General features: G+C 38.6%; 68 protein-coding genes and 4 tRNA genes. 47 read left to right on the top strand and 25 right to left on the bottom strand.

Translation table 11 applies throughout. The features are described from left to right. Nucleotides 1-843 precede the first annotated feature (843 nt). Both IW22_RS05225 and IW22_RS05220 read right to left on the bottom strand, forming a co-directional pair. Nucleotides 844-1,890, bottom strand: coding sequence for a PA0069 family radical SAM protein (locus IW22_RS05225; RefSeq protein WP_034724645.1), 1,047 nt, complete (start codon nucleotides 1,888-1,890; stop codon nucleotides 844-846). A gap of 121 nt (nucleotides 1,891-2,011) precedes the next feature. Next, a complete protein-coding gene (locus IW22_RS05220) occupies nucleotides 2,012-2,206 on the bottom strand; it encodes a hypothetical protein (protein WP_034724644.1) in 195 nt (64 codons plus the stop codon). A 173-nt stretch (nucleotides 2,207-2,379) separates the two neighbouring features. Here IW22_RS05220 and IW22_RS05215 point away from each other — a divergent pair, with 173 nt between their 5' ends. Next, entirely contained in the window at nucleotides 2,380-2,730 is a 351-nt protein-coding gene (locus IW22_RS05215) for a hypothetical protein (RefSeq protein ID WP_034724642.1), read from the top strand. 39 nt (nucleotides 2,731-2,769) lie between these two features. Here IW22_RS05215 and IW22_RS05210 read toward each other — a convergent pair whose 3' ends face one another. Both IW22_RS05210 and IW22_RS05205 read right to left on the bottom strand, forming a co-directional pair. Beyond that, nucleotides 2,770-5,424 carry a hypothetical protein gene (locus IW22_RS05210; RefSeq protein ID WP_034724639.1) on the bottom strand — a complete coding sequence of 885 codons (2,655 nt, stop codon included), beginning with the start codon at nucleotides 5,422-5,424 and terminating at the stop codon, nucleotides 2,770-2,772. 35 nt (nucleotides 5,425-5,459) lie between these two features. After that, a complete protein-coding gene (locus IW22_RS05205; RefSeq protein WP_034724637.1) occupies nucleotides 5,460-6,257 on the bottom strand; it encodes a DUF2797 domain-containing protein in 798 nt (265 codons plus the stop codon). Nucleotides 6,258-6,343: 86 nt separating this feature from the next. Between IW22_RS05205 and IW22_RS05200 the strand changes: the two genes are divergently transcribed. From IW22_RS05200 to msrA, 10 genes are all read left to right on the top strand, one after another. After that, nucleotides 6,344-7,366 carry a GDP-mannose 4,6-dehydratase gene (locus tag IW22_RS05200; RefSeq protein WP_034724635.1) on the top strand — a complete coding sequence of 341 codons (1,023 nt, stop codon included), beginning with the start codon at nucleotides 6,344-6,346 and terminating at the stop codon, nucleotides 7,364-7,366. A 142-nt stretch (nucleotides 7,367-7,508) separates the two neighbouring features. Further along, nucleotides 7,509-7,730, top strand: coding sequence for a DUF2795 domain-containing protein (locus IW22_RS05195; RefSeq protein ID WP_002662059.1), 222 nt, complete (start codon nucleotides 7,509-7,511; stop codon nucleotides 7,728-7,730). A 127-nt stretch (nucleotides 7,731-7,857) separates the two neighbouring features. Continuing rightward, the gene (secA, locus tag IW22_RS05190) at nucleotides 7,858-10,932 is read left to right on the top strand and encodes a preprotein translocase subunit SecA (protein WP_034724633.1); all 3,075 of its coding nucleotides are present in this window, start codon (nucleotides 7,858-7,860) and stop codon (nucleotides 10,930-10,932) included. A gap of 153 nt (nucleotides 10,933-11,085) precedes the next feature. Further along, the gene (locus IW22_RS05185) at nucleotides 11,086-13,257 is read left to right on the top strand and encodes a TonB-dependent siderophore receptor (RefSeq protein WP_034724632.1); all 2,172 of its coding nucleotides are present in this window, start codon (nucleotides 11,086-11,088) and stop codon (nucleotides 13,255-13,257) included. A gap of 32 nt (nucleotides 13,258-13,289) precedes the next feature. Beyond that, nucleotides 13,290-15,458 carry a TonB-dependent siderophore receptor gene (locus tag IW22_RS05180; RefSeq protein ID WP_034724630.1) on the top strand — a complete coding sequence of 723 codons (2,169 nt, stop codon included), beginning with the start codon at nucleotides 13,290-13,292 and terminating at the stop codon, nucleotides 15,456-15,458. 40 nt (nucleotides 15,459-15,498) lie between these two features. Beyond that, nucleotides 15,499-16,695 (top strand): PepSY-associated TM helix domain-containing protein, encoded by a 1,197-nt coding sequence (locus IW22_RS05175; RefSeq protein ID WP_034724628.1) that lies wholly within the window; start codon nucleotides 15,499-15,501, stop codon nucleotides 16,693-16,695. Next, a complete protein-coding gene (locus IW22_RS05170; protein ID WP_034724766.1) occupies nucleotides 16,695-18,812 on the top strand; it encodes a TonB-dependent receptor in 2,118 nt (705 codons plus the stop codon). Before IW22_RS05175 ends, IW22_RS05170 begins: the two co-directional genes overlap by 1 nt. Before the next feature lie 51 nt (nucleotides 18,813-18,863). Next, entirely contained in the window at nucleotides 18,864-20,075 is a 1,212-nt protein-coding gene (locus IW22_RS05165; RefSeq protein WP_034724627.1) for a PepSY-associated TM helix domain-containing protein, read from the top strand. A gap of 84 nt (nucleotides 20,076-20,159) precedes the next feature. Next, entirely contained in the window at nucleotides 20,160-21,128 is a 969-nt protein-coding gene (locus IW22_RS05160; RefSeq protein WP_034724626.1) for an ROK family protein, read from the top strand. A 485-nt stretch (nucleotides 21,129-21,613) separates the two neighbouring features. Then, nucleotides 21,614-22,168 carry a peptide-methionine (S)-S-oxide reductase MsrA gene (msrA, locus tag IW22_RS05155; protein ID WP_034724625.1) on the top strand — a complete coding sequence of 185 codons (555 nt, stop codon included), beginning with the start codon at nucleotides 21,614-21,616 and terminating at the stop codon, nucleotides 22,166-22,168. 83 nt (nucleotides 22,169-22,251) lie between these two features. Here the strand turns inward: msrA and IW22_RS05150 are convergent, their stop codons facing one another. Continuing rightward, nucleotides 22,252-23,478 carry a hypothetical protein gene (locus IW22_RS05150; protein WP_034724623.1) on the bottom strand — a complete coding sequence of 409 codons (1,227 nt, stop codon included), beginning with the start codon at nucleotides 23,476-23,478 and terminating at the stop codon, nucleotides 22,252-22,254. Nucleotides 23,479-23,861: 383 nt separating this feature from the next. Between IW22_RS05150 and IW22_RS24225 the strand changes: the two genes are divergently transcribed. The 6 genes from IW22_RS24225 to IW22_RS23955 all read left to right on the top strand — a co-directional run bounded on the left by IW22_RS24225 (nucleotide 23,862) and on the right by IW22_RS23955 (nucleotide 28,530). Continuing rightward, nucleotides 23,862-24,038, top strand: coding sequence for a hypothetical protein (locus tag IW22_RS24225; RefSeq protein WP_228383997.1), 177 nt, complete (start codon nucleotides 23,862-23,864; stop codon nucleotides 24,036-24,038). Nucleotides 24,039-24,101: 63 nt separating this feature from the next. Next, complete coding sequence (locus IW22_RS05145) at nucleotides 24,102-25,727, top strand: tetratricopeptide repeat protein (RefSeq protein ID WP_131401687.1); 1,626 nt, start codon at nucleotides 24,102-24,104, stop codon at nucleotides 25,725-25,727. Between the two features lie 4 nt (nucleotides 25,728-25,731). Continuing rightward, a complete protein-coding gene (locus IW22_RS05140) occupies nucleotides 25,732-26,397 on the top strand; it encodes a response regulator (RefSeq protein WP_034724622.1) in 666 nt (221 codons plus the stop codon). Nucleotides 26,398-26,519: 122 nt separating this feature from the next. Next, a complete protein-coding gene (locus IW22_RS05135; protein ID WP_034724621.1) occupies nucleotides 26,520-26,726 on the top strand; it encodes a hypothetical protein in 207 nt (68 codons plus the stop codon). A 124-nt stretch (nucleotides 26,727-26,850) separates the two neighbouring features. Then, nucleotides 26,851-27,915, top strand: a complete 1,065-nt coding sequence (locus IW22_RS05130; RefSeq protein ID WP_034724620.1) for a type I restriction endonuclease — start codon at nucleotides 26,851-26,853, stop codon at nucleotides 27,913-27,915. 108 nt (nucleotides 27,916-28,023) lie between these two features. Beyond that, nucleotides 28,024-28,530, top strand: a complete 507-nt coding sequence (locus IW22_RS23955) for an SH3 domain-containing protein (RefSeq protein WP_081873891.1) — start codon at nucleotides 28,024-28,026, stop codon at nucleotides 28,528-28,530. A gap of 50 nt (nucleotides 28,531-28,580) precedes the next feature. Here IW22_RS23955 and IW22_RS05120 read toward each other — a convergent pair whose 3' ends face one another. The 3 genes from IW22_RS05120 to IW22_RS05110 all read right to left on the bottom strand — a co-directional run bounded on the left by IW22_RS05120 (nucleotide 28,581) and on the right by IW22_RS05110 (nucleotide 30,476). Next, a complete protein-coding gene (locus tag IW22_RS05120; RefSeq protein WP_034724619.1) occupies nucleotides 28,581-29,030 on the bottom strand; it encodes a GNAT family N-acetyltransferase in 450 nt (149 codons plus the stop codon). After that, nucleotides 29,023-29,649, bottom strand: a complete 627-nt coding sequence (gene yihA / locus IW22_RS05115; RefSeq protein ID WP_034724762.1) for a ribosome biogenesis GTP-binding protein YihA/YsxC — start codon at nucleotides 29,647-29,649, stop codon at nucleotides 29,023-29,025. Before yihA ends, IW22_RS05120 begins: the two co-directional genes overlap by 8 nt. 65 nt (nucleotides 29,650-29,714) lie before the next feature. Further along, nucleotides 29,715-30,476: an alpha/beta fold hydrolase gene (locus IW22_RS05110; protein WP_034724618.1), complete on the bottom strand. Its 762-nt coding sequence runs from the start codon at nucleotides 30,474-30,476 to the stop codon at nucleotides 29,715-29,717. 272 nt (nucleotides 30,477-30,748) lie between these two features. Here IW22_RS05110 and mraZ point away from each other — a divergent pair, with 272 nt between their 5' ends. From mraZ to IW22_RS05025, 17 genes are all read left to right on the top strand, one after another. Then, nucleotides 30,749-31,207 (top strand): division/cell wall cluster transcriptional repressor MraZ, encoded by a 459-nt coding sequence (gene mraZ / locus IW22_RS05105; protein WP_034724617.1) that lies wholly within the window; start codon nucleotides 30,749-30,751, stop codon nucleotides 31,205-31,207. A gap of 43 nt (nucleotides 31,208-31,250) precedes the next feature. Continuing rightward, complete coding sequence (gene rsmH, locus IW22_RS05100; protein WP_034724616.1) at nucleotides 31,251-32,144, top strand: 16S rRNA (cytosine(1402)-N(4))-methyltransferase RsmH; 894 nt, start codon at nucleotides 31,251-31,253, stop codon at nucleotides 32,142-32,144. 57 nt (nucleotides 32,145-32,201) lie between these two features. Continuing rightward, on the top strand, nucleotides 32,202-32,567 hold the full coding sequence (locus IW22_RS05095) for an FtsL-like putative cell division protein (protein WP_034701184.1): 366 nt from the start codon (nucleotides 32,202-32,204) through the stop codon (nucleotides 32,565-32,567). Then, complete coding sequence (locus tag IW22_RS05090) at nucleotides 32,551-34,542, top strand: penicillin-binding transpeptidase domain-containing protein (protein ID WP_034724615.1); 1,992 nt, start codon at nucleotides 32,551-32,553, stop codon at nucleotides 34,540-34,542. The genes IW22_RS05095 and IW22_RS05090 overlap by 17 nt, the downstream gene beginning before the upstream one ends. A 66-nt stretch (nucleotides 34,543-34,608) precedes the next feature. Then, nucleotides 34,609-36,069 carry a UDP-N-acetylmuramoyl-L-alanyl-D-glutamate--2,6-diaminopimelate ligase gene (locus IW22_RS05085; protein WP_034724614.1) on the top strand — a complete coding sequence of 487 codons (1,461 nt, stop codon included), beginning with the start codon at nucleotides 34,609-34,611 and terminating at the stop codon, nucleotides 36,067-36,069. 43 nt (nucleotides 36,070-36,112) lie between these two features. Then, the gene (locus IW22_RS05080) at nucleotides 36,113-36,493 is read left to right on the top strand and encodes a four helix bundle protein (RefSeq protein WP_228383996.1); all 381 of its coding nucleotides are present in this window, start codon (nucleotides 36,113-36,115) and stop codon (nucleotides 36,491-36,493) included. Between the two features lie 40 nt (nucleotides 36,494-36,533). Beyond that, nucleotides 36,534-37,775 carry a phospho-N-acetylmuramoyl-pentapeptide-transferase gene (gene mraY, locus IW22_RS05075; RefSeq protein ID WP_034724610.1) on the top strand — a complete coding sequence of 414 codons (1,242 nt, stop codon included), beginning with the start codon at nucleotides 36,534-36,536 and terminating at the stop codon, nucleotides 37,773-37,775. Nucleotides 37,776-37,859: 84 nt separating this feature from the next. Beyond that, nucleotides 37,860-39,185, top strand: a complete 1,326-nt coding sequence (gene murD / locus IW22_RS05070) for a UDP-N-acetylmuramoyl-L-alanine--D-glutamate ligase (RefSeq protein ID WP_034724608.1) — start codon at nucleotides 37,860-37,862, stop codon at nucleotides 39,183-39,185. A gap of 67 nt (nucleotides 39,186-39,252) precedes the next feature. Next, a complete protein-coding gene (locus IW22_RS05065) occupies nucleotides 39,253-40,491 on the top strand; it encodes an FtsW/RodA/SpoVE family cell cycle protein (protein ID WP_034724606.1) in 1,239 nt (412 codons plus the stop codon). Between the two features lie 87 nt (nucleotides 40,492-40,578). After that, nucleotides 40,579-41,682 carry an undecaprenyldiphospho-muramoylpentapeptide beta-N-acetylglucosaminyltransferase gene (gene murG, locus IW22_RS05060; protein WP_034724605.1) on the top strand — a complete coding sequence of 368 codons (1,104 nt, stop codon included), beginning with the start codon at nucleotides 40,579-40,581 and terminating at the stop codon, nucleotides 41,680-41,682. A 53-nt stretch (nucleotides 41,683-41,735) separates the two neighbouring features. Beyond that, nucleotides 41,736-43,109, top strand: coding sequence for a UDP-N-acetylmuramate--L-alanine ligase (murC, locus tag IW22_RS05055; protein WP_034724603.1), 1,374 nt, complete (start codon nucleotides 41,736-41,738; stop codon nucleotides 43,107-43,109). Between the two features lie 77 nt (nucleotides 43,110-43,186). Then, nucleotides 43,187-44,149: a cell division protein FtsQ/DivIB gene (locus IW22_RS05050; RefSeq protein WP_034724601.1), complete on the top strand. Its 963-nt coding sequence runs from the start codon at nucleotides 43,187-43,189 to the stop codon at nucleotides 44,147-44,149. Nucleotides 44,150-44,258: 109 nt separating this feature from the next. Next, entirely contained in the window at nucleotides 44,259-45,644 is a 1,386-nt protein-coding gene (gene ftsA / locus IW22_RS05045) for a cell division protein FtsA (protein WP_034724599.1), read from the top strand. 111 nt (nucleotides 45,645-45,755) lie between these two features. Beyond that, nucleotides 45,756-47,678 carry a cell division protein FtsZ gene (ftsZ, locus tag IW22_RS05040; RefSeq protein WP_034724596.1) on the top strand — a complete coding sequence of 641 codons (1,923 nt, stop codon included), beginning with the start codon at nucleotides 45,756-45,758 and terminating at the stop codon, nucleotides 47,676-47,678. Nucleotides 47,679-47,769: 91 nt separating this feature from the next. Then, nucleotides 47,770-48,216 (top strand): GatB/YqeY domain-containing protein, encoded by a 447-nt coding sequence (locus IW22_RS05035; RefSeq protein ID WP_034724595.1) that lies wholly within the window; start codon nucleotides 47,770-47,772, stop codon nucleotides 48,214-48,216. A gap of 457 nt (nucleotides 48,217-48,673) precedes the next feature. Next, nucleotides 48,674-49,084, top strand: a complete 411-nt coding sequence (locus IW22_RS05030) for a BrxA/BrxB family bacilliredoxin (protein WP_034724594.1) — start codon at nucleotides 48,674-48,676, stop codon at nucleotides 49,082-49,084. Between the two features lie 105 nt (nucleotides 49,085-49,189). Then, nucleotides 49,190-50,704: a GH3 auxin-responsive promoter family protein gene (locus IW22_RS05025; RefSeq protein ID WP_034724588.1), complete on the top strand. Its 1,515-nt coding sequence runs from the start codon at nucleotides 49,190-49,192 to the stop codon at nucleotides 50,702-50,704. Nucleotides 50,705-50,864: 160 nt separating this feature from the next. On the opposite strand, the gene IW22_RS05020 is transcribed toward IW22_RS05025, so the two are convergent. The 10 genes from IW22_RS05020 to IW22_RS04975 all read right to left on the bottom strand — a co-directional run bounded on the left by IW22_RS05020 (nucleotide 50,865) and on the right by IW22_RS04975 (nucleotide 60,529). Continuing rightward, nucleotides 50,865-51,242, bottom strand: coding sequence for a hypothetical protein (locus IW22_RS05020; RefSeq protein ID WP_034724586.1), 378 nt, complete (start codon nucleotides 51,240-51,242; stop codon nucleotides 50,865-50,867). Between the two features lie 42 nt (nucleotides 51,243-51,284). After that, on the bottom strand, nucleotides 51,285-51,647 hold the full coding sequence (locus tag IW22_RS05015) for a hypothetical protein (RefSeq protein WP_034724584.1): 363 nt from the start codon (nucleotides 51,645-51,647) through the stop codon (nucleotides 51,285-51,287). A 4-nt stretch (nucleotides 51,648-51,651) separates the two neighbouring features. Next, the gene (locus tag IW22_RS05010; RefSeq protein WP_034724583.1) at nucleotides 51,652-52,626 is read right to left on the bottom strand and encodes an endonuclease/exonuclease/phosphatase family protein; all 975 of its coding nucleotides are present in this window, start codon (nucleotides 52,624-52,626) and stop codon (nucleotides 51,652-51,654) included. 77 nt (nucleotides 52,627-52,703) lie between these two features. Further along, entirely contained in the window at nucleotides 52,704-53,693 is a 990-nt protein-coding gene (locus IW22_RS05005; RefSeq protein WP_034724579.1) for an endonuclease/exonuclease/phosphatase family protein, read from the bottom strand. A 9-nt stretch (nucleotides 53,694-53,702) separates the two neighbouring features. Next, nucleotides 53,703-54,431 carry a rhomboid family intramembrane serine protease gene (locus tag IW22_RS05000; protein ID WP_034724578.1) on the bottom strand — a complete coding sequence of 243 codons (729 nt, stop codon included), beginning with the start codon at nucleotides 54,429-54,431 and terminating at the stop codon, nucleotides 53,703-53,705. A gap of 3 nt (nucleotides 54,432-54,434) precedes the next feature. After that, entirely contained in the window at nucleotides 54,435-56,231 is a 1,797-nt protein-coding gene (gene mutL / locus IW22_RS04995) for a DNA mismatch repair endonuclease MutL (RefSeq protein ID WP_034724576.1), read from the bottom strand. Nucleotides 56,232-56,686: 455 nt separating this feature from the next. Further along, complete coding sequence (locus tag IW22_RS04990; protein WP_034724574.1) at nucleotides 56,687-57,514, bottom strand: YoaK family protein; 828 nt, start codon at nucleotides 57,512-57,514, stop codon at nucleotides 56,687-56,689. Between the two features lie 32 nt (nucleotides 57,515-57,546). Then, nucleotides 57,547-58,041, bottom strand: coding sequence for a hypothetical protein (locus IW22_RS04985; protein ID WP_034724761.1), 495 nt, complete (start codon nucleotides 58,039-58,041; stop codon nucleotides 57,547-57,549). 376 nt (nucleotides 58,042-58,417) lie between these two features. Further along, complete coding sequence (locus IW22_RS04980) at nucleotides 58,418-59,818, bottom strand: sensor histidine kinase (protein WP_034724573.1); 1,401 nt, start codon at nucleotides 59,816-59,818, stop codon at nucleotides 58,418-58,420. Between the two features lie 3 nt (nucleotides 59,819-59,821). Then, nucleotides 59,822-60,529: a response regulator transcription factor gene (locus tag IW22_RS04975; RefSeq protein ID WP_034724569.1), complete on the bottom strand. Its 708-nt coding sequence runs from the start codon at nucleotides 60,527-60,529 to the stop codon at nucleotides 59,822-59,824. Between the two features lie 193 nt (nucleotides 60,530-60,722). Here IW22_RS04975 and IW22_RS04970 point away from each other — a divergent pair, with 193 nt between their 5' ends. The 6 genes from IW22_RS04970 (at nucleotide 60,723) to IW22_RS04945 (ending at nucleotide 70,194) form a co-directional block, all read left to right on the top strand. After that, nucleotides 60,723-61,292: a helix-turn-helix domain-containing protein gene (locus IW22_RS04970; RefSeq protein ID WP_034724567.1), complete on the top strand. Its 570-nt coding sequence runs from the start codon at nucleotides 60,723-60,725 to the stop codon at nucleotides 61,290-61,292. A 426-nt stretch (nucleotides 61,293-61,718) separates the two neighbouring features. Continuing rightward, the gene (locus IW22_RS04965) at nucleotides 61,719-64,544 is read left to right on the top strand and encodes a TonB-dependent receptor (protein WP_034724566.1); all 2,826 of its coding nucleotides are present in this window, start codon (nucleotides 61,719-61,721) and stop codon (nucleotides 64,542-64,544) included. Between the two features lie 9 nt (nucleotides 64,545-64,553). Further along, complete coding sequence (locus IW22_RS04960) at nucleotides 64,554-65,861, top strand: DUF5690 family protein (RefSeq protein WP_051891061.1); 1,308 nt, start codon at nucleotides 64,554-64,556, stop codon at nucleotides 65,859-65,861. A 2-nt stretch (nucleotides 65,862-65,863) separates the two neighbouring features. Further along, the gene (locus IW22_RS04955; RefSeq protein WP_034724565.1) at nucleotides 65,864-67,018 is read left to right on the top strand and encodes a TIGR03364 family FAD-dependent oxidoreductase; all 1,155 of its coding nucleotides are present in this window, start codon (nucleotides 65,864-65,866) and stop codon (nucleotides 67,016-67,018) included. Between the two features lie 6 nt (nucleotides 67,019-67,024). After that, a complete protein-coding gene (locus IW22_RS04950; protein WP_034724564.1) occupies nucleotides 67,025-67,693 on the top strand; it encodes an HAD-IA family hydrolase in 669 nt (222 codons plus the stop codon). A gap of 647 nt (nucleotides 67,694-68,340) precedes the next feature. After that, nucleotides 68,341-70,194, top strand: coding sequence for a LamG-like jellyroll fold domain-containing protein (locus tag IW22_RS04945; RefSeq protein ID WP_034724563.1), 1,854 nt, complete (start codon nucleotides 68,341-68,343; stop codon nucleotides 70,192-70,194). Between the two features lie 225 nt (nucleotides 70,195-70,419). Here the strand turns inward: IW22_RS04945 and IW22_RS04940 are convergent, their stop codons facing one another. The 3 genes from IW22_RS04940 to IW22_RS04930 form a co-directional block, all read right to left on the bottom strand. Beyond that, the gene (locus IW22_RS04940; protein WP_034724561.1) at nucleotides 70,420-70,905 is read right to left on the bottom strand and encodes a GNAT family N-acetyltransferase; all 486 of its coding nucleotides are present in this window, start codon (nucleotides 70,903-70,905) and stop codon (nucleotides 70,420-70,422) included. A 497-nt stretch (nucleotides 70,906-71,402) separates the two neighbouring features. After that, a complete protein-coding gene (locus IW22_RS04935; protein ID WP_034724559.1) occupies nucleotides 71,403-72,818 on the bottom strand; it encodes a PLP-dependent aminotransferase family protein in 1,416 nt (471 codons plus the stop codon). A gap of 41 nt (nucleotides 72,819-72,859) precedes the next feature. Then, entirely contained in the window at nucleotides 72,860-73,225 is a 366-nt protein-coding gene (locus IW22_RS04930) for a hypothetical protein (RefSeq protein WP_034724557.1), read from the bottom strand. A gap of 445 nt (nucleotides 73,226-73,670) precedes the next feature. On the opposite strand from IW22_RS04930, the gene IW22_RS23530 reads away from it, so the two are divergent. The 7 genes from IW22_RS23530 (at nucleotide 73,671) to IW22_RS04890 (ending at nucleotide 80,363) form a co-directional block, all read left to right on the top strand. After that, a complete protein-coding gene (locus IW22_RS23530; protein WP_131401686.1) occupies nucleotides 73,671-75,506 on the top strand; it encodes a tail fiber domain-containing protein in 1,836 nt (611 codons plus the stop codon). A 37-nt stretch (nucleotides 75,507-75,543) separates the two neighbouring features. Next, entirely contained in the window at nucleotides 75,544-76,086 is a 543-nt protein-coding gene (locus IW22_RS04915; protein WP_034724553.1) for a hypothetical protein, read from the top strand. Nucleotides 76,087-76,102: 16 nt separating this feature from the next. Continuing rightward, the gene (locus tag IW22_RS23525) at nucleotides 76,103-78,157 is read left to right on the top strand and encodes a hypothetical protein (protein ID WP_131401685.1); all 2,055 of its coding nucleotides are present in this window, start codon (nucleotides 76,103-76,105) and stop codon (nucleotides 78,155-78,157) included. A 612-nt stretch (nucleotides 78,158-78,769) separates the two neighbouring features. Further along, nucleotides 78,770-79,204 carry a transposase gene (locus tag IW22_RS04905; RefSeq protein ID WP_034724552.1) on the top strand — a complete coding sequence of 145 codons (435 nt, stop codon included), beginning with the start codon at nucleotides 78,770-78,772 and terminating at the stop codon, nucleotides 79,202-79,204. Nucleotides 79,205-79,240: 36 nt separating this feature from the next. After that, nucleotides 79,241-79,462, top strand: coding sequence for a hypothetical protein (locus IW22_RS04900; RefSeq protein ID WP_034724551.1), 222 nt, complete (start codon nucleotides 79,241-79,243; stop codon nucleotides 79,460-79,462). Between the two features lie 34 nt (nucleotides 79,463-79,496). Further along, nucleotides 79,497-79,943 carry a hypothetical protein gene (locus IW22_RS04895; RefSeq protein WP_034724550.1) on the top strand — a complete coding sequence of 149 codons (447 nt, stop codon included), beginning with the start codon at nucleotides 79,497-79,499 and terminating at the stop codon, nucleotides 79,941-79,943. Between the two features lie 78 nt (nucleotides 79,944-80,021). Next, nucleotides 80,022-80,363, top strand: coding sequence for a transposase (locus IW22_RS04890; protein ID WP_034724549.1), 342 nt, complete (start codon nucleotides 80,022-80,024; stop codon nucleotides 80,361-80,363). A gap of 749 nt (nucleotides 80,364-81,112) precedes the next feature. Here IW22_RS04890 and IW22_RS04885 read toward each other — a convergent pair. The 4 genes from IW22_RS04885 to IW22_RS04870 all read right to left on the bottom strand — a co-directional run bounded on the left by IW22_RS04885 (nucleotide 81,113) and on the right by IW22_RS04870 (nucleotide 81,625). After that, a tRNA-Leu gene (locus IW22_RS04885) sits at nucleotides 81,113-81,197 on the bottom strand. A gap of 177 nt (nucleotides 81,198-81,374) precedes the next feature. Further along, a tRNA-Leu gene (locus IW22_RS04880) sits at nucleotides 81,375-81,458 on the bottom strand. Nucleotides 81,459-81,463: 5 nt separating this feature from the next. Continuing rightward, nucleotides 81,464-81,539, bottom strand: a tRNA-Gly gene (locus tag IW22_RS04875). A gap of 4 nt (nucleotides 81,540-81,543) precedes the next feature. After that, nucleotides 81,544-81,625, bottom strand: a tRNA-Leu gene (locus tag IW22_RS04870). Nucleotides 81,626-81,628: the final 3 nt, after the last annotated feature.

Here is an 81,628-nt window from a genome sequence, read left to right as displayed (position 1 = left end):
CACAACCTTTATTTCTAAAAGTTTTAAAAGATTCTCGTCTGCTTCTTAAAGCTCGTGTAAATAGTTAATGCTTATCGAAAAGCTCTTCTGTGCTACTGTATAACTCTCGTTTTTCAGTGGGGCAAAGATAACAACTTATTCAAACGCAATGCAAGTTTATTTAACATAAAATTCATGAACAGGTCTTATAAATCCATAAGAGACTGGTAAGCAGAGAGAAAAATTTTAAACTAATGTTTAATTTTGTAGTTCTTCTTTACTTAACAGGGGTTTTACCTTTCAGTTTGCATATAAATAGGTTTTGGCTGAAGCCATATTCAATGTGTATCATGTAAGCGGGCTGAAGCCCGCTCCTATTGAATATAGAGGGCTAGAGTAATAACATTGTAATAATACAGAAATTCGGTGAGATTATTCTTGCAAAGGTCATGTGCGTATCTTAATAAATAAAATATCTCACGCAGATCTTACAAATTGAACAGATTTTTACAATTATTGTAACAAGATATAATGAAAACCTTGGTATTTAGGTTTTGGCTGAAGCCCACTCCTATTGAATATATTGGGCTAGAGTAATAACATTGTAATAATACAGAAAAATTCGGTGAGATTATTCTTGCAAAGGTAATGTGCGTATCTTAATAAATAAAATATATCACGCAGATCTTACAAATTGAACAGATTTTTACAATTATTGTAACAAGATATAATGAAAACCTTGGTATTTAGGTTTTGGTCGAAGCCTTTTGCCATGAATATATATGGTAAGTGGGCAGAAGCCAACTCCTATTGAACAGGTTTTCTATTTCCACCATATATATAAGGTATAAGAAATATGATCCATCAATCAAAGAGTCGTAACTGCTGATCTTTTGCTCCTGTAAAATTTACTGTGGAAAGTTTAGGGAATTCTTTACCATCAAAAAACTTCTTTCTTCCGATCTTAAATGTAGTATGGATCATTTCCGCGATATTCCCTTCTCCCCTCTGTCTTTCAAAATATCTTTTATCTCCAAGCTTTCCGCCGCGCATAGAACGGATAAGGTTTAACACCTTTTGTGCCCGGTCCGGAAAATGAGATTCAATCCAATTTACAAAAACAGTTTCTACGGTATCATTCAATCTTACTAATGTGTATCCGAAGCTCAACGCACCTGCATCTGAAATCGATTTCAAAATATTCAACGGCTCATCGCTGTTCAGGCCAGGAACGATAGGTGCTACCATGACATGAACAGGAATTTTATTTTCTGTGAGGACTTCTATAGCTTTTAATTTGTTCGGAGCTGAGCTCGTACGTGGCTCCATTTTCCGTCTCAGCTCTTCATTAATAGTAGGAATACTGAGTGAAACAGAAACCAGGTTCTGTTCTGCCATAGGTTTTAAAATATCCAGATCTCTCAGAACAAGTGCATTTTTTGTCAGAACATTGACAGGATGTCTGTAATCCAGACAAACCTGGAGGAGTTTCCGGGTGATCTCAAATTGCCTTTCTGCAGGCTGATAACAATCGGTGTTTCCGGAAAGCAAAATTGGTGCGGGCTTGTAGCCTCTTTTCTGAAAAAACTTCTCCAAAAGTTCAGGAGCATTCTTCTTCACCATGATTTTTCTTTCAAAATCAATTCCGGCACTGTAGCCCCAGTATTCATGGGTAGGCCTTGCAAAACAATAGGAACATCCATGTTCACAGCCCTGATAAGGGTTCATGGAATACTCCATCGGGAGGTCTTCACTTTTCACCTGATTCACAATGCTTTTTGGAAAAACTTCGGTGAAAGAGGTTTTTACCGCTTCGAAATCTTCATCTTCAGGCTCATAGGTATACCTGTCGAAACGATTGATAACGTTCGACTGTGCGCCTTGCCCTTTTTTGAAATTCTTGTTTTGCATTATGGTGTAAAATTAGAATGGATTTCTAATTAAATAATGAGTTTTAACATTAAAGTTATCCACAGAAAAATCCGACCCTTAAAAAGGAGCCGGATTTCACATAATTAAATATATTCTTTTACTACTTCAGTGCATAAAATTCCACTCCATGATACTCATCTTCGTGGTTTTTGTCATCAAAATGCCTGTGATAATCCGAATAGGTATCACTATATTTTTTATCTTTTTTAGTCAATATCTTTTTTAATCCAATAAAACCTAATACAGCCAAAAGACCAACACCTCCTGCCAGTAAAACGCCAACTTCTTTTTTCATATTTCGTCCGATTTAATACAGTAGCTATTGCAAAAAGCGTACCTATTTTTCTGATTCAAATTATAAATTTTGTTAACATTAAACTTTATTTCGTTGAGAAATGTAATTGCCTTTTTTATTAAATTTAGCAAATCAATGGTTTAATTATTGTACTACCCTATAAAAATAATATTATGGATAATTCAGAATATACCGACAGAATGACTACCCTAAGCCAGGTTATGAATACCCTTTCAGAAAGAGGAATACATCGAGAATTCAGAATGAATGACAAATGTGAGATGAAATTTGAAAATTCAGAGAAAGTATATCAGCCGTCTGAGCTTACCATTTTAAAGACTTATCGTTTTGAAGGTGACAGCAATCCTGATGACAACGCGGTTTTGTATGTCTTAAAAGATAATGCCGGAAACCGTGGAATGATCATCGATTCTTATGGAGCAGACAGTAATTATCCTGGTGAAAAGTTTGATGAGTTCCTGAGAGACATTCCCATTCAGGAAAGTGAAGAATTTAATTTTTAATACTTCCTTCAACCAGAAGATTTAAATATATCCCCCGAACTATTCAGTTTCGGGGGATTCTTTTTTCTTGAAGATATTTTTTAAAAAGCCTTTCTTTTCCTTTTTGTCTTCCTGTGATTTAGGTTCTTCCTTTTTTGCTTTGATCTCCTGCTTCAGTTCTTTTACCGTTTTCTTGACTTCTTTTACAGAAGAAACAGCACTTTTTACCGTTTTCTCAGTTTTATCGATATTCTTTCCGATCAGCGTTTTCTTTAATCCCTGTTCAATTCCTTTCCAGAAAAGATTGAAAAATGATTTCGTTGGATCCCGTTCAACATTTTCTACAGCTACAGCTTCGGGATAATTTCCGGAATCAGATCTGATAAAGAGATTCGCAACAGCCGTAAGTACTCCTTTCTTTTCCTGATTATTTTTATTTAAGACGGCAATTTTAAGTTCTTTATGTTTCAGATTGAATGTTCCATGCAGGCCTGCTGGATTTCCTTTAAAATTGAACAGCATTTCCTGAATAGTTCCGGCAGTGGCCGTCACATGAAGATAAGGTCTGATAAAAGGATTGATCCCGCTTGCTGGAAGATTGGATGTTTTCCCTGAAATGGCAAAATTGTCATTATGATCTGCTACATCAAAATTCCAGTTTACGGAGAGAGGTGCAAGATTCATGAACGAGCAGTTGATCTTAATATCTACTTTTGTAGGTTTTCCTTTTGTTTTGGCAGAATTCAGATTTTTAACATTCATATTAAAATTTGCAAACGTCAGTTTTCCCGGGCCAGCACTTTCCGGAGTATCTTCTTCGTACACCAAAACGGAATTTTTTAGATCAAGGTTATTGACTGTCATCGGAATTTTTATTGAACGAAGCAGTTTAGAATATAATGGTTTTACTTTCGGATCATCATTCGGGATCTTACTTCTGAAAATATTGGCATCTGCACCGAGAACCGTTACATTGGAAGCATTGATCGATTTATTATCAGAAAACAAATCCCAATGCCCGTCTGCTGCTATCTGAGAAACTTTGATGTCATACAGATCTCGCTCTACAGGTATCATTTTGATAAACTGTGCTCTCGAAACGAGCGGTTTCATGATAAAACTATTAACCTGAATCTTATTTTTATTCAATTTTAAAAGTCCGGCGCTTAAATTATAAAATTTCGTTCTGTAGGCAAAATTCCTTGTGGTCAGGAAATAGTCTTTCACTTTAAAGGAAAGTCCCTGGTTATTAGGTTTAGCCGCTACTTCAATAGCATTAACTGTTGCATTCAAGTCATGAAAAGCAAGTGGCTGCATTCCTTTATCATAAACGATATCAGAATTTTTGAGGGATATTTTCCGGACGATGATTGAATTGATGATTCCCGGTTTTGGATTTTTCTTTGGTTTATCCACGCCTGCTTTAATGGTTCCACTTACATTTTCAACCAAAACATCTTTAAGATCCAGATTCAGTTTCTTTTCAACAAATTCAAATTTATTGATGTTAAAGGCAATATGTCCGGTTTTCAGATCCATTGAACCCTTTCCCGCTTCCGGAACTCCGGGAGACAATATCAGATTTCTGATTTCCCCGCTTTTGGGGTTTAGTGCAATGCTTTCAACCGTAAAGTTCTGGTGATTTGAATACTGAATATCTCTTCCTGAAAAATGAAAATCTTTATACCCGACAGGAATCACCTCTTCTGCGGTGACTTTATCAAATTTCAACTGATTGACTTTTACATTCAATGCTTTTGCAGAAAGTAATCTATTGCCATCAGGTTTATTAATGAGTACAGTAGCATTACTGAACTTTATATCTTCTAAATTAACTTCAAAATTCAGTTTTTTTTCAGTCTTTTTAGGTTTTACTCCCGTGTTGTAAACGGTAAGGACAGGGTTTTGAAAATCTGCATTGGCCACTGAAATCTTGTTTTTAGCCAAAACCACATCTTTAAAATCCATTTTTGGAATGGAGAATTCAAAGAGTTTAGGTTTTTGAGGATAAAATCTTTTAAACTGGTTAAAAGACAACAACGGAATCAATCTGAAATTTCCAATTGACATTTGACCATCTGACGTTGTGATACTACCTATTATAATTGCATATACATTATCCGGGCGGATGAAAAAATCTTTTCCTTTAATAGAATAACGGTCAAAAACTACAGGAAGCTTGTCTTCTACTGATTCTTCGGTCATTTGCAGGTTCTCTACAAATAGATCCAGTTGCTGAACGGATAAAAATTTCTGCTTTGTATGCTTGAAAATATTGATTGTTCCTTTATTAATCCTTATATTTTCAAACAGGACAGGATTTCTTTTTTTTCCAGTTTTACGGTCTACGGGTTTTGCAAGACTGATATTTAAGTTAGGTCTAGCCAACAACAGATCAGATGAGCTGATTCTTTTATTAAAAATGGCATCATAGATCCCAAAACGGCTGATTTTTAAGGTATCAATCGTTCCCTGAAGGCCAATGACGTTGGTGTTTTGAGGATCTTTGCTGTTTATCGTAATTCCTGCAGCGAAAATATTCCCAGAGCCCAGATCTACATCCAGTGTTTTATAGGATACCTTATAATCTGTATTCTTCTTTATATAATCAGGAAGTTGGGTTTTAAGCCATATGTTCAGTCCGAAATTCGCAGCTAAAAGAATGAGCAGCAGAACTCCAAGGCTTATTAATAACTTTTTGACCCATTTTCTCATATTGTAATTTGGTGTTTGTCATCTTAAATATAAGATTAATTTTTTATCTCCAGCTCGATGACATAGCCTTCATGACCTCTTACATTCATAAAATCGGCACTGTCGAAACTCAGATACTGTCCTTTTATTCCTGTAAGCTTTCCTGTGAACTCAGGTTTTTTATCCAGAGTGAATGAAGTTACTTTCGCAGGTTTTTCAAAAGGATAATCAAATCTCCACAAATCTTCTCCTTCACTGTAGAACTTTTGGAAGTCATCAGGAAAATACTGTCTGATCTTTTGCTGGAAATCGGCAAGATCAATTTCTCCTTCGAAATCATCCTGAAGCATTTTTCTCCAGTTGGTCTTGTCAGGAAGATGTTCTTTTAATGCAACTTCTATCATTCCCGCTTCGTAACGGTTTTCTGTTCTGGCAATCGGCAGTGCAAAAGTGGCTCCCTGATCAATCCATCTTGTTGGAATCTGGGTATTTCTTGTTACTCCTACTTTTACATCTCCGGTGTATGCTAAATATACGGTATGAGGCTGTAACTGGATCTGTTTTTCCACTTCCAGATCACGTTCTGCAACGCCTAAATGAGCCGTAGAAAGTTCAGGACGGATGATGGTATCACTGGCGTAAGGGCTTTCAAAGAAACAGTTCTTGCAGAATCCCATTCTGTAAATAGGCTTATTTTCTCCGCAGTTGACACACTGAAATCCGGTATGTTTTATACGCAGTTCCTTTCCGAAAAGCTCATTCATATGGATAAGATCTCCTGAAAGATTTAGATAATATTGGATCGGCTGTGTGTCGAAACTCGTCATTTTTAAAATTTGCCCTTGAAACTGCATACTGTTTATATTACTTTTTTAAGTAAATTTAATGATTATATTTTCAAAAAGTAAATTTATATTTTTGCGACATTAAAAAATCACAAATGACTTATCTTGTAACTGGAGGAAGCGGATTTATAGGTTCCCATTTAATAGAAAAATTATTACGAAATGGACATTCTGTCATAAACGTTGACAATTTTGATGATTTCTACAATTATCAGATAAAAATTAAAAATACTTTAGCATCTATCGATAAAAATTATGATTTTGATTTTTCGGACAAAGAGACAGATATCAGACAATTAATGGCTATTTCCCAATCAGACCGCTACCAATTCTATTATCAGGACATTCGGGATAAAAACGGGCTTGAAGCCATTTTCAAAAACCACAAAATAGACCTTATTATCCACCTGGCAGCACTGGCAGGCGTACGCCCTTCTATTGAAAGACCTCTGGAATACGAGGAAGTGAATGTGCGCGGTACCATGAATCTATGGGAGCTTTGTAAGGAATTCAATATCAACAAATTCATCTGTGCCTCCTCATCAAGTGTTTACGGAAATAACGAAAAAACACCTTTTGCAGAGACTGATAATGTGGACAATCCTATTTCACCTTACGCTGCAACCAAGAAAAGTGGCGAAGTTCTAGGACATGTTTACCATAATCTGTATCATATTGACATGATTCAGCTCCGTTTCTTCACCGTTTACGGGCCGAGACAGAGGCCGGATCTTGCCATTCATAAATTTACAAAACTGATCTCAGAAGGTCACGAAATCCCTTTTTACGGCGATGGAAACACGGCCAGAGACTATACTTATATTGATGATATCATTGATGGAATCACGAAATCCATCCTTTATCTGGAAAATCATTCAGAGGTTTATGAAATTATTAATCTCGGGGAAAGCGAGGTCGTCACTTTATCTGAAATGCTGGCTGCCATAGAAAATACCCTTGGAATTTCTGCCACCCGGAAAATTCTGCCAATGCAGCCGGGAGATGTCCAGAAAACCAATGCAGATATCACAAAAGCTAAGACATTAATAGACTACAAACCAGACACAGACTTCCAAAATGGCATAAAAAAATTTGTGGAATGGTTTTTGAGAAAATGACATCATGTAAGTTGCCGGAACAGCTGTAATGCGGTCTATGACGGACAATGAACAAAAATTAATCAAAAAGAATTGAAAATCAAGTATAAAAAAGCGTATAATATAAGCTAATTTTATACTTTTGCAAAAAAATTAGAAAATTATGTACTGGACATTAGAACTAGCCTCCTATTTAAGTGACGCGCCTTGGCCGATGACAAAAGCAGAACTTATTGACTATGCAATCAGAACTGGTGCACCCATGGAAGTTGTAGAAAACCTTCAGGCTATTGAAGACGAAGGAGAGATCTACGAATCTATCGAAGAGGTATGGAGTGATTATCCTACCGACGAGGATTTCCTTTGGAACGAAGACGAATATTAATTAAAGCAATAAGCTTTAAGCAATGCGCTTAGAGCTTTTTTGCCCTTTTTTATATATAAAATTCACACGATAAGCGTGTCAGTAAAACGCTTAAAGCATATTGCTTTAAGCATAAAGCAAAAAATTTATGAGTTTTTTAAACAAAGTTCTTAAAGGGTTTTTGGGAGACAAAAAAGCGCAGGACCTAAAAGAAGTAAAAAAAGTTGTAACAAAAATCAAAGCTGTAGAACCAGCCATTCAACAGTTGACTGATGATGGACTGAGAGAAAAAACTGCTGAATTTAAAGACAATATTAAATCTGCAACCAGCAAAATTACAGCGCAGATAGAACAGATAAAAGAGCAGGTGAAAAATTCACCTAACGTAGATGAAAAGGAAGCTCTTTTCACAAAAATTGAGGCTCTTAAAAAAGAATCATACGACATCGAAGAAAAAGTTCTTGGTCAGATCCTTCCTGAAGCTTTTGCATTGGTAAAAGAAACAGCGAGAAGATGGGCTCAGAATGGAGAGATCCGTACGAAAGCAACTGACTGGGACAGACAATTGGCCGGAGCGGGTAAAGATTTCGTAGAGATTCAGGGAGATACTGCCATCTGGAAAAACTCCTGGGACGCCGCCGGAACTCCTGTAGTTTGGGACATGGTCCATTATGATGTTCAGTTCATCGGAGGGGTTATTCTTCACAGTGGTAAAATTACCGAAATGGCAACCGGTGAAGGTAAAACTTTGGTAGGAACATTACCTATTTACTTAAATTCACTTTCTGAAAGAGGTGTTCACGTAGTAACGGTGAATGACTATCTTGCTAAAAGAGACTCCGCATGGATGGGCCCTCTTTATCAGTTCCACGGAATGTCTATCGACTGTATCGATAATCACCAGCCGAACTCAGACGGAAGAAGAAAAGCATACAACTCGGATATTACTTACGGAACGAATAACGAATTCGGTTTCGATTATCTGAGAGATAACATGGTAACTTCACCTTCAGAACTTGTGCAGAGAGAATTGAACTTTGCGATTGTGGATGAAGTTGACTCTGTATTGGTAGATGATGCCAGAACACCATTGATTATTTCAGGTCCGGTTCCTCAGGGAGACAGACAGGAATTTGATGTTCTTAAGCCTTCTATCGACAGAATCGTTGAAGTTCAGAAAAAAACGGTTTCTGCACTCTTTAACGAAGCGAAAAAATTAATCGCTGCAGGAAACACCAAAGAAGGAGGATTCAAATTACTTCAGTCTTACAGAGGTCTTCCTAAAAACAGACAATTAATCAAATTCTTATCGGAAAGCGGAAACAGAGCATTGCTTCAGAAAGTAGAAGCGCAATACATGCAGGACAACAACCGTGACATGCCGATCGTAGATAAAGATCTTTATTTCGTTATCGAAGAGAAAAACAATCAGGTTGATCTTACGGATAAGGGAGTAGAATATATGTCTCAGGGGAATTCTGACAATAACTTCTTCGTTCTTCCGGATATCGGAACAGAAATCGCTGAAGTTGAGGCAAAAAATCTTACGAAAGAAGAAGAATTCGAGGCTAAAGAAAAACTTTTCTCTGAATTCGCTGAAAAATCTGAGCGTGTACACACGATGAGCCAGCTGTTAAAAGCTTACACATTATTTGAAAAAGATGATGAGTATGTAGTGATTGACGGGGAAGTAAAAATCGTTGACGAGCAGACAGGTCGTATCATGGAAGGAAGACGTTATTCTGACGGTCTTCACCAGGCGATCGAAGCTAAGGAAAATGTGAAAATTGAAGCCGCTACGCAGACTTTTGCAACGGTAACACTTCAGAACTATTTCCGTATGTACAACAAGCTTGCGGGGATGACCGGTACTGCTGAAACAGAGGCGGGAGAGCTTTGGGAAATCTACAAATTAGATGTTGTGGTGATTCCTACCAACCGTCCTATTTTAAGACATGACAGACAGGATTTAGTTTTCAAAACTAACCGTGAAAAATATAACGCCGTTATTGAAGAGATTGAAAAATTAACCGCAGCAAAAAGACCTGTATTGGTAGGTACTACTTCTGTTGAAATTTCTCAGTTGCTTTCTAAGGCTCTTCAGTTAAGAAAAATTCCACACCAGGTATTGAACGCGAAGCTTCACAAGAAAGAAGCAGAGATCGTTGCCGGAGCAGGACAGCCGGGCGTTGTAACGATTGCAACGAACATGGCAGGTCGTGGTACGGATATCAAGCTTTCCAAAGAAGTAAAAGAAGCAGGAGGTTTGGCGATTATCGGTACTGAAAGACACGATTCAAGACGTGTAGACAGACAGCTTAGAGGTAGAGCGGGACGTCAGGGAGATCCTGGAAGTTCTCAGTTCTATGTATCTCTTGAAGATAACCTGATGCGTCTTTTCGGTTCTGAGAGAATCGCGAAAATGATGGACAGAATGGGTCATAAAGATGGTGAAGTGATTCAGCATTCTATGATCAGCAAGTCTATCGAAAGAGCGCAGAAGAAAGTAGAGGAAAATAACTTCGGGATCAGAAAGAGACTTCTTGAGTACGATGACGTAATGAACAAACAGCGTGACGTGATCTATAAGAGAAGAAAGAATGCTCTTTTTGGAGATCACCTTAAGTATGACATTACGAATATGATCTTCGATGTTTCAAATTCAATTGTTACCAAAGGAAAAGCGACAGGAAACTATAAAGATTTCGAATTCGATATCATTAAGTTCTTCACGATGGAATCTCCGGTTTCTGAAAATGATTTCAAGAGCAAGCAGATTCCTGAACTGACGGATCTTGTTTTCAAGGCCGCTCAGGAAGATTATAAAATGAAACTGAACTTACTGAAAGAAAAATCATTCCCTATCATTGAGAATGTATATCAGAATCAGGGTTCTATGTTTAAAATGATCCAGGTTCCTTTCTCAGACGGACACAAAACAATGACGATTGTGGCTGATCTGAAAGAAGCTTATGACACTCAGTGTGAAAGTTTGATCAATGATTTTGAAAAGAACATCACTTTATCCATCATCGATGAAAACTGGAAACTTCACCTTCGTGAAATGGATGACCTGAGAAGATCTTCTCAAGGTGCCGTTTACGAGCAGAAAGATCCATTGGTGATTTACAAACAGGAATCATTCCACTTATTCAGTGAAATGGTAGACAAAATGAACAAAGAAATTATCTCTTTCTTATACAAAGGAGAAATCCCTGCTTAAGGAATTAATAATAAAATCTCATAAAAACCCCGCTTCAGCACAGACTGAAGCGGGGTTTTGTTATTTAGTGCCTAATGAATTCATGATAAATATCAATCCTGTTATTTATTTAGAACAATTAAAAACAATATATTTGCAAAAAATTTGACTTTCATGAAACAAGTACTGATCTGTGCCTCATTGCTGGGTTCTCTACTGGTCTTTGCCCAGGAAAAGGATTCAACAGCCTTAAAAAGCATTGATGAAGTGATCATCAACACCTATGTCAAAAAAGACAGTGATTATTCCAATAAAATGCCTTTAAAAGCTATTGAAAACCCACAGGTATATTCGAGCGTAGATAAAGTAATTTTAGAAAATCAGGGAATTTTTACCGTTGATGATGCTTTCAAAAACATTACGGGTCTGCAAACCATGTGGACATCTAATGGAAGAGCCGGTGATGGTGGAGCTTATGTAAGTTTAAGAGGATTTGTTTCATCCAATTCATTGAGAAACGGAGTTCTTGGGGCAGTAACCAGTACTATAGATGCCGTGAACCTTGAAAAACTTGAGGTTTTAAAAGGTCCATCCGGAACATTATTCGGAAGCTTACTGACCAGTTATGGAGGTGTTATCAACCGTGTAACAAAAAGACCATTTGAGACTTTCGGAGGAAATGTAAGTCTGGCAGGAGGAAGTTATGAAACGTACAGAGCTGCTGTAGACATCAACACTCCCCTTACGAATGATAAGAAACTTCTATTCCGCTTAAATTCTGCTTATACCAACGAAGGTACATTTCAGACAGAAGGTTTCAAAAGAAATTTAGCTGTGGCACCAAGCTTAAGCTATAAGCCAACAGACCGATTAAGCATTAACCTGGATATGGAATTATTCCAAATGAAGAGTATGAGCGATCAGACGTTCTTCTTTTATTCAGGAAAATATTTGCAGAAGGTGAATAACATCAGGGACCTTAATCTGGATTACAAAAATTCATATTTAGGAAAAGACCTTACCAATACGGGACGAAGCATCAATTTCTTCGGACAGGTTCAGTATAAAATTTCAAATTCTATCACTTCTTCCACCAATTTCAGCAGTTCTTCCAGCTATTCAGACGGGTTTATGCCTTATCTGTATTTTATGGGTGATGATGCTACCAGCATGTACAGAAGTGATCAGTCTACCCGAGACAGCAGAAAAAAATCAATCAATTTTCAGCAGAACTTTAACGGAGATTTTAAAATCGGAAGCTTAAGAAACCGTGTTGTTTTAGGATTTGATTATTTAAGGGTAAACAACAGTCAGAATTTCTATGATGTAAACGGATTTGACAAAAATGCTGCCGGTGAATCTGTACCAGTACCCTTACATCAGCCGGGCTTCAACTATACCAACTTCAACGGAGCAGCGCTTCAATCCATGTACAATGGAATGGCTGGAAATGAAAAGCCCTACCTAATATCCGGAATACAGGAAAACTACGCAGTTTACCTATCCAATGTCCTGAACATAACGAACAATCTGAATGTACTGATGGCTTTACGTGTTGACAATTTCAACAATAAACCGGGAGCAGATGTTGCGGACGGAAAGAAAATGAATCAGACGTTCTTTTCTCCAAAACTTGGGGTTGTGTATGAAGTGATCAAAGACAAAGTTTCTCTTTTTGGGAATTATCAGAACAGTTTTAAAAACCTTAGCTATTATGTAGACGGGTCAGGAGCGACAAATACTCCGCTTCCTGAACAGGCCAACCAAATGGAAGGAGGAATTAAAACAAGCTTGTTCAACGGAAAAGTATCTTCTACTTTCAGTTACTACAACATTAAAGTAAAGGATGTTTTAAGAAATGTGCCTACCGTAGAGGCTCCCAATGCTCAAATACAGGACGGAACTATTGTAAGCAGAGGTGTTGAGCTTGAAGTGAACGCTTATCTGGTAAAAGGTTTTACAGCCATAGCAGGTTTTACTTATAATGATTCGAAATATACAAAAGCAGATCCGTCTGTTTTAGACAGAAGACCGAATACGTCAGGTTCTCCTTATCTGGCTAATTTATACGCAAGCTACCAGTTTCTTGATGGAAAACTTAAAGGCTTAGGATTCGGAGTTGGTGGAAACTATGCCAGCGAAAATAAAATATACAACTCAGCCGATGGTGTTTTCTCACTACCGTCATATGTTGTACTGAATGCCAGCGCCTATTATGACACTAAAAGATTCAGGATAGGAGTAAAAGTAGACAATTTCACTAATGAACGTTACTGGATCGGATACACTACTGCCAATCCACAGAAACTCATTAATGCAGTGGGAACTGTTACTTACAAGTTTTAATCCATTACCATAATTCAGACACTACTTAAACAATGAAAAAAATAACGATAGGAGCAGCATTATTAACATCCATGTTAACCTTAGCTCAGCAAAAAGACACGATTAAATCAAATGACATCGAAGAAGTTGTTGTCAACGGAAGATACTATCAGAAATATAAACTTAACGAGGTTTCAGGATCATTAAGACTGCAAACCCCGATTATTGAACTTCCACAAAACGTACAGTCCATCAGCGGTCAGGTTTTAAATGACCAGATCACTTTAAATATGTCTGAAGGAATTGTCCGTAACGTAAGCGGTGCCAGAAAAGTAGAACACTGGGACAATGTGTATTCAAACGTTTTCATGAGAGGAGCAAGTATCGCTACTTATATGAACGGAATGAATGTTTCCTCTACATGGGGACCTATCAACCCGGATGCATCAATCATTGACAGGATAGAATTCGTAAAAGGACCTGCAGGATTCATGGGATCTATGGGTGACCCGGCAGGTTTTTACAATGTGGTAACGAAAAAACCTACGGGAAAATTTGCCAACAGTGTACGATTCACAACGGGAAGCTACAATCTCTTCAGAGGAGAAGCAGATCTTGACGGCGTTATCGTGAAAGACGGTGTGTTGGATTACCGTTTAAACCTGATGGGTAGTTCCAACAAATCATGGTCAGAAAATGATAAGACCAGCAAAATAATCGTGGCTCCGTCTATTACTTTCAGACCAACAAAAACAACGACATTCACGGCACAGTATAATTATCAGTTTTTAAAATTCAATCAGCCGGGAGCTTATTTGATGTCTAAAGACGGTTATGCTTCCTTAGATGTTCATACCAACTTTAACGACCCTAACTTCAAAAAAACAGAAGTAAAGGATCAGAGCTTATTCTTGACTTTGGATCAGAAATTATTCAAAGACTGGGTGTGGAGTACACAATATGCCTACATGGATATGAACTATGATGGTGGTTCGTGGTGGGGAGGTTTTTATGGTTCAGACCCGAATATTCTCAGCAGATCTTTAAGCAACTGGCAGGCTCTCGGAAAAAACAATATATTCCAGACCTACGTACGAGGAAGTTTAGAAACAGGAAACATTACGCATAAAATCATTGCCGGATTCGATTACGGAAATAGAAAATACCAGGCTGATTTCTCTTATCTAGGGGATGGAGGATCTATTAATGTTCATAATATTGCTTACGGCGTAAATCCTAATACGCTGCCTCCTGAAAGTGCTTATTATCTGAACAGAAATGCAGATTATTATAATGATCAGGGCGTAAAATATACTTCTTATTATGTTCAGGATCAAATAGGAATGCTTAATAATAAGTTACGCATTACCCTTGCAGGAAGATATACCAGTGGAACAACATTCTCGGGATATCCTAATTTAGCGGCTATCAAAGCTGACCAGGCAGGAGAATTCACCCCAAGAGTTGGTGCCAGCTATTCTATTAATCATGATTTCTCAGTATATGGAGTTTTCGATAAAACATTCGTTCCTCAATCAGTGGCAAGCTATGCTAATAATACCAGTATTCCTGCTCCATTAAAAGGTCAGAATATTGAATTTGGACTGAAAAAAGACTGGTTCAATGGAAAATGGAACTCTACCTTCGCAGTCTATGAAATTACAAGAAAAAATATAAGTGTAGACGACAGAGCGCATGGCGTATTAAATCCTGATGGGATCACTTTTAATTTTCCTTACAAACTTGCCATTGGAGAACAAAGAGCAAGAGGATTTGAAGCAGATATTAAAGGAGAGATTGTAAGAGGACTAAATGTTGTGATCAACTATGCATATACCGATGCTGTAGTAACAGAAGACACGGATCTTTCAAGAATAGGATCGGCAGCTCCCGGAAATGCTAAAAACGTACAGAATACATGGTTAAGCTACAGGTTTGAACATGGCAATCTAAAAGGATTCGGTATTTCTGCAGGATATCAGTATCAGGGAGGAAGACAGTCTTGGTTTGGAACAACCGCAAAATACGACCAGAGCCTGGAAGATTATTTTGACACCAACTTCGGTATTTCTTATACTGCTAAAAAATTCGATGTTAATCTATTGTTGAACAATGTTCTGAACAGAAAGCTTTACAGCGGTTACAGACCGGATGACGGTTCATATACATGGATCTACAATGCTCCGCGTAACTGGAGACTATCAATAGGATATAAATTTTAAATAATCAAAAGTTAGCCTCTTCGGAGGTTAACTTTTTGCTATGAAGAAAAAGCACCCCCATAAAAAGAAAATTTCTTTTACAAAAAAATGGTCTGCCAAACTGCATTTGTGGTTTGGTTTGTCCGTTGGTATTATTGTTTTCATCGTTTCGCTTACCGGAACGCTGTATGTTTTTAAAGACGAAATACAGAACAGGCTGCGAAAAGAAGCCATGTATGTGAAGGAAACCACAGCATCTCCCCTTTCTATCGCTCTCCTGAAGGAAAAAGTCAGTCTGGAACTCAATGAAAAGTTTCCGGTGAATGCCGTGGAAATTTCTTTGGACAAAAATAAATCTTACCGTTTTTCTTACTATGAAAAAAATAAGAAAGGCTGGAATTATTTTGAGGAAGTTAAAATCAATAAACTGGTCTACGTAGACCAGTACACCGGAAAAATACTTGCCGTTTATAATGAAAAATACAACTTTTTCAACATTCTGAAATACATCCACTGGAGTCTTCTTCTGAACTCCGAATGGGGAAAATACGTAGTAGGAATTCCTACCGTCCTTTTTATCTTCATGCTTATCACCGGAATTGTATTATGGTGGCCGAAAAATAAGAAAGCAAGAAAAGGGCGTTTCTGGTTCAGCTGGGAAAATGTAAAAACCTGGAAGCGTAAAAACTACGATCTTCATAACGTATTAGGTTTCTATGCTTCATTTTTTGCTTTACTAATCAGCGTTACAGGAATCTATTTTGCCTATCCGTATGTAAAAAACACGTTCAATCTTGTGCTGTCAGGATCTTTGGAGCAGCCGAAAGAAAAAGAAATCAAATCTCCGGATTCTCTGATAGCTAAAAATCCCTCGGTCTATGATCTTACGGCTCAGGAAACGAGAAAACTGTATGCCCATTCTTCCAGTTTCAGAATTCCACTGAACGGAAAAAACAAAAAAGGAAAGGAATTGAAAAACATCCCGGTGACCATATACGGAGAAGAGGGACGTTTCAGCGAAAGAAATGCATTGGTGTTTGACAAATATTCAGGAAAACTGCTGGCGGAAAAACCTCATCAGAAACTGAACAACGCGGAGAAATACGCCAATGCCAATTATGACATCCACACAGGATCCTATTTTGGGCTGTTTGGAAAAATCTTATGGTTCATCACCGGACTCATCTGTACTTCACTTCCTGTCACAGGGTTTCTGGTATGGTGGGGAAAACAAAAAAAACAAGGAAAGAAAATATAATGAAAAAAGCGCTCTTATCAGCCGCATGCTTAGGCTCTGTAACTGTTTTTGCACAAGTTAAAGACAGCGTACAGACCAACAGCGTGGACGAAGTCGTCATGACTGCTTCCAGAAAAAAAGAAAGTATCAAAGAAATACCAAGCTCAGTAACCATCGTTGCCGAAAAGCAGATCCAGTCTCAGCTGACCGTTAATTCAGATATCACCAGTATTCTTCAATATACGGTTCCCAGTTTAGGAACCAACTCCGGGCAAACTTCCAACACAGGGCAGACTTTAAGAGGTCGCCAGGTCCTTGTTCTTATCGACGGAATTCCCCAGTCTACTCCACTTAGAAACGGAGCAAGAGACATCAGGTCTATTGATCCTTCAGTGATTGAAAGAATCGAAGTTATCAAAGGAGCATCATCCATCTACGGAAACGGTGCAGATGGTGGAATCATCAACTATATTACCAGAAGAAGCAAATCCGATAAAAAGATTTCAGGATTGAGCCAGATAGGCTTTACAGGCCAGGCTTATGGCGGAACTTTAGGAGTAAGAGCCAGCCAGCTTTTATCCGGAAAGGTGAATAAATTCGATTATGTTTTCTCTCTTGCCTATGAAAAAACAGGCTACATGAAGGATGCAGACGGAATAAGCCTTTCTCCTACCTACAGCACCGCAAAGATGAACAACTATAACGGAATGCTTAAAATAGGGTATGATATCAACAAAGATCAAAGGATTGAAGCTTCCTACATCGGATATTCCTCCAGATCTGACCTCAGCTTAGGACTGGTAACCGGGAAATATGGCATTAAACCAACCATTGGGGAAGGCGTAGGAAAAAATCTGGAAACGACTCCTCAGGGAACTCCTAAAAACCATAATTTCAGGATCAATTACGATAATCAAAATCTGTTCTGGGGAACCACTTCACTGAATTTCAATGCCTATATGCAGGATTTTAAGACGGTGTACGGATACAGTGACACATTCTTCGGAGGTGGACAGTCCAATGTGATCTCTAAAAAATACGGAGCCAGAATTAACTTTGACACCAAACTTTGGACCGCTCAGAATTCACAGGCTGAAATCATGTACGGAATGGATATCCTGAATGACCAAACAGTACAGAAACTGGAAGACGGCCGCTACTGGACACCGGACATGAACATGACCAACCTCGCTCCTTTCTTATTGGTTAAAGTTGATTTATTAAAGAAACTGACCATCAAAGGAGGTCTTCGCTACGAAAACATGAGCGTGAAAGCAGGTGATTTCAATACCCTTTCTTCCATTAAAAGTGACGGAACCTTTACCACAAGTATTTTCGTGACCGGAGGAAAGCTAAAATATAATGCGTTGGTAGCCAATTTAGGGGTACGTTATAATATCGAGCCTTTCCTAAACCTGTTCGGAAGTTTTTCACAGTCCTACTCTATCAACGAATTGGGAAGAATTTTGAGAACATCTACTCAGGGAACCATTCAGAATCTTGAAACAAAACCGATCATCGTGAATAACTATGAATTTGGTGCTACAGGACAGATTTCAAAATGGGTCAACTATGAGATCACTTCTTATGTAAGTACTTCAAAGCTGGGCGCTTCATTTGTACAGAGTCCGGACAGAGCATTAACCATCCAAAGATCACCGGAAATTGTTTACGGGGTTGAAGGATTTCTTCATTTTACACCTGCTAAATGGGTCAATTTCGGAGGAAGCTACAGCTGGATGGAAGGAATTACTTCCGTAAAAGATGACGGAGATTATTCAGCCAAGATCAACAATAGCAGAATTTCTGCGCCTAAAGTTCTGGCCTATGTTCAGTTCAGACCTATCCCGACATTATCTCTTGGTCTTGATATGCTGCATGCCTTTGAACAGGACAGATTCCAGCCTAATGCAAAAACAGGACTCTATGTATACGGAGAAGGTTATGTTCCTGATTATACTGTTTTCAACTTTAAAGCAAGCTACGAAGTCAATAGAAACTGGAAGGTGTCTTTAGGGGTGGAAAACGTATTCAACAAAATGTACCAGCCGGCGATTGCATGGTGGTCTGCCCGTGACAGCGAGTTCGTAAATTCATTGGGAGCGAGAGGTACCGCAATGATTGAGTATAAATTTTAATTAAACTAAATAAAAAGTAAAACTTATCTTTGTGCTACTTTGAATTGAGATATGAAGAAAAAACATCATCATAAAAATAAGCCGGGCTTCTTTAAAAAATGGTCTGCCAAACTGCATTTGTGGTTTGGTCTGGGGATTGGGTTTCTGATCTTTATCATTTCCATTACAGGAGCGCTGTACGTTTTTAAGGACGAAATAGAAAACCTGACCAGAAAGGATGTCATCTTTCACAATGAACAGAATATAGATCAGAAAAAGGTTCTTCCTATCCGACTGATGGAAAAGACCGTTGTGGAGCAGGTAAAAGAAAAATATCCGGTCCATTGGGTTAATGTTCCTATCGACAAAAAGAGATCCTATGTATTTTACTGGTACGAGCACAATACGAAAGCCTGGAATTATTTTGAAGAACTTCCGGTCTATAAGGCAGCTTATGTAAACCCTTATAACGGAAAAGTTCTAAGAGTCTATGATGAAAAGAACGGTTTTTTCAATATCGTAAAAATGATCCACTGGAGTTTCCTGTTGAAGCAGGACTGGGGACCTTATGTCGTAGGAATCCCGGTGATCATCTTCCTGATCATGCTTATTACAGGAATTGTACTTTGGTGGCCTAAAAACAAGGCGGCTAGAAAACAACGTTTCTCATTCAAATGGAAAAATATCAAAAGCTGGAAACGAAAGAATTATGACCTTCACAATATCTTAGGCTTCTATTCCTCCATCTTTGCTTTAGTCTTCACGATTACAGGACTGTTTTATGCTTACTTCGTGGTACAGGCGATGATTTATGTGATCTTCTCCGGCGGAGAGACCAAATACCCGGATTTCTCCCACATTAAAACCAAAGCTCCGATAGAATTAAGAACAGAAGGAACATTAGATAAGGTCATCAATACGGTTATTCTGAAATATCCGGATGCATTTGGCTTTGCGATTGATCTTGGCCATGCACATATGGATGACCACGAGCATCCGAACTTTGAAGTCTATGTAAAGCATCTGTCTTATTCTTACCATAAAAGCAGCAGTCTGATCTTTGATGAAAACTCAGGAGAGCTTCTTCACACCCACGATCCAAAGGACAAAAATTTTGGAGAGAAAGCAGTAAACGCCAACTACGACATCCATGTTGGAGCCATTTTAGGACTTCCTACAAAGATCATCGCATTTGTTGTCAGTCTGATCTGCGCATCACTGCCTGTGACAGGATTCATGATTTGGTGGGGAAGAAGAAAAAAGAAACCCGTAAAAACAGCATAAAAGTTTTTTAAATAAAAGTTTTGTTAATAATCCATTAATACAATCTTTTTTATAATTTTAACCCTTTAGAATTTATAAATAGAAATGTCATTAATAGATTTATCAAAACAGGTTGCTCTCGGAATTGATATCGGCGGAACCAATACAAAATTCGGAGTGGTGAACCACCGCGGTGAAGTTCTGGAAAAAGGAAATCTGAGAACTGATGAATACGAGCAGGTAGAAGACTTTATCGACGCTTTATACGAACAGGTAAAACCCCTGATCGATAAATACGGTACAGAAAAAAACTTTGACGGTATCGGGGTAGGCGCTCCGAATGCCAACTATTATAAAGGAACCATAGAACAGGCACCCAATTTACCCTGGAAGGGACTCGTTCCTTTCAGCGACCTGATGAAAGCCAAATTCGATCTTCCGTGCACCATCACCAATGATGCCAATGCGGCAGCCCTTGGGGAAATGCTTTTCGGAGCAGCACGCGGGATGAAAGATTTCATCATGATCACTTTGGGAACCGGTGTAGGCAGCGGAATTATTTCCAATGGAAGTTTGATTTACGGCCATGACGGTTTTGCAGGAGAATTGGGTCACACCATTGTAAAACCAGGCGGAAGAAAGCACTGGAGCACTGGATCTGAAGGAAGTCTGGAAGCGTATGCATCCGCAACAGGAATTGCCATCACCGCCAAAAAGATGAGAGCTGAGTTTCCTGAGTCTATGCTGAATCAATATCCTGAAGAAACCATCAACTCAAAAACGGTTCACGAATGTGCCTTGAAAGGTGACCTTATCGCTATTGAGGTGTTCAGATATACAGGACAGAAGCTAGGTGAGGCATTAGCAAATTTCGTGATGTTTTCTTCCCCTGAGGCTATCCTTTTATTTGGAGGGGTTATCAAGGCCGGAGATTTTATTTTGAAGCCTGCTAAGCTTCATATGGAAAGAAACCTTCTACCGATCTTTAGAAATAAAGTAAAATTGGTTTTCAGTGAACTTGACGAAGCCGATGCAGCCATTCTTGGAGCAAGTGCTCTTGTTTGGGAAAAATAACTGAGAAACAATATTAAAATAATAATGAAAGCATCCTTTTGAGGGTGCTTTTTTTGTTTCATACAGATTGCTAATTTCAAACAAATGGCCAAATCCGTGGATTTTTTGTTGGTTATCGCTAAGGCGCAAAGTATTTTCCTGATTCGAATGTTCTAAGGCGCAAGGATTTTATCTCCGATAAAATTGTATCCCGCTGTCATTGCGAGGAGCGCAGCGACGAAGCAATCTCATCATCATCTTACTAAAATTTTCGACTTTCCTGTGTCTTAAAAACGCTTTTTAACATACAGCCTTGCGCCATTGCGTTGATCCAACTTATCAGATTTTATATTCCTTAACAATTACAAAACAGCGTGTAAATTCTGTTTTAAATCATCGCATTTCTCACCCAAAATGAAAAACTTTTTCATACTTTTGATTGGTTTTTTACTGATTTTGTGCCATCGCTGAACAGGAAAAACCACAAATAAAATAATCAACAGACAATGGATAACAATAATTTAGAACAGATCACTTTCGGAGGTGGATGCTTCTGGTGTGTGGAAAGCTGTTTCAATATGCTTAAAGGCGTTCATTCTGCTATCTCGGGATATTCGGGTGGGCACAAAGACAATCCTACTTATGAAGAAGTATGTACAGGGGAAACCGGACATGCAGAAGTGGTACAGATTACATTTGATCCCAATATCATTTCTTATGCACAGCTGATGGAGGTATTCTTCTTCCTTCACGATCCTACGCAACTGAACAGACAGGGCAATGATATCGGAACCCAATACCGTTCTGTCATTTATTACAAAGACGAAGCTGAAAAGGCTAAAGCTGAAGAGGCCCTAAAAAAATCTGAAGCATCAGGAAAATGGCCGGGAACCTATGTAACGGAAGTTACCCAGTTTGAGAAGTTCTGGCCAGCAGAACAGTATCACCAGGGATATTATAACGTCAATCCCAACCAACCCTACTGTAGCGCCGTAGTAGGCCCGAAGATCCAGAAGTTTAAAAAACATTTTGGAGAACTGGGAATGCTGAATGACAATTAAGAATAAAAAGTTCGTCTTACAATTATGGGCGGACTTTTATATTTTTTATCAGATCATATTAAATCCGATTATTTAAATTGTTTTTAATTTTTTAATATATGTGTTTTAATTATGTAATCTGAAATTTCTTTTAATGGTTTATTATTAGTAGGATGTATTCCTGGCCTTGTAAAATATTCCAGTTTTCCGTCTGATTTGGAATACCAGATTTTACCTTCAGATTTCAACGTAATGGTATCCGGGAAAGTAATCTTTCTGAAATTCTCCAGAAGTCCTTTATCAAGTGGAATCGGTTTTCCTGTTATATTTTCATCATTACAAAAAACTTTCTGATAATGATCTTCATTCCAATACATACATTTCGCTTCAGGAACATCGCCAATCTTTGTTATTGGCTTTCCCCTATCTTTTGCATTCTCTTTTTCCCTTGGGGTCCTACCTAAAAATGTATCCTTTGATGTTATTTTAATCTCTCCTTGAATAGCTGAACTGTCTATCTTATTTTCCTGTTTTATACTTTTTTTAACATCAGATTTTTCATTCAGGGAAAAATAACCTCCAAGCAAAATTGAAGCAGCAACACCACTTGTAATTAAAATTTTTTTCAACTTAAAACCAGATGATGGCTGCTTAGCCTCTCCGAGATCATTTTCATCAATACCTCCTTTATTTTCGCCATGCAATACATCTAATTCATTATCAGGAAATTGAACATTATTAAAGTTTTCGGAATCTTCGGAATTTTTGGAATTCGGGTGATTAAAACCTTCTTCCGGGTCTGATGTTTCAATTTCAGATTCATCATGAATACTAACCTCTTCATGATCATCCTTACGTTCAGTTTCCAGCTTAATAGTTTCTGTTAAATGAGCCGCTTCTAAACCATCTTCCTGATCTGTTTCGTCTGTATGTTTCCCATCATCCGATTCTATCTGATCAAATCCAGAGGTAGCATCATACCTATTTCTATGATCATAGGGACGAGGTTCAAAATCAATAAGCCAGGATAATAACTCAATATTTTTAGCATCCGTATCGGAAGTTCTTCCTTTTAAAAAGTTACAAAGAGGCTTGAATTTATCTGTATCTATATTTCTGATACTTGCAGAATAATCTGTAGTATTATCATTAGTCTGGAAGAAAAGCCTTAGCGCTTTATTATCTTTTTCCCTGAACCTTTCTGAATATACAATCATACACTCACTCTTCAACTTGGAAGGAGTAGGTTCTGTTAAATGAAGAGAAAGCTCGCCTTCCTCTTTTTTTAATCGATAGGTTTCTATTACCCTAAGCACATAATTAGTAAACATTTCCCAAACAAATCTAATATTAATTAATCCGGAATTGCCGGAATTTCACCCGAACAATCGGAATTCCTAAAGAATCATTGGAATCTCCGGAATCTTCCTATGCATCAGTGTTTTGTAAATCTACCTTTGCCATAGAAATCAGAAACAACTCTGACTAGCTATCAGGGCAAATGTACAAAACAGATTTCATAATGATGTGATAAAGTGAGGATTAATATCTGACCTGGGAAGCAATTTTCAATTTTCACTTTAGATCATCACACTTCCCAAAAATTTAAGAAGCGCTTCTTTTTCAACAATGTGTACAGCTCGTGAAAAAATCACGAGAGGAAGAAAAACATCATCAATTTTTAAATTTTTAAGAAATGTTACAATTAATCTTAATGCTACTAGGTTTAGCATTTTCAAATAACAATACGACAGCATCAACAAGTAATAGTACCGGAAACCAATCAACAACACAGACAATTCCGGGAGAAGGGTTAGAAGGAGAAGGAAATGACACCGGAGGCAATACTGGACAAAAACCGCCGGTATCAGATCCGGGAACAAACCCATAGATTATTAGAACTGAGAGCAATGTAAATCATTGCTCTCTTTTTTGTATCTTAGAAAGAAAAACCTTGAAAAAAATTAAACTCATTACTTTATTAGCTTTTGCTTTAATGAGCTGTAAAGATGAATCCCAGAAAATTCTTGAAAAAAGCAGTTATGAAAATTTAGATAAAGCCAAACAACTAAGAATCTCTGGAAGTGTAGATTCTTCTTATGTTTATTATGCAAAGGCAAAGGAGGGATTATTAAGTCTCAATAATAAAGTTGAAACAAGCCGTGCTCTTACCAATCTTGCCATTATAGAAAACGACAAAGGGGATTTTTATGCAAGCATTGCAAGTTCTATCGAGGCTGAAAAACTATTACAAAACCAAAATGATAGCATTTCTAAAAGTATAGCATCATCCAATTATAATTCTATTGCAATCGCTTCTAAAAGTCTGAAAAACTATAAAGATGCCATTGAATATTATAATCGGGCTGTTTCTATATCTGATAATAAAGTGGATTCTTTAAAATTTTATAATAATATTGGGGACACCTACTTAGAGCAGCATGATATTAAAAATGCTAAAACATTCTTCCAAAAAGCACTACAGACCACAGACAGTATAGATTATGCACGTGCATTAAATAATTTAGCAAAAACAAAGCTTCTTGAAAATCCTGAATACAATCCTATTCCTGAATTATTACAAGCCTGGAAAATAAGAAAAAAGTCTAAAGATAACATTGGAATTAATTCAAGTCTTGCGACAATTGCAGATTATTATATCATAAAAGACAAAAACAAAGCCCTTCCTTATGCAAAAGAAATGTATAAAATTGCAACGCAGAATAAAAGTCCGGATGACAGGATCGAGGCTTTAAGTAAGCTCATAAGACTTGACCCTGACAACTATACTGAAAATTTTCATGTATACAGTTTTCTCACAGATAGCCTACACGCCGCAAGAAATAATTCTAAAAATCAGTTTGCTCTTATAAGATTTGGAAACGAAAAATTAAAAACGGAAAATATTCGTAATGAAAATCATATTTTGGGATTATCTTTTGCTCTTGGTATAGTCGTTTTAATCACTACAATCATATTGCTTTGGTATAAAAAAAGAAAAGAGATCGAGGTCACAAACACCCAGCTCAAGATGTCTAAAAAAGTTCATGATAAAGTAGCTAATAAAGTATATCATGTAATGTCCGAATTAGAAAATACACCGGATATGAATAAAGAAGCTCTTTTAGATAAACTGGAAGGAATTTATAACATTTCACGAAATATTTCGTATGAAGATAAAGATCCAATATTAGAGCAAAATTTTTCAAAACAGCTTTCACAAATGATCAAATCTTATGCTTCAGAAAATATTAAAATCCCTACCATCGGAAATGAAGAATCCTTGTGGGATGATGTCCCAGACAATACTAAAGTCGAATTATTCTACATCATTCAGGAATTGATGACCAATATGAAAAAGCACAGTCAGGCCAGCCGGGTACTTATCAATTTTGATAGGGAAAATAATTTGATTACAATTTTATATTCTGATAATGGAATAGGAATGCGCAGTATCTTGCCAAAGAATGGCGTACAAAATACGGTTATCCGTATAAATTCTGTGGGTGGAACTATTAATTTTGACACAAAAGCTGAAAAAGGATTGAAAGTAACCATCTCATTTCCTGTTAAAAATTAAGATTATGTTTAAAAAAGTACTAATAGCCGAAGATTTCGAGAGTTATAACTCTTCCGTCCAAAAAGTTCTTGAAGAATTAAAAATTGAAACTGTAGATAATGTACATTATTGTGATGATGCATTAATGAAAATTAAAAAAAGCATTCGGGAAAGCCATCCCTATGATTTACTGATTACAGACCTTTCATTTGATGCCGATTACAGAGAGCAAAAATTAACCAATGGCAGAGACCTTATCGATGCCGTTAAGATTGGTGGTTCCTCCATTAAAACCATTGTATTCTCTATAGAAAGTAGGCCGGAAATTGTAGATAATCTTTTTAAAAAACAGAATATCAATGGTTTTGTATCTAAAGGGAGAGAAGATATGAAAGAACTGAAACGCGCAATCAAAGCCATTTTTAATCATGAGAAGTATATTTCCTCTAATATTAAGGATTCTATTAAAAATAAAAATTCCTATGACTTTACAAGATTTGATAAAACCCTAATTACTTTGCTTTCCAAGGGAATGCTTCAGAAAAACATTCCTGACTATTTAAAAGAAAACAACATTAAACCATCGAGTCTCAGCAGTGTAGAGAAGTGCCTGAACAATATGAAAGAATCTTTAGGTCTTAGCAATAATGAACAGCTGATTGCTCTCTGTAAAGACTGGGGAATTATTTAATTTTCAATTCCACCTCAATAAAAACCTTTCTGATAAAGAAAGGTTTTTCTGTTTTTACGGTTATCCGTAACTGCTGATTATTAAATAGTTATATTTTTGAAGTGTTTAATAAAATAAATATTATGAAAAAATATTACGTAAACATGAAAGCTCAAAGTAATGGAGATCATGAAGTACATCATGAAGATTGCCAATATCTTCCGGACCCTTCCAATAGAAAATATCTTGGGGAATATTACTCCTGCAAAGATGCTGTAATAGAAGCAAAAAAAACTTATTCTAAGTCAAACGGCTGTAAAACGTGTTCTAAAGAATGCCACACAAGCTAAATAAAGTATATGAGCAAATTTATTATTCGCAAAAAAATAGTTCAGGAGTTCAAATTCAATCGTACAGCAGGAAGCGGGCAAAGTATGCAGCATACATCAATGATGAAACATTTAAAACCTAAAAATGGAACTCAAAATTAAACTAGAGCAATTGCATCAGAAAGTAGTAGGTTTAAAAGACCAGATCAACACTGAAGAAGCCACAAAAAATGCCTTTGTCATGCCTTTCATACAAATTTTAGGCTACGACATTTTCAACCCTACGGAAGTAATTCCTGAGCACATTTGTGATATCGGAACCAAGAAAGGAGAAAAGGTAGATTATCTGATCCGAAAAAATGATGATCCTATTTTAATTATTGAATGTAAACATTGGAAAGAAAGTGCAGACGCTCATAATTCTCAGCTGCATCGCTATTTTCATGTTTCGAAATCAAGGTTTGGAATTTTAACCAATGGTATTGTTTACAATTTTTATACAGATCTGGAAAAGCCTAATATTATGGATGAGAAACCTTTCTTCACCATTAATATTGAAGATTTGAAAGACAGTTCCATTAAAATATTAGAAAGCTTTACAAAAAAAGATTACAATTTAGAAAGCATACTGGATTCTGCGGAGGCACTGAAATACATAAAAGCAATCAGAAAAGAATTCGAAAAAGAAATTGAAACCCCTTCCGATGAGATGGTAAAACTATTGGTGGGCAGATTCTTCGAAAAACCCATGACAGCAAGCAGAATGGTTTCTTTTAAAGAGTATACGAAAAAAGCTTTAACTCTTTCTATCAATGAATCTATAAGCTTTAGGTTAAAATCTGCATTAAGCATCAATGAACAGATTGAAAAACAGGAAGAAACCGTTAAAACACTTCCGGTTGATGAAAATAATGACTCTAAAATTGTGACTACCGAAGAAGAATTGGAGGCCTTCCAAATCGCAAAAGCAATTCTAAGAGAAAGAGTTCCTTCTGAAAGGATCGCGTACAGAGATACACTATCTTATTTTGGTATTCTGCTCGATGATAATAATAGAAAGCCGCTTTGCAGATTTCATTTCAATACAGCCAATAAGTATATAGAAACATTTCATAATGGAAAAGATGCCGGTGAAAAAGTACTCTTGAACAACCTTGACGAAATATACCATTTCAAAGACCAGTTGCTTAAAACATTAGAAAACTATTAATATAGCTGGACTCACATTGCCAAACCCAAAAAAGACAGTGAACGTCGAAATAGCATTGGCAGAGTGAAAGAAGTTTGACTTAAAATATAATGTATAAAATCCATAGCCATGAAACCAATATTAATCATTACAATCATATTAAGCTTATTCTCATTGAATTCCTGCTTCAAAGCGAATGATAATATAGTACACGAAGGAAAGTGTACTGGATCTGCCAACTGCACCGCCTGTTCAAATTGTTCCAGATGTGGACATTGCAGCTCTGGTGGAACATGTGGAGTTTGCAGCAGTAGTTCTTCACGAAAAATTATTTATACCAGCCCTTCCAGAAATATTAGTCGTAAAGAAAAAAAATCTTCAAAAATCAGAAACACGACTCAATCACCACCAACATCCTCTCGAACGATTTATAGCTTTCCTATCTCTGTTGTATACTATGCAAAGGCAGAAATAGTGAATATTCGCAAAGGTCCCGGTAATGAATTTCCCGTTATAGAAAAAATAAGGCAAGGCTCAAAACTGATAAAAATTGAGCAGCACAATGACTGGATTAAAGTAAGAATAAAAAAAACAGGAACAGAGGGATTTGTTTATTATAAAGATATTAAAAACTAAAAACACTCCCCATATATCCACAAAAAAAGCGAAGATCTCTCTTCGCTTTTCTATTTTCTTATCATTTCCGTATGCGGAATATCATCTTCCAGGTATTTCTTCCCGGTATCTACAAATCCGAATTCGGAATAAAATCTTAATAAATAATCCTGTGCTGAAATCTTAATCTCAGATGTATGGAAGCGGTTTTCTATCGTTTCTACAGCATATCTGATTAATTGTCTTCCAAGATTTTTACCCCTCGCCTGCTCAGTGGTAAGAACTCTTCCGAAAGAAGTTTCATCATACTTGATTCCTTTGTCAAAAACACGGCAGTACGCAAGGATTTGTCCCTCTTCTTCCGCCCAGATGTGAATTCCTTTCTGATCATTATTGTCAAGATCAGGGTACGGGCAATTCTGTTCGATTACAAAAACATCAATACGGGCTTTCAGGATGGCATACAGCTCAGGAACCGTAAACTCATCGAAGCTTTTAATTTTCCAGATTATATTACTCATCTTCAAAATTTACACTATTATTTTTCAGGAATTCATTCGTGGTCTGAATGAAGTTCAGGATTTCATCTCCACCGGTTTTCTTTTCTGCAGAAGTTACATACAGTTCTGGAAGATCATCCCATGTTTTATGCAGCTCTTTTTTATAATTTTCTACATTTTGAATCGTAACATTCGGCTTTAGCTTATCTGCTTTCGTGAAAACAATGGAAAAAGGAATTCCGCTTTCCCCGCACCACTGGATAAATTCCAGATCGATCTTTTGTGGCGTATGTCTGGAATCTACCAAAACAAAAAGATTCACCAGATTTCTTCTGTTCAGGATGTAGTTGGTGATCAGTTTTTCAAAATCTTTTCTGATCGATTTTGAAACCTTTGCATATCCATAACCCGGTAAATCTGTCAGATACCAGTTTCCATTCACTAAAAAATGATTGATCAGCTGAGTTTTCCCCGGAGTTCCAGAAGTCTTTGCCAAGTCCTTATGATTCATCATTGCATTGATCAATGAGGATTTCCCAACATTAGACCTTCCGATAAAAGCATACTCAGGCATCGTAGGTTCAGGACATTCCTGCCATTTCCCGCTACTTTTTACAAATTCTGCCGTTTTTATAACCATTTTTGAATATTTTTTAGAAAAACAAACCATTAAGAAAAGCTCTTAATGGTTTATTATTATTTGTTTTAAACTTTATCTTTTAACCAGTTGTAGAGAATTTCATTGAACTCGTCTGGTTTTTCCATCATCGCAGCATGTCCGCATTTCTCGATCCAGAAGAGATCTGAATTTGGGATAAACTTATGCATATCTTCAGCCACTTCAGGAGGAGTTACATTATCCTGTCTTCCCCAGATCAGACATGTGGGGGTCACAATCTTCGGAAGATCATTCAGCATATTGTGTTTGATGGCGCTTCTGGCCAGCATGACCGTCTTTATCCCTTTCATTCTGTCATTCACTACAGAGAAAACCTCGTCTACAAGATCTTCTGTAGCGATAGCCGGGTCATAAAAAACCTCTTCCGTCTTCTTCCTTATATAGGAACGGTCGTTTTTTCTCGGGAAGCTATCCCCGAAAGTTCTTTCATACAATCCCGAACTTCCTGTTAAAACAAGATTCTTTACCAGATCCGGTCTTGCCAAAGTCATAATAAGCCCCACATGACCACCCATAGAGTTTCCTACAATGGTGACAGGTTCGGCAATATGGCTCTCTATAAACTTGATAATATATTTTGCAAGGGTCGTAAGATTCGTATTGAGTACCGGCAGATCGTAGATAGGCAACTGAGGAACATATACCTTGAACCCCTTATCCGAAAAAAAATCTACCATCTTATCGAAATTACTCAAACCACCCATTAAACCGTGCAACAGCACCAATGGATGTCCTTCTCCCGCCTCTATAAAAGTATATTTCTTTTCTTTTTTTGTACTAAATATCATAAAATGCCTTAATAAAGCTCTGCAAAAATACAAATTAAACCTCAAAAAAATTTTGATTACCCTAATTTAAAGTAAAAATAATATAATATCCCCCTTTTTATTGACTTTTTTCAAAACCCCTTTACTATGGCCTGAATAATAGTTTTTACAACACCCAAAATATCAAAGACTTACCCCTATGAAATTGAATCTTTAATAAAACTTATTAACATTAAGTCAAAAAGTGGGAAAAAGTGGGAAATTTTGGAAATTATTATATAAATTTGTCCCAAATGAAAAGTTTCATTGGAACATATGAGTGTAAAATTGACGACAAAGGCCGGTTAAAAGTTCCCTCCTCCCTGATCAAACAGATGGAAAACTTCGACGATAAGGCGTTTGTAGTCAAGAGATCTGTGTTCCAACCTTGCCTCGAAGTTTATCCCATGAATGCGTGGGACCAACTGATGGGCAAAATTAATAAACTAAACAGATTCATTAAAAAGAATGCTGATTTCATTCGAATGTTTACGGCAGGGGTAAAAACAGTAGAACTGGACAATGCAGGAAGACTTCAGATTTCAAAAGATCTGGTGACGTTTGCAAACCTTCAGAAAGACACGGTGATTACCAGCGCAGGAGAGCTTTTTGAAATTTGGGATAAAGAAGCCTATGAAAAGGTGATCTCTACCAACGAAGCTGATTTTGCGAGCCTGGCCGAAGATGTGATGGGCGCTTTCGATGAAGAATAAACCGCGCTTGCTGTAAAAGGCAAGGTAAAAAACACAATTAAGTATGTACCACAACCCCGTTTTATTGAAGCAGAGCGTTGATGATTTGGTGACGAATCCTGACGGAATATACGTGGACTGCACTTTTGGAGGAGGAGGCCACTCAAGAGAAATTCTGAGCAGACTTTCAGAGAAGGGGAAACTTTTTAGTTTCGACCAAGATCTGGATGCCCTTAAAAATACAATAGATGATCCCAGATTTACGCTGGTGAATCAGAATTTCAGGTTTCTGGAAAATTCCATGCTGATGTATGGGATTTCTAACGTAGACGGCGTATTGGCCGATCTTGGTGTTTCATCCCATCAGTTTGATGAGGCGGAAAGAGGCTTCTCTACCAGAAACAATGCACCTCTGGATATGAGAATGAACGTCATGCAGAGTCTTGATGCCAAGAGAGTGATCAATGAATATGAAGAAACAGAACTTGCCGATATCTTTTACCACTACGGAGAACTGAGAGAAGCAAGAAAACTGGCAAGAGACATCGTTCATCACAGAAAAACAAAGACCATCACCACCACTGAGGATTTGAAAAAGCTTTTCAGCTATCTTCCGCCTCATAAGGTGAATAAATTTTATGCTCAGCTTTTCCAGGCGATAAGAATAGAAGTCAACCAGGAGCTGGAAGCATTGAAAGAAATGCTGGTTCAGGCACTGAATGTCTTAAGACCGGAAGGAAGACTTGTTGTGATCTCTTACCATTCACTGGAAGACCGGCTGGTAAAAAGGTTCCTTAAAAACGGAATGTTTGAAGGCGAACAGCAGAGAGATATCTACGGAAATTATAAAAAGGTCTTTGAATTGCTTAAGAGTAAAGCGATCATCCCGGATGATAAAGAGATTGAGGAAAACTCAAGAGCACGAAGCGCAAAAATGAGAACAGGAATTAAAGTATAAAAGTGAATGGTGACAAGCAAAGCGAATTCACTTTAAACAATTTGACATAAAAAAACTTTGGCAAAACGAACAACAAATCGCCCTCAGAAGAAACTCACTTTTATAGACATTATAAAAGGGAATTTTCTGAACCGTGATGAGATCAAAACTCATTACAAGTATTTTTTGCTGTTGTTCATTCTGATGATGGCCATGATTTACAGCAATCACCTGGTCAACAAAAAGATCAAAATTGTCAATGCTTTAAAAGAAGAAACTGAAGAATACAAATCGAGAAACGCTTACGCCCAGAGTAAGCTGATCAAAGTAAAAATGGAATCGCAACTGGGGAAGGAAGTAGCAAAGGACTCACTGATGACTTTGGAAAACCATCCTCATAAACTGCTAATAAAACTAGACAGTACAGATGCAAAAACAAAATGAATACGATAACAAACGTAAAAAGACGTTAAGATGGGGCTACCTGTTCGCAGTGGGAGCTCTGTGCGTATTTGTGATGTTTCTTGCGAGAATTGTAATCCTGCAAAACACTAACGTTCAGGAAATTAAAGACGATTACATTAATAAAAACTACCGCGAAGCCACTTTGAAGGCTGCCCGTGGAAACCTCTTTGCTTCCGACGGATCTATTCTTGCCACAACGGTAATGCGCTATGACATCTATCTTGATTTTAAAACAATGAAAGATACGATCTACAGCAACAATATCGGGGCGCTGACAGATTCATTAAGCAAAATGTTCGGAAAATCCAGAGGAGAATTCAGACAGAAATTTGACGAGCAGAAGAAAAAGAAAAACCAGTACTATACTTTGGTAAAAGGCCTTGATTTCGACCAATACGACAGAATCAGGAACTTCCCTATCTTCAAAAAAGGGAAAAACAAAGGAGGTTTTATCGTAGACAGAAATTATAAGAGAGAACTTGCCACTTCTGAAATTGGTGCCGGAACCATCGGTATCGATAATGGAGAAGTAAAAGCCGGTCTGGAAGGCGCTTTCTCAAAATATCTTACCGGAACAGACGGAAGAAGACTGGAACAAAGAATCAATTCATCACAATGGAAACCTATTGATTACTGGAAAGTAAAAGAACCGGTGGATGGTGAAGATGTATATACTACTTTAGACCTTAGAATTCAGGATATTGCACACTCTGCATTAGAGAAGCAGCTGATCACCTATGAAGCCAAACACGGAACGGTGATCGTCATGGAAACAGAAACCGGAAAAGTACGTGCTCTGGTTAATCTGAGAAGAACAGAGTCCGGAGAATACGAAGATTCTTACAACTACGCTCTAAAAGATAATATCGAGCCGGGTTCTACTTTTAAAACCATCTCTCTTTTGGCAGCAATGGATGATGGATTTATCGATGAAAACACAACCGTAGACGTAGGAAACGGAGTCTGGACCTATGCAAAACAGAGAATCTCAGACGGCCACGGCGGAGGAACTTACGATATCAGTGATGTTTTAGCCAAATCAAGTAACGTGGGAACTGCAAAACTGATTACAAAGTATTACGCAGAAAAACCACAAATCTTCCTTGACCACCTGAAAAGATGGAAATTATTCGATAAAATGGATATTGAACTTCCGGGAATCACAAAACCGAAGATCGTAACCCCACAAAATAAGCGATGGAATGCCGCAACACTGGCTTCTATTTCTTACGGATATTCCTCAAACATCAACCTGCTACAGTTAACAACCTTCTATAACGGGGTTGCTAACGGCGGTAAAATGCTTAAACCCCTGTTCATCGATAAGATCATGAAAGACGGTAAAGTAATGTATAGTGCAAAACCGGAAGTGATAGTCAATAAAATGGCCTCAGAAAAAGCCATCAAAATGATGACCAACGCACTGACGAAAGCCGTAGAAAAAGGAACCGGACGAAGCATCTTCACCCCGAACCTTAAAATGGCAGGAAAAACAGGAACCGCAAGATTTGAATACTGGCTTCCTGGTCCCATGAAATACCGAGCATCATTCGCAGGATTTTACCCGGCAGATCATCCCAAATACACGTGTTATGTGATGATCAGTGAGCCTAATACGGCCATCGGGTTTTACGGAGGTCCCGTGTCAGCGCCGGTGTTTAAGGAAATTGCAGGAAAAACATTCCTGAAAACGCCTCAGAATATAGAAAAAGAAATGCTGGTAGACAGAAAGGTGAATCTAAGCAAAATGGTAGAACCCAATGTCAAAGTAGCAGTCAACAATAAACAGATGCCGAATGTAGTCGGTCTCATTGGTAAAAATGTAATTCCTCAATTGGAAAACCTAGGTTACCGTATTGATTATAAAGGTGTAGGAAGGATTAAAGAGCAGTTTCCTCTGGAAGGCACCATAATCAGCAAGAACCAGAGAATTTATTTGTCTCTGCAGAATTAAAATAGAAAACCCAGTCCCAAAGGGACGATTTAACAAAGGACAGGAAAAATTCCTGTCAAATATAAAATGATAATAACAGAATTATTAAAAAGAATCCCAGTTTTAGAAATTCACGGCGACGATGCCCGTGACATCTCAGAATTGGTTTTCGACAGCAGAAAGATCACGGAAAACTCATTGTACGTAGCAGTGAGAGGCACCGTTGCAGACGGACATTCATACATTGCATCATCTGTTGAAAAAGGTGCAAAAGCAGTGGTTTGCGAAGAATTTCCTGAAACATTGAATGAAGATGTAACCTATATTAAGGTGAAAGACTCATCTCAGACTTTGGGACATCTGGCATCCAACTTTTACGGAAATCCATCTCAGAAACTTAAATTAATAGGAGTTACCGGAACCAATGGAAAAACGTCTGTATCTACCCTTCTTTTTGATGTATTCAAAAATTTAGGATATGATTCTGCACTTCTTTCCACGGTGGAGATCAGAATTGCGGATGAAATCATTCCTGCAACTCATACGACTCCTGATGTAATTACCATCAATAAAATATTAGCCGAGGCGGTTGAAAAAGGCTGTGAATTCGCTTTCATGGAGGTAAGCTCCCATGGAATTGCACAGAACAGGATTGAAGGTCTGCATTTCAAAATTGCAGGATTCACCAACCTTACTCACGATCACCTGGATTATCATAAAACATTCGACGAATATCTTAAAACCAAGAAAAGGTTTTTCGATGGACTTGAAGATACTGCCGTAGCCATCACTAATGTTGATGACAAAAACGGAATGGTGATGCTTCAGAATACAAAAGCTAAGAAAAAGTCTTACGCTCTGAAGACCATGGCAGATTATCACGGAAAATCTTTAGAAATTGATTTCAACGGAATGCTGCTGAATTTCAACGGAAAAGAATTCTGGACGACATTGACGGGAAGATTCAATGTGTACAATTTACTGCTGGTTTTCGGAATCGCAACAGAACTTGGTTTTGAGCAGGATGAAATTTTGCAGGCGATCAGCAAGCTGAAAAGAGTTTCGGGAAGATTTGAAACCTTCAAATCAGATGGCGGAATTTTCTTCATCGTGGATTATGCTCATACGCCGGATGCTTTGGAAAACATTCTGGACAGCATTAATGACATCAGAACCAAAAACGAAAGACTGATCACCGTTTTCGGATGCGGAGGCGACAGAGATCACTCCAAAAGACCTGAAATGGGAAATATTGCCACCAGAAAATCAACGCTGGCCATCATCACTTCAGACAATCCGAGAACAGAAGATCCTGCACAGATCATTAAAGAAATTGAAGCAGGTGTTGAATCTCAAAACTTCAGCAAATACACTTCAATTCCGGACAGAAAAGAAGCCATTAAAATGGCGATTAAGTTTGCAGAGCCTAAAGATATTGTTTTAGTAGCCGGAAAAGGCCACGAAACCTATCAGGATATTAATGGTGTTAAACATCATTTTGACGACAAAGAAACGATCAACGAACTTTGGAAGTTAATGAGTAAATAAAGAAGATTAAAAGATTCAATTCATTTAAAGATTTAAAAATTTGATGATGACCAAAAATTTTGAAAATTTCCCTGTTTACATCAAGAGCTTAGATTTAATTGAAAAAGTGTATCAATTTCTCAGAAGTGAGAATTTAGAACGAGAATTTGAATTTAATAATCAAATAAAAAGAGCCGGATTTTCAATATCCAACAATATTGCAGAAGGTTCAGAATATAATAACAACAGACAGTTTATTAAATATTTAAAAATTGCAAAAGGCAGTTGTGCCGAAGTTAGAAGTATGATGATTGTAAGTAAAAGATTAAAATTAGGAGACGAAAATAAAGCTGAGGAAATCATTAATCTTTCACGGAAAGTTTCTTCTAATATTTCAAACTTTATTAAGTATTTAAGTGAAAATATGGAGAAGCCCCATCTTTAAATCTTTAAATAAATTAAATTTTTAAATTAAAAAAAAGAACATGCTATACTATCTATACGAATACCTAACCAGCCAGGGAATCCACATACCGGGATTGGGAATGCTGAAATACATTTCTTTCCGTGCCGGAATAGCTGTGCTGTTTTCTTTGGTCATTGCTTTGGTCTACGGAAAAAGGATCATCAATTATCTGAGAGCAAAACAGATGGGCGAATTGGTACGTGACCTTGGATTAGACGGACAGAAGCAGAAAGAAGGGACTCCTACCATGGGAGGGCTTATTATTATTATTGCAACGATCATCCCGGTGCTGCTCTTTACAAGGATCACCAATGTGTATATCGTTCTGCTGCTGGTTTCCATGTTGTGGATGGGTGCTATAGGTTTCGTAGATGATTATTTAAAGAAAGTAAAGAAAAATAAAGACGGACTGAGTGGGAAATTCAAAATTGTAGGACAGGTTGGTTTAGGGCTAATTGTCGGAGTTACAATGTATTTCCATCCTGACATCACCGTTAAAAGAAAATATGCGGATGCAAAAGTGGTGAACCGAAACAATGTAGAACAGAACTTTATGCCAACAGAAAAGATCACCGTTTCTACCGTTCCGTTCGCCAAGAACAATGAGTTTGATTACAGCGGAATACTTTTCTGGATGAATGATAAAGATGCCCATGAGTGGGCATGGATTGTCTTTATCCCGATCGTTATTTTCATTGTGACCGCCGTTTCAAACGGAGCTAATATTACGGATGGAATCGACGGGCTTGCAGCAGGAACCAGTGCCATTATACTGCTCACCCTCGCCCTGTTCGCCTACCTTTCCGGGAACATTATTTTTGCAGACTATCTCAATATTATGTTCCTCCCGAATATGGGAGAAACCACGATTTTCGCAGTAGCCATGGTAGGTGCCGTCATCGGATTCTTCTGGTACAATACCTATCCTGCCCAGGTTTTTATGGGCGACACAGGAAGTCTGATGCTGGGAGGAGTGATTGCCGTTTTAGCGATCATCCTGAGAAAAGAACTTCTGATTCCGGTATTATGCGGAATCTTCCTGATTGAAAACGTATCGGTAATGCTACAGGTCGTTGTTTTCAAATACAGAAAAAGAAAATATGGGCTGGATTACGCTCAGAATAATAGATTTTTTAGAATGTCACCATTACACCACCATTATCAGAAAGGAGGTTTCCATGAGAGCAAGATCGTCAACAGAATGATCATCATCGGAGTAATGCTGGCTATAGTATGCCTGATCACATTAAAAATGAGATAAAACCTTGTGTAAAGTATGAAGTATTAATACAAAACCAAATTACATTAATACGTTTTACATTATACATTTTACAAAAGAATAGATATGAAAATAGTTGTTTTAGGAGGTGGAGAGAGCGGATGCGGAGCTGCTTATTTAGCGAAAAAACAAGGTCTGGAGGTTTTTCTTTCAGACAAAGGAGCTATTAAGGATAACTACAAGCAGTTTTTAGCCGAAAATGAAATTGAATTTGAAGAAGGAAACCACAACGAAGAAAGAATATTAAATGCAGACTGGATCGTAAAAAGTCCGGGAATTCCCAAAAAGGCAGAGATCGTTCACAAAATTCACGAGAAAGGAATCAGACTTTCATCTGAAATTGAGTTCGCTTCAGAATTTACGGATGCCAAAATCATTGCCATCACAGGAAGCAACGGAAAAACAACGACAACTTCCCTGATCTACTACATCCTGAAAAATGAAGGATTAAATGTAGGATTGGGAGGAAATATAGGATACAGCTTTGCAAAACAGGTGGCTGATGAAAACCATGAATATTATGTACTGGAGGTAAGTTCTTTCCAATTGGATGATATTCAGAACTTCAGACCTTACATTTCCCTGCTGTTGAACCTGTCTCAGGATCACCTGGATCAGTACAACTACAATTATGAAGAATATGCTTTAGCTAAATTCAGAATTGCTGAAAATCAGGAAAATGACAATTTCTTCATCTACAACAAAGATGACGAAATGAGCAAGACCATTCTTGAGAAACTGGAAATCAAAGCGAAAATGATTCCCTTCTCTACAAAAGAAAAATTGTCTGAAGGTGGTTTCATTGATGGCGATGAGATCGTAGTCAAAATGAAGGATGAGTTTTCCATGAAGATTGACAAGCTATCTCTTCTTGGAAATCACAATGTGGCCAATAGCTTAGCCGCTTCAATAGCCGGTAAAATATTGGAAATCAACAATGAAAGCATCAGAAATTCACTGATGACTTTCCAGGCGGTAGAACACAGACTTGAATTCGTAACAGAGGCCAACGGGGTAAAATACATCAACGACAGCAAAGCAACGAATGTAAATGCCACCTACTACGCTTTAGAAAGCATGAAAACTCCAACAGTTTGGATCGTAGGAGGATTAGATAAAGGAAACGACTACTCAGAAATTGAGGAGCTTGTTAAAAGAAAAGTAAAAGCCATTGTATGTCTTGGAATAGACAATACAAAGATCATAGACTTCTTTAAAGACAAAAAAGAATTCATCTATGATACGTCAAGCATGGAAGAAGCTGTGAAAATATCAAAATCACTGGCCAAAAGCGGAGATACCGTTTTACTTTCCCCATGCTGCGCAAGTTTTGACCTGTTCAAAAGCTATGAAGACAGAGGAAAACAGTTTAAAGAGCAGGTATTAAAGTAAGTACAAAGTAAAATGTCGGGTGTAAAAAGTACATTTTACTTTGTACATCATACATGAATACAAAAATATGGACGAACAGAACACAGAAAGCAGAATTGAATTTCTAAAGGGCGATAAAGTACTTTGGATGGTCATCCTTGTGATCTCCATTTTCTCTATTTTCCCTGTATACTCTGCAAGTTCAAATCTGGAATATATCGTTAATAACGGGACCACAACCGGTCACGTGATCAAGCATATGTTCTTTGTGGTCTTAGGTCTTGTAATCATGAGAGTGGTAGGAATGGTGAAATACGAGTACATCGGAAAGCTCAGCAGTATTCTGCTCGGTTTAATGATTGTTCTTCTTGTGGTCACCATGTTTACGGGTCAGACCATTGATGGAGCCAGTGCTTCAAGATGGTTGAAGATCCCCGGAACACCTATCTCATTCCAGCCATCGTCATTTGCGTTTTTAATGCTGATCATTTATCTCTGCAGATATCTGACCAAGAAAATAACCCGGGAAAGACTTCCGATAGAGAACATTATGTACATCTTCGGACCTATCCTGCTGGTATTTGTACTGGTAGCCAAAGACAACGGTTCTACGGCATTGATGATCCTTATGGTTTCCGTGATTGTTCTGATTATAGGACAGCTTCACTGGAAATACATTGCAGGATTCATCTCTTCCTCATTTGTAGCCATTGTTTTCTTCCTGATTATAGCATTAAACACCAATCTGATCGGCGGAAACCGTGTACATACATGGATGAGCCGTATCGAAACATTTACCTCCAGCAAAGCAAAAACCGCTGATGTAGATGATGAAAGCGTAAAAGCTAAAAACTATCAGGTAATGCAGGCCAAAGCCGCCATCGTGCATGGTGGAATTACCGGAATGGGACCTGGAAAAAGTGCATTGAAACAAATGCTTCCACAGTCTGCCTCCGACTTTATTTTTGCCGTGATTGTAGAAGAATACGGACTGATTGGTGCCGCTTTTCTGATATGTCTGTATCTCATTATGATGATCAGAATCGTGATGATCGCCAGCAAAATGCCCGCGTTTTTCGGGTCCCTGCTCGTGCTCAGTCTCGGGGTGATGATCTTCATTCAGCTAGCAGTGAATATTGCTGTAGCAGTCAATCTGATCCCGGTAACAGGACAGCCGCTGCCGCTGATAAGTTATGGAGGAACCTCCATGCTGGTCACCTACCTCCAGCTTGGAATTATTTTAAATATAAGCTCAAGAATCCAGATATACGATGAAGAAGGAATGGGCAAAAAACAAAGCGTAGCAGAAATTAATGATATTGCATAACCCTTAAAGAGTCCCAACAGGACGATTTAACAAAAGATAGGACGCAGTCCTATCATAGTATAAGCAGTCCATCAACATAAAAAGAAAATGAACAAAAAACTAAAAGTATTACTATCAGGCGGCGGAACAGGAGGACACATCTTCCCGGCTATCGCTATTGCAGACGAAATCAGAAAAAGATTTCCTGATACAGAATTTTTGTTCATCGGAGCCAACGGAAAAATGGAAATGGAAAAAGTTCCGCAGGCAGGCTATAAAATTGAAGGAATTGATATTGCCGGAATCGACAGAGGAAATATGCTGTCGAATTTAGGGTTGCCTTTCAAAATTTTGAAAAGCTTATCAAGATCAAAGAAGATCATTAGAAATTTCGCTCCCGATTTTGCAGTTGGAACCGGAGGTTTTGCAAGTGGTCCGGCTTTGTATGAAGCCAGTAAATTGGGAATTCCCATCTTTATTCAGGAGCAGAATGCCCATGCAGGCGTAACCAATAAAATATTAAGTAAGAAAGCCAAAGCTGTTTTCACGGCTTATCCGAAAGTAGAAGGTTTTCCGGCTGAAAAAATAAAATTCCTGGGAAATCCTATTCGTGAGAATATCATCACAGGAATGACGGAAACAGCCCTTGCAAAAGAAAAAATGGGACTGAGCATAGATAAACTTACCATCCTTTCCGTAGGTGGCTCTTTGGGCTCCAGAACACTAAACAATGCCTGGAGATCTCATTTAAACGATCTTGTAAGTAAAGACTATCAGCTGATCTGGCAAACAGGAAAGCTTGATTATAAAGATATTTTAGAAGAAACAAAAGATACCCACAGCAGAAACATTCAGATCCTGGAGTTCATCAAGGACATGGAACTGGCCTACTCTGCGGCAGATATTATTGTTTCAAGAGCTGGAGCCATTGCCATTTCAGAGTTGGCGGTTGCTAAAAAGCCGGTTCTTCTGGTACCTTTCCCGTTTGCAGCGGAAGACCACCAGACCAAAAATGCCATGAATCTGGTTGAAAAAAATGCAGCCAGAATGGTAAAAGACTCTGAAGTGCAGGAAAAATTCTGGAATATTCTGGAAGAAATCTGCAACAGTACCAGTGTAAGAAATGAAATGTCTCAGAATATGGAATATTTTGCCAAGCCTAATGCTGCAAAAGAGATTGTAGATGAGATATTTAGCATGTTAATGAGATAATTTGATAATAGGTTAATTCTTCAATCATTTAATCTTTAAATTTTTTAATAAGTATGAAAATTCTTGAAACATATCAAAATTATTACTTCGTAGGAATCGGAGGGATTGGAATGAGTGCTTTGGCGCGTTATTTCAATGCTTCGGGCAAAAAAGTGCTGGGCTATGACAAGACCAACACCAAGCTTACGACCCAACTGATGAAAGAAGGAATTGATATTGTTTTCGAAGATCATATTGATGTAAAAATAACCGGCCTTCAAAAAGAAAATACGCTGGTGATCTATACTCCCGCCATCAAAACGTTGGGAATTTTAGATTATTTTAACCAGAATCAGTTTGAAGTTTTAAAAAGGGCTAAAGTTTTAGGGCTGATCACAGAAAATACAGACTGTATCGCTATAGCCGGAACTCACGGAAAAACAACAACTTCTACATTGGTTTCCCACCTGTGCAAAGAAGCTAACCTTCCGTTTTCATGCTTTTTAGGCGGTATTTCTGAAAATTTCAAATCAAACTTTCTGTATAACGGCACACAATATTCGGTAGTAGAAGCAGATGAATATGACAGAAGCTTTCTGACCCTTTCTCCCGACTGGGCTGTGGTAACTTCTACCGATGCTGATCACCTGGATATTTACGGCGACAAAAGCCATATTGAAGAAGGTTTCAAGCAGTTTGCAGCACTCGTTCCGAATGACAGGCAGTTATTTGTAAGAAAAGGACTGGACATCGGCAGAGACCATCAGACTTATGCCGTCAATGAAAAAGCAGATTACTATTCAGACAATCTGCGTATGGATCATGATAAAATTTATTTTGATTTCCATACCCCATCTGAAACAGTAAAAGATTTTGTCTGGGAAATTCCGGGCATTCATAATGTAGAAAATGCTACAGCAGCATTGGCTATCCTTCACAATTTAGGCGTGGATTTTGAAACGCTGAAAAAGGCTATTGCCAATTTTAAAGGAATTAAAAGAAGATATACCAAGCATATTTATCCCAACGGTAAAATTTATATCGATGATTATGCCCACCACCCGACAGAAATCAATGCGGTAGTAAGCTCAATCAGAACCTTTTATCCGGAGAAAAAACTGTTGGTGGTTTTCCAGCCGCATCTTTTCAGCAGAACCAGAGATTTCGCTGACGGGTTCGCAGAAAGTTTAAGCAAAGCAGATGAGCTGATCCTTCTCGACATTTATCCGGCAAGAGAACTTCAGGAAAATTTCGAAGGAATAACATCCGGCAGGTTATTGGAAAAAGTGAATTTAGATAAAAAAGAAAGATCGGATCTGTCAGGTGCTTTTGATAAAATAAAAGAAAAAGATTTTGACATCCTTCTCACGGTAGGCGCAGGAAATATTGATACCCTGTATGATCCTATTACGGAATGGATAAATTCTTCTGTACAAAGTAAAATGTAGTAATGTACAGAGATCATTTAATAAAATAACTAATTGAAATACACAGTACACTGTACTTTATACATTGTACAAAATATATGAAAAATAAATACAGAATATTAAAAATTGCTGTCACAGTGATCATCCTTGGATTACTGCTGAGTTTCTCATTGAAGAGATTCAGCGGCCAGAAGATCACGGACAATAAGATTTCTGTAAAAATGAATGAAAAAACTCCGGTATACTTCATTGATGAAAAAGATATCCGGGAAATTGTAAAAAAAGAAAACCCTTCCGGAAAAGTGGGAGACCTGAATATTCCCTTACTTGAAAAGAAGATCAATGCGCTTCCGGCTGTAGATAGTGCCAATGTCTACTTAAACTTAAATGGAAAGCTTTATCTGGATATTAAGCAAAGAGTTCCTGTGTTCAGGCTGAATAAAGATGGAAGAGACTTCTATGTAGATGAAAAAGGAGTTGAATTTCCCATTTCCAAAACCTATTCGCATCCTTGCATGCTGGTAACAGGAAATATAAGTCCGGACGAGTATGAAAAACTGGCAGAATTAGTGGAAAAGATTGATAAAGATGATTTCAGTAAAAAATTCTTTATCGGAATTTCAAAAAGCAAAGGCGACTATAATCTCCTCACAAGTGACGGAAATTATAAAGTAGAAATAGGAGATCTTGATAATATAGAATTTAAAGTTAAAGGGTTAAAGACTTTCGTGGAAAAATACCTGGTATTCCAGGATCCCCAAAAGTACAGCATGGTTTCTGTGAAATACCAAAATCAGATTGTAACGACCTTAAATCCCTATTTCAAAGAAAACGACAGCATTCTGAAAGCAGGAAATCTGGAACTGGCCAAAGCCCCGGCACTGGCTGCAGCTAAAAAACCGGATGTAATGCCTAAAACTGAGACGAAGAAAGCAAAAACACCTGCGGCTAAGCCTAAGGAAAAAGCAAAGCCAAAAACGACTGCCAAAGCAAAGGAAACTAAAAAAACAGAGAAAAAGCCCACGGCAGCAAAGCCCAAAGCAAAGGTAAAAATAGAATAAAGAGTCCCAAAGGGACGATTTAACATAGAATTGGATAAAATCCAATTGATTAAAAAAACGGGACACGTCCCAGACATGAAAAAGTAGAAAAAAATCAAATCGACATAAAATGGAAAATCAAGAGTATTCAGTAGGTCTGGACATCGGGACAACGAAGATTGTCGCGATTGTCGGAAGGAGGAATGCACACGGGAAGATAGAAGTTCTCGGCGTTGGGAAGGCCAAAAGTCTTGGAGTTCATAAAGGTATTGTGAATAATATCTCACAAACCATTAATTCAATCAAGGCGGCCGTTTCTGAAGCACAATCCAGCGCAGGAGTTCCTATCCGTAAGGTCACAGTAGGTATTGCAGGAAAACATATCCGTTCTCTTCAGCATTCCGACTATATCATGCGTGAGCATCCGGACAAATTTATTACAGACGACGACATCGAAGCCCTGAAAGATCAGGTAAAAAAGCTGGTAATGCTTCCCGGAGAAGAAATCATCCATGTTCTTCCCCAGGAATATAAAGTAGATTCCGAAGGTGAAATTCAGGAGCCCGTAGGAATGCATGGAAAGCGTTTGGAAGCCAACTTCCACGTGGTAGTAGGACAGATGGGCAGCATCAGAAACATCGCAAGATGTGTAAGAGAAGCAGGCCTTGAAATGGAAGCCCTTACCCTGGAACCTCTGGCGTCTTCAGAAGCTGTATTAACGAAAGAAGAAAAAGAAGCCGGCGTTGCTATCGTAGATATAGGCGGCGGTACTACAGATATTGCGATCTTCAAAGATAATATCATCCGTCATACCTGCGTCATTCCTTACGGAGGCGGTATCATTACGGAAGATATCAAAGAAGGCTGCTCCATTATCGAGAAACATGCTGAACAGCTGAAAGTAAAATTCGGTTCTGCAGTTCCGGAACTGGAAAAAGACAGCACATTTGTAACCATTCCCGGACTTCACGGAAGACCGGATAAAGAGATTTCCCTTAAAACCCTGGCGCAGATCATCAATGCGAGAGTGGAAGAAATCCTGGAAATGGTGAATACAGAATTAAAAGCTTACGGAGCATTCGAGCAAAAGAAAAAGCTGATCGCAGGGATTGTCCTTACGGGAGGCGGATCCAACTTGAAGCACCTTCGCCAGCTTGCCAATTATACAACAGGTTTTGACAGCAGAATCGGATTTGCTAATGAATATATTGCAAACGACAAGAATCAGTACCTGAAAGGCCCGGAATTTGCTACTTCAATCGGCTTGCTGATGGAGAGTTTGAAGATTCGCGACAAAAAGCAGGGCGCTGAAACAGAAGAACTCGTAGAAGAGGAAATAGCCAATGCAGAAGCTGCTGTGGCACAGACAGAAACAGTTCAGGCGGTTCAGCCTACAGCGATGGTTCATGAACAGCAACCCGTTGTGAATGATCAGCAGGAAAGCAGAAGAGCGAAGTTGACCTTCGGGCAGTCGCTTATGGAAAAAGTAAAAAAATTCTTTGAAGAAGTAGAGTAATATAAATGATAGAAGATCATTGATAATTGATAAATAAAAAGCTTTTTGCCCAACGCCATTTATCACTCATCAGTTATCATTCATCACTCATCAATTATAAAAAGCATAGTTATGGAAAATATAGGTACACAAGGATTTTCATTTGATTTGCCAAAAGGAAATTCATCCATCATAAAAGTAATCGGTGTAGGAGGCGGTGGAAACAACGCGCTGAAACACATGTACGAGAAAGGGATTTACGGAGTAGACTTCGTAGTCTGCAATACGGATGCCCAAACGTTAGATAATAACCCCGTTGCCAACAAAGTACAGCTTGGTACCACCATCACAGAAGGTCTTGGTGCCGGCGCTGATCCTGAAGTGGGGGAAAAATCTGCTATTGAAAGCATCGAAGAGATCAAAGCATCTATGGGCCAGAATACCAAAATGGTGTTCATTACTGCCGGAATGGGCGGTGGTACAGGTACCGGAGCTGCTCCTGTGATTGCTAAGGTAGCTAAAGACATGGGAATTCTTACCGTGGGTATCGTTACCGTTCCTTTCAGTTTTGAAGGGAAAAGAAGACTTGAACAGGCCGAAATTGGTCTTGAAAAGCTAAGAAATAATGTTGATTCACTTATTGTGATCAATAATGATAAATTAAGACAGCAGTTTGGAAACCTTGGATTCAAGCAGGGATTCTCAAAGGCCGATGAAGTTTTAACCAATGCCGCGAAAGGAATGGCAGAAGTTATTACCGGTTACTTCGATGTAAACATTGACTTTAGAGATGCTAAATCTGTACTTCAGAACTCTGGTACAGCTTTGATGTCTACCGGAATTGCTTCAGGAGAAAACAAAGCAGAAGAAGCAGTTAAAAAAGCATTAGACTCTCCGTTGTTGAACGACAACAAGATTACCGGTGCTAAAAACGTCCTTCTATTGATCAGAAGTGGTGCGGAAGAAGTGACCATGGATGAGATCGGGGTAATTATGGACCACATCCAGAAAGAAGCTGGAAATACTGCTGATATTATTTTCGGGGTGGGTGCTGATGAAGAACTGGGAGATTCTGTGAGCGTTCTTGTTATCGCTACAGGTTTTTCAAATGACAGCAAAAGATTCGCGGGTCCTACAGAGAAGATCAGAATCAGTCTTAATGACAGTTTTGAGACTCCAAAAGCCTCTCCTTTTAAGACAAGGGAAGAAAGAGAAACAACTTCTGAACCAACACGTGATTTCGGTGGAAAGCACACTTTCAGACTGGATGATGAGGACAGCGATGCGCCGCAATTCGGGATGAAGTCTTCTGAAAAAAAAATGATTATTGAGGAAGAAGAAATTAAAACAGAAATAAAATTCTTTGATAAAGAGGAAGATACGCAGAACAGCGCTTCCCGTGACTGGAGAAATGAGGAGGAAGCAGAAGAAGAGTCTTACAGCTTATTCTCTTATGATGAAGAAGGAGAAGATCCAAATGATCTGGAAATCGAGTCTTTTAAATTTGATTTTGATGCCAGAAAAGATGAAACTCCGTCTACACCAGCTACGAGTGTTTTTTCAGATGAAAAACCTGTTGAATTCAGTTTCTTTGTGAACAATCAGCCTTCGTCCAATGAGCCTAAGACTGACTACGGTCAGCCAAAAGCAGAGTTTACAGCGCCTGCAAGTGCAGTAACTGAAATTCCGGTTCAGGCAGTTGAAGCGATCTTCCAGACAAGATACGAAGAGCCGAAAGCAGAAACAAAACCGGCTTTTGAAGAAAAAATAGAAATTGAAACTCCAAAACCTGCGGAATCAGAATTCACATTCGTGAATAAAGCGGTTGACCAGGACAGAATTGTGGAGAGAAGAAATAAATTAAAAGAATTCAATTCACGCTATCAAAGCTTTGACAGCACAAGCGAATTCGAATCTGTACCGGCTTTCAAAAGAAAGAACATCGCTATAGATGGAACCAATGCTTCAGACCAGAATATCAATACGTATCTGTCTGACAACAACGGATCTATGCAAGTGAGAGAGAACAGATTTTTAAATAAAGACGTTGACTAAATAATGTAACAATGTATCAATTTAACAGTGTAACAATTGCTTGTTCAAAATTGGTACATTGATACACTTTTACATTGATAAATTAAATACCATGAGTTTAGAAAATATCATAAGCGAAGCTATTAAAACAGCTATGAGAGCTAAAGACAGAGTCGCTCTGGACTCTTTGAGAGCTGTAAAAGCTCAAATTTTAAATCTACACACTGAAGCGAGAGGAGTTGAAGTTACTCCGGAGCAGGAAATTGCGATCCTTCAGAGAATGATCAAGCAGCGTAAAGATTCTTTCGAGCAGTTTTCTGCGCAGGGAAGAAATGACCTTGCTGAAGTGGAAGAAGCCCAGATGAAAGTGATTGAGCAATTTTTGCCTAAACAGCTGAATCCGGAAGAACTGGAAGCAGAAATTAAGAAAATTATCTCAGAAACCGGAGCTGAGTCTGCAAAAGACTTAGGAAAGGTAATGGGGGCTGCTTCAAAAGCATTGGCAGGAAAGTCAGACGGAAAAAGTATTTCCGAAATGGCGAAGAAACTGCTTTCATAAAACCGGGATACGTGGTGCGAAATCCGGGATTTAACCGGAATACAAACACGAACCCAAAAAACAGGATATCCAACCTTTGCATATCGATTTGATTAAAGAATCCCGGAACGCTAGCGTTCCGGGATTCATTTTTTTGGATATTCATAATTATTAATTCAGTTGATCATGTTTAAAAAAAAACTGAATCGGTGTACTTAACGGCTGATTCATGCCGAATTGAATAATTTGAATGCTCGAGGGAAAGCAGTAAATGTTTTTTTCATGGTCGTTTGTTTTTCAGAATCATTTCAAATTTAGTAATTATTTCTTATTATTCATAATTTTATTTCACATTTTTTTGAATATTATTGAAATATTAATATTATATTAATTTTATCTGACTAAACGATTGATAGTTTTTATATATTGAAGAAAAGCTAAGAAATCATTAACTTTGTATCGATAAAAAACAAAATATATGTATCCAACAGATTTAGTAATGCCTATGAAGGCAGAACTTACAGATAAAGGTTTCCAGGATTTAACATCTCCGGCACAGGTAGAAGAGGCTTTAAAGCAGTCAGGAACTACCCTATTGGTGATCAATTCAGTTTGTGGATGTGCAGCAGGTGCGGCAAGACCGGGAGTTGTATATTCTTTGACAGGGGATAAAAAACCTGATCATTTAACAACTGTTTTTGCAGGATTTGATACGGAAGCTGTAGCAGAAGCTAGAAAGCATCTTGCTCCATTCCCTCCAAGCTCTCCATGTGTAGCGCTTTTCAAGGACGGTGAATTGGTTCACATGCTGGAAAGACACCACATCGAAGGAAACCCTGCAGGCGCTATTGCAGCAAATCTTCAGGCTGCTTTTGACGAGTACTGCTAAGAAACAATAAATCTAAATACCAAACCGTTACATTATTTGTAGCGGTTTTTTTATTTATTACGATAAAAATTCTCTAAAAATTCAAATATTATTATATTTGTTGGAATGGCAACAAAGGCACTTTTCAATACTGTCGTCAACTGGTTTATCCGTCAGAGGATAGATCAGATTCAGAATTTCATGGATCATCCCATTGAAACTCAGAAAGGTATACTCTTTTCCCAGCTGTTTCATGCTGAAGACACTGAATATGGCAGAGCATATGGCTTCAATTCGATTTCGAGCTATCAGGACTTTAAAAACAAGGTTCCGATCGTTACCTATGAAGATTTCGAACCTTTTATTGAAAGAGCGAGGCAGGGACACAAGGATGTAACCTGGCCCGGATACATCAAACATTTTGCAAAATCCTCCGGAACGACCAATGCAAAAAGCAAGTTCATCCCCATTTCCACCGAAAGTCTGGAATACTGTCACATGAAGGCCGGAAAAGACATGGTGTCTATCTACGCCAACAACCACCCGGAAAATCAGCTTTTTACCAATAAAAACCTGCGTTTGGGAGGCAGCTCTGAACTTCATGCGGATTTTAACACCAAATTCGGGGATCTCTCCGCTATATTAATTGATAATCTTCCTTTCTGGGTAGAAATTACCACCACGCCAAGCAAAAAGGTTTCCCTGATGTCTGAGTGGGAAAGTAAGCTTAAAGCCATCACCTCGGAAGTAAAAAATGAAGACGTAGGAAGTATCCTTGGGGTGCCGAGCTGGATGATGGTTCTTCTTCAAAGGGTGTTGAAAGAAACCGACAGCGGAAGTATTTCTGAGCTGTGGCCTAATTTAGAGGTCTTTTTTCACGGTGGAATCAGTTTCAAGCCATACAAGGACCAATACAGGCAGATCATCGGTAAAAAGATCAATTACTACGAAATTTACAATGCTTCTGAAGGCTTCTTCGGGATCCAGGACAGATCGGACAGCGACGAAATGCTGCTGATGCTGGATTATGGTATTTTTTACGAATTCATTCCGATGGATCAGTTTCATTTTTCCAACCCGAAAGTGGTGAGTCTGGAAGATGTTGAAGTAGGAAAAAACTATGCGATGGTGATCACTACCAACGGCGGACTGTGGAGATATCTGATAGGCGATACTGTGGTATTTACCTCTACCAATCCTTTCAGAATAAAAATTACGGGAAGAACCAAACATTATATCAATGCATTCGGAGAAGAGCTTATGATCACGAATGTGGAATCTGCCCTATCAAAAGCTTGTGAGGTAACCGGAGCAAGCATTACCGACTTCACAGGGGCTCCTGTTTTCATGAAAGAGAACGAAGGCGGTGCCCATGAATGGATCTTCGAATTCAGTCACCATCCGGATGATCTGGACCGTTTTACCGATGCTTTCGATCATCATTTAAAAACAATCAATTCAGATTATGAAGCCAAAAGATATAACAATCTGACGCTGAAAAGACCCATTGTTCACATTGCAAAACCTGATCTTTTCTACCAATGGCTCGAATCCAAAGGAAAACTCGGTGGCCAGAATAAAGTCCCGAGACTGAGCAACGACAGAGAATATATAGATCCTTTACTGGAACTTAACAGATAATATAACGAGAAAGGAAGATTGATGAGGGAAGATGGAAGTTACAGAAGCCCCCAATTAATATTAGGGCACTTCCCTAATCCCTAATTCCTCATCCCTAAAAAACACCACATAAAAAAACGCAGCCAAAATTTGACTGCGTTTTCTGTATTTTAGTATTTCACTATTTCTTTAAATCCTCCTTCAGTTTCTTCGCTCCCTCTTCTACTTTGGCAGCACCTTTTGCAGCGGCATCTTTTACATCCTGGCCAACTTCTTTCGCTCCGGCTTTAATGTCTTTCCCTGCTTTATTAAGGTCTTCCTTCGTTTTCTGAGCAGCTTCGTCAATTTTATTTCCTGCCGCATCTACTTTAGATTTTACATCTTCCTTTGCCTTGTCTATTTTAGCGGTATCTACATGAGGAGATGTCTCAGAAACGGTAGTTGTAGTGGTCGTTACCGATCCGTCAGCTCCTTCAACCTGTTCTGTTTTTGTTGTAGATTTTGTGCATGATACAGCAAATAGTGCGATGGCAGCTGCTGCTAAGATTTGTTTTTTCATATTGTATATTTTTTTTAAAAGGTTTTTAATATTTGGTGAATTTTATTCTGTCTTCGCTCCATTGGCTGGTGGATTGTCTGATGTTTTCTGTTTTTTCTCTGCGTCCGTCTTCTTCTTTTCTTCTTCCAGTTTCTTTTTGTTCTCTTTTTCGAGCTCTTCTTTCAGCTTTTGTTCTTCTTTTTGAAGTTTTTCAGCTTCTTTTATAGAATCCTGGTATTTCTGTGATGACATTCTGATCTGGCGGACAATATCTACCGATGTCGCACCTGCTGAAAATGAATCGACAGCAACGGTATCATAATGAATTTTTACCTGCTCATCTGCCGCAAAACCTGGTGTTTCTTTCTTTGAACAGGCCGACAGCAAAAGCAGTATCACAAAAACCGCAGAGAATAAATTTTTCATGGAACTAATTTAGCAGAAATTCTGCAATTACAGGATAGTGATCCGATAATTTTACAGAGTGGTCCACCTTATAGCTTAGAGGAACGATAGACTTTGAAGTAAAGATATAGTCGATTCTAAGGGGCACCTTATAATCATGAAAACTGGTTGATGCTCCGTTTCCTACCGTTAGAAATGCATCCTGAAGGTCTTTACCAAGATTATAATATTCATAAGAATTGGGAACCGAGTTGAAATCTCCAGCCAGAATCACCGGATAAGGTGAAAAATCGATTACTTTTCGGATCTTTCTGATCTGATCTTCATGGGCTTTAAAGGTAGGCGTCATATGAGAAATAAGGTTTGCTATCTTCCCGCCTTCTTTGGCAAAACCATCAAATTTAAGCATGGATTTGTGCAGTCTGAAAGGTTCCAGATATACATTCACCACTCTTATGATTTTTCCGTTGATATCTACATCAGCATAAAAAGAGTTTCCTCTTGCGCTTTCTTCAATCAGCTTCTCCTGTCTTACAATTTTATGTTTGGTCTTCAGAATAACTGAAGGATATTTTACCATATCCTTTCTGATAGCCCTGTTGGTATCTTTTTCCTGAACCAGGATAATATCTGCATCCTGATCAGCAATGTATTTTTTCACTTTATCCCAGCCGAAATCACCATATTTCACATTAAATGTAATAACTTTGATATCTCTTATGGATTTAAAACTTTCTGTTTTCGGGGAGAAATTAACCCATCGTCTTACGGGGTTGTAAAAAAGAAATGTTCCTAATAAAAATGCAATGGCTATTTTCTTTCGTTTAACAATCCAAACCAATGTAAGGAGGACATATACGATAATAAGATAAGGAAAACCAAGCGAAAGGAGGTTAAGAGAGCCTAAAAAGTTAGGCGGAATCCATGCGTTACCCAATGTGCATAAGAGCAACACGGCAACAACAATGTGAATAAATAGTAATAACTGGCTCGGCTTCATGAAATAACGGACTAGGGTACGATTCTCTTCATCAAAAACCCTACCAAGCACGAAAGCTTTAACTAATTTTATGATTATTAATGCTTTAGTGAAAACTTGCCTATTACGGGATAATGATCTGAAAGCTTTACAGTTCTGTCCACGGTATAGCTTACAGACAGTATTGTTTTTGAGGTAAAAATATAATCAATTCTGATGGGAAATTTGTAATCATGGAAGCTGGTTGCACTCCCTTTTCCTGCTTTTACAAAGGCATCTTCAAGGCCGTCAGACAAGTGATAATATTCGTAAGAATTGGGAACAGAATTAAAGTCTCCGGCAAGAATAACAGGATATGGTGATTGTTCAATGCTTTCTTTGATAATCCTTACCTGATCCTGGTGCTTTTTAAAAACAGGGATCAGTCTTTTAACGATGTTCTTCATCTTTCTTTCGTCCTCCTCTTTGAGACCATCCATTTTGATCATCCCCTTTTCAAATTTAAAAGGCTCCAGATACACATTGATAAACCGGTATATTTTTCCTTTAATCTCAATATCTGTTTGGGATGCATAAGCGTTGTTACTTTCAAAATCACTTTTGATAAGCTCCTTAGAGTCTACAATTTTATGTTTTGAAAAGACCTTCAATACTCCATTCTCGCCACTACCTTCCATTCCTCTGACGGAGATTTTACTCCCTGACTCCTGCAGCATAATCACGTCAGCATCAGCCCTGTTTAGATATTCCTTAATGGCATCAGCTCCTAGTAAGCCGGCTTTAACATTAAAAGAAATCACTTTCAGGTCTGCTGTTTCTTTTTTGTCGGAAGTGAAATTAATCCATCTCTGTACAGGAACCATAAAGATAAGTCCCGCCAACATAAATGCAAAAGTTCTTTTTTTCCAGCTGAAAAGCCAGAACAGAGTGAATATTGCATAAAGTATAATCAGCACAGGAAACCCTAAAGAAAGCAGATTGAACCATGGGAATATTTTAGGAGGAACATACGCATTCAATAAAGTACCGAGCAACAGGAATAAAATACCCAGGTGCAGGATTAATATGATAAGACGGAAAACTTTCACAGAATTTTTCTAATTGAATCTATACAGATGTTTTTTCCATATCCTTGCCAGAATCCAGCCAACCAGTGCTCCTCCCACGTGTGCCAGATGAGCAATACCGCCTCCGTTTCCGGAAACGCCAAGGTATATAGAAACTACAATAACGATAGGCATCAGGTATTTAACCTTTATAGGAACCGGAATAAACATCATCATAATCTTTGAATCAGGATAAAGAGTCGCAAAGGCTGCTACTACTCCGAAAATAGCTCCGGAAGCACCTACCATTGGTGTGGCCACAATCGCCTTAAAGCTCTCCAACAGTTCTTTCTGTTTAAGAACCGATGCTGCATCTCCACTAAATCCTACGCTTGCCCCGGACAGATAAGCATTCACATTAAATCCAAGCTGTTGCAATTCACTCGTTAGCTGCTGAGCTTCAACAAAATTCCATAAGTTAAAAAGGAAAAATGCCCCCAATCCACTTAAGAAATAGAGGATTAAGTATTTTTTTTCTCCCAACGCCTGCTCTAGAATGGGTCCGAAACTATACAGTGTCAGCATATTAAACAAAATATGCATAATACTTCCATGCATAAACATATGCGTGATGATCTGCCATGAATGGAAAAACGGTGAAAAAGGATAAAACCCGGCAAGATAACCGATGACCTGATTTCCGAGAAAATAAGTCCCAATAAATACGATCACATTAATAATGATAATATTCCTTGTGATGGGTGGTATATTGTTAAACATTTTTTAAAATTTGTTTTTAAAATCATTAAACGGAACTTCATAAAAACATCTTTTGCCATCCGGTAAAAACTCCGGGAAGCTTAAAGCTGTAAAATCTTTGATGACCTGTTCCGCATCTTTCTTATAAATAAAATCGAACCTTGATTTCGAATGCATTTTGTTCCACTGGTTGAGATAAAACTGCATAAATTCCTCTTCAGTCTTATATTCCAGGATCTCAAAAAGGTTCTCCAGGAACTTCATCGCCTGGGTTTCTTTCAGTCCTTCGGGAAGTGCATCTATTCTCAGCACGCTTTCATGTGCAATTTTCATGTCAAACCCGAGTTCCGGAAGAAATTTTTTGAAAGAATTGTATTTACTCTTCTCAATTTCGTTCATATGATACTCCAGAGAAAACAGCAAAGCATGGCTGTTGGGGTTCACATTGATATTATTTTTCCTTGATGTTTTATTGTTTTCAGAAACAACCAGTCTGTGCATTCTTCCAAGATCCAGCATCAGGGTTACATCTCCTTTGTTGAACAGCCAGTAGCCGTTCGGCAACCTCATCAGGTCTTCATCGAAATCTTCGTCTTCAAATAAATTGATCTTCGAAGGTTCTGCTGTCATATTCTGATGGTACATTTCCGTAAGGTTCTGAATCTCCTCCGGACGTACATTTCGCTCCTCGATAAACGGGTTGTAGTCTTTGTCTACAATAATTTCCGGCATCTTGATCACGCCTCCGCCACTGTTTCCTTTGCTTGGAAAAGGCTTATTCATCATCGCATCCATTTCCGGATCTTTATCAAAATCCAGGCTTGGAGAAACGTTATAAATTCCCAGAGATCTTTTGATGGTAGAACGAAGAAGGGCAAAAATAAGGTGTTCGTCTTCAAATTTCACCTCTGTCTTCTGTGGATGAATATTTACATCAATCTTTTCCGGATCCATTTCCAGATACAGGAAAAATGTAGGAACATATCCCGGTAGAAGCAATCCTTCAAAAGCTTCCTGAACCGCCTTATTGAAATACGGACTTCTGAAATACCTTCCGTTAACGAAAAGGAACTGTTCTCCTCTCGATTTTTTAGCGCCTTCAGGTTTGGCCACAAATCCGTGAAGTTTACACCAGATAATATCTTCTTTGATAGGAATCAGCTGTGGTTGTAGTTTACGTCCGAAAACATCTACAATACGCTGCATCTGACTTCCTTTTCTCAGTCTGAAAACAGCTTCATCATCATGAAAAAGAGAAAACTCAAGATTCTCATGAGCCAAAGCAACACGCTGAAACTCATCGATGACATGTCTGAATTCAACATTATTATTTTTAAGGAATTTTCTTCTGGCCGGAACGTTGTAAAACAGGTTTTTCACCAGAAAATTAGATCCGTCTGCAGTCTGTATCGGGTCCTGAAACTGGAATACCCCACCTTCAATGTAGATATTGGTTCCAATCTTCGCATCATTCTGCTTCGTTCTCAGTTCAACCTGGGAAACCGCAGCGATAGAAGCCAGCGCCTCACCTCTGAATCCTTTGGTAGAGATCTTAAAGATGTCTTCCGTTCCTTTGATTTTTGACGTAGCATGTCTTTCAAACGCCATCCGGGCATCGGTCTCAGACATTCCTTTGCCGTCGTCCACCACCTGGATCAGGTTTTTTCCGGCATCCCTGATAATCAATTCTATCTTGGACGCTTCCGCATCAATAGCATTCTCCAAAAGTTCTTTCACAATGGATGCAGGTCTCTGCACCACTTCTCCTGCCGCAATTTGGTTAGCTACATGATCCGGTAAAAGCTGAATAATATCTGACATAAAACGTTTAATCAACTTACAAAAATAGTCAATGGAAACGGGAATTAAAACAATAAAACCGTGAATTAAAATTTAATTATCAACATTTTAATCACAATTTGCCGTCCGGTTCTGTTTTTATCCCCGACAAAGGAAAAAAATATTGAAAAGAAATTTGTCTTTTTTTAACGCAAAGTTTAATGATGAATTGCTTTAGTATTAAGGAGGGCAAAGAGATGCGGCTTCGCCACTGACTAAGCTACCGTTTTATCCGTACGCTTCATCGAATCAATTTTTGATTGATTCCTCCTTTGCAGACTTAGAAATAAAACACTTTAATATCAACCTTTGCGTTAAACAAGAAAATAACTTTATTTTAACCGAAGAAGAACACCCCTTCTCTACCATCGAAAAGGGGTGTTTCACAGCTAGTTTACACAAAAATAATACTGATATTTACTTTATTTCTTTAGGGCTCATTCGTCAAAAACAAGCGTTCTTTTTTCTTTTCTTTTCGGAATCCCGTGTATTTTATCATACAGAGAAGCCAACATATTCGGTTTTTTATAAATCCTGCTGTAGCGGTATCTGGTATTAAAGTGCCTGATATGAATTTTATACGCATCATACCCGATCACAATTAAAAGACACAGACTGATCACATAAAATACCCTGAATTCAAGATAATAGTACGTCAATCCTGAGAACACCGCTCCTAAAACATAGGCTGCCATAATACTCGTCAGCAGTTTTGCTCTTGCCATCAGTTCCCCGCTTTTTCTATATTTCTTTTTCGTAAACATGGAAAGCAAAATTCCAAGGTCTGTGGTGGTACCCGTAAGGTGGGTTGTTTTCACCGAGAAGTTGGAGATACTCGCGGTAAGCCCATTCTGAAGCCCGGTTGCAAATAGCATCAGTGCTACCAGATATTCTGTTTCTTCCAGTGTTTTCTGGTAATAGAACTGACCGTATATCCCAACAAACAATAAACATATGATTTCCAGCACAATCGGCATAGAGTGTGCAAAATATTTACTCTTTTTATTGAAGTTGATCACGATGAAGTTCGACACAAAGCTTCCGAAGAAGAACAGGAAGATCCATGCTCCTACGACGGCTACCTGAGACCAGTTTCCTTTACTGATTTCTGCCGCCAATATGGCGTAGTGACCTGTTACGTTGGACGTAAAAGACAGGAAAATTAACAGAGAGGCAATATTTATAGTACCTGCAGTAAATGCAGTCAGCGTCCCCAATCTGATATTGTCTCCCAACGTTCGGCTGTTACTATAATTTCTTAACATTTTTTTATTCTTTTATGGTGTTGATGTATTTTTTAGGCTTCTACAAAGATCTCAGCCAGTCTTCCTCTTTCCGGAAGTCTCTCAGGCATTTCCACTTTGATTTCCTGAACCTGCAGATCTTTGCATTTTTTGATGTAAGGGGCAATATCAAATTTTCCTTTGCCCTTACTTTTAATGGATGGCGAATAGTAAGCTTCTTCTATATGCTCTGCTTTCACGTAATTATTGAAAGTCCTTTGAAAGCTTCCCGTGAAAATATCGCAGATGATCTTATTAACCAGGTGAGGATATTTGTTTCTGATGATTCCGTAGGCATCACAGAACTCCTGAGATCTGATTTTATTGAAGATGGTATTTTTCGTATTGAAAAGAAGATCTCTGATAGAATCTCCGGCTTCATATCCTGAAACCAAAAGAATGTTATACTGATTATGGTCTTCCGAAGCTTCTTTCTCTTTCAGTACTTTTTTTAATATATTCAGTGACTCAAGAGAGAAATCCGTGGCGATTAAAATTGTTTTGGTCATATCTTTTAGATTTAGGTTTGTTGTCATATTTTGATGATACAAAACTAAAGCGGCAAGATTAGAAGCCCTTTGGAATGGAATTAAAATGTGATTAAAGAGATTAAAATGAGATTAGAATATTGTTAATGCCCGTTAACAAAAAGGGAAATAAGTGAAGACATCACATGTCAGATTTTAGACATGAGACTTTAAGCGTAAGAATGTGAATAGTGAATTTTGCTTCGCAAGTGAATGGTGAATTTAGTTGTAAGAAACAAGAACCAAGAATCAAGATGCCAGACCTCAGATAGATATGAACTCAATAACCAGCAACAAGCAACCAGCAACACTCTCAAACCCTAAAACGCTCCGACTCTCAAACTCTCTAACATGTACCTTAACTCTCCGGTCTTGTACTATAGAAATTAGGAAAACGCATCTGTACCGTAGTTCCCTGGTTTTCGTGAGAACTTACGATCAGTTCACCCTGGTGCATCCTTACGATGTTTCTTGCCAGTGGAAGTCCGATTCCGTAGCCTTCGTAGTTTTTGGTATTGGACGCTCTGAAAAACGGATCGTAGATTTTGTTCATCTCCACCTCCGGAATTCCGATCCCGAAATCTTTTACAATGATATAAACATCGGTATCTGAGGCGCCCAGTGAAACTTTCACCTGCTGGAAATTAGAATATTTACAGCCGTTGTTAATGATATTGGCTACCGCAAGATGCAGCAGCTGCTCGTTACCCTGAACTTTTAATTTTTTAGGATTATCCGGAAGCATACTGATATCCAGGTAGATATTATTTCTGGAATCAATTTTTCTGAGTGTTTCAATCACATCCCAAAGCAGCTGATCGATCCTTACCTTGTCCATTTTCTGGATCTTTCCGTCGAAACCGGTTTGAGCGATCATCAACAAGGCTTTGATCTTTTTATCCAGCTTTTCAGCTTCGTCGAGAATGATTTCTAAGGTATCCTTATATTCATCTGCCGTCCTGTTGATCGAAAGAGCCACATCCGCTTCACCCATAATCGATGTCAGAGGCGTTCTCAGTTCATGAGAGACGTTTCCGATCAGATGATTCTGGGTTTCAAATGAAGTTTCAATACGGTTCAGCATTCCGTTGAACGTATCTACCAGCTCATTCAGTTCTTTATTGTCGGGCTGAGCTTCTAATCTAAGGTGAAGGTTTTCGGAACTGATTTCTTTTACCTTACCAGTAATTTTAAGAATCGGTCTGAATAAAGTTTTAGACAGATAAAAAGAAAAGATCATACTGAAGAACAGGGAAAGAACGATACAGGTGATCAGCGTTCTTTTTAAAAATCCAAGATAATAGATTACGTAATGGTTTTTTGCAGAAGCAATGGCGATATAATCTTTATCATCATATCTAAAGGTCTGTCCGATATAGTAGAATTCTTTATCATTATAATTGGACTCCCCTTTTCTGACAATACTTTTGAAAAAATAATCCGGAATATGAACTTCCTGTGATATTTTTTTGAAATTGGAATCTGCAGGAACCGCGAAAACATAATCTCTTTCCATCGGAAGCTCCTCATCGTTCAGACTGTTGAGGATATAGTTTTCGGGAAGATCAAGATGGTCTTTGCTTTTTTCAATCTGAACAATCGTCGTTGTACGGATCTTAAGCAGTTCATAAAACCTCTGATGGGAAAAGTTGACAATCGAAAAATAAACCAACCCACTGAAAAGCAGAATGATGGCAGTAAATACCAGCATTAAAAGCACCATCGTTTTGGTCTGATTTGTAACAACTTTATTAAACATCCATTAAGATTTTTTCAGTACATATCCCATTCCTATTACCGTATGAATCAGTTTATTATCATCGTGACTGTCCAGTTTTTTTCTTAAATAATTCACGTAAACATCTACCACATTGGTTCCCAGCTCATAATTAACGCCCCAAACCGCATCCAGAATCTCAGCTCTGGAAATTACTTTTTCAGGATTATTCAGGAAATACAGCAGAAGTTTATATTCAGTAGACGTTAGTGAAATCTCATCTCCCGCGCGCGTCACTTTCTTCGTATAATCATTAACCATCAGGTCAGAAAACTGAAAAACGTGCTCATTGTCCGGCTCCGGTTCGGCAATTTCCTGAGGACTTACTCCGTTGCTTCTTCTTAACAGAGATTTTACCCTCGCCACCAGTTCAATAAATTTAAAAGGCTTCACCAGATAATCATCTCCTCCGCTTTCCAGTCCAAGAACAATATTCTCAGAAGTTCCCAGTGCGGTCAAAAACAAAATCGGAACATGCTGATTGGTTTTCCTGATCTCTTTGCAGACATCCAGACCATTCATTTCCGGCAGCATAATATCCAGAACCACCAGATCGAAATCGTTGGCCTGTACCAGCTGTACACCGGTACGACCGTCAAAAGCCACGGAAATTTCATAGCCGCTTTCCTGAAGTCCTTTCTTTATAAAAGAGACAACGCTGGTTTCGTCTTCGATGAGGATAATCTTTTTCATTGAAATAAGGAATTTCACAAAAATAGGGAAAAAGAGCGAATATGAGGAATCGGCTTCACTTGCAGAAGAAAAATTTCAATAACAATTTTCAGTGAATTGATCCGGGAGTTGACCAAAGCTATATAGAATAATATTAACTTTGCTTTTCATCTCTTAAACGAAGGAACATAATTTAGGTTAAATTGCAAACACTATGAATGATTTTTTAATAGGTATCGGTAAAAGATTGAAGGATATCAGAAAAAAGAATAATTTAACCATCAACGAACTGGCTTCCAAAGCCAATGTAAGCAACGGCCTTGTGTCCAGGATCGAGAACGGAAGAACCATTCCTTCACTTCCTGTGCTGTTGGATATGATCCAGTCTCTGGAAATCGATGCCAGCTATTTCTTTGAAGGCGTAGAGAAAAAATCCAGCGCCAAATTCATTTATCTTCCCAAAGACAGCCAGCAGGTTATCGAAAAAGAAGTGGAAGCGGAAGGATTCAAGTATATGCATATCTTCAGTAAAAGCCTGCACTCTTTAGGCTTTGAAGCCGTATTACTGACGATTGAACCCAATTCTAAAAGGGAAAAAGTGATCACTGATGCCTGGGAATTTAAATACATCCTGAAAGGCGAAGTAAAATACATCATCGATAATGAAGAAATCATCTTAAAAGAAGGAGACTCTCTTTATTTTAACGGAAAATTTCCACACGTTCCGGTAAGCATCAGCGATGAAAGCTGTATTATGCTTGTTCTTTACTTTTATACTGCCTAAAATTCATTATTTTCAAACCTTATTACCCGTGTAAAGGTTTTGAACCTTGACACGGGTAACACGTAGAAACGTTCCGTTTTCAGGTTCACATTTTCGTAAGCTGTCTTATTTATTTAGACGAAAAGTTTACAAATAGTAAAATTTATAATTTTCTGTTTACCTCTAAAATTAACGTTATGTTAACCCACAGGACTATCTCTGTCTAAAATTCTCATTCAGGAAACATTTCATCAATTAAACTAAAACGCCCTGTAATAAAGATATTTAAGGACTAATTATCACTTTATTTTTCATTTTCAAAAAGGTGAATACAGTAAAATATAAGTAACAAATTGGCCTGATTTGTTAAATAATACTTAATACAAAATATTTATATATATTAAAATTATTAGCTTGATTTGCAGTGAAAATTTAATATATGTAAAAATGAGGACCCAATTAGAGAAATTACTTACCCTTGCTTTTGTCTGTTTGATCTTTTTTGTGTCAGCGCAGAAGCAGTTAATTATAGGAACTGTTTTTGACGACAGCCAACCCCTTCCCGGCGCGTCGGTCAAAATAAAAGGTTTATCAAAAAATACCGCTACAGATATTGATGGAAAATTCACGGTGAATGATATCAAAGAAGGGCAGTATAATTTACAGATAAGCTACATCGGTTATGAAACAGCAGACATTACTATAGATGTGAAATCCGGAGAAACGATAGATTTAGGTGCTGTCAAATTATCCCAACAGAGAAAGAACATTGACGAAGTTGTGGTAACCGGAACTTTGAAGAATACAGAAGCAAGAGCTCTAAACCTTCAGAAAAACGCGGTGAATATTACCAATGTCATCGCCTCAGACGGAATCGGAAAGCTTCCGGACAGAAATGCAGCAGAAACCGTTCAGCGTGTTCAGGGTGTTTCCATCGAGAGAGACCAGGGCGAAGGAAGATTTGTTTCCTTAAGAGGACTTCCGCCGTTTTGGGCATCGACAACCATTAACGGCAACAGGTTACCTACTGCAGAGGAAGAAACCACTTCCAGGGCAACCGCATTTGACTTCTTCCCTACCGAACTGATCTCCTATGTTCATGTGAATAAGTCGTTTACCCCTGATATGGAAGCAGACGGAATCGGAGGTGGAGTCAATTTTATCACGAAAACCCCGCCCATGAAAACAGAGTTCAAAGCGACCCTTGGAAGCGGTTACAATGCAAAAGCTGACAAAGGGGTTTACAACCTTGGACTTCTTTACGGAGGACGAACGAAGGATAAAAAATTCGGATACCTTTTCAATGTGGCGCACTTTATCAGAAACTGGTCTACAGATAATTTTGAGGCGAGAAGAAGTGGTGACGAAGGTGTTTTCCGAATGGAGCTCCGCGACTACAACGGGGTCAGAAAAACAACGGGTGTGAATGCAGCTTTTGAATACGTCCTTTCTCCAAAAAACACATTCTATGTAAAAGGAATGTACGGAACACTTTCGGATGATGAAACGCATTACAAGCACAGAATCAGATTTGATAAATTCAGCTCTGCGAACAATACGGCAAGAGTGGAACTTCAGAATATCCACAACTTACTGATCACCGAACTTACTTCTATATCTTTGGGTGGAGTTCATACTTTAAATAAAGGAAAAATCGACTGGGATCTATCCTATTATGACAACCGTTTTAAGTACGGGAACATTCCCGACAAACAGAACAATTCTTATTATGTGATTAAATACACTCAATCCGGAGTAGGTATTAATCCTGATTATATTTCCAACCACGGAAGCGGACCTAGAGCTTACTGGAAAGCAGATGGCGGAAAATTAGACTATAAAAATCCGGATGCTTTATTTGGGTTCTACAGTGATCCGGGCTATAAAATGGATGCCTCACAGATGAGATTTACAGACCTTGAATTCTATAAAGTTTTTGTTGAGGAAAAAGATAAAATCGTAGCAGCATTTAATCATGAGATCAATGCATCAGATAAGCTGACTTTAAAATACGGATTCAAATACAGAGACAAAGAAAGAAACGCCAGATTCTCGGATATTTTCTATAACTGGAACGGCGGAACAGCTCCTCTACTATCTGATTACGCTCCCTACATCACCACACAGGCGAACGGACCGAAATATTTAAGTGAAATGAATACCCATATCGGGAATACTTTCGGACCGGTGCTTTCTACCACAGGTATGGATCAGTTCTGGATCCAGAACCAGGGAAATCTGAAGATCAACCCTACTGATTCTGAAGCTTTAGAATACAACAAAGCATTGGGAAGAAACTTCGATGTTTTTGAGAAACATGCCGATGCTTACGGAATGGGAACGTATAAACTGAGTGACAAGATCACGATTTTAGGAGGAATCAGATTATCCAATACCAATACAAGAGTAAAAGGATACAATGTGGTTGAAGATGTTCTGACACCGGTTGAGCACACCAAAAAATACCTGGCCGTTCTTCCGATGCTCCACATCAAATATGCTTTGAACGATAAAACCAACCTTCGTTTTGCAGCAACCAGAACGTTTTCAAGACCGAACTTCGGGGATATTACACCGGGCGGTACGTACAGTGAGGCAGACAATGAATTTAAAGGTGGAAACCCAAACCTTAATCCAACGTATTCACTGAATTTCGACCTGATGGGAGAATATTATTTCTCCAATGTCGGAATCGTAAGCGGAGGGGTTTTCTATAAATCCATCACCGACCCAATTTTCCAGGATTCTTTCATCGGAAATTATAATGGAATGACCGGTGTACAGTTTACCGCACCGAATAACGGAAATGCAGCATGGCTGGGCGGTGTTGAACTTGGAATCAACAGAAGATTCGACTTTTTACCAGGCTTTCTTCAGTATTTCGGAACACAGCTGAATGCGACGTTCATGACTTCAGAAATGGAAAAACCAAGCGGAAGAAAAGTAGCGCTTCCTTATCAGGCCAAGCAATTGTATAACGTTCAGGTTTTCTTTGAGAAAAAAGGATTCAATGCAAGACTGGCTTATAATTACAAAGGAAAATACGCCGTAGAATATGCGGAAGACGACATTAATGATTCTTATTACGGGAAATACAGCAGCTTAGATTTCGGAGGATCCTACCAGTTCACAAAACACCTGATGCTGTATGCCGATGTAAACAACATCCTGAACAAACCTTTGATCTATCATTTCGGAAAGAATGAAGACCGTCCTGAACAGGTAGAATATTACGGCGTACGATGTAACCTTGGAATAAAACTGAACTTCTAAACCATATCAATGGCACAAAGTATCAATAAAAAAACATTAGTAACACTGAAGGCTGCCCTGGCTGCTTTCGGTGTTTACTTCTGCATGTACGGTTTCAGAAAACCTTTTACGGTAGCCTCTTTTGAAGGACTCGCCTATTTCGGGGTTGATTATAAAATCCTGATCATCATTGCTCAGGCGGTGGGGTATTTCATTTCGAAATTCATCGGTATCAAATTTATTTCAGAGCTGAAACCTGAAAAAAGGATCGTCTATTTACTGGCGTTCATTGGAGTGGCAGAACTTGCTTTACTGGGATTTGCAGCCGTTCCTGCTCCTTACAACATCGCCTTTATGTTTATCAATGGGATTCCGCTGGGAATGATCTGGGGAATTGTATTCTCTTATATTGAAGGCCGGAAAACGACAGAAATCATCGGGCTTTTCCTGTGCACAAGCTTTGTGGTTTCTTCAGGATTTACAAAATCAGTTGGGAAGTCTATCATGGATACTTTCCCTGTTTCGGAATTCTGGATGCCGTTCTGCACCGGATTGGTTTTCATTATTCCCCTGATTATTTTCGCTCTTCTTTTAGAGAGAATTCCAAAACCTACGGAAGAAGATATTTTGCTTAAAAACAAAAGACAGCCTTTGGACCGGGCAGAAAGAAAGGCACTGATCCGTAGGTTTTTCATTCCGGTTGTGTGTATTATTTTCCTGTATGTCTGTTTAACCGTGTTAAGGGATTTCAGGGATAATTTCAACCGTGAGATCTGGGATGGCCTGCATTTTAGCTTTGACAGTTCCATTTTCACGCTCACAGAAATTCCGATTGCGATCATGGTGCTTCTCATCTTAAGCTTTATGGTCAGGGTGAAAAACAATAAAAAAGCGTTTGCCTACTATCATTACATTCTTTTTGGAGGCATTCTTACGGTAGGATTATCAACGTATCTGTTTCAGAATGCTGCATTATCTCCTTTTCTGTGGATGGTGATCTCAGGCTTTGGTATGTACATCTGTTATATTCCTTTCAACGGAATTTATTTTGACCGGATGATCGCTGCTTTTGACATCAAAGGAAATGTAGGGTTTCTGATTTATACCGTAGACTCTTTCGGTTACCTGGGAAGTGTACTGATCCTGCTGTACAAGAACTTCGGTTCTGCGCAGACTTCGTGGCTTAATTTTTATATTCATTTAAATTATATTATTACAGCCGCCGTTCTTATTCTTTCGGTTACAGCTTTTTTAGCTTTCAAAAAAAAGGCAAAACCGAATTCAAATTCTAATCAATTCATCAATTTCGATCCGTCGAAGTTTTATAAATTAAAATAACAATGACAGCAAAATTTGATTTAATCGTTGTGGGAGGAGGAATTCTGGGAACATTCCACGCCTATCATGCTCTAAAAAGAGGTCTTAAGGTCGCTATACTGGAAAGGAATTCTGTTCCTCAGGGCGCAACGGTGAGAAATTTCGGACAGGTAGTTCCCTCCGGAATGGATCTTACATGGCAGAACTACGGAAGAGAAAGTCTGGCCATCTATAACGAACTTCACGCTCAGGCAGATCTTACCATAAGAAAAAACGGTTCCGTATATATTGCTTCAAATGATGAGGAAATTCAGCTGATTGAAGAGCTACATGAAATCAACAGAAATAATGATTACGAATCCGTTCTGTTATCTAAAAACGACTGCATTAAGAAATTTGACGGTCTCCGTTCGGATTACTGCAAAGGAGGACTTTTTTTTCCGCAGGAACTTTCGGTAGATTCTGCTGATATGATCGTCAAGCTTCACAAGCTGTTGCAGGAAAAGCTGGGACTTCAGATCTTCTATAATACCACGATTATTGAAACAGGTGAAAACGGACAGAACTGCGTCGCCATAAGTGCAGACGGAACAGAATTTACAGCATCGAAGATTATTATCTGTGGTGGTCATGAATTCAAAACATTATACCCTAAAGTATTTGATGAAAGCGATTTGGAGGTGAGTAAGCTGCAGATGCTTCAGACAAAGCCACAGGGCATTTATTCGCTTCCGGGAAATATTCTTACCGGACTTTCCATCAGAAGATATGAATCGTTCAGTGAATGTGCGTCTTTTGAGAAAATCAAGGCATCAGAAGATCCGAAATCTTTTGAAAAGAAGTACGGGGTTCATATTTTATTCAAGCAGGCACTTGACGGATCTATTATTCTGGGCGACTCCCACGAATATGCAGATGCCAAAAATGCCGATGATCTTGGGTACGATCTGAATATGGAAATCGACGAATTCATGATTCACGAAGCCAAAAAAATTATAGACCTTCCTACCTATGAAATTCAGAGGAGATGGTTCGGGATCTATTCCCAGTGCAAGACCAAAGATATTTTTGAACACAATCCTTCCCCGAATATCTACATCGTAACTGGGATCGGAGGCAAAGGAATGACGGGAAGCGGAGGCTTTTCCAAATTTAATATAGATAAAATTTACGCATAAATTTCAATGAAGAATATAGAATTACTGGTTCTGGATATGGCCGGAACAACGATTGACGAAGACAATGTAGTGTACAAAACTTTAACGCAGGCTGTGAATAATCATGGCTATCATGTGACTTTAGAAAAGGTGCTTTCAAGCTGTGCAGGAATGGAAAAGCTGGAAGCCATCACCAGTTTGCTGAAGGAAATCGGGGGCAATGAAGAAGATGCTGCCGTTATTTTCCAAAACTTTTCGGAACAGTTAAAAGAAGCTTACCAAAAACTGGAATTGAAGCCTATCAACGGGACCGAAAACTTTCTTTTAAAGATGAAAGCTCAGCATAAAAAAGTGGTTCTCAATACCGGTTATACTTCCGAGATTGCCCACCAGCTTTTAGATAAATTACAATGGAAAGAAAACATCCACTTCGATGCGCTGATCACCGCTGACGATGTTTCAGAAAGCCGCCCGAGCCCTGATATGATCAATCTTGCGATGAAAAAATTCAATATCACTGAACCCGAAAAGGTTTTAAAAGCAGGTGATTCTGTGATCGATATTGAAGAAGGGAAGAATGCAGGCTGCGGACTAACGATTGCGGTTCTTTCCGGAGCACAAAGCAGGACAGAGCTGGAGAAGGCACATCCTGATTATATTTTTAATACAATTTCTGAGGCTGAAGATATACTTTAACTCTTCTTTCAAATTATACTTATTTTTTTCAGCCTCATTTTTTTAGATTTAAACACTAATGGCACGAATAGATTCAAAAATGTTCACAAATAATGTATCGTGTCATTCGTGAAAAAAATGAGTGTCATTTGTGTTTAAAATTCTGAATATCTACTTATCAACACATTAACTGAATTATGCTTCGTTTTTCAGTCTCATTTTATTTTAAAATATAATCTGAATAAATATTTTGCTTTTAAATTTTTAAAACATTAAGAAGTTAAGTTTATTGGGTAAAAAAAGAAGAATTAAGAATTTGCCGCTGGCAAAATGAAGCAGCAGCCTTAATGAAATATCGGAGATATTCTTAATAAGGCTTTAAACTCAATGTTATGAATCTCTTAATGCCTTAATGTTTGATTTTTTACAGATTAAAACAGGCTTATTAAACACTAATGGCACCAATATTTTTCACAAATAACACCACTTTATGATTCGTGGAAATTCGTGAAGGTATTTGTGCTGTTTGTGTTTAAAAACCATAAACATTTAGTTATCAATTTCTTAACCTTAAGTTTACACATGTTTACAAATAGTAAATTAATTTTACAATAGTTAAAAATAAAATTACTATTTGTAAACATTTCTTTTCAAAACCCTTTATCCCCATGAAAACAAAACTATTCTCAATGGCCGTTCTTATGAGCTGTTTCTTTGAAGCTCAGACCAAGAAAGTTCTATTTATCGGTATCGACGGATGCCGCGCAGATGTGATGATGTCCAGCAACATCCCGAACATCCAAAACCTTGTTAATCAATCCATTTACTCCCTTGATGGTCTGTGCGCCGCCACTACATGGAGCGGAAACGGCTGGAGCACCATGCTTACCGGTGTATGGCACACAAAACACAATGTTCAGGACAACAATTTCACAAGCCCCAACTACGTGAACTACCCTGACTTTTTAACAAGAGCAGAAACTTATAACCCGAACTTAAGAACGATGTCCCTGGTTAACTGGGCGCCACTTAATGACAAGATTGTAAAGACTGCTGATGTAAAAAGCAATCTTGGATCTGACCTTGCTGTGAAAAATGCCGCAGTCAGTGCCATGCAGAATGACAATCCTGATATTCTTTTTGTAGATTTTGACGATGTAGATCACGCCGGACATTCTTACGGATTTGCAGGTACGGTTCCTCAGTATGTGTCTTCAATTCAGACTACGGACACCTATATCGGAGAGATTGTGAGTGCGATGAAGAGCAGACCAACTTACAGCAATGAAGACTGGCTGGTGGTTTTAACAACCGATCACGGGGCCATCCAAAGTTCTCACGGTGGCGGAAACCTTTCTGAGCGAAATATCTTTAATATCTATTCCAACCCTGGATTTACGCCTCAGCAGATCAGTAAAACCATTCTGGAATCCAATAAAACGTTTAATCAGCTTAGCTTTCCGGCGGGTACATATGCGAAACCGGCTAATCAAACTCCGTTTAATTTTGGGGCCAATCAGGATTTTACGGTTGAATTCTGGGTAAAACCGAATACAGCCTATTCAAGCGATCCGGTGATGATGAGTAACAAAAATTGGGCGAACGGAAGAAATAAAGGTTTTGTAATCTCCGGAAGCTCGGGACAAAATTTCAAAATGAATATCGGTGACGGAACCAACAGAATTGACCTGACCGGTGGAAAAGTAGAAACAGGAAAATGGAAACATATTGCCGTAAGCTTCGACAGGGATGGTCTTGTAACCTTGTACGAAGACGGTGTTCCGGTAACTTTTGCTAAAATGAATACGATCGGAAATATAGATTCCGGGCTGCCGTTTACCATCAATCAGGACGGAACAAATGTCTACGGTGAAAATCTTGCTGCCTCCTATAAAGATATCAGAGTCTGGAAATCTGCTCTTCCGAATGATGTGATCGTTAACTGGGCGAACCAGGATATTACTTCTTCGCATCCTTATTACGCGCAGTTACTGGCAGACTGGAAATGTAACGGAACATCAGGAAACACACTGACCGATTCAAGTCCGAATGCCAATAATCTTGCCGTAACCGGATCTCCGGCTTATGCTGCAGGGACTACCAACGTATTTAAAATGTATGATTATACCTCAACAACGAGAGAAACGGATCATTTCCCTACGGTTCTGAACTGGATGTGTATTCCGGTACAGTCATCATGGGGAATCGATGGGGTGAACCGTATTCCGGTATGCTCTAACGGAGCTCTGGCTGTACAGGATACTAAGACAAAAACGGATGATTTCAGACTTTATCCGAATCCTGCTTCAGAAAGCATCAACATCCAGTATCAGTCTGATGATAAGGAAATTAAAGCAGAAATCATTGATGCTAAGGGAGCACTTATTTCAACAACCTCTCTAAAATCATCCAACGGATCTTACAACGAAAAAATAAGCATTCAGGGTCTTCCCACAGGAATGTATTTTATGAAAATGAATGGAAGCAAAAAGTCGCTGACGAAGACTTTCATTAAGAAATAGGAGAAGATGGGAAGCCTGAAGCTCGAAGATGGAAGTAATCTTAGCCTAAAGCCAGAATTGCAGTGGGTTTTAATCACTTTTTATGGAAACTGTTGAGATGAATGCCTAACAGCAACTTCCATCCTCCCTCTTCCGGCTTCCTAACTCTACCAACGCATTAGATTTAATTTTTTTGATATTAGAACAAGGATTTTTATGTCCGGGTTCTAATATCTTTTTTTTTGCTTAATCATTGAATGTCAATAGCATTTGGGTATCACAACGGTCATAGGCTGAATCTGAAATGGGCATATGTTTGAACCCCAGTTTTTCGTACAGCTTAATCGCAGGAACCAGCACGGAATTTGTTTCCAGGAAAATACTTTCTGCTTTGAGTTCTCTTGCTTTATCCAATAAGGCCTGCCCTACCAGATAGCCTATTTTCTTCCCCTGCGCTTTAGGGCTTACCGCCATCTTTGAGAGTTCAAATCTAAGCGGCTCATCAGACATTTTCACCAGTGCACAGGTTCCTACCGCTTCATGATCCAAAAGCGCAAAGACAATATGCCCTCCTTTATCTATAATATGTTCTTCGGGATTGTCCAGCAGTTTATAGTCGCCGGCTTCCATGGTAAAGAATGTTTTGATCCATTCTTCATTTAATGTTTTAAAAGCTTCTTTGTATTGAGGCTCATAGTTGATAATGGTTACTTCATTATTCATTTCATTCATCGCTATAGGGTTTAATTGATCGTATTATTTATATTTTCAGATTTCTCAGATGGCACAGATTTTAATGCATGTTTTTAAATAGAAATCTCTGATTTTTTCTAAACTTTAGTGCACTTTTATGCTCTATAATTTTACTTAAAATAACTAAAGTGTTTAAAACTTTTGTCACTTTTGTGGTTAATGATTTTTTAACCACGGATTGCACAGATTTTCACAGATGATAATGTATATTTTTTTTGAAACATTAAGATCAGTGAAGGAGATAAGAATAGTTAAGAGAAAATCTAAAGATTTTTTAAGCTGCAATCCTTAAAGCGAAGCTCTCTTAATGATCTTAAAATCTTAATTCCACTTAATGGTTTAAATCATATCCATAAAAATCTCTGACTTTTTTAATCTTATGTGTTCTTTTTATCCGCAATGCATTTTACTTAAAACAACTAAAGTGTTTAAAACTTTTGTCACTTTTGTGGTTATTATAATCCTGTAATCGGAAATTAAATTCTCTTTTTTACCATTTTGGCTAATTTCTCCAGATCGCTCTCCACTCTATCTGTCCATTCCAGAGCATAATTCAGGCGCATACAGTTCTGGTACTGATTGTATTGCGAAAACATTCTTCCGGGAGCAAAATTGATTTTCTGACTCATCGCTTCATCAAACAAATCTTCCGTACAGATCTTTTTATCAAGTTCCAGCCACAGCATAAAGCCGCCTTTTGGTTCTGATATTTTGGTATTATCGGGAAAATATTCTGTCACCGACTTCTGGATCTGGAGATAATTCGCGTATAGTTTTTTTCTGAATGTTCTCAGATGATGGTCGTACCGTCCGTGCTCGAGAAAATCTGCAATGACATCCGGATAGATGGACGGGCTGCATACCGTCTGCACCAGCTTCTGCCGGATCACCTGCTCTTTAAATTTTCCCGGAGCCACCCACCCCACGCGATAACCCGGAGCCAGCGTTTTGGAAACCGATCCTATCCACATCACCAATCCGGCTTCATCATAGAATTTACATGGTTTTGGCCTTTCTGCTCCAAAATACAGGTTCCCGTAAATATCGTCTTCGATCAACGGAACATTATATTCCGTGATCAGCTTTACCAGCTCTTTTTTATTGTCATCGGGCATCTGGAAACCTAACGGATTATTGAAATTCGTTACAAAACAACATGCCGAAAGCGTAGGAATCACTTTTTTCAGCGCCTCCAGATCTACTCCGTAAATAGGATGGGTAGGAATTTCCACCACCTTCAGTCCCAACTGCTGAATAGCCTGAAGAACCCCGAAATAAACCGGACTTTCCACGGCTACGGAATCTCCAGGTTTCGTTACCGCCATCAGACAGGTATACACGGCATTCATCGCTCCTGAGGTGATCACCAGGTCATCTTCCGAGATCTTCCCTTCCAGTACCAGAGCCCATTTCGCCGATTCTCTGCGCAGATATTCATTTCCCTGTACCGGTTCGTAATCTGTTCCGCTGTCAGCCTTTCTGTTAATGACATTAATCATCGATTTCTTCAGTTTGGCCAAAGGAAGAAAGCTTTTCCCCGGAATACCTAAAGCAAACTGGGTCACATCCGTCCCGTCAATGGTTCCGAACACTTTATCGATAAGAACCTCAGCTGTATTTTCTCTCTCTGCCATTTTCATAGGGGCCACAGAAGGCAGGGCCAGTTTTCGTTGAGAACTCTGGCTCACAAAATAGCCATACTTTGGGCGTGATTCTACCAGCGAACGGCTTTCCAGCTCCATATAGGCCTGCTTCACGGTATTCAGACTGACATTATAAAGTTTTTGGGCACTTCTGAGCGAGGGCAATCTGTCACCAAACTGCAGGGTATCACTTTTGATCTGCTCTGTGACAGATTTTGCTATTTTAAGGTAGAGAACGTCTTTGGACATGGGATCTGGATTTTAAGTAAATGTACAAATTTCATTCAGTCTTATCCAATATTCAGCCAGCCTACCATTCTGCTGATGCTGCTTTTCAGCTGCTCCGGATCGCGGAAATTGGCGGTGTTATTTTTTTTGAAATAACTTTCTGCATGCCGGATAAAATTTCTTTTTTCAGCATCTGAAAAACGGTCCTCATAGATCTTAAAAGCAATCTCTCCTTTTTCACTGATCACCAGACTGGCAAAAGCTACCACTTCACTCTTCTTCTTAACCAAAAGAAAAGGAACACCGAAATTCTGATTCAGTTGTCTGAGGGTCTGGGTCTGTAGAAAAAGATTTTTCAGGGCCGGCATATCTGAAATATAAACTTCAGCATAAACAGGCTGATCGTGGGTTGGTCTTAAGATTTCCATACTATTCTGCTTTACTTCAACAAAATTATGACGTATTTCACCATGGATACAGATACAGAAGTTAATATTATTTTGGATACAGATTTGTAAGATGGAAGTTTTTGCTGCTATCACGAGACACTACCGGATTAACGGGAGTACCAAAAGTAATAAAACTCCCCTACAGTTATACTTGGGACCTCTGGCAACTTCCATTGATGTCTGTTATCTAACCGCCCAAAAAAAATTTAATCAGCCTAAAATTATTCCACTTTTCTTCTCAAAATTTGAGTTAACGTGTTTTACAAAAATATATATTGATAATCAATAGTTTACGAAAAAATTATTAACGATTTTTGATTGAAAAAATGGATTTAATTAACAAGTTTTTAACGCGATAAATATCCTTCCTCCCTATTTGACCTATAATTTTGCTCCCGATACAAAAATCAAAACAGCAAATGTTATGAAAAGAATTATTTTACCTATTACGATAGCAGCCTCTGCATGCATGATGCAAATGAATGCGCAGGTAGGAGTAAACACCACCACTCCGGCTGCCACTCTGGATGTTATCGCCAAAAATGCTACAGGAACCACCACCACCCCGGAAGGGATTCTGATTCCAAGGGCAGACAGACAAAGAGTACAGAGTATGACCGGCGTATCTCCTTCTACGCTGATCTATGTGAACAGTATATCGAACGGAACCCAGGCCGGAACTGCCGTCAACATAGATGCCGTTGGCTATTATTTTTATAATGGCACGGTATGGGGAAAGCTTGGCGCTGATGTTATCACCAACCTCTATACGAATAACGGAACTTTAAAGGATAACAGAACCGTAACACAAGCAGACAAAACACTTGCCTTCACAGGAACAGCTGTTAATGCTCTCTCTGTAGACGGAACTACATTCTCTGTAGATGCAGCCAATAACAGAGTCGGGATAGGAACTATTTCACCAAATAAATCACTCGATGTAGTAAGTCCGGGCACGGAGCCTTCCAGTGGCATTGCTCAATTCCTGTATACAAATCTTTCCCAGGGAATAGGAATAGGATACACCGGGATACAAAAGATAGGATCTCAAGCTAACTCATTTCTTAGTCTGGATGCAGCAGGTTCCGGAAATCTTCTACTACAGACAGTGGCCACAGGAAATGTAGGAATAGGAACAGCAACTCCACAGAAAAAACTCCATGTCAATGGAACCCTTCAGGTAACCAATGAACTCAATGTTGGGGGTGATGCTACTACAGCCGGCAGCGCAGGTACTACAGGGCAGGTACTTACTTCAGCTGGTACGGGTGCCGCACCTACATGGGCAACACCTGCAGCTTCAACCAATATTTATAATTCCGATGGTTCGCTAAACGGCAACCGTACAGTAACGCAAGCGGCTAATACACTTGCCTTCACAGGAACAGCTGTTAATGCTCTTTCTGTAGACGGAACTACATTCTCAGTAGATGCAGCCAATAACAGAGTCGGAATAGGAACCACAACTCCCAACAGCCTGCTCGATCTGGGACCGACTACTGGAAGAAAATTAGCGATTTATAACAATGCTGCTGATAATCTTTTCTATGGATTAGGATTAATTACATCAGGTGCCCTTGCTTTTTATACCGAAGCTTCAGCAACAACTGATCCACGGATGGTGTTAGATAAAAACGGTAACCTAGGAATAGGAACGATTTCGCCAAGTCGTTCACTCGATGTGGTAAGTTCTGGCGTGCAGCCTTCCACTGGTATCGCTCAATTCCGGTTTACAAATCTTACCCAGGGAGTAGGGATAGGATACACCGGGATACAAAAGATAGGAACTCTTGCTGACTCATTTCTTAGTGTAGATGCAGCCGGTTCCGGACATCTTTTATTCCAGACAATTGCCACTGGAAATGTGGGAATAGGAGTGGCTAATCCAACAGAAAAACTAGCTGTTAAAGGGAAGGTTTCAGCAATAGGGTATGAAACAGTTTCGGATATCAGATTGAAAAAAGATATTACCGATAATACTTATGGTTTAAAAGAAATATTAAACCTTCGTACCATTAATTACCGGTATAAAGATGAAGAACTGAGTAAAGAGAAAAAAATCGGTTTTATTGCCCAGGAGGTTAAAGCCACCATACCAGAGTTGGTAAATACGGCCAATGATGCAATGAAAACGCTAAGTGTCAACTATGGTGAAATGACCGTGGTGCTTACCAAAGCCTTACAGGAGCTTCAAACCATCGTTCAAAAACAACAGGAAGAAATTAATGCCTTAAAACAGCAGCTGAAACCTAAGCCTTAAACTTTTTAAGGAAAAAATATATTAAACCCCAAGCATTATGAAAAAAGTTATTTTATCAATTCTGATCATTTTCTGTGCGTATTCAGCAGAAATTGATGCTCAGGTGGGTCTCAATACAGCCAATCCGGCAGTCACACTCCATGTGACTGCCAAGGCACCCACAGGAACTACTAAAACAGCAGAAGACCTTCTCATTCCCCGCTCAGACAGGGAAAGGGCCCAAATGACCGGAGCCCCCATTTCTACCCCGGTCTATATCAACAGCATCTCTACCGGAACCGCCATGAATGCAGATGCTGAAGGCGACTATGATTACAATGGTACAGCATGGGCAAAGCTTAATTCACCAACAGCGACAAGTGTCAACCTGTACAATACCGGCGGAACCGTAACGGGTAACACAACTGGGACACAGGCTGATAAAACACTGACATTCAACGGAACAGCTGTCAATTCTTTTTCTGCAAACGGACGCATGTTTTTTATTACCGCCCCGAATGACAGAGTTGGTATAGGAACTGTCACCCCGGAAACCAAACCTGATATGGCTAGAGGAGGCTATGAAAATGAAAAAATTTAAAACACACAAACCAGTTATGCAAAAGATTATTTTACCCATTATCATGATTTTCTGCGCTTATTCAGCAGAAATGTATGGTCAGACCGGAATCAATACAGCCAACCCTGTCGCTACATTGGATGTAGTTGCTAAAGCGCCCACAGGAACCTCCAAAACGGCAGAAGGCCTTCTGGTTCCAAGAGTAGACAGAGAAAGAGCTCAGAATATGACCGGAGTAGCTACTTCTACCCTGATCTATATCAACAGTATCTCTACCGGGACCCAAACCGGAACCACCGTAAATGTAGATGCAGCAGGCTACTATTATTACAACGGAACAGCCTGGAGCAAACTCAATTCAGCAACAGCGGGAAGCGTTAACCTGTACAATACCGACGGTACCGTAACAGGCAACAGAACCGTGACGCAGGATGACAAAACTCTGGCATTCACCGGAACAGCTGTCAACGCATTCTCTGTAGATGGAACCACTTTATCCATAGATGCAGCCAATAACAGAGTAGGAATAGGAATTAATGCACCCGGTAATACCCTCCATGTGGCAAATTCGAGCACAAACCCATACAGTGGTATCGCTTCATTCATGCATTCGAACGGGATCGCTGGAGTAGGTATAGGATATGACGGGATTCAGAAAATAGGATCCAGGACTAACCTAGATTTAACTTTGGATGCAAAAGGTTCCGGAAATGTTTTACTCCAGACACAGGCCACAGGAAATGTAGGGATAGGAACTACAGACCCGCAGACCAAACTGGATATTGTAACAGCTAATGATTATGGGTGGCAGCATTCCAACGGAACAGTGAAGCTAAGATCCTATTTAGATTCATCTTCCGGATGGATAGGAACAAGCTCCTCACATAGTCTCATCTTTATGACAGGGGATCAGTTTAAAGCCCTCATTGACATCAACGGAAATATGGGAATAGGAACAAAAACCCCTGCACAAAAACTCCATGTAGTAGGAGCTGCCAGAATTTCAGGCTCTGCAGGCACCGCGACAGCCATACTGGGTAGAGACAGCAACGGGGATATTTCCAATCTTAACCTAGGTTCCGGATTATCCATTACCGGAGGAGCATTGAATGTCTCATCCGGATCTTCTTCGAACATTTACAGTTCAGACGGAACATTATCCGGAAACAGAACCGTGACACAGGCTGACAAAACTCTGGCATTCACCGGAACGGCAGCCAACGCTTTCTCTGTAGACGGATCCACTCTTTCCGTTGACGCCTGGAATGACAGAATTGGTATAGGAACTACTGCTCCACAGACCAAAATGGATATTGTAACAGGTAATGATTACGGGTGGCAGCATTCCAACGGAACAGTAAAGCTAAGATCCTATATAAGTTCATCTGGAGGATGGATAGGAACAAACACACCACATAATCTTATCTTTATGACAGGTGATCAGTTTAAAGCTATCATTGATACCAATGGAAACATGGGGATAGGAACTTCAACTCCGCAGAAAAAAATGCACGTCAACGGAGCCCTTCAGGTCACCAATGAACTGAATGTGGGAGGTAGCGATTCAGTTGCCGGAAATGCCGGAACCGATGGACAGGTACTGACGTCAAAAGGGCCGGGTACAGCCCCTGTATGGCAGAATATCTCCAGTCCATTTATCCCTAAGATCGTAGTTTCGGGCAGAACAACCTCCAATCAGACCGTAGCAGGGGGAGGCGTTTTCAGGCCTTATATCTGGCATTCCATAGCAGCTAATGATGGTAACTGGAATACCTCTACCAATACGTATACCGTACCCACATCAGGGTATTATCAGGTTTCTATGACTGCCGGTGTACAGCCTAACAAACTCAATAGTGGCACATCATGGGTTGTCAATGTAGATGGTCAGGAAATTATATTTAATGAGTTCCGAAAAGATGCAGCTTCAGTAATTCCTTTCAGAAACTCAGGAGGAACTTTTGTGCTCTATCTGAATGCTTATTCTCAAGTACAGTTTGGTTCCAACCATTGCTATGGATGTAATAATCCTGTGGAAACATATGATATCAAAGCAGGGGCCAGCTTCGCCATTCTTGCCATTGGCAATTAAAAGTCAGATAAGGAAGGCTCCCGGATTCTGATTCAGAATGATGATTCAGGGTAAATAATTATCTGACCGGCTCCTCTCCGGTCAGATGAATACCCGGAAGAAAAAACAGCTTTATTTCTCAGGACTCAGAAAATATAGTGATGTGGGTTTTCCATCCTTCGGCCCCGCCCTGAAAAGCCGGGCTGAAGGTTTCCACATCAACAGGACACTCTCAAAGAGATCCCAGTGAATGAAATACAGCTTTTTCATCTGACGAAACCGGCCACAGCATTCTCATGGCTGTTCTACAGACTTATTTTGACAGGTCGACAGTGACAGTGCGTCTGCAAAAAATAAAACAGCCAGACTCCGGGATTATAAGTTCCGGCTGGTAACAGTAACAATGTCTCTGAAGACATAGATTCTAAATAACATACAATGATGAATTGGGGAAGACTTTCACTGCATCCATTCCCTCTCCGGTGCAGTGAGGGCAACCCTGATAACAACCAATAGACAAAATGAACAGACGGATATGAATACGGTTAAGACAGTCCCGAACGCAATACTTCAGCCGGATTTCCGCTGTTTCATTCAATCCTTTTTACAACATACTAATTATATACTATTTCGATGCAGAATTTCAAAGATATACATATTGGAAGTTTAATACAGACAGGCGTTGCAGAAAATGATATTGATATTTTCAGAATCTGTAATTTTTTAAAATGTACAGAAGATGAAGTAGAAGCCATGTACGAATCTGAAAGTCTGGACTCGAAACTTTTATTAAAATGGAGCAAATTGCTGGAATATGACATTTTCAGAATTTATTCCCACCATCTTGTTCTGTACGCTCCACCAGCCAATCAAAGCGGCCAGAAAACAAAAGAAACGGTAACCACCCTTCCTAAATTCAGAAAAAATATTTACACCATGGAGCTGATCTATTTTATCCTGGAATTGGTGGAAACAGGTAAGAAAACCAGACAACAGATTATGGATGAATACAGAATCCCTAAAACCACCCTCTATAAATGGATTGGAAAGTATTCTAAGAAAGAATGATTATTAATACTGTCAGCATAAAGAAGAAAAATTATTATGAAAAGGTTATACCCTGATCTTATTGGCCTCACCAAGAAAGATCTTATCGAAAAAATTGGGGATGAATTTAATTTTTATCCCGACACCATCTGGATCTATCTTCTGAACAAAAATTTCTTCGGAAGAAAAACCTATCTCATCATCAGTTTTGACGACGAAATCGTTAAGCACGTAACCGTCAAAAAGACCTACGGAACGGTTAACAGAGCCAGATTATAAAAACGCAAATATAAAAACATAAAAAACACGCAAAATGATCACCATCAATAACAGAAAAGGAGTTCTTCTCTACTATCTTCTGTACACTTCCGTACTGTTTATACCTTTGGGAGCACTGCTTTATTTCAATTACAGTGAGCTATTCATTATTTGGGTAGCCCTCCTTATTTTTTTCAGATCCATACAGTTTTTCTTTTCGAAATATTCTGAAATCAAAACCTATTCGGATTATGTTGTGATAAAAGTATATTCCATGGCAGGAAGAGCTCCTCTTCATTTTTCGCCTATTGCTTTTGTTGATATTAAATCTTTTTGTATCGATGAAAAACAAAAGAAAATCGTTTTCCATACCGAATTTGAAGAAAACAGCAGAATGACGAGCTATTCAACAAGATATTTCACCAAAAAACAGCTGTCGAAACTAAAAATAGCACTTAGCCAATGTATCAATGGAGAAAATCTCCAGACTTTATCAGCCTAACGGGAAAAGGAGTGTGCAAAGAATTTGATTTTTGTATCCGGCACATTCCGTTTTTCCACCCCATTAATACAACCAACAATGAAAAAAGCAACAAGACCCAACTATAAAAAGATCTATGAGGATATTCTCACGTATAAATATCCCGAAAAAAGAACACTCTGTCATTCCATCTTATCGAAAACCAGCTTTTCCGCAAAAGATGTGATTAAAATCAATGACCTTATTTTCCCGCGAAACAAAGGGAACGAACAGTCTGAAAACCAGAAACACCGGTCCTACGACAAGTCTGCCGTACTTGAAATCCTGGATTATCAACAGAAAAACAGGCTCAACAACACTGAAGTAGCCGCCTATTTCAAGCTCAGCAGGAACACCGTCGCCAAATGGAAAAAACAGTTCCTGATGAGCTGGACAACATAAAAATTTACAGTAACAGTCCTTATCAGTTTATTATTTCTCTGACAGGCAGGAGGATTTCGCAACATAGTATTTTTTTTCATGATTCTTATTTTCCTAAAAAATGAAATCTTTTCCTGCCTGTTTTCTATTGATTTCTTCCCTCTTTATTTTTATTTAAACACGAATGACACAGCATTATTAAGGTATCTGTACGAGAATTATTGATTCTGATGAAAAGAATGGACACAGATCACATGATTTTGAAATTTTACGCAGATTAATCAGATCATGCAGATGTTTACTTTTGATCATCTGCTTTACCCATATCATTTGCGAAAAAAAATTCATCCCATTAAGGGAGCTTCGTTTTAAGAATTAGCAATTAAAAAATCTTTAGATTTTCTCTTAACTTTTCTTCCTTCACTGATCTTAATCTTTCAAAAAATATACGGTATCATCTGAGAAGTGGTTGAAAAAATTATTAACCACAAAAGTGCCAAAAGCTTTTAAACACTTTAGTTATTTTAAGTTTAATGTATTGCGGATAAAAAGTGCACTAAAAGTTTAAAAAAATCAAAGATTTTTATTGTCGAAACATTAAGTAGAATTAAGTTTTAAGATCATTAAGTGAGCTTTGCATGAAGGATTGCAGCTTAAAAATCTAAAGATTTTTTCTTACCTTTTCTTATCGGTTTTGAAACTGAGACGATATTCAATGGTATGTATAAAAATAAAGACTCTCTGTAAATAGTACAGAGAGTTTTTTTGTGTGGTGCGGATGAAGGGACTCGAACCCCCACGCCTCACAGCACCAGATCCTAAGTCTGGCGTGGCTACCAATTACACCACATCCGCTGATTTTTCTTTGTATAAAGAACCTGTTCCTCTTACGAGACTACAAATATAAAACATTTTGTCTTAAAATAAGAACTAAAACACTATAAATACTCATAAAAATGAATAAGGACAGTTCTTACAAACCTTCTTAAAACTAAAAAACTCTCTGTCGAAAAAATCTACAGAGAGTTTTAGTACCCCGGGCGGGACTTGAACCCGCACGTTCTTACGAACACAGGATTTTAAGTCCTGCGTGTCTACCAGTTCCACCACCAGGGCAGGTGTGGAGCGAAAAACGGGATTCGAACCCGCGACCCCAACCTTGGCAAGGTTGTGCTCTACCAGCTGAGCTATTTTCGCATAGTGCGGATGAAGGGACTCGAACCCCCACGCCTCACGGCACCAGATCCTAAGTCTGGCGTGGCTACCAATTACACCACATCCGCTGG

Origin of the sequence: Chryseobacterium sp. JM1 (assembly GCF_000737715.1) — a bacterium.
Taxonomy (GTDB): Bacteria; Bacteroidota; Bacteroidia; order Flavobacteriales; family Weeksellaceae; genus Chryseobacterium.
The sequence above is the reverse complement of the archived record's forward strand: the minus strand, read 5'-3'. Positions and strand labels throughout refer to the sequence as shown.

What these genes read in the sequence shown, in the direction of transcription:
- IW22_RS05225 (WP_034724645.1), bottom strand. Translation starts at nt 1,890, where the DNA reads ATGCAAAACAAGAATTTCAAAAAAGGGCAAGGCGCACAGTCGAACGTT.
- IW22_RS05220 (WP_034724644.1), bottom strand. Translation starts at nt 2,206, where the DNA reads ATGAAAAAAGAAGTTGGCGTTTTACTGGCAGGAGGTGTTGGTCTTTTG.
- IW22_RS05215 (WP_034724642.1), top strand. Translation starts at nt 2,380, where the DNA reads ATGGATAATTCAGAATATACCGACAGAATGACTACCCTAAGCCAGGTT.
- IW22_RS05210 (WP_034724639.1), bottom strand. Translation starts at nt 5,424, where the DNA reads ATGAGAAAATGGGTCAAAAAGTTATTAATAAGCCTTGGAGTTCTGCTG.
- IW22_RS05205 (WP_034724637.1), bottom strand. Translation starts at nt 6,257, where the DNA reads ATGCAGTTTCAAGGGCAAATTTTAAAAATGACGAGTTTCGACACACAG.
- IW22_RS05200 (WP_034724635.1), top strand. Translation starts at nt 6,344, where the DNA reads ATGACTTATCTTGTAACTGGAGGAAGCGGATTTATAGGTTCCCATTTA.
- IW22_RS05195 (WP_002662059.1), top strand. Translation starts at nt 7,509, where the DNA reads ATGTACTGGACATTAGAACTAGCCTCCTATTTAAGTGACGCGCCTTGG.
- secA (WP_034724633.1), top strand. Translation starts at nt 7,858, where the DNA reads ATGAGTTTTTTAAACAAAGTTCTTAAAGGGTTTTTGGGAGACAAAAAA.
- IW22_RS05185 (WP_034724632.1), top strand. Translation starts at nt 11,086, where the DNA reads ATGAAACAAGTACTGATCTGTGCCTCATTGCTGGGTTCTCTACTGGTC.
- IW22_RS05180 (WP_034724630.1), top strand. Translation starts at nt 13,290, where the DNA reads ATGAAAAAAATAACGATAGGAGCAGCATTATTAACATCCATGTTAACC.
- IW22_RS05175 (WP_034724628.1), top strand. Translation starts at nt 15,499, where the DNA reads ATGAAGAAAAAGCACCCCCATAAAAAGAAAATTTCTTTTACAAAAAAA.
- IW22_RS05170 (WP_034724766.1), top strand. Translation starts at nt 16,695, where the DNA reads ATGAAAAAAGCGCTCTTATCAGCCGCATGCTTAGGCTCTGTAACTGTT.
- IW22_RS05165 (WP_034724627.1), top strand. Translation starts at nt 18,864, where the DNA reads ATGAAGAAAAAACATCATCATAAAAATAAGCCGGGCTTCTTTAAAAAA.
- IW22_RS05160 (WP_034724626.1), top strand. Translation starts at nt 20,160, where the DNA reads ATGTCATTAATAGATTTATCAAAACAGGTTGCTCTCGGAATTGATATC.
- msrA (WP_034724625.1), top strand. Translation starts at nt 21,614, where the DNA reads ATGGATAACAATAATTTAGAACAGATCACTTTCGGAGGTGGATGCTTC.
- IW22_RS05150 (WP_034724623.1), bottom strand. Translation starts at nt 23,478, where the DNA reads ATGTTTACTAATTATGTGCTTAGGGTAATAGAAACCTATCGATTAAAA.
- IW22_RS24225 (WP_228383997.1), top strand. Translation starts at nt 23,862, where the DNA reads ATGCTACTAGGTTTAGCATTTTCAAATAACAATACGACAGCATCAACA.
- IW22_RS05140 (WP_034724622.1), top strand. Translation starts at nt 25,732, where the DNA reads ATGTTTAAAAAAGTACTAATAGCCGAAGATTTCGAGAGTTATAACTCT.
- IW22_RS05135 (WP_034724621.1), top strand. Translation starts at nt 26,520, where the DNA reads ATGAAAAAATATTACGTAAACATGAAAGCTCAAAGTAATGGAGATCAT.
- IW22_RS05130 (WP_034724620.1), top strand. Translation starts at nt 26,851, where the DNA reads ATGGAACTCAAAATTAAACTAGAGCAATTGCATCAGAAAGTAGTAGGT.
- IW22_RS23955 (WP_081873891.1), top strand. Translation starts at nt 28,024, where the DNA reads ATGAAACCAATATTAATCATTACAATCATATTAAGCTTATTCTCATTG.
- IW22_RS05120 (WP_034724619.1), bottom strand. Translation starts at nt 29,030, where the DNA reads ATGAGTAATATAATCTGGAAAATTAAAAGCTTCGATGAGTTTACGGTT.
- yihA (WP_034724762.1), bottom strand. Translation starts at nt 29,649, where the DNA reads ATGGTTATAAAAACGGCAGAATTTGTAAAAAGTAGCGGGAAATGGCAG.
- IW22_RS05110 (WP_034724618.1), bottom strand. Translation starts at nt 30,476, where the DNA reads ATGATATTTAGTACAAAAAAAGAAAAGAAATATACTTTTATAGAGGCG.
- mraZ (WP_034724617.1), top strand. Translation starts at nt 30,749, where the DNA reads ATGAAAAGTTTCATTGGAACATATGAGTGTAAAATTGACGACAAAGGC.
- rsmH (WP_034724616.1), top strand. Translation starts at nt 31,251, where the DNA reads ATGTACCACAACCCCGTTTTATTGAAGCAGAGCGTTGATGATTTGGTG.
- IW22_RS05090 (WP_034724615.1), top strand. Translation starts at nt 32,551, where the DNA reads ATGCAAAAACAAAATGAATACGATAACAAACGTAAAAAGACGTTAAGA.
- IW22_RS05085 (WP_034724614.1), top strand. Translation starts at nt 34,609, where the DNA reads ATGATAATAACAGAATTATTAAAAAGAATCCCAGTTTTAGAAATTCAC.
- IW22_RS05080 (WP_228383996.1), top strand. Translation starts at nt 36,113, where the DNA reads ATGATGACCAAAAATTTTGAAAATTTCCCTGTTTACATCAAGAGCTTA.
- mraY (WP_034724610.1), top strand. Translation starts at nt 36,534, where the DNA reads ATGCTATACTATCTATACGAATACCTAACCAGCCAGGGAATCCACATA.
- murD (WP_034724608.1), top strand. Translation starts at nt 37,860, where the DNA reads ATGAAAATAGTTGTTTTAGGAGGTGGAGAGAGCGGATGCGGAGCTGCT.
- IW22_RS05065 (WP_034724606.1), top strand. Translation starts at nt 39,253, where the DNA reads ATGGACGAACAGAACACAGAAAGCAGAATTGAATTTCTAAAGGGCGAT.
- murG (WP_034724605.1), top strand. Translation starts at nt 40,579, where the DNA reads ATGAACAAAAAACTAAAAGTATTACTATCAGGCGGCGGAACAGGAGGA.
- murC (WP_034724603.1), top strand. Translation starts at nt 41,736, where the DNA reads ATGAAAATTCTTGAAACATATCAAAATTATTACTTCGTAGGAATCGGA.
- IW22_RS05050 (WP_034724601.1), top strand. Translation starts at nt 43,187, where the DNA reads ATGAAAAATAAATACAGAATATTAAAAATTGCTGTCACAGTGATCATC.
- ftsA (WP_034724599.1), top strand. Translation starts at nt 44,259, where the DNA reads ATGGAAAATCAAGAGTATTCAGTAGGTCTGGACATCGGGACAACGAAG.
- ftsZ (WP_034724596.1), top strand. Translation starts at nt 45,756, where the DNA reads ATGGAAAATATAGGTACACAAGGATTTTCATTTGATTTGCCAAAAGGA.
- IW22_RS05035 (WP_034724595.1), top strand. Translation starts at nt 47,770, where the DNA reads ATGAGTTTAGAAAATATCATAAGCGAAGCTATTAAAACAGCTATGAGA.
- IW22_RS05030 (WP_034724594.1), top strand. Translation starts at nt 48,674, where the DNA reads ATGTATCCAACAGATTTAGTAATGCCTATGAAGGCAGAACTTACAGAT.
- IW22_RS05025 (WP_034724588.1), top strand. Translation starts at nt 49,190, where the DNA reads ATGGCAACAAAGGCACTTTTCAATACTGTCGTCAACTGGTTTATCCGT.
- IW22_RS05020 (WP_034724586.1), bottom strand. Translation starts at nt 51,242, where the DNA reads ATGAAAAAACAAATCTTAGCAGCAGCTGCCATCGCACTATTTGCTGTA.
- IW22_RS05015 (WP_034724584.1), bottom strand. Translation starts at nt 51,647, where the DNA reads ATGAAAAATTTATTCTCTGCGGTTTTTGTGATACTGCTTTTGCTGTCG.
- IW22_RS05010 (WP_034724583.1), bottom strand. Translation starts at nt 52,626, where the DNA reads ATGAAGCCGAGCCAGTTATTACTATTTATTCACATTGTTGTTGCCGTG.
- IW22_RS05000 (WP_034724578.1), bottom strand. Translation starts at nt 54,431, where the DNA reads ATGTTTAACAATATACCACCCATCACAAGGAATATTATCATTATTAAT.
- mutL (WP_034724576.1), bottom strand. Translation starts at nt 56,231, where the DNA reads ATGTCAGATATTATTCAGCTTTTACCGGATCATGTAGCTAACCAAATT.
- IW22_RS04990 (WP_034724574.1), bottom strand. Translation starts at nt 57,514, where the DNA reads ATGTTAAGAAATTATAGTAACAGCCGAACGTTGGGAGACAATATCAGA.
- IW22_RS04985 (WP_034724761.1), bottom strand. Translation starts at nt 58,041, where the DNA reads ATGACCAAAACAATTTTAATCGCCACGGATTTCTCTCTTGAGTCACTG.
- IW22_RS04980 (WP_034724573.1), bottom strand. Translation starts at nt 59,818, where the DNA reads ATGTTTAATAAAGTTGTTACAAATCAGACCAAAACGATGGTGCTTTTA.
- IW22_RS04975 (WP_034724569.1), bottom strand. Translation starts at nt 60,529, where the DNA reads ATGAAAAAGATTATCCTCATCGAAGACGAAACCAGCGTTGTCTCTTTT.
- IW22_RS04970 (WP_034724567.1), top strand. Translation starts at nt 60,723, where the DNA reads ATGAATGATTTTTTAATAGGTATCGGTAAAAGATTGAAGGATATCAGA.
- IW22_RS04965 (WP_034724566.1), top strand. Translation starts at nt 61,719, where the DNA reads ATGAGGACCCAATTAGAGAAATTACTTACCCTTGCTTTTGTCTGTTTG.
- IW22_RS04960 (WP_051891061.1), top strand. Translation starts at nt 64,554, where the DNA reads ATGGCACAAAGTATCAATAAAAAAACATTAGTAACACTGAAGGCTGCC.
- IW22_RS04955 (WP_034724565.1), top strand. Translation starts at nt 65,864, where the DNA reads ATGACAGCAAAATTTGATTTAATCGTTGTGGGAGGAGGAATTCTGGGA.
- IW22_RS04950 (WP_034724564.1), top strand. Translation starts at nt 67,025, where the DNA reads ATGAAGAATATAGAATTACTGGTTCTGGATATGGCCGGAACAACGATT.
- IW22_RS04945 (WP_034724563.1), top strand. Translation starts at nt 68,341, where the DNA reads ATGAAAACAAAACTATTCTCAATGGCCGTTCTTATGAGCTGTTTCTTT.
- IW22_RS04940 (WP_034724561.1), bottom strand. Translation starts at nt 70,905, where the DNA reads ATGAATGAAATGAATAATGAAGTAACCATTATCAACTATGAGCCTCAA.
- IW22_RS04935 (WP_034724559.1), bottom strand. Translation starts at nt 72,818, where the DNA reads ATGTCCAAAGACGTTCTCTACCTTAAAATAGCAAAATCTGTCACAGAG.
- IW22_RS04930 (WP_034724557.1), bottom strand. Translation starts at nt 73,225, where the DNA reads ATGGAAATCTTAAGACCAACCCACGATCAGCCTGTTTATGCTGAAGTT.
- IW22_RS23530 (WP_131401686.1), top strand. Translation starts at nt 73,671, where the DNA reads ATGAAAAGAATTATTTTACCTATTACGATAGCAGCCTCTGCATGCATG.
- IW22_RS04915 (WP_034724553.1), top strand. Translation starts at nt 75,544, where the DNA reads ATGAAAAAAGTTATTTTATCAATTCTGATCATTTTCTGTGCGTATTCA.
- IW22_RS23525 (WP_131401685.1), top strand. Translation starts at nt 76,103, where the DNA reads ATGCAAAAGATTATTTTACCCATTATCATGATTTTCTGCGCTTATTCA.
- IW22_RS04905 (WP_034724552.1), top strand. Translation starts at nt 78,770, where the DNA reads ATGCAGAATTTCAAAGATATACATATTGGAAGTTTAATACAGACAGGC.
- IW22_RS04900 (WP_034724551.1), top strand. Translation starts at nt 79,241, where the DNA reads ATGAAAAGGTTATACCCTGATCTTATTGGCCTCACCAAGAAAGATCTT.
- IW22_RS04895 (WP_034724550.1), top strand. Translation starts at nt 79,497, where the DNA reads ATGATCACCATCAATAACAGAAAAGGAGTTCTTCTCTACTATCTTCTG.
- IW22_RS04890 (WP_034724549.1), top strand. Translation starts at nt 80,022, where the DNA reads ATGAAAAAAGCAACAAGACCCAACTATAAAAAGATCTATGAGGATATT.